We start from the raw sequence: 113,075 nt of genomic DNA, 5'->3' as shown, positions 1-113,075 counted from the left end.
AGCTCCTGCGGCGGAATGCAGTCCGGCTCACCCGCATCGGCCCGGCGGATGACCTCATATCCGGCCGTGCGCAGCGCGGACAGGACAGCCATCGCCCGCTGCTGGGAGAGGGCACTGTCGTGCCGCTGATCGGGATCAGGATTTGTCAGGGCCGTGGCGATCAGAGCAATGACGTCATCGTCCATATCGGGACACCTGCATTATCGCGTCCGGGCAGACGCTGAAGGATCATAACCTGGCGTGGCGGAACGCGAACCGTTGGGCACTTCCGGTGTCGCCGGGGATTTGCCCGCCTGGGCCTTGGCCTCCAGCCAGCGCTCCACCGGATGCACGATCACCAGCAGAAAAAGCGTGAGGCTGACGCCGGCGAGTATGAGCGGCCAGGACGCGAGGGCGCAGGCGATGCCCAGTGCTGCGGTCACCCAGACGGCGGCGGCCGTCGTGAGGCCCTGGATGCGCATCTGCGAACGGTTGACCAGCACCACGCCTGCGCCGAGGAAGCCGATGCCGGTCATCACCCCCTGGATGATGCCCTGCACCACGCGGCTGGTGGCGTCCGGATGACCCAATATGCCGTCCATGCGCAGGCTGACCACCCCGACCAGCGCCGAGCCCAGGCAAACGAGTCCGAGGGTGCGGATGCCCGTTGGCTTGCCCTTCAGGTCGCGGTTAAGCCCAACAGCCATGCCCACGACGACCGCCACCGCCAGACGCAGCGCGCGATCCAGATCCTGCGGGTCCATCTCAAGGCCAACCTCGGTCATGGGCTCCCCGTGATGTGATGCAAGAGCGGCGGAGTGCTCCCCGTGGTGGCTTACCCGTCCTGAGCGCATTCCGCAGGCTCCCCAGCGTCAAGATCAGGAACGGCCCTTTGTTCCGCTATAGGATGGGCGGACGTTTGCGTAACGGCGATATCGTGCATTTTTAGAACGTGTGGCGCACGATGGCTGTTTCCACGCGGTTTAGGCAAATCGGTGTAGCATGAGGCCGCAAAGATGAAGTCTTTCGCGCCTCGCTGGTTCCTATAATTTATCTAATAAAACAGATTTCCCCACCAAAAGTTTAGATGAAACACGCTTATGCCTAGACCTCTTGTTATTGCGATGTAAAAAAAAGCTGCCATTCCCGCAAAGGCTACCAGCCAACCGGTGAAAAAAATAAATTGCTCGACTGAAGGGTGCACTTTATAGTTGTGTTTTGGTCGTTGCTTTGGCACGATGCGAACTCCCTTCCTGCTTCGCGTGGCGGCCACCCGACGCAATGCACAGCTTATCGCGAGCTTGAGAATGGTCCAAAATGGACCTATATTTGCGTCCGTTTTAGGGTCGGATGCGCGAGATGTCGAATTTGGAAGGGGTTCCCCAGGGGCCTGTTCGGCCACCTAGGATTGCGGGGGTAGATTTCGTTGTTTTAATGTTCGCAATAGTTTGTGGGGTGATTTTGCTCGTTGTGTCCGGGGTCTCTTATTTTTTTGTCGCTGGAGTTGTCGGCTTTCACTGAGTGTTCGAGGTCGTCGTCCGGGGGGTTGGGCATTTAAAATGGAACAAAATGTGCCTAGCGACGTCGGGGTCTTATCGAACAAAATGTTCCAATGGACGTGTTCGCAAAAAACATTCAGGCTCGGGCGAGAGCGCTTGGACGCTCGAATGCTGACGTCGCTAGGGCGGTTGGCATTAATGAGCGCCGCTATGCGCATTACGCGACGGGGGCCCGCGAGCCAGACATGCTGACGCTCCTGAAAATCGCCGAAGCGCTGGGGTCGTCGCCCAACGAACTTTTGGGATTTGATCGCCTCGAAACGCGATCCGAAAATCTCCTGCCAGAGCGGCTTCTTATGGCAGCCCGGCAACTCCCGCCGCAGGATCTGGAGAGCATTGTCGTGCAGACCGAGGCGCTGCTTGCCTTGCGCCGATTTCAATCCAATGTTGCCGCGGCCACTCGTGCTGTAGCGGATCGCGCAGATGGATCGGCCGGCGCATAACGCCTCAATTGGGCCGTGGCGGTCGAATTAATGACCCCACCCTTCCTTAGTTATAAGTGTGCAGACTTTCTCTCCGAGGCTTGAGACTTCGGCATCAGGAAGGTGCCGGAATAGCGCAGGGATTGCGCTGCGCTGGCGAGCCGGGGGCCGAGGTCGGTCTCGAAATAATCCCTGTCCGCTCGATACTGCGGCACGGCGCAGGCGAGGGCGACGTAAAGTCCATCGGCGGTCAGGCCCAGCGGCGCGGCGGCCGCCACGAGATCGGGACGCCAGTCGCCATAGGAGACACAGAAGCCCTCCCGATGGCAGCGCGCCACTGCCTCGCGGCTCTTGGCTCCGGTGGCGGGGAATTCCTCGGGGTGCTGCCGTTCCCGGTCCGCGAACTTGGCCTCGCGGTCTTCATCCTCCAGCAGGGAGAGGAGGCACCAGCCCAAAGCGGAGCGGTAGAGCGAGCCGGTCTGGCCGATATCGGGCACATGGGGCCAGCCGGGCGGGCTGCCGGCGGTCTGGATGTGGACGAAGGAATCTCCGGACATGACGCCGAGGGAACAGTTCCCATTGCACATCTCCGCCAGCGCCCGCATGGAATGCAGCACCTCGTGGCGCCAGGGCATGGCGGACAGGACCGGATAGGCAAGCGAGAGCAGTTCAGGGGCGAGCCGATAGGTCTCGCGCGCGTCGCGGCGCAGATAGCCCAGGTGCATGAGCGTCTTGCACAGGCGGGAGACGGTGGGGCGGTTGAGCCCCAGCCGTCTCGAGATTTCGGCATTGCCGAGCGCCTGATCGTTGGGGCCAAAGCAGCGCAGCACCTCGATGCCGCGAATGAGCGTGGAGGACAGCGAAGGGTCGATGGCGGGACCCGCCGTCTCGTCCTCGTCCCCCTTGCGGGGCGCCCGTCCGCCCCCCGTCACCGCGCTCATGCGCCGGCCCCTTCTCAGATGATGTTCTTGTCCTTGAGGACCTGAATCTCGGCCTCCCCGAGGCCGACGAATTCCTTGTAGATGTAGTCGTTGTCCGCCGCCAAGTCCTTCGCCGCCCAGCGGATCCGGCCGGGGTTCCGCTTCAGGCGCGGCACCAGGCCCTGCATCCGCACGGTCCCGAAATCGGCGTCGGGCACCTCCACGATGGCCTTGCGGGCAACGAACTGGGGATCGGCGAAAATCTGGTCCACGCTGTAGATGGGCGCGAGCGTGCCGCTGGCGGCGCGGAAGGCATTCACGGCCTCTTCCTGCGTATGCGCGGCGATCCAGCTGCCGAAGATGCGGTCCAGCTCGCCGGAATGGCGCACCCGGGCGGCATTGGAGGCGAAGCGGGGGTCCTGCGTCAGGTCCGGTCGCCCGATGGCGCGCGCATTGTTGGCGAAGGTGCGCTCCGTGCTGCCAGCGAGCGAGACATAGCGCTTGTCGGCGGTGAGATAGACGTCGGAGGGGGCGGAATATTGGTTCCGGTTGCCGCTGCGCTGACGCACATGCCCGAGCTGGTCATATTCGATCGCCAGCACCTCGATGATGCGCAGCAAGGCCTCGGTGAGCGAGAGGTCGATCTCCTCCCCTCTCTCGCGGGGTGAGGATTTCACCCGCCAAAGGGCGGCCATGATGGCGAAGGCGCCGAAGAGGGCGCCGATGGGATCGCCAATGGGATAGCCGGTGTGGAGGGGCGGCTGGTCCGGCGGGCCGGAAATGCCCGCAAGACCGCCAATGGCCTCGAAAATGCGGGCAAAGCCCGGCAGGCCGGCATGGGGCCCATCCTGCCCGAAGGCGCTGGCGCGCAGAACGACGAGCCGCGGATTGGCCCGCCAGAGGGTCTCGATGTCGAGCCCCCATCGCTCCAGGGTCCCGGGCCGGAAATTCTCCACCACCACATCGCAGCGGGCCACCATGCGCAGGAACAGGTCCCGCCCCTCCGGGCGGCGCAGGTCCAGTGTACCGAAATGCTTGCCGCGATTGGTCACTTTCCACCAGAGCGGCTTGCCCTCCTTGAAGGGGGGAAAGCCGCGCAGGCCATCGCCAAGGCCGGGCAGCTCCAGCTTGATCACCTCGGCCCCGAAATCCGCCATCAGGGTGGCGGCCATCGGGCCGGCAATGATTGTGGCGATGTCCAGAACCCGCAGCCCGGCGAGCGGCCCCCCCATCTCGTTCGTTTCCATGTGTACTCCAAAAAACATATTATGGTTGTGATATTCAAATTATTTGAACATACAAGAATATTAGATCAAATTTTTGTTGCGTGAAGTCCCGTTAGGGCTATTTTGATCGGCAAGATCGGATGGAGAGCACCCCGTCGGAGTGGCCGCTGGAAGCGGCGCTCCGATTTCGTCCGGTCGCAAAACGGGGAGCGTCGAAGGAAGCGCCAATGGCAAAAGCCGAGCCGTCGCCAACCGTGGTGAACACCGCGCGCCTGAACAGCGTGCTGCTCATCACCCTGTCCGGTCCAGACAGCCGCAATGCCATCGGCCCTGCGGTCTACGAGGACGTCCGGGCGCACCTGATCGCGGCGGGCGGTGATCCCGGCCTGCGGGCCATTGTCCTTACCGGGGAAGGGGGCTTCTTCTCCTCGGGCGGAAATGTGCGGGCGCTGCGGGCCAGCGCCGGCGGCTCGCCGGCCGAGGCGGCACGAAACACCGACAAGTTGAATGCCATGGTCAAGGCCATCGTCGACTGCCCCAAGCCCGTGGTGGCGGCGGTGGAGGGGGGCGCGGCGGGGGCGGCGGTCTCGGTCGTGCTCGCCTGCGATCTCGTGGTGGCGTCGCGGGCAGCTGCCTTCACACTGGCTTATGTCCGGGTGGGCCTGTGCCCCGATGGCGGCGCGACCCATTTCCTGCGCGCCGCGCTGCCCCGGCAGATGGCGATGCAGATGTGCCTTCTGGGCGAGCCTGTCTCCGCCGAGAGGCTGGCGCAGTTCGGGCTCGTCAACGGGCTGACCGATCCTGGAGAGGCGCTGAACGGTGCGCTGAACCTGGCGCATCGGCTCGCGGCGGGCCCGCCCCGTGCCCTGGCGAACATCAAGCGCCTCGTGAATGTGGCCCCCGATACCGGCCTCGCCACCCAGATGGATCTGGAGGCTGAGGCACTGAACGCCGCGCGCTTTGGCGCCGAGGCGGCGGAGGGGCTGGCGGCGTTCCTCGAAAAGCGGCCGGCAAATTTCCCCGCCGCTGGGGGCAGGGGCCAAGCCGAAGGGGGAGGGACGTGATGGGCACGGGCTTGAAGGGACGTACCCTCTTCATCACGGGCGCGAGCCGCGGCATCGGCCGCCAGATTGCCCTTGCTGCGGCAGAGCAGGGCGCCAACCTGGTCATCGCGGCCAAGTCGGAGACCCCTCATCCCAAGCTGCCGGGCACCATCCACACCGTTGCCCATGAGGTGCGCGAGCGGGGCGGGGGGGCGTTGGCGGTGAAAGTGGACGTGCGCGACGATGATGCCCTGGCGGGGGCCATGACAGCCGCCGCCGAGACGTTCGGTGGCGTCGACGCGGTCATCGCCAATGCGGGCGCCATCCGCCTGGAGCCCGTGGCGGGGCTGGAGATGAAGCGCTTTGACCTGCTTCACGCGGTCAACAGCCGGGCGCTCCTGGCGTTGGCCAAGGCGGCCTTGCCCCATCTGGAACGGTCTGCCAACCCGCATATCCTGTCCATGTCGCCGCCGCTCAACCTCTCGCCGCATTGGCTGAAGCCCCATATCCCCTACACGGTGACCAAGTACGCCATGACGCTCCTGTGCCTGGGCATGGCGGAGGAGTTTCGGGACAAAGGCATCGCGGTGAACACCCTTTGGCCGCGCACCACGATTGCGACTTCGGCTGTGATGTTCGAGGTGGGCGCCGAATACATGGATCGCTCGCGCACGCCCCAGATCGTGGCGGACGCCGCGTGCCAGATCCTCGCCAGCCCGGCGCGCCAATCGACCGGCCGCACCTGGCTCGACGAGGACGTGCTGCGCCAGGCGGGCCAGACGGATTTCGAGGCTTATCGCAACAGCGCCGGTGCGGGCGACGTCGCCCTCGACCTGTTCGTGGACGCGTGAGGGAATGGTCATGGCGGCCTTGCCCATCGCGGATTATGCGGACCTGACCGGTGGGGAGCTTGGGGTCTCGGACTGGATCGCGATCGACCAGGACCGCATCGACCGCTTCGCGGCATGCACCGGTGACCATCAATATATCCATGTGGATCCCGAGCGTGCGCGCGCCTCGCCCTTCGGATCCACCATTGCCCATGGCTTCCTGATCCTGTCGCTGCTGGCACCCATGGGCCGAGACGTTCCTGTCCCGGAAGGGGTCGTGCTGAACGTCAATTACGGGCTCAACAAGGTGCGCTTCATCTCGCCAGTACCGGTGGGAAGCCGCATTCGCGGCCGGTTCGCCTTGGCGGCGTTTGAGCTTGTCGGGCCACGGCAAATCCAGTCGGCGATGACCGTGACAGTGGAGATCGAGGGCGCGGCGAAGCCGGCGCTGGTGGCGGAATGGTTGGTCCGCCGGCACTTCGCCGCCGATCTTTAGGGCGGTCCACCCGTCCTCGGCACCAGGGGAAGCCTGATGCCGCGACCGGAGCGGTGGACGGCGGCACGGCGCAGTCTCGCGTGAGCGACCAAGACAAAAAGAAAACGAGAAAAATCGATCGATCGGGGAGAACCCACGGGAGGAACCTATGATGATTTCGCGTCGTGTCCTGGTCCAGAGCGTGGCCACCTTGATTGTGGCGTCGTCGTCAGCACGCGTTATGGCAAAGGACGACTGGCCCGCCCGGCCTGTCCGCCTGCTTTCTCCTTATGGCCCTGGCGGCGCCAATGACATTTCCCTGCGCCTGCTCGCCGACCAGTTCGAAAAGGATATGGGAGGCAAGTTCATCGTCGAGAACAAGCCCGGGGCCGGCACGCGCATCGCCAATGCGGAAGCCGCGCGGGCGGCGCCCGATGGCTACACTTTCCTCTATGCCGCTGCCCCCTATGCCACCGCCGAGGCTCTGGCCGGCAAGCTCGCCTACGATCCCCGCAACGACCTGAAGCCGGTGGCGATGGCCGTCTTTGCGCCGGTCTTCCTCATTGTGAACGCCAAGGCGCCCTATAAGACGCTCCAGGACTTCATCGCCTACGGCAAGTCCCTGCCGGACGGTCTGACCTTCGGCTCGCCGGGCGTCGGCTCCCAGCCCCATCTGGCCGCCGAACTCTTCTTCAAGGACGTGGGCGTCAAGGGGCTGAACGTCCAGTTCCGGGGGGATGCGCCCGCTTATACGGAACTGCTGGCTGGGCGCATCGATGCGACTTTGACCGCCATCAGTGCCGCGTTGCCCCACATCGAGAGCGGCGCGCTGCGGGTGATCGCCTGCGCATCCGCCGAGCGGAGCGCCGTCTATCCCCAGGCTCCCACCTTCCGCGAACTGGGACTGCCCAATGTGGTGGCCACCGGCTGGTATGGCTTCATGGCGCCCGCCGCCACGCCCCCGGCCATCATTGGCGCCATGGAAAAGACGGTGCTCCAGGCCTTGGACAACCGCGACCTTCAGCAGAAGCTGGTCGCCCGTGGCCTGGAAGCCCATGCCGGCACGGCCGCTGAGTTTGGCCGCTTCATCGAGGAGGAGACCAGCCGCTGGACAAAAATCATCCGCGAGGCGGGCATTCGTGAGGAGTAGGCGGCTGGCCTGTGGCGATGACCGGCGGTGGACTGGAAGGCCAACGGTGCACAGCCGGACGCGCTCCAGCCACTGAGTGGCAGGCCCCTTCGAGCATTCCCATCCCGTGGGTCAAATGGGCGTCAGGGGCTGGGGCGGAGGGCAGCTGATCACCTTGCCCAGCGGCTCGAGGGCGACGCGGACCGGCCCGTCGACGAGGGTCTTTCTGACACGACGGCAGAAAGCGTGCCTGGCATCCCTGCTCGCTCAGCCTGTTTCTCTTGGAGCCGTCAGGATCGCCGTGTCGGTCTGGACGTCACAGTGGCCCGTCGATCATCACATGCGCGCGTCCTCGGGAGCAGCGTTCGATCCGCGCCTCCACACGGAAGGCTGACCGCATCATGGGGGCGCAGATGACATCGGCCGCGATGCCGCAGCCCATCATCCGTCCCCCCGCCATGACCAGAGCGTGGCTGGCGAAACGAAGGGCGAGGTTCACGTCGTGCAGGGAGACCACAACGATGACACCGCGCATCCGTGCGAGGTCGCGCAGGACACCGAGGACCTCCAATTGGCGGTGAAGGTCGAGGGCGCTTGTCGGCTCGTCCATGAGCAGCACGCGCGGTCCCCTCACCAGGGATTGCGCAATGGAGACCATCTGCCTCTGCCCGCCGCTGAGCACGTCGAGCCCCTGGGCCGCAAGATCGGTAATGGCGAGCTGGTCCAAAGTCGCGTCCACCCGCGCAATGTCGGTGGATGAGACGCTCCAGGCTGTGTCGCGCTTGGCGGCCAGGAGCACGGATTCATAGACGGTCAACCCGCACGGCGCGGCATGTTCCTGGGGGAGATAGCCGACCTCGTCCGGGCCGGCGCCCGCAAGCTCCACCCGTCCCGGCCCTGTCAGCAGGCCGGCCATTCGCTTGAGCAGGGTGGATTTTCCCGCGCCGTTCGGGCCGAGGAGCGCGATCACGTCGCCTGCCGCGAATGCCGGGGTAGTCACGCCGTCCACGATCCGTCGCCGTCCGTAGGACACGCCGACATCGACCAGCCGGAGGGTGAGCGGGGTGTTCACGGCCGCCGCCTCGCATCGCGCAGGATGAGCAGAAGGAAGAAGGGCACGCCGATGACCGCCGTCACGATGCCGATGGGAAGGAGGGTGCCGGGTGCAAGCGTCTTGCTGAGGATGGAGCTTGCCGACAGAAGCAGCGCACCGCACAGGGCAGAGGCGGGGAGGAAAAAGCGCTGGTCCTCGCCGATGAGCAGGCGGGCCATATGGGGGCCCACGAGCCCGACGAAACCGATGGTGCCCACGAAGGCCACCGGCACCGAGGCCAACACAGCCACCAGCGCCATGGTCTCCAGCTTCAGGCGACGCACATCGATGCCGAGGCTTGCGGCCCGCTCTTCCCCGAGCCGCAAGGTGGTGAGCGACCAGGCCCTGCGCATGAAAATGGGCAACACCAGCGCCAGCACCGCAGCGCAGATGCCGAGCTTGGGCCATGTCACCCGGGCAAGGCTCCCCATGGTCCAGAAGACCACGGCCGCGACCGCCTGTTCCGAGGCCAGGAACTGAACCAGGGTGAGGAAGGCGTTGAAGGAGAAGACGAGGGCGATGCCGAGCAGGATGATCCGCTCGGTGGTGGCGCCGCGCTGGAGGCTGAACGCATGGATGATGCCGGCCGCCACCAGCGCCATCACCAATGCGTTCAGGGGCACCATGTAGTCCACCAGCGCCGGGATGATGGCGAAGCCGAAAGCCAAAGCGAGAGAGGCGCCAAAGCCTGCCGCGGCCGAGATGCCAAGGGTGAAGGGCGAGGCGAGGGGATTGGCCAGGATGGTCTGCATCTGCGCCCCCGCGACCGCAAGCGCGGCGCCCACCACCGCCGCCATCAGGGCGGTGGGCATCCGGATGGTCCACAGGATGGCCTGGATTTCCGGCGCGGCAGCGTCGGCTGCCACGAGGGCGTAGGCCACCTGTTCGAGGGAATAGCGGGCCGGCCCGAATGCCAGGTCCAGCAGCACCGCGACGAACAGCAAAGCCGCCAGCAGCGCGACCAGGGCCTGTTTGCGCCGAACGCCGTGGCGATAGGCGCCCGCGGCCGCCGAAAGCGCGGCTGGCGTCTTTCGAGAGGCCCCGAGGGCGGGCGCAGTGCGGTTCATGCGCTCACCGCTTGGCCGCCCACGGCGATGATGTCCTCCTCGCTCATGCCACGGCGCCAGTGCGAGAAGGCCACGATCTGGCGCGGCGGCAGTCTCACCGTGTCGCGCAGGAAATGGCGGATGGCGCGGAAATCATGAAACTCGCAGCCCACCCAGACGAAGAGATCGTCCGGCTCCGGGCTCCAGTCGAGGGCGCGGACCGCGTCGCAAAGCGGCGTCCCCCCGGCCGCCCCGCGCTCCGAGCGCAACAGCCATCTCACCTCCACCCCCTCGGGCGCCCGCAAGGTCTGGCGTTCAAGCGCATCCGCGATCAGGATCAGCGCGAGGCCCCGCGTGCCGGGGGCGGCCCCCTCCAGGATCCGCGCGATGCCGGGCAGTCCGGTCTCATCCCCCACCAGCAGAATGCGAGGTGCCGGCTTCGGGCCGTGAGCCGCCGGACCCACCGCGCCCACCAGGTCCCCTTGCCGCGCGCGCCGCAGCCACGCGGCTCCAGGGCCCGGGCCGCCATGGTCGAACATGTCGATCCACAGCCGCCCCGCCGCCACGTCCACATGGCGCAGCGTGTAAACGCGGGACTCGAGCTTCTGGCGTCCCTTCGGCCAGACAATGAGGCCGGCATCGTCCAGCGCAGGCCAGTGGGGCGTGAGCACGTCCCGGGGCTGAAAAAGCAGCCGGACGTGAAGCTGATCCGCCGTATCGAACCGCGCCAGGTCTTCGCCCTTGAAAATGACACGTCGCATCCGGGGGGTCAGGGCGCGGATGTCCTCCACCGCGAGAATGCGCAGGTCAGGGGGGAAGGTCGGTCCCACCTCGTCGCCTTCCCAGGCGATGGACAAGGCCTCGCTCTTGGCCACGAAGCCGATCAGCCCCGTCATGGCATAGCGGACCCGGTTCAACTCCGCCGCGCCGGGCGCCGAGATCTCGATGTCGAGCCGGTGCGGGCCGGGCACCAGCCGCGCCGTGCCAAAGGGAGACACCGCCACATAGGCCTCGCCGGTGGAGGTGACCGGCATGTCATGGGCCGTCAGCGAGGCCAGGATCTCGGCCAGGAAGGCATCGATGCGAGGGAAGGAGATGGTGGTGCGGGCGGCGAGCATGGCAGGCCTCACAAAGTCCTTTGGTCGGGGGCCATGAGATCTGCCCAGACAGGCATGGCGATCGGAGCGGCCAGGAAGCGCTCGTTCAGCGCCTGCAAGCTTTGCCCGGGATCAAGGGCGCGGCAGGCCTGTGGATGAAGCCAGGTGGCCACGCGCTCCACGAACAGATGATTGAGGGGGCGGATGGCAACGAGACCCGTCCACACGCCCGCGACCCGGCCTGCCTTCACTGCGGTCAGCAGATCCAATCCCTGCCGCGCCACAAGCTTGCGCAGTCCCGCACGGGCTTCATCACCGGAGACGCCCGGGGCGATGGCCGGGCGTGTGCCGCGCGCAAAGACGCCGCCAGAGGCGATGTAGAGGTCCGGCTGCTCCACCACGAGCTGCTCCACATGGATCTTCTGGAACCAGGGCGACGTCACAGCATCCAGGCTGCGCCCGCCGGCCTGGGCGAGAAGCTCCCCCCACACCGACCGGCCTGCGGCCCAGCAGCAATCCTCATAGGTGGACTGGAGCTCCAGATAGACCTTGCGTGAGGGCTGATGAACGAGGCAGGCGGCGACCTGGGCAAAGCGCGCCTCGATAAAGCCAAGCAGCGCCTCGGCGCGCGCCTCCTGGCCGAGCAGGCGTCCCCACATGCGCAACAGGGCGGGCAGGGTGTCGCCTTTGTGGCGGCCGGCATTGCTGCTCGTGTCGCTGAAGAGGACGGGAAGGCCGAGGGCCGAAAACTGCGCCGAGATGTCCCCGTTCGCGCCCTCCACCTGGCGGGTGGTGATGATCAGGTCCGGCTTCAGGGCGATGATCGCTTCCGCCGAGAGGCTTCCAGGCGCCATGCCGCCGATCACCGGAACATCCCGTCCGGCCGTGCCCTTGAGCGCGGCGACGAGGGCATCGCTGTCCAGTCCGTCGAGCCCTGCCCAGCCCGCCACGCGCCCTAGGGGCGCGGGGTCGAGAAGGGCCATGCTGACGGCATCGCGCGCATCCAGCAGGACGATACGCTCGGGGCGCCTCTTGAGGGGCAATGCGCGGCCGGCCATGTCCATGACCTCGATCGCCGCCGCGCCTGCCCCCAGAAGGGGCAGGCAGGACAGGGTGCCGCCCAGCAGGGCTCGCCGTGTGAGAGTCCCGCTCACCATGTCTTGCGCAGGCCCGCCAGGAAGGTGCGGCCGGTGCCGTACTGGCAATAAATGTCGTAGGTGCAGCTCGTGTAATAGGTGGTGTCGAACAGGTTGCGGATGTCCAGCGTCGCGGTTGCGCCCTTCATCTGGCTGGACAACCGGGCCAGATCGTAGCGCAGCGACAGGTCGACCAAGGTGAATCCGTCCACCTTGATGTCATTGGTGTCGTCGGCATAGCTCGGGCCGACCACCCGCAGGCCTGCGCCGGTGGTGAGGCCGGTCAATGGCCCCTGGGTGAACTTGTAGTTGAGCCAGAGAGACCCGAAATAATTGGGCACAGCCTGGGGGTGCTTGCCCACGGTATCGGCCGTGTTCGACTTGGTGATCTCGGTATCGAGCAGGGTCAGGGCACCGATCAATTCGAGCGTATCGGTGACGTTGCCCCGCGCTTCGAATTCAAGGCCGCGGGACCGGATCTCGCCCGTCTGCACGGAGAAGCCGAGGACCGGACCGGGGGTGAGTACATTCTGCTGGCGGATGTCGAAGGCCGCCAGGGTGAAAAGCGCGTTCATGAACGTGGGCTGGTATTTGAGGCCCACTTCCACCTGCTCGGCCTGCGTTGGCTGGAAGGCATCGCCGGAGGCGTCGACGCCGATCACCGGTTCGAACGAGGTGGAATAGCTGGCATAGGGCGCAAGGCCATTCTCGAACAGATAAAGCAGCGCGGCGCGATAAGTGGCGGCGGAGGCGGACTGGTTCGATGTGGAATTGTTCGCCAGGTGATTCTGCGTCGACTGCGACGTCCAGTCCTGCCGCACGCCGAGCACCGCCCGCCAATTGCCGAGCGAGAGCTGGTCCTGAAGATAGATCCCGGTCTGCTGCAGATCCTGCGTGTTGTCGATGAGCGTCATGAACGGACCGACGCTCACCCCATAGACCGGAAACATGACGTTGAGGCTCGGGGCGAGCCCATATTCATAGGTCCAGTCGCTGGAGAACCACTGATAGTCGAAGCCGGCAACCACCTTGTGGCTCAGCGGGCCGGTGGCGAATGTGAACACCGCGCTATTGTCGGTGGCCACGCCGCCCGCCTGCTCGGTGGAGATGAGAGCCTGCCGGGGCAGGATGCCGTCCGAGGTCATCGGCCCTGACATCTGGATGCCGCGCAGCTGGCTGGAGACATCGGAATAGCGGGTGTTGGAGCGGACCTGAAGCCAGTCATTGACCCGGTGCTCGAACGAATAGCCGATGCCGGCCTGCTCGCGGCTGTATTTGTCGAAGTCTGGATCGCCCACGTTGAAGGTGGGGCTCAGGAAGCTGCGATACTGGGGCGGCGACAGGAAAGTGGGATAGACGGAGTTGAAATACCCGCCATCCGGGTCGTTTTCGTAGAAGGCACGGACGGTGAAGCGCGTGTCTGAATTGGGCTGCCAGGTGATGACCGGCGCAACGCCTACGCGCGATTCCTTCACGTCCTCATACTGGGTGCCGGAGATGCGGCCGATCGCGGACAGGCTGTATTGCCAGATGCCCTGCTCGTCGAAGGCGCCTTGGGTGGTCAGCCCCCCTTGCATCCGCCCATAGGAGCCCACCTCCATGCGCATCTCGTTATAGGGTGTGGCGCTGGGGTCGCGGCTGACCATGTTGACCAGGCCGCCCGGGCTGACCTGGCCATAAAGCACGGCGGAGGGGCCCTTCAGCACATCGATCCGCTCCAGCAGGAACGGGTCGATCTGGAACTGGCCGAAGGCTTGGCCGCGGGGCAGCTTGAGGCCGTCGAGAAAACCGACGAACGTGCTGGCCGTTCCGAACCCGCCAAAGCCTCGAATGAACAGGCTGTCGAACCGGGTGTTGGCGTCCGGCATGAAGACGCCGGCCGTGTATTGCATGGCATTGCCGACGGTTTGCGGGTTCTGGTCGTCGAGCTGCTTGCGCGTGATGACATCCACCGACTGAGGCGTCTGGAGAACCGGTGTTTCGGTCTTGGTCGAGGCGGAATCGCGCCGGGCAACGATGGTCTCGTTGGATGCGCGTTCCGCATCGCTTTCCACCACAATGGCATCCAGAGAAATGGCATTCTGGGCTTGCGCATAGGTGGCCGCAGAGCTCGTAAAAATTAAAGTTATTCCAAATAGTGCAATCTCACGACCATGCTTTCGCATTGTAATGCTCTGCCTTGCTATCGCGCTGTCCAACGAGGGAACCGGATAACAGAAACGGGACGATATCGTCCAGTTAAATTCGTGGCGCTTTGGCAGCGTTGGGGTCCCCTTGTGACGATTTGGCAACGGAACGCTTGCGTTTGGTTCTTGAAATAGATTGTATTTCTTCTAAATAGCTCCGCAGAACACTTGGAATCCGAGGGGTGGGAGAGATGAAGAGCGGCGCGGCCCGGACTTCCCTGGCAAAGACGGGGCGCACTCTGGCGTCCCCCGCCGCGACCGCCGGCGCTGCGCGACCACGGCCCCGCGGTGGCCGCCCTACGAAGAGGGCTGCCGAGGAGCTGGGTCAGCTCATTCTGGATACGGCGGCGCGCCTGTTCTCCGAGCAAGGGTTCGCCGCCACCACCATGGAGCAGGTGGCGGCGGCGTGCGGCGCCGGCAAGGACACCCTCTATCGTCGCTACCCATCCAAGGCGGCGCTGTTCACGGCGCTCATGGATCAGCTTCGCGTGCGCGTGGTCGCGGAAATCGATGCGGCCATGGCCGCAGATGGGCACCCTCTCGAGCGCCTGCGCGCCTATGCCCGGCAGTTGCTTACCATCAATCTGCGCCCCGAACTGATGGCTCTGAACCGCGTGGCGCTGGCAGAGGCTGTGCCCGCAGGTGCGGTTCGCCCACCCGCCATGTCGGACGATCCGCTGATGTTCCGCTTCGCTGCCCTGGTGCGCGCGGCACAGGCGGCGGGGCTTTTGACCGAAGGGGATCCGCTTTTCCTCGCCGATCAGCTTCTCTATGCAACCTCAATCAAGCCGATGATCCGGTCGATGCTGGGCGATCCGCAGTTCGCGGACGCGGCGGCGCAGGAAAGCTATTTCGCGCAAGCCTGGGATCTTGCGCTCTCCGGCATGACCCGAAACGCATAAGCGGCAAACGGCCGCCGGAATACGCATCGCGCGTGAGAGGGCGATCCTGGCATGTCGACCCTGGCATGTCGCCTGTCATGGCCATGGGCGCTCTGGCCTTGAAGCGTTCCAGCGTCTGGACGTGTGACGCCTGCGGTTCAGCAAACATTGCCTCTGCATCGGTCCTCCGATGCGCACCGTGCGCACGGCCAGCACGGGAGCAAGGCGCGCTCATTCCCAGGATAAGGGGGGGCAGCGTGGTGCTTTCGCCATGGACCTTCCGCTTGGCACAATACGCCGGCAGATCATCAGACAGCTTCAGCAAGCAATCGATGCCGCCTGGCGGCCTATGTCCGCGTTTCGCCGGGCGGCCCATTCCCATGGGAACTCCCCCCGCCCGCAGGACCCGCTCAGCACTTGGCTGTGGTGGGAGTGGCGGCTCGTGCCCTCCCTTGCACATGGGAAAAGCGGGCATCGCCCCGCAGTTCAACCGGCGGACAGGGGTGCCGCTCCGTTATCAATCCCGCACCGCGTACTTAAACGTGAGGTAGTCCCATCTCGCAACTTCAAAGGAAATGGCAACTTTTAGTGCATATTGCACAATTTGTATGCAACCAAATTCCAGCGATCGTTTATTATCTTATTGATTTATATAATGATTTTCACAGTGTCGTAGTTGCCTCAATTTCAGTGGAGCCCATTCACTTACAACCGGATCTGCGCTAGCTTCACCCTAGGGTGGGGGTAAGCTTTGCCAATGGCGCTGGCAAATCCGATCGTGCGAGCAGAAGTTGGCCGATGCACGTCTTGCGAAGGCGAGCTCTTGGCAGAAGTATTATATTGCCCGTTTTGTGGGGCCTCCACGCGACGCGCGCCGAACAAAGTTTCGCCCGTCCCTCAACTGACAGCGCGCGGTGATCGTGCGGATAGCCCGCCTCCACAAGTCAATGTGCCGGTCCAGCAAGACGGCATTGTAATCGCAGATCCCTCTATCTCCGTTGCGCGCCCGCCTCCACCGGTCCTACCCGCTGGGGACCTTGTACCGCCGGAGCCGAAGAGGCCCCAATTTCTAAGAAGTTGGGGCGCGAAGCTTTTGGTATTGGCCAGCTTCGCGGCCGGGTTATGGGTCGCCTTTTTCTATTTGGTGCCTCCCGACTGGAGGGGTAACCCCAAGCCAGCCCCTGAGCGTCGCTCCGATACCGCTGAAAGCGGCAAGCCGATGGGCAATCCGCCCGATCGGCAACAAGGCGATCCGCGCCCATCCTCCGCGCCCACCCCGCCACCTCAGGTCGTGCCCAAACGGCAAGACACACCAGCTCCACCGGTGGAGGATCTGCAGCAAGGCTTCTATGTGGACAGCAACTGGGCAAGCATTGAACTCAAACCCGACCCCCTGCGCCCGAATGTGTCCTTGGCGGCTGATGCGCCCTTCCGCCTGCGGGTGAATGGAGAGCTTTATACCATCAACTCTGCAAGGCCGATCGCCGTGGATCTCAGTCGTGCCTCACTCATTGAGGTGCGGGCTATCACGGCGAGCTTGCGGTTGACCGTCGTCCGGTCCGCCAGCCGAGGAGGGCGCTAGCCATGCACGTTAGCACCCGCTGGCCGCTTCCCTCCCCTTGTACCGACGAGGAGGATCTCGTCTGGACCTTCGCGGGCAGCCGCGTCACCGGCCTTCAGTGGAAAGGGCAGATCCTCAAGGTTGACAGTCCGTTGTTCCACTTGGGAGCCTTTCCGACCTCCGATGACGGCACCCCCTTTCCGATCCAGTTTCGTTTCGATCCCGCAACGGGTACGCCGCTGCACGGGGCAGCAGCAGATGGGCCCGTCGCGAGTCACCCGGCCGGCATGCGCGACGGATTTCCCTCATTCCTGTCTGGCTGCCACCTTAGCGGTGCGACTGAACGCCAACAGAGCGTGATCCCGGCGGGAACGGTAAGCATTTTTTCGGCTGGGACACCCGCACGGATCTTTGCCCTGACCACACAGGGAAACCTGTTCTTCCGAATGTCGGCGGACCGCTGGCACGAGATCGCAAAGCTGGCGCCACCGCCGCTTGATCTTCACACATTCGGCGTGTGCGCGTTCGAAACTGGCTTCGCCACCGTCCTTCAAAATACCTGTGTCATTGCTCATCTGATTGCTGGGCGTCCCGAATTGCGGCTGACTCGCAAGACCTTTGCCGGAGCAGTCCTCTGCGGAACACCCGCTTGCATCGAAAATGGTGTCCTGGCCTTTCCAATAAGGCGTGGGACGACGCTGAGCATCTCCAGGTATGCCATCGCCGATCAAACTTGGATTGATGATCTTGAAGTTCATGGGCAGGCCAACGGAAAAGAAGAGGTCTACGATCCTCCGATCCAGAACAGATCTCGTATCCCAGAAACCTATTGGATCGGATCATCCAGTTTCATCAGGCTGTCTTCCACTTTTGACGCGCGTGACGCATACCTGGAAGATTTGCCAGCGGGCCTAACAGCCATCCGCGGCGCTCCCGTCTTTCGAGATGAACGTGATGGGCTTCATGCGCTCGTGAGGGGGGATGCCGATTATGCGTTTCTGGCTCTTTCAGGCACCCGGGCAAAGATCCAACTGGATGGCCCCTGCCTCAGCGCTGGGCGCGGGCGTTATTTAGGACGCCACTATTATCCGTCCGCTTCCACTACACAACCTGTAGCATTGACCATCGATGCTGGCGTGGATCGTGTCCTGCTCCCACTGGCCTATGGGGTGGATGGCCGCGGTCAGACAGATGGGGCGTTGCTCGCCTTAGTGCCCGGTGTCAGAGACATCCAAGACCTCTTCCGCCCGAAGCCGGGTCAGACCTTGTCGGCCGCCTTGTTCTGGCACAGCGGCGCCCAGATGTACCCACTCAACACCACACTGAGCATTTTATGTCGCCACGACATCATTCTCTATCGAGACAATTATTATTTTTACGTCGGAAGTGCACTCGTCGGAAAGATATATCGGTTTCCACTTCCATGATGCGCTCCGCCAGACGCTTACTCTTCTTTTTCCTGACGGCGACGGTGCCGCTTATGGCGCAGGCCGCGCCCATTCGGCAGGTTTATCTGGTGCAGAACTCTGGCTGGATGGAACCTTATTTCCTCGACCCGCAGTCTCAATTCATAAGCCTCGCCCGCAGCCTCATCGAAGCGACCCAATTGGAAGATGTCGACGTGACGGTTGCGTCCTTCAATCAGGACGGCCAGCTTCCCGGACAGCGCTCGCCCAATGTGCTGTACGCCGGTCCCTTCGCGCCGGATGTGATTGAGAAAAAACTCACCAGCCTCACTGTGCCTCGTCGCCCCAACGGGAGGTATGCTGACGCCGACTTCCTCTCGGCGTTACAGGCGACGATTACCGACCTGCTTCACCAGCAGGATGGCATCATATGGATGCTGAGTAACAACAAAAATTCACCTAACAATAGCCAAGATGTAGCAGCCAATACTCGTGGTTTCTACGATCTCCTGCGCAATTCAAGCTATGTGACGCGCATTGTCGCCTTCCCCTTGCGCATGCCTGTCAGTGGGCCGAATTTCTCGGAGAAGGGCTTCATCGTCTATGGCATTGCTTACGGCCAGTTGGGTGCTCGCGCGCTTGATGTCCTCACGGCTCCCGGTACACCACTGCGCGATCTATTCGCCGACCCACCCATCTTCCTGAAGCCGCTGGAACCCCAGGTCTTGGAGCTCAATATGCAGCATCAAGATGTGGCCGACGGCGCTACCATCGAAATTCAGAACGGCATTGTCGTGGTGGATGGACTTAAAGCTGAAGAAACCTCAACCATTAGCTTTACAGGCACCCTTCAGAACGTCGCCTATCCCAAGAAGATCGTCTCAGCCCACGTCACCGCCGCGTGGGAGGGCAAAGGCTCGGGTACCAACGCTGTACAGGCGAATCCACCGGTCATCAGCAATCTGGCGATGGGCGCCACCTCGCCGCCATTGCGCTTCACGTTGACCATTCCTGGGAAGCCCCGCCCCTCAGGCCTCTCGGGCCTCATGACGACCGACGTGACGGTGGACGGGCAGATGGACATCACCTTAAGCGACCTCCAATTCGAACTCGACGACAACTTCATCACCAAGGCATCTGCCGTATTTGGCGGCAGCATGATGGGCGAAGGACAGCGCAGCTTTGTCGAGAAGCAGCTGCCTGCCATCTTCTTTGATTTCCGAAACGTGCGCGAACGGGTCACGAGCATTCCCATCCGCGTTATTCTGCACTACTCGCCGCTGCCGCTCTACGCGGCCCTAGCCGTTGCTCTACTTGCCTTTGCGCTGCTGGCCGGACTGCTGTCCCAGATGTTCCGGGCACGCTCCTATAAAGTGAAACTTGGAGCCGACGTCGTGCCCGTGCGCTTGCGGCCGCGGCAGCAGGTCGAACTGAGGTCAAGCGAGGGCGCGCGCTACCGCGTGCGCGGCCAACTTTTCGGCCCCCCATCGACATCTCCTCTGTAAACACCGCCCCTTTTACCGCCAGGACCTTGAAGATGCCTGACCTTGTTGTTCGCACGGCCCAAGCTGATTTTAAGATACCCGCACCGCGGAACCAGACGTCGTCCCCTGCGTCCCAGCCGCAGGGCAGCCCAGCGCAGGGGCAACCCCCGTCCCGGGAGAGTTCACAGAGCAAAGACATCAGTTACGACAGCCTGCTCCCGAAAGGAATTGCCACGACAGACGTGGCCATCGGCGGCGCGATCTTCCTGGCGTTGCTGGTGCCATTCTTCTTTGCGAAACTGTCTGTCACGCGCAGCCTGCAATCGCAGTATGCCGCGCCTGGCCCAGCCTCGGGCGCAGGATGGATGCTGTTCATCTGGCTCGCATTCACGACCCTTGCGGTGGTGGCGGCCTCAGTGACCAGGGCCTGGGCGCAGCCCATCCTCGCCGGCCCTGCCGCGGCGATCTCCCTGATCCTGCTCCTTCTCTTCCTGCGGAAGAGAAGCCTTGCCCTCAGAACCCGTCGCTGAGTCCGGGAGCCCGCCATGACCGACAGCACAGCCACCGAGCCAACACCCACGCAAAATGACGTGATGCCGACCGTGTTCATCGCCTTGGGCGGCACCGGCATGGAAATCCTATTGCGTTTGCGCCGGCGAATTCTTCAGCACAATTGGGGTGGTCAAAGCCTGACCTCCCTGGACGAATTCCCACCCGCCCGGTTTGTGTATTTCGACACCGACATGGCCGACGCTCGAGAAAGCGGGCGTGCCGCTGCCACCGACCTCCTGGCATCGCGCGTCGCCTTTTCCAAGGGTAGCGAGACCATCCAGAAAAAGGTCGATACCGCATGGTACAAAACCGAGAAAGAGGATGACTCTGAAATCGGTGAATGGCTACCAGATGGCGCTTTGGACAAAATTGATACAGAGAAAGGCGCGGGCCAGGTGCGCGCCATCTCGCGACTTCTATTTTTTCACGAGTACGAAAACTTCATCGCCTTGGTGCGCGCCCAGGTGGACCGTGTAACGCAAAACGTGACCAATACCCCGGCGCTTCAGAACCTGAAGCTGAAGACAGGCACCAAGCCGCGGGTTGTGGTGGTGGCCTCCAGCGCTGGAGGCACCGGCTCCGGCTCATTCATTGATGTGGGTTATGCGCTGCGATCCCTGCGCTCCCCCACCATCGAGCAGGTAGATCTCTTCCTCATGCTCCCGGGCGGCTATCAGAGCGCCAATAAGGATCGTGTATTCGCCAATACATACGCCGCCTTGAGCGAATTGGAATTCGCCATGAGGGGCAGCACCAACCCGGCTTATGTGACGCAATGGGGTCGCTATGCGAAGCGGGAACAATCCGTCACAACTCCCTATAGCAATGTCTGGCTCTTCGATAACCAAAATATTGTCAATCAGAATACTGGAAACAAAGAAGACCTTTTCGACATGGTGGCCGATATCCTGTTCGAGGAGTTCGGCTCTAGCGAATTTGCGCGGCGCAAAAGCTCGGTTTCGGTAAACCAAAAACAACACATGATAACGAACTGGTTTCCAGACCTCCCCGCGTGGCTGGATAAAGGCCTTTCCTATTCGACGGCCTATTCCGCCGTCGGACAAAGCACGGTGATGTCGAAGGCCAGCATCCAAGTCGAGGAATATCTCGCACGCAACAACGCGGCGATGGTACGTACGTTTTTTGGTCTGTCACTCAACGATCAGCAGAAGCTCGCCACCACGGATGACCGCGACACGTTTCTACAGGAGCGGCTGAGACTGTTCCCGAAGGCATTTCAGGATGATTACGATGCCCGCGCCCGGTTCGAGCAACCGCCGATCACCGACTTCGGCCTCGTAGACTATCTTTTGCTGCGCGCCGACAAAAGTTCCATAGCGGTGACGTTGGCGTCGGAAATCGAGCAAGACTTCGCGGGCATCATCAGCCGCATGCCTGCCCACCAAGCCTGGGAGGCCGAGGTCCGAAAGCTCGCGGAGATGCGCTGGCGCGATGTTGAGGGGCGGGTCGGGGAAGGCGCAGCCTATGGCCCGAAGGGCATGGAAGTCGGTAGCCAGAGGCAGCGCCTTGAAGACACGCTGCTCAGCAAGGGCGTTGTCGAGGGCAGTCTGCGGGCCGATTTCTACACCATTCTGGACGATCAGGCCCGCGGTGGGCTTGAATACACCATTGATTTGGTTTCCAAGGTTCAGGCACGGCTCGAAGAGCAAGGCACCGGCTCCCTCGCACGTCTGGTCGAGGCTGAAGAAGCCTATGCGAACCGGGCCAACAGGCTTCAGGCCGAGCAATTGCAGGCTTCCATCGACCGTCTGAAGCAGGCCGGGGAAAGCAGTTTTCTCACCGGCGGTGGCCGGAAGGCCTGCGAGAAGTATCTGAGCCAGGTGCGTGATGACCTTATTGCCTGCCTTCAGGCCCGGTTGAGGGCCATCGCCTGCCGCGAGGCCGCAGCTCTCTTGCGAAAAGTGGCGGGTTTCCTTGGCAAGGCGCAGGATATTGATGCCAAAGGCGAGACCATCTGGACTGGGCTCATCGGTGAATTCCAGAAAGGACGTGCCCGTGTGCGGGGCCTTCTCAGCGTGGTGGAGGCTGACGTGGCTCGGCTCCAGGACGCGTTGCGTCGCGGCAATGGCGGTACTTTCTTTGTCATCAAAGACAAGGGCATCGATCTCGCACCGGAAGATACCGAACAGCAATTGGCGTGGGCACGTGAAGCGTTCCATAGCATCGGCGGATCTCGCGAAATCTTTCAGCGCCTGGAGACTGATGACGGGCGGTTACACATTTTCAGTCTGCTAAGAACCGTCACCGACAAGTATCTCGGGGACCGCCGCGAGCGTATTCCCTCCGTTGTTGATGCACTGCGGCAGTTGAGACTCCATGAGCAACAAGAATTCATTGACTTGATGATAAAAAGATCCATGCCATGGATCCATGCCGAGTTCAGCCACGGTTTCCGAACGTTAAATGATCGCTTCAAGATGATCATCGCTGTTAACGACGCCAGAGCATTTCGGGCCGAGTATGATGAAATGATCAAATCTCGCCTGCCTGCGGAAGTTGGTTTGACATCCCTCAATTATGAAGAATCCGGCATCCCCGGGCGGATCCTTTGCTATTGCGAACTGCGCGGCTTTCCACTGGACGTCATCAATCCGCTGCGCTCCGACTGGAGGCCGTCGTATCTGAAGGAACAGGACAAGTCCGATAAGCTGCCCCTGCACAATCACAAGGATGAATTGCGTTTTCCTGATCCCGTCGTTCCCAGGAATTCAGAACTGGGTGATTTGCGCAATCGGATGCAGCTGTTCCTGGAAGGGGTCATGCTGGGGATCCTTCGGTTTGAATCGAACAAAGGACTGCCCGTCTACAAGGCCGAACTTATACGTGGGCAGTTGGATCAAATTGGCGATGAGAAAAATATTCGCCGCCGCGGCTTCAATCCTGTCCACTTTGGCCCCGTAACCGATGCGATCCGCCGAAAGGAAGACGGCCTTGGCTATATCCAGTTTCTTGCCTTGGCGGCGCTCGCAGACTGGTTCGCAAAGCACGTTTACACAATGCGCTTGGTGGAGATGGATCGAGGTGGCGCTACGATCCGGCGGGGTGGTGTCGGCCATCATGTGTCGCGCGGCCTCGCGAAAGAATTCACATCCCGCGCGGCGCAAATCGGCGGCTCCCTCCCCGACAGGATGAGCCCCGAGGATGCCATTGCCAGTTTGAAAGACCAAATCCATCACTGGACCACCAGCATTCCCGGCACGGTGAATGATGTGGACCAGAACGAAGTCAGCCGCGACCTCAACGACCCGCCAGACCAACGCGCCACTGATAAACGCACCATCAACTGGGAACGGTTCACAGAGGCGGCCCTCTACGCTCTTCTGAAGCCGGAAACGCCCGCGTGGCAGGCGCAACAAATTGCGGCACCCGCCACTCCCGAGCGCGCGGTGCAGGTCGCGGTCCCACCCGTGCCGCCCGCCCCCCCCTCATTGCGATTCTGGCTCTTCAACCCGGAGGGGCAAGTGATCGGCCCCTTTGACGTTGCAGCTTTCCAGATGCTCGGGCAGCTGGGGCAGTTGAGACCCGACACAAAGGTCTGCGCCGAGGGCTCTCAGCAGTGGCAGAGCGTGGCCGACATTCCCGTTCTTTTCGCTCTGGTACGCAGCGCGACGCCACCGCCGCCGCCGCCCCCTCCCGCGCCTCCCCTTTAAGACCCACGCCCTACAGGAGATCGTTGTCATGAGCCTTGTCGTCTCGCTACGCAGCAGTGTGTTGCTCCTTTCCCTGGCCGGTCTGCTCAGCGCCTGCCAGACCGATTCCGTCGGTCCCAAAACCGTTGCCGGCGCCGGAATCGGCGCCGCCGTAGGTGGCCTCGGCTGCGCGGCGCTCGGCGGCAGTGCCGGGGCTTGCATTGCAAGTGCCGGTGTCGGCGCCTTGGTGGGCGGCGCCATCGGCGCGCAGCTGGACGAGCAGGATCGCCAGTTGCGCGAGGCTGCTCTTCGGCAGGCCGCCGCAACGGGGCGGCGCACCCAGTGGAAGAACGCCAAGAGCGGCAATAGCGGCAGTGTGACTCCTTTGCGGGCCGTGGTCCAAGGCGGCCAGTCCTGTCAGGTCGTCCAGGAGAAAGTGGCGGTGCAAGGCCACCTGACGACCAAGGAGGAGACCATCTGTAATTGAGCGTTCCCAACATGTCCCGTCCCGCCCCAGAAACCGGCCGCGCTCTGCGCGGCCGGTGGTCTACAAGACTCTTGAGGGGCGCCGTCGCCCTCGTTCTGGCGTGTCTCTTGATCGTGGACACGGTTAGGGGCGGCACGCTGCTGGGCGATGTCTACAATAAAGTGTTGCAGGAGCCAGTCTCACCGGACGACGTCATCGTAGGCAGCGGCTTCTTTATTCAACCCTCAGTCGTCCTTACCAGCGCGCATGTACTCGCGGGATGCCAATCCTTCATGGTGGAGAACCGTTATCTCGGGCTCCTTGAGGCTCGCCGGGGCAACGTTATCGGCGATCGGGACGCCGCGTTTTTGAACGTTAAAGGTGTCTCGGCTGACTTCCTGTCCGCCAGCGAGGTTCCTGCCAAGGGCGATCTGACCATTTTGGGCTTTCCAGCCGACCAAGGAGGCGATCGACTGCCACGAAGGTATCAAGTGCGCGGATTTGGCCGAAAGGACGACGTTTTGATGCTTTGGGGCGTCAATGTTCCGGCCGGCCTCTCCGGCGGCGCCATCGTCGACCAACGCGGCCAAGCCATCGCATTGCTTACCGGCCGGATCAATAATGGCGCGCACGACCTCATCGCATCGCCCATCGGGGCGTTCCGGCATGAAATCGAAGAGAAGGTGCTGGGTTCAATCTTCAGTTCGTCAACCGCGGAACGGGCTATAGTGAAGGTGAGATGCAAATGAGACGCATCCTGTTTTGCATCACACTGCTCTTGGTCAGCGTCTCGGCGGGGTTTGCTCAGGATTTCCTTACGGGTTCGGATCGCAGGCGCGTAATGGATGTGATCGACCAAACCTTGAAGGGAAATGACTGGGGGATGCCGCACAAATTCGATTTGCCCGGGAACCTGCGTGCGACGGTGACACCGGGCGCCATCATGTCCAAAGCGACCAGGTCGATCTGTGACGGCTGCCGGGATTGGTGCCGGACCTATACGCTGGTCACCGAGCAGGCGTTGAGCGCGGCGATCGAGGTCTTTGCCGGAGAGCGGTGCGTACGGGCGGGATCCGGATCTCCCAGTACAGCACTCTGGGAAGATCAACGCCCCCTCGAGCTCGTCATCGCCGCCAATGTCTACAGCGAATTACGCGACGGTCTTGTCGCTCTCCAGTACCTTGTGGATCGACCATCGGGGCCAGACGGCCTGCCCGTCGGGTTGCAGACAGCCATGGATGAGTTTCGTAGGGACGCAGGCCTTTCACCTCTTGGGACGCTCAAGCTTTCCGCCGCAGACTTGGCCGCCCTTCGCAGTACCGTTGCCCGCTCGAGGCGCCTGGCTCTTTGTGCGAGTTTTGCACGCTACACGGCGTGTGGCGAGACCCTCGGCGTGCGTTAAGCATCAAGGCCGGGAAATGGATCTGCCCTTCGAATGCGAGGCGGTGAGAGGGCGGAGGCAAGCTGGCGTCGTCGGCGCGAGGCCCAACGCCTTTCGCGCTGGCGCTGGGCTAACGCGAGCTTAGCGATCAGCGTGAGGACTGGATAACGGTCATCGACCCACCCGGGGAATTTGTCCGTCTGAACCCCGCCGCCGTTGCCTTCTCGCCCGCGAACTCCACATCGCATCGGCACCGCCTTCTCCTCCATGTGTGGCACCATCGAGCGGGAGGAATGGACAGGGCCGGCGGATCGCTTATCGTCGTTGCAGCCCGTAGAGCGTGTGGAATGCCGCGCGGGGTAGGGGCCCAAAATCGTGCTTGGCCCGTTGCCAGGCGCTGCTGGGGAGCATTGCTCTGCTGGGCGCTGGTCTCGCCTTCGCCCAGCCCCCCGCCACCAATCGCGCGCCCAATGCGGCATTTCAGCATAAATGGACGTTATCGCCCGCAGCGCCTCGCGCGCCAGGATTCAGCGCGAACCCGTGCGATCACACGCTGCGAATGACACCAAGCAAAGTCCTGCAAATGCGCAGCTTTGAAAGTTCGCGAGGCGGTATGAGGGGAAGAAATGGTGCCGCAAGAGGGATTCGAACCCCCGACCCCCTCATTACGAATGAGGTGCTCTACCAGCTGAGCTATTGCGGCATCCCGCGCCGTGTTCCGCGCCCTTTCGTGGCCGATAAGAGCCACGCACGCCTTCAGCCGCCGAAGCGGGCGAGGGCGATCGGGGAGTTCTCATACGTGGGTGTGTCGCCAGTTGCAAGCCCGGCTTTGCCGGTCGTCCCCAGGGCCGTGGCGACAAGCGCGCGGCGGACCGCTTCGGGCTGCGCGGGGCGGCGGGTGTCTTGTGCGGCAGGTCTTGTGCGGCAGGTCTTGCTCGGCCGCGTGTCTTTCTCGGCGCTTGTCTTGCGCAGCAGGTGTCTTGCGCAGCAGATGTGGCGGGGATAACCAACGGGCATGTCCAGCGATCCCGACAAGACGGCCCGTCTCGCCAGTGCCCTGCGCGCCAATCTTGCGCGGCGCAAGGCGCAGGGCCGCGCGCGATTGGCGGCGGAACAGGGGCGGGATGCCGGCGCGGACACCCGCGATGACCCAAGGGGCGAAAAGGGAGATTCTGGGCAGGGGGATCCGGGGCAAGAGGCGCCCGCCGCCCCTCCGGGCTCGCAATCTGCTTCATTGCAAATGGACGAGGCGCCCGCCGTGGGGCCCGCGAATGGGGAAACTGCGTCCGCTCCATCGATGGGGAACTCACCCGCGCCGTCGTCTTCAGCCGCAAAGCCGCAGGTCTGAGCCCTCGATCCGCAAAAGCCCGGAGGGCAGGGTGCAAGGCGGGGTGATTGTGCCGGCCGCCCGCGCGGGCTAGACACGCTCTTTAGCCTCCGTAAAGGGCGGGGCGCGCAGAGATGCGCCGGAGGCAAGCAAGGAGCGTTTTGCGCATGGACAAGATCCGCATTGTCGGCGGCCAGCCCCTCAAGGGCTCCATACCCATTTCCGGCGCCAAGAACGCCGCATTGCCGCTGATGATTGCGAGCCTGCTCTCCGAGGAAAAGCTGATCCTGGAGAATGTCCCGCGCCTTGCGGACGTGGCCCTGCTCCAGCGCATCCTGGGCAATCACGGGGTGAACATCACCACCAATGGCAAGCGCGTGGGCGATGACCCCCATGCCGGCCAGACGCTGGAGCTGGATGCCCGCGTCATCGTGGACACCACGGCCCCTTATGATCTCGTCTCCCGCATGCGGGCGAGCTTCTGGGTGGTCGGCCCGCTCCTGGCGCGCATGGGCGAGGCGCGGGTGTCGCTGCCCGGCGGCTGCGCCATCGGCACCCGGCCGGTGGACTTCCATCTGGACGCCCTGCGCGCGCTCGGCGCCGAGATCGACATCGACCAGGGCTATGTGATCGCCCGCGCCCCAAAGGGGCTCACCGGCGCGCGCATCGCCTTCCCGAAGGTCTCGGTGGGCGCCACCCACACCGCGCTCATGGCCGCAGCCCTCGCCCGGGGCGAAACGATCATTGAGAATGCCGCCCGGGAGCCGGAAATCGCCGATCTCGCGGCCTGCCTGGAAAAGATGGGCGCGCGAATCAGCGGCGCGGGGACATCCACCCTTCAGGTGGAGGGTGTCGCCCGCCTGCGGGCCGCGCGCCATGCGGTGCTGCCCGACCGGATCGAAACCGGCACCTATGCCATGGCCACCGCCATGGCGGGGGGCGACGTGACGCTGCTGGGCGCACGGGCGGACCTCTTGGAGAGCGCGCTCGATACGCTGCGTCAGGCCGGGGCCGAGATCGACGTGACCAATGAAGGTATCCGCGTGCGCCGTAATGGCGCCGGCATCTTCCCGGTGGATGTGGAAACCCAGCCCTATCCGGGCTTTCCCACCGACCTGCAGGCCCAGTTCATGGCGCTGATGACCCGTGCCAAGGGCCGCTCGCACATCACCGAGACCATCTTCGAAAATCGCTTCATGCACGTCCAGGAACTGGCGCGGCTTGGCGCCCGCATCCAGCTCGACGGCGACACCGCCACCATCGAGGGCGTGGAGCGGCTGAAAGGGGCGCCGGTCATGGCCACCGACCTGCGCGCCTCGGTCTCGCTGGTGATTGCTGGGCTTGCCGCCGAAGGCGAGACCATGGTGCAGCGGGTCTACCACCTGGATCGCGGCTTCGAGCGGCTGGAAGAAAAGCTCTCCCGCTGCGGGGCGCAGATCGAGCGCATCAGCTCCTGACCTGACGCAGGGCCCACGGCGCCGCAGACCCTTGCACCACCGGGGGCGCGACGCTATCTGCCCGATCAGAGGGCGATCCATTTGCCCGGAGGCCGGACAGCCTTCGCGACGTGGCGTGGATCGCACGCGATCAATGGGGTGGGAGCCTGATCCCATCAGGCTCCGGGCAAGAGGGCGAACCGACGGCCCCGGAACAAGGCGGACGCATCATGGATGGCCTCAAGCTGCTCGCGCTGGACATGGAAGACCTTGCGGTCATTTCCGCGCACCTGCAGGACGCGGTGGTGAAGGTGAAGGACATGGGCTTCCTGCCCAGTTCCCAGCGCTTTGCCCTGCTGCTGAACCGCTTCGACTGGGACAGCAAGGAAACCGCCAGCCAGAATGTGCGCCGGCGCGCCGGACTGCATTTCGAGCGCGTCAGCGCCGCCAAGGTGCGCGGCATCGACCTGAAGAACAGCGAGGCGGTGCTGAACCTCCTCGCGATCACGTTTGCCCCCGAGGAGGAGCCCTCCGGCACCGTCGCCCTGACCTTTTCCGGTGGCGGCGAGATCCGGTTGACGGTGGAGTGCATTGAGGCCCGGCTGGGCGATCTCGGCCCCGCCTGGGGGTGCTCCAAGGCGCCCGCCCATGAGGTCCCCCTCGGCGCTGGCCCGGCCAAGGACGCCTCGCTCTGAGCCGGCGGATGCCCCGGACGGCGCGACGCGGCGCCGCGTGGCGCAAAAATAAGCCCATTTGGGTGGCCCACCGCTACCCAGGCCGTGGGGAAATGCTCTAGAGCCTTGACCTGACTCGTCTGTCTTGAAGGAAAGAGAGAGCGGCCACCGTCGGCAGGGGCCATGTTCCTGTCGCGGCTCGCACTCCAGGAAACGGCATGCCCATCCGTATTGACGCCCAGAGCCCCGATTTCCCCGCCGCCTTCGCCGCCTTCCTGGCCGGCAAGCGGGAAGTGTCCGTGGACGTGAACGCCGCCGTGGCGGAGATCATCGCCGACGTGCGCGCCCGCGGCGACGACGCGCTGATCGACCTGTCCCGCCGTTTCGACCGGGTGGATCTAGCAGCGCTGGGGATCAGGGTCACCGATGCGGAACTGGACGCCGCCATCGGACAGGTCCCCGCCGAGACGCTGGAGGCCCTGACCTTCGCGAAGGCCCGCATCGAAGCGCACCATGCCCGCCAGAAGCCGCAGGACGAGCGCTATACGGACGCGGTGGGCGTGGAGCTGGGCCAGCGTTGGACGCCGGTGGACGCGGTCGGCCTCTATGTGCCGGGCGGTACGGCGGCCTATCCCTCCTCGGTTCTCATGAATGCGGTGCCCGCCAAGGTGGCGGGCGTGCCGCGCGTGGTGATGGTGGTGCCGGCCCCCGACGGGGTGATCGCGCCCCTGGTGCTCGCGGCCGCGCGCCTGGCAGGCGTGGACGAGGTCTATCGCGTGGGCGGGGCGCAGGCGGTGGCGGCGCTGGCTTATGGGACGCAGACCCTTGCTCCGGTGGACAAGATCGTCGGCCCCGGCAACGCCTATGTGGCCGCCGCCAAGCGGCAGGTGTTCGGCAAGGTGGGCATCGACATGGTGGCCGGCCCGTCCGAGGTGCTGATCCTGGCTGATGACACCGCCAATGCGGACTGGATCGCGGCGGACCTTCTCGCCCAGGCCGAGCACGACACCGCCGCCCAGGCGATCCTCGTCACGCCCAGCGCCGCTCTGGCGGACCGGGTGGAGGCGGCGGTGGAAGGCATGCTGAAGACCTTGCCCCGTGCGGAGATCGCCGGCGCCTCCTGGCGCGACCATGGCGCCATCCTCCTGGTGCCCGATCTTGATTCGGCCATTCCGCTGGTGGACCGGGTGGCGCCCGAGCATCTGGAGATTCAGTGCGTGGACGCCGAGCGCCTCGCATCCGCCATCCGCCATGCGGGCGCGATCTTCATCGGGGCCCACACGCCCGAAGCCATCGGCGATTATGTGGGCGGCACCAACCATGTGCTGCCCACGGCGCGCTCCGCCCGTTTCTCCTCGGGCCTTGGCGTCCTGGATTTCATGAAGCGCACCTCGATCCTGAAGTGCAGCGCCGAGGCGCTTCAGGTGATCGGCCCGGCGGCGGTGCGCCTGGCCCAGGTGGAGCGGCTCGATGCCCATGGCCGCTCCATTCTCATCCGTTCCAATGCCGGGGCGCCGGGGGGACCAACCCAATGACCAAGGCCAAGCCGGTGAACCGCCTCTGCGCGGTCCATCTCGACGAAGGGTCCATCGGGCGCGGCGGCGCGGATGTGGAGCATGAGCGGGCGACCGCGATTTATGACCTCCTGGAGGACAATCGCTTCGCGCCCAACAATGATCCGGGGCAGGGGCCCTATGTCCTCAATATTGGACTGGTGGACAATCGCCTGGTGCTGGACATCCAGCGCGAGGGCGGTGAGCGGGTGGTGCAACACCATCTGTCGCTGACGCCCTTCCGCAAGGTGGTGAAGGACTATTTCCTCATCTGCGAGAGCTATTACGCCGCCATCCGCACCGCCTCGCCCACCCAGATCGAGGCCATCGATATGGGCCGGCGCGGGCTGCACAATGAGGGCTCGGAGCTGTTGCAGGAGCGCCTCAAGGACAAGATCGAGGTGGATTTCGACACCGCCCGCCGCCTCTTCACCCTCATCTGCGCGCTCCACTGGAGGGGTTGAGGGTGGCCGAACCTTCTGCGGTATCTTCGCGCTCAGCGCGGCCGCAATCGGTGCTGTTCATCTGCGGACAGAACGTGGTGCGCTCCGTCATGGCGGCGGCGCTGGCCAAGCACCTTTATGGCAAATCGATTTATGTGGGCTCCGCCGGCGTCATCGCAGGCGAGGCGGACCCCTTCGTGACCGCCGTGATGGACGAGCTGGGCCTCGACGTGCAGCGCCACCGTCCCAAAAGCGTGGACGAGCTGGAGGAATATGAGGGGCTGGGCTTTGACCTGGCCATCTCGCTCTCCCCCGATGCCCACCACAAGGCGCTGGAACTGACCCGCACCAACGCGCTCGACGTGGAATATTGGCCCACTTCCGACCCGACCCTGGAGACGGGCAACCGCGAGCAGCGCCTGGAGGCCTATCGGGCCGTCCGCGACGAACTGGACAAGCGCATCCGCGCGCGGTTTCGCGCGCCCTGATCCCTCAGGGCATCGGCTTGCCCCACACCGCCAGGAGCGGCCGCTTGATGGCCAAGGCGAGCGGGTGGGCGTCCACCTTCTGCGGATAGAGCATGGTGACCGGACCCGGTGGGAAATAGGCGTAGATTCCGGGCAGCAGGCCATAGAGCACGGCGCCCGCGGCCAGCAGGCCGGAGCCGGTGCGCTTCAGCGGCGTCACGCCGGGGCAGGGGGTGCGCGAGCGCAGTTCCGCCGCCAGCAGAAAGAGCAGGCCCGCACTGAAATTGGAGATGGTGAGAAGCCGCGAGAGGTCCCAGGCGATGGCCAGCACGCTCACCGGCAACAGCCCCGCCAGCGCCAGCGCCCCATTGCGCCAGTCCGGTCGGGTCCGCCAGAACAGGAGACCCAGGCACGCGATGAGCGTCGGCAGAAGGAAGAAGGCGAAGTTGCCCGCGTCGTAGAGCGGCGAGCGGGCGAAGTGGTCCGCCATGATGGCGAGCATGTGACCCACGCCCTGGCCGAATTGCTGCTGAATGAGGACCTGCTTCACCTCCGGGCTCAGCGGCATGCGCCCCACTTGGGCAAGGGTGGCGGCCGGGTCCGCCAGCACGGTGACCGCCACCGCCACCGCCAGTCCCAGCACGCCGAGCCCCGCGAGCGCCCAGAGCGGGATGCGCTTGCGCCGGTCGGGTGGCGTGCCGGGCAGGAGGCCCGCCGCCAGCGCCATGGGCAGCAGGAAGACAAAGAATTCGTGCACCAGCGGGCCGATGATCACGGGAATCAACGCGAGCCAGACCCGTCCCCGCCACAGCAGCAGGGCGGCGAGGGTGGCGAGCGCCAGCACCTGCGCATCCAGGAAGCCCGCATTGTAGGAGACGAGCGCCCAGCCTTGCGCGGTAAAGGACCACAAGGCGAGGCCCAGGAACACGATCTGCGCCCGGCCCTGCAGGCGCACCATGATGGTGGCGGCGAGGGCGCAGAAGGTGACGGCGAGGAAGGCAAGGCAGGTGCCGTGGAAGATGAGCACCGGTCGCGTCAACGCGGCTTCGCCCAGTGTGCCGAACAGGCGGTGGAAGACCGCTCCGGTGAGCCCACGCCGCACCAAGCCGTCCTCATAGGTGATGTACCAGTAGGGCAGGCCCCAGCCCTGCACCACGCCCCGCCAGCCCTTCAGAAGGTCGAGCCAGACGAGAATGCCGAACAGGGCGAACCAGGTGGCGAATTCGCGCGCGCGGGCGGCGTTCACGGTCGGCATGCGGCCACTCCCTGTCCCGCCTGCGATGGGCGGTCCCTTCTGGCGTCCCCGGGGTGCGCGACCGGAGCCGCGTCCCGCCCGCTCCCCGCCGCGTGCCCCGTAGCATAGCCCGAGTCGCCGCGCCACGCCTCCCGGCTCACCGCCCGGGTCCGGCCGGGACACGCGCGCGGGTATGGCTCTAACGCGCTCATACAAAGGGCGTTTTGCTCCAAAGGGCAAAGCGGCGCGCACCGTCGGACCTCGCCAGGCCGGTGGGCGCGGCCGTGCTTTGCGCGCATCGCCGTTCACACCGCGCCGCCTTTGGGTTAGCGTCCGCCCGCCGCCCGTTGGGGCCAGCCGGCGGCCGCCGGCAGCGCGATAAGAGGACGACGTGAAGGAAAAGGTTCAACTTGTATTGGCCTCGGGCTCGCCCCGTCGCCTCGCGCTCCTCAATCAGGCCGGGATCGAGCCGGATCATCTGATGCCGGCGGACATTGACGAGACGCCCGAGCGCGGGGAGCTGCCCCGGCGGCTCGCCGTGCGGCTGGCCGAGCAGAAAGGGGAGCTGGTGGCGGCGCGTGCCCGCGAGGCCGGCCTTCATGCCATCGTCCTCTCCGCCGACACCGTGGTGGCGGTGGGCCGGCGCATCCTGCCCAAGCCCGAATTGCGGGACGAGGCGGAAGATTGCCTGCGCCTCCTGTCGGGGCGTGCCCATCGGGTGTTCACGGGCCTGTGCCTTGTCACGCCCAAGGGCCGTGCGCGCACCCGCCTGGTGGAGACGCGCCTGCGCTTCCGCCACCTCTCCCACGAGGATGTGACCGCTTACCTCGATTGCGGGGAATGGCGGGGCAAGGCCGGCGGCTATGCCATCCAGGGCATTGCCGGCACGTTCGTTGTGAAGCTGACAGGCTCCTATACATCGGTGGTGGGCCTGCCCTTGCCGGAAACGGTGGCCATGCTCTCAGGAGAGGGCTATCCGGTGCGCGCGGGCTGGGCGGAGCGGGCGGCATGAGCGGCGGCGCCAACGACAATGAAAAGAGAGGTGGCAGCAATGCCATGGGCCGGGCCTGTCCCATTTGTGGCAAGCCCACCGTGGAGGCCTATCGCCCCTTCTGCTCCAAGCGCTGCGCCGACGTGGACCTCAATCGCTGGCTGACCGGCGCCTATGCCATTCCGGTGGTGGCGGATGAAGACGAGGACGGCGAGCAGCCGGATACCCCGCGCTCCTAGGGGCTGGGCGCACCGGTTGCGTGACGGGGGGTGTTTTTAGCGCGAGCGGCGCGGTAAGAATGGGGCATGGAGCGCCTCGGCGCCCCCGTGGCCGGCCCCCGCATCCGCCGTCCCCGGTCTCAACGGGCCTCCGCGCGGCCCGAGGGTGCCTGTGAGTTGCAGGAGTTCGCGCATGACCGTCGCGGCACGACACGCACCGGTGGCAGCGCCCATCTTTCGCACCGACGCCTTCATCAACGGGCGGTTCGTCCCCGCCCAAAGCGGCCGCCGCTTCGTCGCGGTCAACCCGGCCACCGGCCAGCCGTTGGCGGAAGTCGCATCCTGCGATGGCAAGGACGTGGATCTTGCCGTCCAGGCCGCTCGCACCGCCTTCGAGGACCGCCGCTGGGCCGGCCTGAAGCCGGGCGAGCGCAAGCGCATCCTGGTCAAGTTCGCCGAACTGGTGCGTGCCGCCCGCGAGGATCTGGCGCTCACCGAGACGCTGAACATGGGCAAGCCCATCTCGGATGCCCGCTCCATCGACGTGCGCGCCACCGCCGACGCCATCGCCTATTATGGCGAGGCGGCGGACAAGGTGTATGGCGAGATCGCCCCCACCTCCGATGACAATCTCGCCCTCATCATGCGCGAGCCCCTCGGCGTCGTGGGCTGCGTGACGCCGTGGAACTTCCCCATGATCATGGCGGCGTGGAAGTTCGCGCCGGCGCTGGCCATGGGCAATTCGGTGGTGCTGAAGCCGGCCGAGGAATCCCCGCTCACCGCCCTGAAGCTTGCCGTGCTGGCGCAGGAGGCGGGCATTCCCGACGGCGTGTTCAACGTGGTGCCGGGCCTTGGCGAGGAAGCCGGCGCGGCGCTCGGCCTGCACCCCGACGTGGACGCCATCGGCTTTACCGGCTCCACCGAGGTGGGCCGGTATTTCATGCGCTACTCCGCCGACAGCAATTTGAAGCGCGTGGCGCTGGAGCTGGGCGGCAAGACCGGCTTCGTGGTGGCCCATGACGTGCCGGACCTGGACGCCGTGGCGGAGGCCGCCGCCGCCGGCATCTTCTTCAACCAGGGCGAAATGTGCACCGCCGGATCCCGCCTTCTGGCGGACTGGCGCATCAAGGACGAACTGGTGGAGCGCATCGCCGCCGCCGCGCAGAAATGGATGCCGGACGATCCGCTTAACCCGGAAGCCCCGGCCGGCGCGGTGGTGAGCGCCGTGCACCAGAAGCGGATCCTCGCCGCCATCGACGAGGGCCTCGCCGAAGGCGCCCGCCTGGTGGTGGGCGGCACGGCGGTGCGCGAGGAGACGGGCGGCGCCTTCGTGGCGCCCACCGTCTTCGACGGTGTGGAGCCCCATTCGGCGCTGGCCCAGAAAGAGATTTTCGGGCCGGTCCTCTCTGTCATCGGCTTTGACGGCCTCGACGAGGCGGTGGAGATCGCCAACAACACCGTCTACGGCCTCGGTGCGGCGGTGTGGAGCGGCGACCTTGGTGCGGCCCACAAGGTGGCGCGGCGCTTCAAGGCAGGCGTCGTCTATGTGAACTGCTTCGATGCCGACGACATCACCACCCCCTTCGGCGGCGTGAAACAATCCGGCTTCGGGCGGGACAAGTCCCTGCACGCGCTGGAAAAGTATTCCGACCTCAAGACCATCTGGACGCGGCTGTGAGGTCTGCGCCCCGCCGCTGTCCGACCTGTTTTCGTGCCTGATCGACAACCCAGGAGTGTGCCCATCGTGTCATCTGCCCCGGTTTCAAACTCCACCGCCCACTGGCGTCACCTCGACGCCGCGCATCACCTGCATCCCTTCTCCGACACCAAGTCGCTGAATGCGGAAGGCGTCCGGGTCATCACCCACGCGCAGGGGAGTTACATCTACGATTCCGAGGGCAACAAGATCTTGGACGGCATGGCGGGCCTCTGGTGCACCGCCGTGGGGCACGGCCGGCATGAGATCGTCGACGCGATTTCCGGCCAGTTGAAGAAGCTCGATTATTACAACACCTTCTTCAAGACCACCCATCCTGCGGCCGCCGAACTGGCCGCCGCCATCGCCGAGGTGGCCCCCGAGGGCATGAACCATGTCTTCTTCACCTCCGGCGGGTCGGAGGCGGTGGACACGGTGCTGCGCATGGTGCGCCATTATTGGGCGGCGCTGGGCAAGCCGGAAAAGCACATCTTCATCGCCCGCAAGAACGCCTATCACGGCTCCACCGTGGCCGGTGCCAGCCTTGGCGGCATGAAGCCCATGCACGCCCAGGGTGGCCTGCCCATTCCCGGCATCGTCCATGTGCAGCAGCCCTATTGGTGGGGCGAGGGCGGTGACATGGACCGCGAGGCGTTCGGCCTCTACGCCGCCCAGGAAGTGGCCCGCGCCATCGACGCGGCGGGGGCGGAGAATGTGGCGGCCTTCATCGGCGAGCCCATCCAGGGCGCCGGCGGCGTCATCATCCCGCCCTCCACTTATTGGCCGGAAGTGCAGAAGATCTGTCGCGAGCGGGACGTGCTGCTGGTGTCTGACGAAGTCATTTGCGGCTTTGGGCGCACGGGCGAGTGGTTCGGCTGCCAATATATGGGCGTGCAGCCGGACCTCATCACCTTTGCGAAGGGCGTCACCTCCGGCTATTTCCCGCTGGGCGGCGTCATCGTGGGCGATCGGGTGGCCGAAGGCTTCATCGAGCATGGCGGCGACTTCAATCACGGCTACACCTATTCCGGCCATCCCGGCGGGTGCGCGGCGGCGCTGGCCAACATCAAGATCCTCCAGGACGAAAATCTGGTGGAGCGGGTCAAGACCGACATCGGCCCCTATCTCCAGGAGCGCTGGCTGAAGCTCGCTGATCATCCCCTGGTGGGCGAGGCACGGATGGTCGGCCTCATCGGCGCGCTGGAACTTACCCCCGACAAGGCCACCCGCGCCCGCTTTGCCGCTGAGGAAGGCACCATCGGCCTTATCTGCCGCGACTTCTCGTTCCGGTCCGGCCTCGTCATGCGGGCGGTGCGCGACAGCATGATCCTCGCCCCGCCCTTCACCTTGAGCCATGCGGAGGCGGACGAACTGGTCGCCACCGCCCGCAAGGTGCTGGACCTGACCTATGCCGAGCTGAAGCAGCGGGACCTTCTGAAGGCGGCGCCCGCCGCGGCCTGAGGCCGGAGCGCGTTTCACGCCACACCGGTGAAGCCAGAACGCCCGGGCCCTGCGCCCGGGCGTTTTTACGTGGGCGGCCGCGGAGGCCGTGGAACTGCTTTGCCGGCGGATTTTTTCCCGCCGGCTTGAGGGCGGCGGGAACCACGATCGCCCATGGCGCGTTTGCCTCGCCGGACCTCGTACATGTTCTCTTTATGATGAGCGCTCGGTTGGGCCTCGGCATTCTTTGCTGCATTGCTTCTAAGAATATAGAAGCTGATAAGTAAAGGGTATGTGGAACACTTTTGTCACGGCGGAGTTTAAATGATGGTTCGCTAGACAGGAGAGATCCATGCGAAATCATCTTTGTGCTGGTGCGGTTGTTCTTGCCGCGCTCGCTCCCGGTTTCGCCTTCGCGCAGGCTTCGACCGCGACGGGCGCCATTGGCGGTGCTGCAGTAGGGGCGGTTGTGGGCGGCCCCGTGGGCGCGGTCGTGGGTGGAGCCGTGGGGGCCACCATGGGTGCGGCGGCCGAGCCGCCGGCAGAGGTGCGCACCTATGTGCTGGAGGAGAGCCGTCCGTCCTATCGCGTCGAGCGCGAGGTGGTGGTTGGCGAGCCCCTGCCGCCGGACGTGCAGGTCTACGCGGTACCCAAGTATGACAAGTATCGCTACACGGTCGTCAACGACCAGCGGGTGATCGTCGATCCTGAGACCCGCAAGGTGATCCAGATCGTCCGGTAATCCCTCGTACGCGTATGCAAAATGGCCGCTCCCGGGGCTCGGGGGCGGCCATTTTTCGTTTTCCGGGATCAGGAGGGCGCGCTGTCGAGGAAGAGCGGCACGCGCTTCACGAAGCTGTCGTACCACGCGACCAGACGGGGATGATCGGTCCGCCACCGGCCCTCGAGGCGGAAGTCCAGGTAACCCAGCGCGCAGGCGAGCGCGATGTCGCCCACGGTGGGGTCACGATCGACGGGTGGGGGCGCGGCTTCCAGGGCGTCGAGGGCGGCGGCCACCTTGCCGGCCTGATGGTCCAGCCACTTGGCCACCCGATGCTCTTCCGGCCGGAAGCGCACCTCATAGACCTGGAGCAGGGCGGCGTCGGCGATGCCGTCGGCAAGCGCCTCCAGGCGCATTTCCTCGAACTTGGCCTCGGGGTCGGAGGGCAGCAGGCGCCCACCGGAGAGGTGGTCGAGATAGGCCAGGATCACCGAGGAATCATAAAGCGGCCCCTTACCTTCCCGCAGCAGGATGGGGATCTTGCCCAGCGGATTGTGGCTGCGCAGGGTGGCATCGGGATTGAGGGTGTCCGCCAGGTCCAGTTCCAGCGGAATGCCCACCAAAGCGGCGGCGACACGAACCTTGCGGGCGAAAGGCGAGGTGGGGGAATAGCGCAGACGCATGCGAACTCTCTTGGAAGGGAAACACCCTTGAGCGGGTTCGACAAAAGGCGTACCCGGCTTCGCGCCCGTGAGATAGGGGCCGGTCCGAGTTTTTCGCCGGCAACGGGCCCGCTTCAGCCTTCCGGGGTCAGCCAGCCGACCCGCACGCGCCCCTTGCCGTCCCGCGCCAGGAGCGGGGCCAGCGCGGTGAGGATGGTGCGCATCTCCTCCGCCAGTGTGAAGGGCGGATTGACGATGATGAGGCCGGAGCCAGACAAAGTGTCGAGGCTGCGCACTTCGGAGAAATCGATCTCCACCCGCAGCGTCTTGGGCATGTGAAGGCGCGCCACATCCTTGCGGAAGGCGTCCACCGCCCGCAAATCCTTGATGGGATACCAGAACATGAAGGTGCCGGTGGCGAAGCGCTCATAGGCGGCCTTCAGGCCGAGCCGCATGCGGTCGAACTCGCCGGGCTCCTCGAAGGGCGGGTCCACAAGCAGCAGGCCGCGCCGCTCGCGCGGCGGCAGATGGGCGCCGATGGCGTGCCAGCCATCCTGGAGCAGCACCTTGGCGCGCTTGTCCTCGCCCAGATGCTTTTCCAGCTTCTGCTTCTCTTCCCGGTGCAGGTCGCAGAACAAGAACCGGTCCTGCGGCCGCCCGAGAGCCAGAGCAAGGGCCGGGGAGCCGGGATAGCGCTTGGGTCCGGCATGGGCGCGCAGGGCGCGGATGGCGTCCAGGTAGGGGGCGAGCAAGGCAAGGGCGGGCGCGGCGATCTCCCCCGCATCGGCAGCGGCCAGCACCTTCTCGATCCCCAGCTCCGCCTCGCCGGTGCGCTGGGCATTGGTGCCGGCGAGGTCATAGAGGCCCGCGCCCGCATGGGTGTCCACCACACGATAGGGGGAGTCCTTGCGGGCGAAATAGGTGAGGATGCGCGCCAAGGCGGCATGCTTCATCACATCGGCCGGATTACCGGCATGAAAGGCGTGGCGGTAGTTCATGGGACCGTTCCGGCGGTTCTGCGGACGCGGCCGCTTAGGGAAGGGGCCGCGGGGGCGGCACGTCGAGGCTGCGCCCGGCGCCGCAGGCGCGGCGGTCCACCTCCGGGCAGGAGGTGAAGGCGAACTCGCTGGTCATGCACACCCGCACCTCCTTCAGGCGCCCATCCGAGCAACTCACCGCAATCATGTCGGCGCCGAGCCCCGGATTGGCGGCGCGGAAAGCGGTTTCCACCTCCACCGGTGTCATCTGCAGCGGAGCTGTGGGCGCACGCAGGATCTCGGGCAGCGTCACGCGCGCGAAGGCGCTGCGCACGGCGCCGAAATAGGCGGCGGGGGAGAGGCCCGAGCAGGTGCCGTGGCGGCGCCACTCGTGCAGCACAAGCCCCTTGCTGGGCATGAGGTCGGTGATGCCGGAAATCACCTCGTCCGGCACGTAGGGGGCGGGGGACTGGCAGAAATCGGGAAAGCCGCGCTCATATTGCGGCCACAGCCCATGCACCACGAAGCCGCGCGGCTTGGCGGTGCGGCACTGGGCCGGGCTTGCCCGTTCGCTCAGGCAATAAGTGGGGCTCCAGGACAGAGCGAGCACGTAGAAGTCGAACGCGCCCGGCCGGTCGTCCCTGGCATCCGCCGCGCTGGCGCCGAGGACGAGAAGCCCGACCAGCGCCGCCAGCAGGCGGGAAATCACGGACGGGCCATCTTGCAGTCCGGCGCATAGGCGAGGTTGCGGTCCAGTCCCGTCACGCACCATTCCACGCCCCAGGTATAGCCCTGGAAGGAGCTGTCCGAGATGATGGAGTAAAAGACCTGGTGGGGCTTCGCATCGGACAGCACCACGGTGGCGCTGCAATAGCGGCGCGGCTGGAAGCCTTCGCCCCACGGCCGGAAGGCGATCTCGCGCACGTTGGAGAAGCTGTTGATGTTCAGCGCGCTGTTCCAATACATGCGCTCGGTCTCGGCAAAGCGCATGGAGATGGTGCCGAGCGCCAGCGGCTCGGAGCAGACCGGCAGCTCACCGTTATATTTGTCGTTGGGCAGCCAGAAATTGTCGAGCAGGGACGCGGCGCCGGCCGCGGACGCCGAAAGGGCGCAGGCGATGAGTGCCGCAAGGCCCGCCCGTCCGCTACGTACCGTGAGACCCATGCTCCACTCCCGTCCATGACCCATGCCAATTCTGGCGGACGATGCTGCGCCCGCGCGCCACGGTCAAGCGCATGGGGGCAACACTCGCCCGGAAAAGCGCGCAATCTTGGAGCAGTTTGTGAAGATGGTGCCTCCGAACTGACGTTGACCGCCCTCCGCGCCAGTGGCACCACTGACATGGGCTTGTGTCTTGGATGAGGGATCATGTCGAAATCCGGTTTCGCACCCCAGGTTGTGACAGGGGGAGCCGCGACGAGAGGTTCAGGCGTGGCGCAAAACAATCTCCCGCGTTTCACCACCGGGCGCGAGGCCGCGCTGCAATTGCGGCCCGACCAGCCGGTCTATTGCTTCCGCCCCTCGGTGCTGGCGCAGGATGCCCGCGCCTTCATGGCGGCGTTTCCCGGCAAGACCGCCTATGCGGTGAAGACCAATGGCGAGGACCAGGTGCTGGCGGAGCTCGCCCGTGCGGGCGTGAGCGTCTTCGACGTGGCAAGCCCGGCGGAATTTGCCGCCGCCCGCGCCGTCGCGCCCACCTCCGAGCTGCTCTACATGCACCCGGTGAAGGCCCAGTCGGACATCCGCCTCGCCTTCGAGCGCTATCGCGTGCGGGTGACGGTGGTCGATCACGAGGACGAGGTGGCCAAGGTGCTGCGCATCGTGCACGCGCTGGATCTGGACCCCGAGGAATTCACCCTGTTCGTGCGCATCGCCTCCAAGGGCGAGGCGGCCTATGAATTGTCGAAGAAGTTCGGCGCCGCCCCCGCCCATGCGGCCGAGCTGCTCCAGCGCATCGACAATATCGGCTTCAAGTGCGGCATCTGCTTCCATGTGGGCAGCCAGATGGAAGATCCCACCACCTTCGAGCGGGCCATCGCCACCGCGGCCGAGGTGCGGGACGCGGCCAAGGTGCCGATCGTGGCGCTCGACATTGGCGGTGGCTTCCCGGCCTCCTATGCGCTCGACCCGCGCAAGCCCAATGCGGCCATGCCGCCGCTCGGCGAGCTCATGCGCTCCATCCTGGGCGCGGTGGAGAAGTACGGCTTTGGCGGCACGCCGCTGGTGGCCGAGCCCGGCCGGGTGATCGTAGCGCGGGCCTATTCTGTTCTGACGCGGGTGATGCTCAAGAAGGGGCAGCGCCTCTATATCAATGACGGCATCTGGTCCTCGCTCTCCGACAGCTGGACCGGCAAGCTTCTGCTGCCCGTGAACCACATTCCCGATCCCGCCCGCCGCCGGCGCTCGGGCGACCCCAACAAGATGGTGCCCTTCCGCATCTATGGCGCCACCTGCGACAGCGTCGATGTGCTCTCGCGTCCCTTCTATCTGCCGGAGACGGTCGATACGGGGGACTGGATCGAGATTGGCCATATCGGCGCCTATTCCCTCTCCCTGCGCACGCGGTTCAACGGCTTTTATCCCGACACCTTCGTCGAGGTGAGCGAGCCGTTCGAGCCGAACGTGCCGGGCTTCGTGGCGGCCGAGCCGGAGCGGCGCAGCGGGGTGGATCGCCGTGCGGGCGAGGACAGCCGGGGCGAGGCGAATGCGGAGACGTTGGAGAACCGCTGAAGTCTGCAACGTCTCTTAAGGGTCAGATCAAGGCCGGCTCCGGGTTTCCGGGCCGGCCTTTTCTTTTGCCGGTGGCGCTGGCGACGGCTCAATCCAACAGGTTCGAGGGCGATCACCGACCGGATGGAACCGCCAGCGGTTCCATCCGGTCGGACCGTGGCCTAGCGAAGCCTTAACCATCTCCGCGCCGGAAGCGGGGGCGCAGGGCGTTTGGAGAGCCCTCGTTAATAGGGTGGGGCCAAGGGTGGCGCGCGGTCCTGCGATAGGGGCCGGCCGTCCTGTGGAGCCTCCATGCCCCTCTCGCTCTCCGCCATCCTGCCCATTTTGATGCTGTTGGCCTCGAACGTCTTCATGACCTTCGCCTGGTACGGCCACCTCAAGTACAAAACCTCCGCCCTCGCATTGGCGGTGCTGGTGAGCTGGGGCATTGCCTTCTTTGAATATTGCCTTGCGGTACCTGCTAACCGCATCGGGTCGGACTTCTATACGACAGCACAGCTGAAGACCATCCAGGAGGTCATCACCCTGATGGTTTTTGCTGGTTTTTCAGTGCTTTACCTGAAAGAGCCCCTGGGCTGGAACCATGCGGTGGGCTTCGCCTTCATCGTCGCCGGCGCATACTTCATTTTCCACAAATTCTGAAAGCCGCTGGCGGGACGCGGGGGAGGGGGGAAGGGCTGCGATCTTCACTCTTAATGTAAAAAATTAACCATAATATACTGATATTTAATGAAAAAATGCTTTTCTTAAACCAACTTCCTAACTTGAAGCTTTAAGAGTGGGCCGCTGCGTGCATCGCTTCTGCCTCACTTCAACTGTTGCCGTATTTTCATATTTTTCAATATTTTATGGTTAATTTATAAGGTTAACTGCCCGCCCGGCTGGGACCGGCGCGGTTCCGTCCGTTGGGGCACCATTTCGGTGGGGACGGTCGACGGGCGTGGAGGGGCGCGCGTCCAGGCCGTCCGGCTACCGAGGGCTTTTGAAGGGCCCGTTGCGTCACTCAGCGCCGTCCGTGTGTCTCGACGGGGCATGCGGACGCCGCTCGTGCCCGCGTCCGATTTCATGTCGGGGAGGGGGACTTGGCCAACCCCGGTGCCCACAGGAGGGCGCGCAGGGCGCGTTTCACGCCACCTGCCCTCCGCCCGTATAGGTCTGGGCGCGGGAGAAAGGGGCGCGGGAAAAGACGCGACAGAGGAAGCGGGACATCGGAGCGAGGCGGCTGCAGCTTGAAAGCTGCGCCATGGCCAAGGGGGTTCGCGCGGTGTCAAACGAGGGCGGTGATGCGACGCTACGGGCGCCGTCGGTCCCCCGGAGGGAAAAAAGAAAACGGCCGTCGTGTCGCCACGCCGGCCGTCTTCGGTCGATGATCTATTGTCTGGGCGGAGCGCCCGGATCTGCGGCCGTCAAGCCTCAGTAGCTGCGACGGGCACGAACGGGCACCGGCCGGAGCCGTGCGGTGCGCCGCTCCTGCAGGCGATGGCCCAGCACGACGGCAATTCCAAGCGCGGCCAGCCCCGCCCCGATGGCGATGCCGAACGCGAAGGAGGAGCCGCCTGCATTGTCGAGGAGGAGGGTGGCGGCCGCCGCGCGGTCCACGGTCAGGACGAAGGTGACCGCGCAGATGGCGATCATCAGAGCCACCGTCAGGGCCACCTGGGTCATGGCATCGCCCGCCTTGTGATTGCGCACGACCCGAGCAAGCGCGTCCGGATCGGCGGCGGAGGGGCCCACCTGAAGCATTCCGTACTCACGAAACTCGGACATGATGGTCTCGCTACTGGCAGTGCCCTTCTGCGCGATGCGGAAGGGCGTAGGTCTCGGCTTCCTCAACGCCGCCGTGCGGCGATTCGGTTCCCGCGCTCCTGTGGAAAAATGACTGCCGAGCTGGTTGTGAATGTGGCGGCTTCGCGGCTCATCGGGGAAAAAACGTGGCAGAACGGGGGCTTGGGTCACACCGGCGCGAGCCGCCACGCACAGGGCTCCGCCGCTTGGGGACGCCACGTCATCTCCACATGCCCGGGTGTCTCTTCCACCCGTGACAACCAGGCCCTGACCGCAGGAAAATGTGACAGATCGAAGTCGCCTTCCGGGGCCATGTGCGTATGTGGATAAAGGGCAAGATCGGCCACGCTCAGCGTCTTGCCCGCGAAAAAGGTGTTGGCCTGGAGGTGGCGTTCCATGATGCGCAAGGCGCCATAGCCTTCTTCCATCCAGCGATCGATGTCGTGGGTGCGCAGTTCGCGCCCGCCGCGCACCTGCTTCAGCCAGAAGCGCGCCTGGGCGATGCCGGGCTCATGGTTGTTCTGCTCGAAAAACATCCAGCGCAGCGCCTCGGCCCGCTCTAGGCGATCGGCGGGCAACAGGGGCGTGCCTTCCGCCAGATAGAAGAGGATGGCGTTGGATTCCGGCAAGGTGGTGCCGTCATCGAACTCCAGGAGCGGCAGGCGCCCTTCGGGATGCTTGGCCAGGAATTCCGGCGTGCGGTGCTCGCCGGCGAAAATGTCCACCTCCACCAGCCGGAAGGGCAGGCCGAGCTTCGCCAGAAGCAGCCGCACCTTGTAGGAATTCCCAGATGACTGCGTGGAATAGAGTGTAAGCACAGCGCCCTCCTGGCGCTCGCTAGATGGGCCTGCCGTGGCCCGGGCGCAAGCGGTCCCATCAACAAACCGGGGCTCTGCCATTCACGATCCTTGCTTGTTCGGCAAAAGGGCCTCCGGTAAGAACAGGTGCACGCACCGGCGGGCATGACGCCGCCGGTGCTTCATACCATCCACCGCCCCCTGTTCTCCCGCGCCGCCCGGCGCGACCAACGGGGTGCGGGAGTTCGGAGCCCTGTGGCCATGAGCCTCCTGTCGCCCGCCCTGAAGCGCATCAAGCCGTCGCCCACCATCGCCATCTCCAACAAGGCCCGTGAGCTGAAGGCGGCGGGGCGGGACGTGATCGCTCTGTCCGCCGGCGAGCCCGATTTCGAGACCCCGGAAAACATCAAGGAAGCGGCCATCGCCGCCATCCGCCGGGGCGAGACGCGCTACACCGCCGTCGACGGCATTCCCGAGCTGAAGGCGGCCATCGTCAAGAAGTTCAAGCGCGAGAACGGCCTCGACTACAAGCCGAGCCAGGTCACGGTGGGCACCGGCGGCAAGCAGGTGCTGTTCAACGCGCTGGTCGCCACCGTCGGCCCCGGCGACGAGGTGATCGTGCCGGCGCCCTATTGGGTCTCCTATCCCGACATCGTGGAATTCTGCGGCGGCACCCCCGTCTCGGTGGCCACCACCCTCGCCGACAATTTCAAGCTCCGTCCCGAGGCGCTGGAAGCGGCCATCACGCCCAAGACCAAGTGGCTGATCTTCAATTCGCCCTCCAACCCGTCGGGCGCCGCCTATAGCTATGATGAGCTGAAGGCGCTGACCGACGTGCTGGTGCGCCACCCGCACGTGTGGATCCTCACCGACGACATGTACGAGCACCTCGTCTATGACGAGTTCAAGTTCGTCACACCGGCGCAGGTGGAACCCTCGCTCTACGACCGCACGCTGACCATGAACGGCGTGTCCAAGGCCTATTGCATGACCGGCTGGCGCATCGGCTACGGCGCCGGCCCCGAGCCGCTCATCAAGGCCATCGGCACGCTGCAGTCCCAGTCCACCTCCAATCCGTCCTCCATCGCCCAGTGGGCGGCGGTGGAAGCGCTGAATGGGCCGCAGGACTTCATCGCCCGCAACAATGCGGTCTTCAAGGAGCGCCGCGACCTCGTGGTCTCCATGCTGAACCAGGCCAAGGGCCTCACCTGCCCGAAGCCGGAAGGCGCCTTCTACGTCTTCCCCTTCTGCGACGGCGCCATCGGCAAGACCGCCCCCTCCGGCAAGGTCATCGCCAATGACGAGGACTTCGCCACCGAGCTCCTGGAAGCTGAAAACGTTGCCGTGGTTCACGGCTCCGCCTTCGGCCTCGGCCCGGCCTTCCGAATCTCCTACGCCACCGCCACCTCCGACCTCGAAGAGGCGTGCACCCGCATCCAGCGCTTCTGCGGCGCGCTGAGCTGAGGCGTTGCCGGACGCTGGTACGGCGTCCGGCAGTTATTTTCGCAAACGGGGCCATTTTGGCGTCTTTTGCGAAACATTCGGGAAGCCCCGGCGTTGGCGAACCGGGCGTGCCGAGCTAAGGCTTCGGTGCGCCGGCCGTCGCGCGGTCCGCGAGGCCGGTGTCCTTTGGAGGAAGAGACCATGAAGACTTTTGTGAAGGCTGGTTTCGCGGCCGCTCTTGCCGCTTCCGCCCTCGCGTTCGCCGCCGCCCCCGCCGCGGCGCAGACCCGCGTTCAAGTGGGCGTGCTGACCTGCCAGATGGCGCCCAATGTGAGCTTCATCATCGGCTCCGTGCGCGAGATGTCCTGCACCCTGCGTCCCTCCGTGAAGGGCGCCCCGAAGGGCACCTATACCGGCACCGTGCGTCGCTTCGGCCTCGATGTCGGCGTGACCGGCCAGGGCACCCTGGTGTGGACCGTGCTGGCGCCCACCACCAAGATCGGCGCCAAGGATCTGCGCGGCACCTATGCCGGCGTGTCCGCCAATGCGGCGCTGGGCGTCGGCCTCGGCGCCAATGCGCTGGTGGGTGGCTCCAACAACACCATCGCCCTGCAGCCCCTGTCCGTGGAAGGCCAGACCGGCTTCAACGTGGCGCTGGGCGTTGCCGAGCTGACCCTGCGCTGATCCGCACAAGCGCGGCTTTGTCGCAACGGGCGCCCCACGGGCGCCCGTTTTCGTTGGAAAGCTCTGCGGCAGAGCTCGCGCTTTGCGAATCGTCCGCCACGTGCGGCTCACTTTTGACCTGACCCGGAAAAAGGGGGATCCCATGCTTGCCTCTTCCATGCGTCCGAAATCGATCCTCGCCGGCCTCGCGCTTGCCGCCTGCGCCGTTCTCCCGGCCGCCGCCCAGACCGCGCCCCAGGCGCCCACCCGCGTCCAGGCCGGCCTGCTCATGTGCAAGGTGCAGCCGGCGGTGGGCTTCGTGCTGGGCTCCATGCGGGAAATGACCTGCGAGCTGCAGACCGGCGCGCCCAACGCCCTCAAGACGGTCGGCACCTATAAGGGCACGGTCGCCCGCTTCGGCATCGATCTCGGCTTCACCGGCCCGAGCACGCTGGGTTGGGCGGTGTTCGCTCCCACTTCCGCGCCCGCGCCGGGCGACCTGAAGGGCAGCTATGTGGGTGTGAGCGCGGACGCGGCCTGGGGCGTGGGCGGCGGCGCCAATGTGCTGCTCGGCGGCTCCAACAAGACCATCGTGCTCCAGCCCCTCTCCCTCCAGGGCACGACCGGCATGGCGGTGGCGGCCGGCGTTTCCGACCTGACCCTCACCCCGACCCCCTGAGCATCATGACACGGCTCGCCCCCCTCATCGCCGGCAGCCTGCTCTGCCTTGCCGCAACCACGCCCCTGCGGGCGCAAGACAGCGTCAAGGTAGAGGCGGGCCTTCTGGAATGCCGGGGGGCGGCTGCTGTCGCCTACGGCTTCGGGTCCACCCGCGCCGTCACCTGCGATTTCCGTCCCGCCGCCGGCGTGGGCCAGCATTATGCGGGCACGCTGGAGCGGGCGGGGATCGATTTCGGCGTCTCCGACCAGGGCTCCATGCTCTGGATGGTGCTCGCCACCAGCAAGGAGCTGGGACCGGGCGCGCTGGCTGGCCAATATGTGGGCCTGGCCAGCGGCGCGGCGCTCGGGCCTGGCTTCACCGCCAATGTGCTGGTGTCCAAGGAAGCGGCCAACGGCATTTCCCTCCAGCCCCTGAGCGTCTCCGCCGACAGTGGCCTGTCCATCACGCTTGCCGGGGTAACGCTGACGCTCAATCCCGCGCCCCCGCCCAACCGGCGATGAGGCCTTACACGCCCGTTTGAATTGCGTTGCGGCCGCTGCGGCCGCAATCCTCCGACCCGAACGGAGGATTTGCCATGCACATTCGGCGTAAACGCGGCTGGGAGATCCCGGAAAGCGAGGCGACGCCCGAGGGCGTGTTCCTGTCGCGCCGCACGCTGCTGGGCGCCGGGGCGGGCCTGATCGGGGCCACCGCTTTTCCTGCCCTCTCCCACGCCCAGCGCGCGGCAGACGTGCCGGACCCGTCCGCCGGCCTCTATCCGGCCAAGCGCAACGAGACCTTCACCCTCGACCGGGAGCTGACACCCGAAAAGGTGTCGAGCACCGTCAACAATTACTATGAGTTCGGGACCTCCAAGGACGTCACCCGTGCCGCCTCCCGCCTCAAGGTGCGGCCCTGGACCGTCAAGTTCGACGGGCTGGTGGAGCAGCCGAAGGAAGTGGGCATCGACGACCTCCTGAAGGCCGTCACCCTGGAGGAGCGCCTCTATCGCCATCGCTGCGTGGAAGCCTGGTCCATGGCGGTGCCCTGGACGGGCTTTCCCATGAAATCCCTGGTGGAGTTCGCCAAGCCCTTGAGCGGCGCCAAGTATGTGCGCTTCGAGACCTTCCTCGACAAGGCGGTGGCGCCCGGCCAGTCCGGCCGCTTCTATCCCTGGCCCTATGTGGAAGGGGTGACCATGGCGGAAGCCACCAACGACCTCGCCTTCATGGTGACCGGCGTCTATGGCAAGCCCGCGCCCAACCAGTTCGGCGCCCCGCTGCGGGTGGTGCTGCCGTGGAAATATGGCTTCAAGTCCATCAAGGCGATCGTGCGGGTGTCGTTCGTGGAGGAGCGGCCGAAGAGCTTCTGGGAGGTGATCCAGGGCTCAGAATATGGCTTCTGGGCCAATGTGAACCCGCAGGTGGCCCATCCCCGCTGGAGCCAGGCCACCGAGGAGGACATCGGCACCGGCCAGCGGCGGCCGACGCTCCTCTATAACGGCTACGGCGCCTATGTGGCCGACCTCTACAAGGGCATGAGCCCGAAGGAAAACCTGTTCATGTGAGGGGAGGGGGCGCCCCCTCCCGTCGGCCTGATCGGAACAGGTTCTATCCCCGCGACCGCAATTCCCGGCGCAGGATCTTGCCCGTGGCGGTCATGGGCAAGGCGTCGGTGAAGGCGACGGCGCGGGGATATTCGTGCGCCGAGAGGCGCTCGCGCACATGGCGCTGGATCTCGGTGGCCAATTCGTCCGTGCCCTCGACGCCGGGCTTCAGCACCACCCACGCCTTCACCGCCTCGGTGCGCACGGGGTCGGGCACGCCCACGACGCCCACCAGCGCGACAGCCGGGTGCTTGAGGATGCAATCCTCGATCTCGCCGGGGCCGATGCGATAGCCGGCGGACGTGATGACATCGTCCGAGCGGCTCACATACCAGAGATAGCCATCCTCATCCTGCCGGCCGAGATCGCCGGTGAGCAGGAAGTCGCCCGCGAACTTGGCCGCGGTGGCGGCGGGATTGTTCCAGTATTCCAGCATCATGACCGGATCGCCCCGGCGGATGCCGATATGCCCCTCCGTGCCGGGCGGCACCGGATGGCCCTCCTCGTCCACGATCTGAACGTCATGGCCGGGAATGGGCTTGCCCATGGCGCCGGGTCGGATGGGGAAGTAGGAGGAGTTGGAGCCTACCACCAGATTGCATTCGGTCTGGCCGTAAATCTCCCGCGCCTCGACGCCCAGCCGCTCCTGCACGAAGGCGCCGAGTTCGCTGCCCAGCGTCTCGCCGCCGGTGAGTAGCGAGCGCAGCTTCAGTCCCTCCTGGCGCACATCCGCCTGGCGCAGCAGCTTGAGCGCCGTGGGCGGCAGGAAGACATTGCGCACGCCTTGGTTCGCCATCAGCGCCATGGCGGCGTCGGGATCGAACTTCTTCGCCCGATAGGCCAGAACCGGCACGCCCAGGTGCAGGGTCGGGAACAGCACGTCGAACAGGCCGCCGATCCAGGCCCAGTCGGCCGGCGTCCAATGCAGGTCGCCGGGCTGGGGCATATCCTCGTGGACGAATTGCAGACAGGGGAGATGTCCAAGCAGCACGCGATGGCCGTGCAGCGCGCCCTTCGGATTTCCGGTGGTGCCGGAGGTGAAGATGATGATGCCGGGATCGTCGGGCGTCGTGTCCACCGGGGTGAAGCGGTCCGAGCCCTTCTCCAGCGCGGCATCGAAGGACAGGGCGCCGCCGCTGTCGGGACCGATCACATAGACATGGGTGAGGGCGGGCAGGTGGTCGCGCACACGGTCGAGCTTGGCCAAGCCCGCAAGGTCCGTCACCAGCACCTTGGCGCCGGACGCCTCCAGGCGATATTCCAGCGCCTCGTCGCCGAACAGGGTGAAGAGCGGCACCGAGATCATGCCCGCCTTGAAGGCGGCGAGATGCGCAATGGCGGTTTCCGGCGCCTGGGGCAGGAACACCGCCACCCGGTCGCCGCGCGTGAGGCCGGCAGCCACCAGGACATTGGCGAAGCGGTTGGTGAGGCGGGCGAGATCCTCGAAGGTGTAGCGGATGACGGCGCCGCTCTCCTCCACGAAGATCAGGGCCGGCTTGCCGGCACCGGTGGCGTGGGCATCGGTGCAGGCGACGCCCATATTGTAGCGCGCGGGCAGGTCCCAGCGGAACGCACGCACCGCCTCGTCATAGCTCCGGGCCATCTCCGTCCTCCCCGCATGCCGCGCACGGGCGCGCGTCTCCGAGGCCGGTCTGTGCCGGCCGTCAGGAAACAATCGAACGTTTTTTTAATTCGGCGTCAAGCGCCGTGGCGAAACACTCCGCCCGCCATCCTCAGGCGCGCAGCCTCAGGCCACAAGCCCCAGCGCGCTGGCGGCCTCATTGCGGATGGCGGCGATGTTGGTGCGGTAGCCCTCGATGCCGCCCTTGAACACGGCCGAGCCCGCCACCAGCACGTCCGCTCCCGCGCGGGCGCAGAGCGCGCCGGTGTGCGGGTTCACGCCGCCATCCACTTCCAGGCGGATGTCGCGGCCGCGGATCATGTCGCGGATGCGCTCGATCTTGGGCAGCACATCGGGGATGAAGGCCTGGCCGCCAAAGCCGGGATTGACGCTCATCACGCAGACGAGGTCGATCTTGTCGAGGAGATAGGTGAGGGCGGTCTCGGAGGTGGCCGGGTTCAGCGCCACGCCAGCCTTCTTGCCGAGGCCCCGAATCACCTGGAGGCAGCGGTCGAGATGGACGGTGGCTTCGGCCTGCACGGTGATGATGTCGGCCCCCGCCGCCGCGAAGGCTTCCAGATAGGGCTCCACCGGGGAGATCATCAGGTGCACGTCGAACACCTTGTCCGTGTGCCGGCGCAGCGCCTTGATGATGTCCGGGCCGAAGGTGATGTTGGGCACGAAATGGCCGTCCATCACGTCGAGATGGATGTAGTCGGCGCCCGCCGCAGCCACGTCGCGCACCTCCTCGCCGAGCCGGGAGAAGTCCGAGGCCAGGATGGACGGGGCGATCAGCGGCAGGGTCATGATGGTTGCTCCGGCGGGCAGCGGCCCGTTCCATATATGGGGCGCCGCTCCCGGCGGCGCCACGGTTCGGCCGGTCGCGGATGCTCGGGCGCCCGCGACCGCACCGTGCGATCAGTAATAGGACGCGATCTTGGCCACTTCCTCGCGCGAGCCGAACACCAGCGGAATGCGCTGGTGGAGCTTGGCGGGGACGATGTCCAGGATGCGGGTCTGGCCGTCCGTGGCCGCGCCCTTGGCCTGCTCGGTGAGGAAGGCGACGGGGTTGGCCTCATAGATCAGGCGCAGGCGGCCCTCGCCATAGCCCTTCCGGCTGTCTCCCGGATAGATATAGACGCCGCCGCGGGTGAAGATGCGGAAGGCGTCGGCCACCATGGAGCCGACCCAGCGCATGTTGAAGTCCTTAGCCCTCGGACCGTCCTTGCCGGCGAGGCAGTCGGCCAGATAGGCCTGCATGGGCGCGGCCCAGTGGCGGACGTTGGACTGGTTGACGCCGTATTCCTTGGTCTCGGCGGGAATTTCCACCGCCGCGCGGGCCAGGATGAAGGTGCCGCTGGCCCGGTCATAGGCGAACACCTGCGTGCCCTCGCCCACCGTTGAGACCAGCACCGTGGAGGGGCCATAGACCAGGAAGCCGGCGGCCACCTGCGCCGAGCCCTTCTGCATCAGCGCGGCGGTCGGATCGGGGAAGGTCGCGGCATCATAGGGCAGGATGGAATAGATGGTGCCGATGGAAACGTTGGTGTCGATGTTGGACGAGCCGTCCAGCGGGTCCACGGAGACCACCAGCGAGCCGCCTTCGGCCACCGGAATGGCGGTCTCGCTCTCCTCGGAGCCGAGATAGGCCACCGGCGCGTGCTTCAGCGCGTCCAGGATGGTCTCCTCGGCGATCACATCCAGTTCCTTCTGCGTGTCGCCGCCGGCATTGGCCTCGTCGCCGCGCACCTTGGCGAAATGGTCGGCCAGCGGCCCCTGCGCCACCAGGTCGGCAATGGTGACGCCCGCGCGCGCGATGCTCTTTACCGCCTCGGCCACCGCGCTCCTTTTGGAATCGCCCGCCGCCCAGGTGGCAAGATAGCTCTCGAGGGTCACCGCTTGGCTCACGTGTCTCTCCTGTTGCCGCATCAACCAACGGCGCCCTTATGGCTCAAGGCGCGGGGCGCGTCGAGGGTGACGCACCGCCGCCGCCCCTGCGGCAGGAGCATGGCGCGCCGGCTTGCCTCGGTGCGTCGGCTCGCGTTTATTGCATCGACAAGATATTTCCTGATGGGAAAAGTTGCGGAATGAGCTGGATCATCCTGTTTCTCGCCGGGCTCCTGGAGATCGGCTGGGCCATTTCCATGAAGCATTCGGAAGGCTTCACCAAGCCGCTGGCGAGCGTCATCACCGTGGCCCTCATCGTGCTCAGCCTCATCATGCTCAACTTCGCCATGAAGACCCTGCCGGTGGGCACCGCCTATGGGGTGTGGGCGGGGATCGGCACGGTGGGCACGGCGGTGGTGGGCATCCTGGCCTATCATGAGCCGGCAACCTTGCCCCGGCTCGCCTGCATCGCCTGCATCGTGGTGGGCATCGTGGGGCTGCGGCTGCTCTCGGAGCATTGAGCGCTCAGCGGGTGCGGATGATCTCCACGCCCACATCCCCGAACACGCCGGTAATGGGCGCGCCGGGCTTGTGGACGACCACCCGCACCTGCTCGATGGCGGGGAAATGATCGAGCAGGCGTGTGGCGATGCGCTCGGCCAGCGTCTCGATGAGATGAACCGGCTCGTCCTCCACCACGGCGCGGATATGGCCGTAGACCTCCTGGTAAGAGACGGTCAGCCCCGCATCATCCGCCCAGGCGGCGGGGCGGGTGTCGAGCCACCAGTCCGCATCCACAACAAAGCGCTGGCCCAGCTCCTGCTCGGCCTCATAGACGCCGTGGCGGGCGAAGAAGGGCAAAGCGCGCAGGAAGACCCGGTCGCTGCGGGACGGGCCGGGCACGGCCTGGGCGTCGGCGGCGGGCAGGTCGAGGGCGGTGGAGGAAGGCTCGATCATGATGCGTCACGCGGGCAGGAGGAGAGCGTCGTCGGCGGAAAGCGCAAGGCGGCCCACCGCCACCGCCGGCGCGCAATCGGCGGCGCGGAGGGCGCGCGCCTCATCTTCGCAAAGAAGCGGGGCGAGGTCCAAATAGGGCCGGTCCAGCCGTGACGCCAGCCGCGCGACGTAGCCGCGCCCGATGCCCGCCCCCACCACCGGTGCGGCGGCCGGCAGGCGGGCGGCGGAGAGCACGCAGGCAAGGCCTTGCGCGAGGGTGGTCATCTGCGCCTCGCTTGCCGCGGCGGCCAGCGCCTGGGCCTCATCCAGACTGGCGCCCCAGGGGCTGCCGGGATCATCTGCGATCAGGTCGCGCCCCACCATGCGCAGCAGCCGGCGGGCGCTGCCTTCCTCTGTCTTCACGCCGTTATCTGCGGCGGGGTGCAGGTCGGCCCCCTCCGGGAGGGCGCCGGTGAGGCGGTGGATGTCGGCGCTGGTGGCGAAATATTCCGCCATCAGCGGCACCTCCTCGCCCCGGAAGGGCAAGGTGTGCGCCAGCGCCATGACCGGCGTGCGGGCAAGGCCAGTATAGACCAGCTCCCGCGTCACCAGCCGCTCCGCATCGGAAAAGCCGCGGGCGGCCACCTGACCGGCGCGCACGGGAATGATGTCCGTGGTGGTGGAGCCCATATCGATCAGGACGGCATCGGGCACGAGGTGCCCCACCGCCGCAGCGGTGGCGTGCCAGTTGGCGGAAGCGATGAGGGGCGCGGCATCCACCGCCTGCGACAGGCCCACGAAGCCGCGCGGCCCGGCATAAAAGCGCGTTCCCGGCCCGAGCCGTTCCGCCAGCGCAGCGGTGAGCGCCGCGACGCCCGCCTGCCGGTCGGGCCACAGATCCACCAGTTCGCCGGTCATGGTCACCGCCGAGGGCAGGCCGGGGAGGGGCGGGAACGCGGCCAGCGCATCATCCAGCTCGGACAGCCCGCGCCAGAGCGCACAGGGGGCGAGGTCCACCTCCAGGAGGGTGCCGGCGGCATCGAAGACCGCGCGCTTCAAATGCGCGCCGCCCACGTCCCAGCCGAGAAGCGTCGCCTTGGTCATCTCACGAGCACCTCGACCGGCTCGGCCTTGGGCAGATGCGGCAGGGAGGGCGGCACGCCATCGCGGATCAGCTCGGGGAGGAAGGCGGCGGGGTTGACCCCGAGGGCGGCGTGGAGGCCCGCATAGGCGGTCGTGACGCGGGGATTGACCTCCACCACCACCGGCCCGGCCTCGGTGAGCAGGATGTCGATGCCGATGATGCCGGACAGGCCCGGAAAGGCCGCCACCACGGCTTCCGCCAGGGCGGCCAGCCGCCCGTCTGTGTCACTGATGCCGCCCACTGTCAGGCCCTTAAGGCTGAGGCGGCCTTCCGCCACGCTCACATGCTGGAGGTTGGCGGCAAGCAGGCGCGTGCAATCCGGCCGACAGAGCACGGTGAGGCTGGCAGGCGTGCCCTCCATGAAAGGCTGCACAACGAGCCCTGCATCGGTGGGTGTGGCGGCGCCGGCGTCCCACACCCGCGTCTCCACCGCGCCCGCGCCCTGGTCGGGCTTGGTGAGGCGGCGGCCGGTGAGCCGGCGCGGCGCGGCCGTGGCGGGAAAGGTGGGAATGGCCGGCAGGCCGTGGGCCTCCAGGCGGATGGCTGTCTTCAGCTTGCTGGAGGCGGTGGCGATGGCTTCCAGCGTGCAGCCGATGACGCGCGCCCCGCTCGCCCCCGCCATCTCCACCATGCGGGCGAGCAGCCCGTCCGTCTCCGGTGCGATGGGCCAGACCACATGGCTTTCCGCACAGGCGCGCGCCCAAGCCGCCCAGGGGTCGTCCCCCTCCGCCACCAAATCGGCGGGGAGCAAGGCGGGGGGCAGGCGGTCGTCCTGGACCAGCACGGGATGAAGGCCGGGAAGGGCGGTGACATCGGCGAGGATGGCGTCGCGCATCAGCGTGCCTTCGGGCAGCAGATCCTCCGGCAGGGGCTTGTCCCTGAGACCGCCGGCTGTCACGAACTCGCAGACGAACACGCGCATTCCGCTTGCCTCCCGATTCCGGACACCCGCTCATGCAGATTATCCCGGTCATCGATCTGAAGGGAGGCCAGGTGGTGCATGCCCGCCGGGGCCTGCGCCATCTCTACCGCCCCGTTCAATCCCGCCTCGCCGAGGGGGCCGACCCGCTTGTCCTGACAGAAGCGCTCCTGGCGCTCGGCGGGTTCCGGACCCTTTACGTGGCCGATCTCGACGCCATTGCCGGCACGGGCGACAATGCCCCTGTGGTCGCGGCGCTGCGGGCGCGCTTTCCCGCCCTTGATGTGTGGGTGGATGCCGCCGAGGCGCGCCTTGAGGCCCTCGACGCCCGCCGGGCGGCCGATCTCGGCACGGCGGTGGTGGGCAGTGAATCGCTTTCGGATGTGGAGGCCCTCGCCGGCCTTGCGGGGCGCGACTTCGTGCTCTCGCTGGACCGCACCGCCGAGGGCCCCCTCGGCCCGTTGGCCGTGCACGAGACGCCCGCCTTGTGGCCGTCCCGCCTCATTGCCATGACGCTCGCCCGCGTCGGCTCGGGCGAAGGGCCGGACCTGTCCGGCATCGCGGACCTGCGCGCCCGCGCGCCGCTGGCGGAAATCTATGCGGCCGGCGGCGTGCGCGGCCGGGCGGACCTGGATGCGCTGGTGGCGGCCGGCGCGGCCGGTGTTCTGGTCGCCACCGCCCTTCATGACGGCACGCTCACGGCGGCCGATCTGGCGGATTTTCGCTGAAGGCACCCTCACCCTTCCTGCTCCACCAGGGCGTCCGCAAGCAGGCTGGCCACGGTCAGGTCAGCGCTGGTGCCGGGATTGAGGCCGCGCGCCTTCAGGTCTGCGTCGAAGGCGAGGAGACGGGACGTGCGGTCGGCATCCGGCAGGCCCTCAAGGCCGGTGCACACCGCCCGCGCCTCCTTCCGCACCGCCTCCGCGGTGGCGCGGCCGAACTTGCGGCCGATATGGCTATCCGGGAAAGCTTGCAGGAAAGACAGATAGACCGCCTGCGCCGCCCGCGCCGGATCGCCCCGATGGGCCGCCGCCACGGGCACGCCGAGGGCGAACACCTCTTGGAAGCCGCCGGCATATTGCCGGGCGATGAGGTCGCGATCGGCGGCCGCCGCCATGGCGACCCGGAGCGGCACGCAAGCGGGGGCGCGCACATCATTTTCCGCCGTGCCGAGCCCGCCCGGATTGGCGGCCGCGATGGCGCGGAACACGGCCTTTGCGTCCTCCGGCGTGAGCGCGGCGAGCACCGCCTCCACCCGGGCCGCAAAGGGCCGGTCGGCAGGCATCTGCGTTGCAGCCATCACCGGCGCGCACAGGAGCAGGATGCCCAGATTGGTGTTGCAGCCGGCCACTGCCAGCGATGCCGCAACGGCCTGTTCGATGCGGTCACCCACCGGCGCGCCCGCGACCGAGAGGGGGCCGGCAGCGGCGGTCGCCGCGGCCTCGAACTGCGCCACCTCCATGCCGTGGCCGGCGGCGTGCACGTGCACATTGCCCGGCTTCAGGGCCAGGAGCTCCGCCCGGCAGGCTGCCACGAACAGGCGCGCAGTCGTGTCGGGCGCGATCATGCGGGTTGAGGGACGCCGCACAGCAAGGCGGCGATGGGTGCGGCCATGTCCTGCCCGGTGGCCGCGTAAAGCCCGTTCCAGGCGGGCATGGAATTGACTTCCAGCACCAGGAGACTGCCGTCCCGGTCGCGGATCAGGTCGACGCCGGCCACCTGCGCCCCCACGGCCTGCGCGGCGGCGACCGCCAGATCGGCCAGCGGGCCGGTGGCGGGCACGGGCTCGCCCTCGGCGCCCTGATGGATGTTGGTGATCCAGTCCTCATTCACCCGCCGCATGGCGGCTTCCGCGCGCCCGCCCACCACGAACACCCGATAGTCCGCATGCAGGCCCTCCGCGCGGGGTACGAAGTCCTGGAGATAGAACACGCCCTCCACCGCTTCGGCCTCCGGCAGGTCGGTGCGGGGGGAGAGGCGCAGGAGGCCGCGCCCCTGCGAGCCGAACAGCGGCTTCAGCACCGTGTCGCCCGGTGCCGCGTCCACCAGCGCCTGCGCGGGGGCGCGGTCCTGGAGCACGAAGGTGCGCGGGGTGGGCAGGCCCGCGCGGGCGATGAGGAACGAGGTCATGGCCTTGTCCACGCACCGCTCGATGGCGCGGGCGGAATTGACCACCTTCACCCCCAGCGCACCGAGCGCATGGAGCACGCCGAGCCGCAGCGTGATTTCCTCCGTGGAGCCGTTGGGCACGGTGCGCACGAAGGCGGCGGCGGGAAGCTGGTCCTCGAAGCCGGGCAGGATGAGGCCGTGGGCACTCTCGCCGATGGCGAAGCCGCAGCGGGAAAGGGGCACGATGCGCCCCTGCCGCCCCTGGGCTTCCAAGGCCGACAGAAGCCGGCCGGTGTGCCAGTCCGGCTTTTCGGCGAACAGCGCGACGGGCGCGGGATTGCTCATGTCAGCCGCCGAAGGAGCGCACCACCAAAGCGGGGTCGAGCGCTCCGGCGGCAAAGCTGGTGCCATGGTCCACCGCCGTCACGGTGACGCGGGCGGGGGAGAACAGCATGGGATCGATGCGGTAGAAGTCGCAGTCGCAGGCCGCGAACGTCTCGGCGAACTGCTGGCCATAGTCCCGCGAGGTGCTGCTGGGCAGGCTTTGTGCCAATTGCCGCGCCTCGTCCTGCGGCCCGGTCACGAACAGATGCACCTGGCCGCCATAGAGGGTGGCGTCATTGGTGCGGCCCATGGCGGCGATGAAGTCGGGCGCCGGCGGGGGCACCGGCGCGCTGCCGCGCCCGTCGAGGATCCGCTCCAGCGGGAAATGCAGCGCGTGTGCCTTGTGGAGCGCCACTTCCAGCACCCGCGCCGCGATCTGCACCGCGCCGGCAAGGCTGGATGTGGGGGTGAGGATGAAGGTCACCTGTCCCGCCGCGACCGCGCAGGCGCGGGCCACCTCCACCACCACTTCGGGCGGCGGCACCTGGCTGGTCTCCAGCACCAGCGCCACGCTTTCCCCCGCCTCCTTCAGGCCCAGTTCCGCGAACAGCGGCTCAACCGCCGCCGTGGCGCGGCCGGGGCCGGAGCCGAGCGCGAAGAAGTCGCCGGCCGCCAATTTCCATCCCGCATACTGGCTGCCGAGACAGGCGAGCACCGGGTCGCCGGTGCCGACGCTCACCAGGGTGGGGAAGGGATCGAACAACGGGCTTGTCTCGAAGCCCACGGTGCCGAGGCCGCCGAGGCAGATCTCGGCGATGCGCCGGCCCGCCTCCAGCCCGCCGGGCGCGGCGATGCCGGCATCGATGATGCGGGCACCGAGCGGCCCCTCGCTGACCTTCAGGCGAAGGGCGCGGGCATCAGCGGCGAGGGCGTCCACCAGAAGGGCGGCGCGGCGCGCCAGCAAAGGGGGGGCAGTCTGCGTCATGATCCGCCTCACCCGCGCGCTGGCAGGCCCAGATGGGCACGCGCGGCGGCGAGGCGGTCCGCCAGCTTCTGCCGCGCCGCGTCCGCCGTCCCAGCCTTGGCCTTGACGGTGCAGATGGGGCCGCCGGCGGGAATGACGGTGCCGGCGGCGGTGCGGTCATAGATCCCCTCCGGCCAGTCGCCGGGCGGGATCATGATCGGCTCGTCCGCATAGAGCACGGCCGCCGCCACCGCTTCGGCCGGGGTGGGCAGGCTTTTCGGCAGCTTGCCGCCACAGGCGGTCAGATGCAGCGCCAGCAGCGGGGGCAGGGGGTCCACGTCGAAAATGTCGAGGCTGGCGCCGGGGCGGGGATTGATCTCGACGAGCCACCAGCCCTCAGGGCCCACCAGCAGGTCCACCGAGACGAGGCCCACAAGGCCGCAGGCCGTCACCGCAATGATCGCGGCGCGGCGGATGGCCTCGTCGAAGGCCGGGGGCAGCGCCACCGGGCCGGCGGCGCCGCCGAAGCGGAAGGGATGGGCCTCGTCCCCGTCCGACCATTGCCGCGAGGCGCCCACCACCAGGGCCTCCCGGCCGGAGGAGAGGAGGAGGAGCGAATGGGCCTCGCCCGTCACTTCCTCCTGGAGGTAGAAGCCCGGCGCCGGCGGGGAAAGATCGCCCGCCGCGCGGCGGCGGATATGGCCGCCGCCGGCGCCGCCGATCTTCTTTTCCAGCAGGGAGGCCTGTGCGAGCGCGCCCTCGGGGGCGGCGAGGGTCACGCGCGGGAAAGGGATCTTCAGGTGCCCGCACAGGGCGGCCATGGCCAGCGGATCCTTCATCACCCGCACCGTGTCCGCCATGTTGCCCAGGATGGGATTGCGGGCGCCGATGCGGGTCATCAGCCCCGGATCGTCCTCGAACCCGCCGCCCAGCACCACCGGCAGGCCCGGCGGGGAGAGGGAAGCGAGCGCCTGGATCAGGTCGTCGCCGTCAAAGGCGAAGCCGTCCTTCTTGTGCACGCGCACGCAGCGCGCCGCCTTGGAACAGGTGTCGAGGTCCGCGAACAGATCGAGGGCAAGGGCCGAGAAGCCGGCGCGCGCCGCACTGGCGGCCAGCGGGCGGGCGGACAGGGCAATGACGGCAAGATCCATGGGCTACACCTTCAGCTCGCGGGCGAGGGCGAAGGCCTCGTCGAGGCCGATGAACAGCGCATGCTCGGTTTCCCGCATGCGCTTCAGCAGCAGGTGCTGCACCTGGTATTTCAACTGGCCGATGGCCAGCGCGCCGATCCCCACCCCATGGGGCAGGGGCGCGGCGGCATCATGGGCGCCGATGCCGGCAATGCCGGCGGGCGGCACCGCATTCACGTCGGCGGCCACCTTCAGCCGCGTGGCGGCGGCGAGGTGCGCGGCGCTGAGGATCTCCACCCCCGCCTTGCCGGCGGCCAGGATCACCTCCGCCTCCGGCACGAGGGCGAATTTCTGGGCCTCGTCCGCGCCCTCCGCGCAGGCGAAGGTGACGCCGAAGCGGCGGGCATAGTCCTGAGCCTTCAGTTCCACCGCTCCGACCTCGCGATGGCTGACCAGCGTGACATGGGCGCCCGCGCGCGCGGCGATGATGGCGGCGACCCCGCCCACCACGCCCGTGGCGCCATAGACCTGCACCGCCGCGCCCTGCAATCCCTCCGGCCGGGTGGCTTTGAGGGCCTGTTCCACCCGCGCGATCATGGCGGCGGCGGTGGTGAAGGCGCCGGCGGGGTCCGGGAAGATGGAAATCTCGAAGGGCGGGAAGATGGACTGGCGGGCGATCTCCGCCATGTCGAGGGCAAGCCCCGCATCCTTGCCGCCGATGAACAGCCCGGTGCGGGCGGCGGCGGAGGGAGCGCGGGAGAACATCATGTCCTGCACCAGGTCGCGCACCTCATCCAGCGTCACGCGGGGATAGGGGGCCAGGTGCACATAGCCGGCATCCACCGCCATGTTCACGTCGAACGGGCTCACATGGGGCAAAGGCGAGATGAGGTGAAGGATGGGGGCGGCGTCCGCCATGGCCGTACGGCTCCGTGCTGGGGAAACAACGGGACAGCGGGTGGCGAGGCAGAGCGCGGGAATCCGGACCGCGGATGCGGTCCTAGAGGTCCACCACGTCTGCGCCGCGGTTGTTTCCCCGCACGCAATCAAAACCCAGATTGGCCTTGGCAGCATAACGGCTGCGCAACCGGGATGAAAGCGCCTCGGCCTCTTCCAGGCTACCCAGAATGGCAAATCCGGTGGGCCCCCAGGAGCTCTGGCCGATGCCCGCAACCCCTTCGGCGGCAAGGAACTCCATCACCTCGGCCACGTCCGGGCTGGAATAGCGCCCGCCGCCCTGCGCCGCGGCATAATGGTCGCCCAGATGCCGCTGGATCTCGCCCACCGCCGCGCCGAATCCCTGCACCGCGCCTTCTGCCAGGGCCGGCAAGGCGCGCATGAGGGTAAGGTGGCACAGATGCGCGGCCAGGTCTTCGGGGAAGGGCGGCAGGCGGCCCATGGCTCGGGTCTCCGCCTCGCCGGAAAGGCCGGCGCGGGCGGTGTCGGTGATGAGGAGGATACGCCAGTCGTCCGGCACCGGCAGGCGGGCGATGACCGGGGGCGGGGCGTCGGCGTCGCCGCCCACCGCCTTGCCGCCATCGACAACCACGCCCCCCGCCATGAAGGCGGCAAGGCCGATGGCCGAGCGCCGGCCCCGGCCCAACGCGCCGGCAAGGGCGCGCGGATCATCCGGGCGCCCCTTCAGCCGCGCCATGCCGGCGGCCACCGCCAGCGCCAGCTGGGTGCCGGAGCCAAGGCCGTTATGGGCGGGCAGGGCGGTTTCCACGGTGATGGCGAGGGGCCGGGAGGCGCCCGTTGCGGCGCGCACCGCATCGCGGGCCTTCCCCGCCCGCGCGCTGTCGGGGCCGTCGAGGCTGTCCCTCTGCGCAGGCGCGAGATGGACGCTGGTGACGGGGCGCTCCAGGGTCAGGCCCAGGGAGCCGAAGCGTCGGCCGAGACTGCCGCCAAGATCGAGGAAGCCGAGATGCAGCCGGGCCGGGGCGGTGACGCGCACGGCGGCCGGAACTGCGCTCGCGGGGCCGTCCGGGCCCTGCGTGCGGCTCCCGGTCACTGGGCGAGCGCTGCCTTCAGCTTCTCGGCATGCTCCGCCAGCACGGCCATGTCTTCCTTGATGCTGGCGGCGGGCTTCATGGGCACGCCGTCATGGCGGGGAATGACATGCACATGCAGGTGGAACACCACCTGGCCGCCGGCCGCCTCGTTGAATTGCTGGACGGTCACGCCATCGGCGGCGAACGCCGCCTTGCCGGCACGGGCGATCTTCTGGGCGACCTTGGCCACATAAGCGAGGTCTTCCGGGTCGATGTCGAGGATGTTGCGGGCGGGCGCCTTGGGGATGACCAGGGTGTGGCCGGGGGCGCGGGGCATGATGTCGAGGAAGGCGTAGGTCTTCTCGTCCTCATAGACCTTGAAGGCCGGCAACTCGCCCCGCAGGATCTTGGCGAAGATGTTGTTGGGATCGTAGGCGGGCGCGTCGCTCATCGGGGGCCTCCGGCGATTGCTTTGGCTTTCGCATCGCAGGCGGTGCGCGAAGGGTCAAGCCCCCCGCGCGTCGGCGCGGGGGAGGTCCGGCGCGAAAACGCCCGGATCACCAGGATCCGGGCGCAGGGGAAGAGGGCGCTTCAGCGCGCCTTATAGGTGCTGTGGCAGGTGCGGCAGGTCTGGGCGACGGCCGAAAATGCGCTCTTGAAGCCGTCGGCGGTGGCGATGTTGGGGGCGCCCGCCGCCACGGCCTTGTTGAAGGCGGCCAGGTCCGCCTCGAAGCCGGCGCGCTTGCTCCACACGGCCGGCAGGGCCTTGGTGTCACCCTTGTCGGAGCCTTCGGGGAAGAGCGTGCCGAACTTGGCGCCGCCCTCGGCGAAGGTCTTGAAGATGGCGGCGGCCTTGGTGGCGTCGAAGGGCGCCTCGCCCTTCAGCATGGCCGCTCCGGCGCCGGTCTGGTCGCCGATCTGCTTCATGATCGCCTGCCGCTCCTTGATCGGGTCGGACTGGGCGCCGGCAGAGACCGCGACAAACGGCAGGACAAGGGCAGCAAGGAAAAGGGGACGCATTATATGCTCCGTCTGAAATGACGCAGCGTTATATGAAAGGCGTCCTATCCAGGGCTAGTGCCCTAACGTCACGCTTGCGCGAGCCGGGGGCGTCGCACCCGCCGGCCCCTGCGTCGCAACGCTTTGCTTCCGCTCACGCTTGCGCGAGCGGAGCGGCGTCAGTGCGATACGCCCGCCGCAGCAATGGCCTCTCGCACGGCGAGCGGGGTCGCCGGCATGTCCAGGTGCGCGATTCCACACCCGCGATGAAGCGCATCCACCACCGCATTCATCACCGCCGGGCAAGCGCCGATGGTGCCGGCTTCGCCCGCGCCCTTCACGCCCAGCGGATTGGTGGTGCAGGGCACGTTGCGGGTTTCGAAATGGATGGGCGGAATGTCCTGCGCGCGGGGCAGGGCATAGTCCATGAAGGAGGCGGTGAGAAGCTGGCCCTCCTCATCGAAGACCGTGCGCTCCAGCAGCGCCTGGCCGAGGCCCTGGGCAATTCCGCCCTGGACCTGGCCCTCCAGCAGGACTGGCGTGACCACCGCGCCGAAATCGTCCACCACCGTATAGGCGACCACGCGCACCTCGCCGGTGAGCGGGTCGATCTCCACCTCGCAGGCATGGGTGCCATTGGGATAGGTGGCTTCCGGCGGCGCGAAGGCGTCCTGGGCGGCGATGGTGTCTTCGCTTGCTTGAGGAAGCGCGGCGAGGGCGGAGAAATCCAGGCGCCGGTCGGTGCCGGCCACTTCGACGCCGCCATCCACCAGCTCGATGTCGCCGGGATCGGCCTCGAGCGCGTCGGCGCCCAACTCCCGCAGCTTCTGGGCGAGGCGCCGCGCCGCGCCGGCCACCGCCGCGCCACCCACGGGAATGGAGCGCGAGCCGCCGGTGCCGTGGCCTTCCGCCGTGTCGTCTGTGTCACCCTGGAGCACCCGCACCTGGTCGAGCGGCACCTTCAGGTGAGCGGCGGCCAGGTGTGCATAGGCGGTCTTGTGACCCTGGCCGGAGGATTGTGAGCCGATGCGCAGGGTGAAGCCGCCATCCTTATCGAGCCGCAGGAAGGCCGGCTCGGGCAGGCCGCCGCCGCAGGCCTCGATATAGGTGGCAAAGCCGAAGCCGCGCAGCAGGCCGCGCGCCTTGGAGGCCTCCGCGCGGGCGGCAAAGCCGGCATGGTCGGCCTGTTCCAGCGCACGCGTCATGTGGCCGTCGAACTCGCCGCTGTCATAGAGCCGGCCGGTGGCGGTGGCATAGGGCATGGCGGCGGGCGCGATGAAGTTGCGCCGCCGCAATTCTTCCGGCGGCAGGCCGATCTGGCGGGCGGCCGCATCCACCAGCCGCTCGATCACATAGGCGGCCTCCGGGCGCCCGGCGCCGCGATAGGCGTCCACCGGCACGGTGTGGGTGTAGATGCCGCGAATGCGGGCGAACACGGCCTTGATGTCATAGACCCCCGGCAGCATGCGGGCGCCGCCCACCGGCACGAAGGGGCCGTAATAGGCCAGATACGCGCCCATATTCGCTGCGGTCTCCACCCGCAGCGCCAGGAAGCGGCCGTCCGTGTCGAGGGCCAGTTCCGCCTCGGTGATGTTGTCGCGGCCCTGGGTGTCGGCCTGGAAATGCTCGCTGCGGTCGCCGATCCAGGCGAGCGGCGCATTGAGGCGCCGGGCGGCCAGCGCCGCGAGGGGATATTCCGGGAAGGGGAACATCTTGGTGCCGAAGCCGCCGCCCACGTCGGGGGTGACGACACGCAATTCCTCGCGCGGCCATTTCAGAATCTTGTCCGCCACCGCATTGCGCAGGAGATGGCTGCCCTGGCTGCCCAGCGTGAGCCGTACGCGGCCGCTCTCCTCCACCTCGGCGAGGACGCCGCGGGTCTCCATGTAATTGGTGATGACGCGGTTGTTGACGAGGCGCAGGCGCACCACATGGGCCGCCTTCGCGAAGGCGGCGTCGGTGGCCGCCTCATCACCGATCTCGCTGGTGAAGGCGACGTTGCCGGGCCTCTGCGGCCAGACCTGCGGCGCATCGGTGGCGGTGGCGCGGTCGAGGTCGGCAATGGCGGGCAGGGGCTCCCATTCGATCTCCAGCGCCTCGCCGGCGTCGCGGGCGGCATCGGCCGTATCGGCGACGATGAAGGCCAGGGGCTCGCCCACATGGCGGACCACCCCTTTGGCGAGGATGGGGTGCTCTGGCTTCCAGAGGCGGGCCTCACCCACGATGGCAATGACGGCCGCCACCGGCAGGCTGCCGCAATCGGCCACGTCCTCCCCGGTCATCACGAGGCGCACGCCCGGCATGGCCTCCACCGCCGCGCGGCCGGTGATCTCGAACCGGGCATGGGCATAAGGCGAGCGCACCACATGAGCGAAGGCGGCATTCACCTTGGCGGCGGCATCCGCCACGAAGCGGCCGGCGCCGGTGAGCAATGCGGGGTCTTCGAGCCGGGTATAGGGCTGGCCATGTCCGAACTTCATGGACGTCATGGGGTCACTCCGGCTCGAGCGCGATCCGCTCAGATTGCAACGATCCGAGCGGATCGCGCTCTCTCACGTTGAAAAGAGACGGGTTCACCGACCGCGCTGGATCGCAAGACGATCCGCTGCGGTCGGATCCGGCTCTATGGGGATGCCGCCCGCGCCGCCCGCCCCCCGGCGGTGCACGTTCGACCTGTTCCAGATTTGGCGTGGCACGCGCCCGGACGCAAGACAGGCGCGCGAATGAAGCGCGCCCGAGCCATGCCCTCAGCGGCGGGCGACCATGGCCGCCACCGCGTCCCCCACCTCGTCCAAGAGGGCGGCATCGCGGGTGCGCACCACCAGGTTGGTGTTGGGACGGCCGGCTTCGTCCAGGAAGGGATAGGAGCCGATGATGGCCTTGGGATAGCGCTTGGCGATCTCGCCCAGGGGCGCTGCGATGTCGCCTTCCTTGGCATTGGCCAGCACCGTGCGCGAGAGCATGGGCGCGCCCTTGCGCAGCTCGGGAAGGATGGCTTCCAGCATGGCATGCATGATGCGCGGCACGCCGGCCATCACATAGACATTGCCGAGGCGAAAGCCCGGCGCCTTGGAGACGGAATTGACCACCAGGTCCGCCCCGTCGGGAATGCGGGCCATGCGCAGGCGGGCCTCGTTGAGGTCCTTCTCGGCGATATATTCCAGCAGCATGGCGCGGGCGCGCGGGTCCACGTCGATGGAGACGCCGAACGCCTTGGCGATGGCGTCCGCGGTGATGTCGTCATGGGTCGGCCCGATGCCGCCGGTGGTGAAGACATAGTCGTAGCGCCCGCGCAGGGCGTTCACGGCGGCCACGATCTCCGGCTCCTCGTCCGGCACCACGCGGACCTCCTTCAGGTCCACACCGACCTCGGTGAGGCGTTCGGCCACATGGCCGATATTCTTGTCCTTGGTGCGGCCGGAAAGGATCTCGTCCCCGATCACCAACAGTGCGGCCGTGACCGGTTGCGTGTCGTGTGCCGCCATCATGATCCGACCTCCTGCTTGGTACAAAAGCACCGAACGCGCCTTTGCCCACGTTTTGACCAGCCGTTGCCCCGTCTTTCCCCCGACACCTCCCTTGCGGGTGTTGGGTCTTCCTTGGCACGATGCTTGTACATAGGGTGGAATCAAGCGGAGTGGCAGTCCAAATGCGGCGTACTTTCGACGAGATGTCCAGCGACGACGGCGTCATCCGTCCCGCCTATGAGACCCTCAGCAAATGGCTGAGCACGGTTCCGCATGACGTGCTGAACCAGCGCCGCAAGGAAGCCGAATACATCTTTCGGCGCATCGGGATCACCTTTGCCGTCTATGGCGAGCAGAATTCCCAGGAACGTCTGATCCCCTTCGACATCGTCCCGCGCATCATCACCCAGGACGAATGGACGGGCCTTGCCAAGGGGCTCGAGCAGCGCACCAAGGCGCTGAACCTTTATATCAATGACGTCTACGGCAAGCGCGACGTGCTGCGCGCCGGGGTCATTCCCGAGGATCTGGTCTACCAGAACCCGGCCTTCCGCCCGGAGATGAACGGCCAGAAAGTCCCGCACGACATCTATGTGCACATTGCCGGCATCGACATCGTGCGCACCGATCCCTCCACCTTCTATGTGCTGGAGGACAATGCCCGCACCCCGTCCGGCGTGTCCTACATGCTGGAGAACCGGGAGATCATGCTGCGGCTGTTCCCCGAGCTCTTCTCCATGCACAAGGTGGCCCCGGTCGACAAATATGCCGACGACCTGCTGGCCACCCTGCGCTCGCTGGCGCCCCATCGCAGCCACGAGCCCAACGTGGCGATCCTGACCCCCGGCATCTACAATTCCGCCTATTACGAGCACTCCTTCCTGGCCGACAAGCTGGGCGTCGACCTGGTGGAGGGCCGCGACCTCTTCGTGAAGGACAATGTGGTGTACATGCGCACCACGGAGGGGCCGAAGCGGGTGGACGTGATCTATCGCCGCCTCGACGACGACTTCCTCGACCCGCTGGTCTTCCGTCCCGACAGCGTGCTCGGCGTGCCCGGCCTCATGAGCGCCTACCATGCCGGCAACGTCACCCTCACCAATGCGGTGGGCACGGGCGTTGCGGACGACAAGGCCGTCTACAGCTACATGCCGGACATCATCCGCTTCTATCTGGGCGAGGAGCCCATCCTGCCCAACGTGCCCACCTGGCGCTGCCGCGAGCCCGACCACCTGAAATATGTGCTCGAGCACCTGCCCGAGCTGGTGGTGAAGGAAGTGCACGGCTCCGGCGGCTACGGCATGCTGGTGGGTCCGAAGGCCGACAAGGCGCAGATCGAGGTGTTCCGCAACAAGCTGAAGCACGATCCGGCCAACTTCATCGCCCAGCCCACCCTGGCGCTGTCCACCTGCCCGACCCTCGTGGAGGAGGGCGTCGCGCCCCGCCATGTGGACCTGCGGCCGTTCATCCTCACCGGCAGCGACAAGGTGCGCATCGTGCCGGGCGGGCTGACGCGGGTGGCCATGAAGGAAGGCTCCCTCGTGGTCAATTCCAGCCAGGGCGGCGGAACCAAGGACACCTGGGTCTTGAACACCTGATCGGGTCTTCGCCCTCTCGCCCGCCCCAGGACGCGCCAACGCGCGGCGCCCCGAAGCGCCGCCTCCCATTCCCTTCCAGATGGTGCCACCATGCTCTCCCGCACCGCAGACAACCTCTACTGGCTGACCCGTTACGTGGAACGCGCCGATTGCCTCGCGCGCATCCTGGACGTGGCGCAGCGCCTGTCCTACCAGCCGGCCTCCCATGGCGGCTCAACCAATGAGTGGGGATCGGCCATCCTCACCGCCGGCTGCTCCGAGCTGTTCGTGGCCAAGCATGGCCCGCTGGAGGAGGCGAGCGAGGAGGCCGTGGTCTCCTTCCTGGCCTTCGATGCGGAAAACCCCGCTTCCATCCGCAATTGCGTGGAGGTCGCCCGCACCAATGCGCGCTCGGTGCGCACCGCGCTCACCTCCGACATGTGGGATGCCATCAACGGCGCCTGGATCGAGCTGCGCGCCTTCCCGGACAAGACGCTGAGCCGGGAGGAACTGACGCGCTTCCTCGCCTTCGTGAAGGAGGCGACCTTGCGCTTCGACGGCGCCATGTACCGGTCCATGCTGCGCAACGACGCCTATTGGTTCGCCCGCACCGGCACCCATGTGGAGCGCGCCGACAACACCGCCCGCATCCTGGATGTGAAGTATCACGTTCTGCTGCCCGACAAGGAGCGGGTGGGCGGGCCGCTGGACTATTTCCAGTGGGCGTCCATCCTGCGCTCCGTGTCGGCGCTGACCGCCTTCCACTGGGTCTATCGGGACAGTGTGAAGCCCTGGCTGGTGGCGGATCTGCTGATCCTCAACCGCGCCATGCCGCGCTCTCTGGCGTCGTGCTACGAGAATCTCACGCGGTCGCTGGACGACATCGCCGAAGCCTATGGCCGCCAGGGTCCCGCGCAGCGGCTCGCCCGCGCGACCCAGGCCAAGCTCACCAATCAGAGCATCGACGATGTCTTCCAAACCGGCTTGCATGAATTCATTTCCGAGTTCATTTCAGAGAACAATCGGCTCGGCGCAGCCATCAATGAACAATATCTGACCTGAGCGCGGCAGGGTCTGCCGCGCCAGTTCCCGAGGGGTCACATGCGTATTCGGATCCGGCACGAGGTTCGCCATCGGCTCGAACCCAATCTGCGGACCGCCACCGCGACCATTCGCGTGACGCCCCGCAACCATGTGGGCCAGCACATCCTGCGCTGGTCCCTGGACATCGTGCCCGACTGCCGCATCTATCCCCAGGAGGATGCGTTCGGAAACCTGACCCACACCTTCTCACTGGAGGGGCCGGGCGAGCAGGTGATCCTGCTCGCCGAGGGCGAGGTGGAGACGCAGGACACCAGCGGCATCGTGCGCGGCACGGTGGAGCGGTTTCCCCCTTCTTTCTTCCGGCGACAGACCGATCTCACCGCTCCCTCCGAGGATCTCCTCGCCCTCGCGGACGAGGTGAAGACGTCGTCCGAGGACGACCTCGGCCGCATGCACGCCCTCATGGCTCTCATCGCCGAGCGGTTCGAGGAGACGCAAGCGGAAGGCCCCGTGCCCGCCGCCGCCGACGTGGCGGAGAAGCTCGCCGGTTCCAGTGCCGCCCTGAGCCATGTCTTCACCAGCGTCGCCCGCATCATCGGCGTGCCGGCCCGGCAGGTGTCGGGCTATGCGGTGGAGGAGGGCACGACGGGCGCCGCGCGCCAATGGGCCGAGGCCCATGTGCCCAAGATCGGCTGGGTCGGCTTCGATACCGGCCGCTGCCTGTGCGCCACCGACGCCTATGTGCGCCTTGCGGTGGGCCTGGACAGCCTGGGGGTCGCCCCCATCCGCGCGCTTGGCGCCACCGAGGAGGTCCAGGTGCGGGCGAAGGACGCCACACTTCCGAGCCGCGGCGGGCCGGGGCAGTCGCAGTCCCAGTCCCAAGGGTGACTGAGGTCAAGGCTGACTCAGGTCGAGGCTGAACCGGCTCACCCCAGCCGCGAGATGCCCCACACCACCGCCGCCGCCACCGCCAGCAGCGCCAGAGCCAGCAGGGCAGGGCGCATGCGCGGGGCGGCCTGCGTCACGGGCAGGCTCTTGAAGCCGGTCACCATGGGCCGCACCAGGTCCTGCCCCTTGAAGGCCGCATAGGCCAGGACGGCCGCCACATGGAGCGCGGCCGCAAGCAGGATCAGGTTGAAGTTGAATTCATGCCATCCGGTGAGGGTGTCCGACAGGCCGCCGACGAAATGGGCGAGCGGGCCTTCGGTGAACACGCCGTCATTGGAGAACAGGCCAGTGCCGGTCTGGACCAGCAGCAGCGCGAGCAGCACCAGCACCATCAGCCCGCCGGCCGCATTGTGGCCCACCTCCCGGTCGGGCTCGCGGCGCAGGAAATGGGAGAGATGGCCGAGCGCGGCGCCCGGGCCCTTCACGAATCGCGAGAAGCGCGCGGTGTCGCTGCCGAACAGGCCCCACAGGATGCGGAACAGCACCAAGGTGAGGATGGTGTAGCCACACCGGAAATGCCAGTCGATGAGCCCCAGCTCGGCGGTGAAATAGGCGGCGATGATGAGCGCCACCAGCGACCAATGGAACAGGCGGGTGGGCAGGTCCCACACTTTGGTGCGCTGCAGCGGCTGGTGCATTGAGGGTCCTCGCGAGCGGGCTTGTTGGGGCGCCTTTACGTTAGGGCGAAAGGCTACGGCAAGGAATAAGGCTGTGATTGGGCGGTGCCCGGCGCTGACGTGCCGGCTCGCTGGGCGGGCATGCCATTGTTGCATGACACAAATTTAAGGGAAGCAGGTATAGGACGAAGGGCGCCGCGGGACCTCTTCCGCCGGCCCAGATTGATCCAGATATGCGCCCCTCCCTCGGCATTTTCCTGCAGCTTTGCGCGACGCTTGCGTTCGCCATCATGTCCACGCTGGTGCGTGGCGTCGCCGACGAAGTGTCGAGCGGCCTCGTGGTGTTCGCCCGCTCCATGATCGGCCTCGTGCCGCTCCTGATCTGGCTGGGTGCGCGGAAGGAATTGCGCGGGGCATTCGTCACCACGCATTTCGGCGGCCATGTGGTGCGGGGCCTGGTGGGCGTCAGCTCCATGTGGGCGGGCTTTGCCGCTTTGGCCTACATTCCCCTCGCCGAGGCCATTGCCTTCACCTATGTGACGCCGCTTGTGACCGTGGTGCTGGCCGCGCTCATCCTCTCCGAGCGGGTGCCGGCCTATCGCTGGATGGCGGTGGGCATCGGCTTCGTGGGCATCATCACCATGCTCACCCCCATTTTCTCCATGCACGGCATGAAGGCCGAGGGGGCGGCGCTGGGCGTGGGCCTCGCGCTGTTCGGCGCCATCGGCGCGGGATTTGCGGTGACGCAGGTGCGCCGCCTGACGCAGACCGAGACCACCGGCTCCATCGTCTTCTATTTCTCCATCGTGGCCGCGGCGGCCAGCCTCGTCACCGTGCCGCAATGGTCGCTGCCGTCCTGGCACGCGGCGCTCGTGCTGGTGGGTGTCGGGATTTCCGGCGGCGTCGGGCAGATCCTGCTCACCGCCGCCAATCGGTATGCCCCCGCTTCCGTGGTGGCACCGTTCAACTATGCCACCTTGCTGTGGGCGGTGGCCTTCGGCGCGGTCTTCTTCCGGGAATGGCCGCACTGGCTGGTCTTCTGCGGCGCGGCCCTGGTGGTGGCGGCGGGCGCGGGCGTCGCCTGGCGCGAGGGGCGCGTCTCCCACCGGTCCCGAACCCTTCCGTGATTCATCCCTGACGGGGCCTTGCGCATGACGGACGACGCTTCGGTCTCCCCGCTCTCCACGGCACCGGGGCCGAGCGTCCCGGACTTGTTCTTGACCTTCCTGCGCATCGCGCTTTCCGGCTTTGGCGGTGCCTTGCCCTTCGCCCGCCGCGAACTGGTGGAGCGCAAGGGCTGGCTGGACGCGCGGGAGTTCAACGACCTGCTGTCCATCTGCCAGCTCATGCCGGGGCCGAACATCGTCAACATGTCATTCTGCCTGGGCGCGCGCTTCGCCGGCGTCCTGGGCGCGGCGGCGGCGTTTGGCGGGCTGATCCTGGCCCCTTGCGTGATCGGCATCACCATCACCGCCATCTATCTGCGCTACGGGCAGGTGCCGGAAGTCTCGGGCATCCTGCGGGGCATTTCGGCGGCGGCAATCGGCCTGTTCCTGGCGCTCGGACTGAAGATGGCCTTTGCCGAGCGGCGCAGTCCCCACATGCTGGTGTTCGCGGCCCTCGCCTTCGCCGGCGCCGGGCTCATGGGTTATCCGCTGCCTTTCGTCATCCTGGCGCTTGCGCCCTTTTCCATCGCGGCGGCGTGGCGGTGGTCCAAATGACCGGGCGCGATCCCCTCTTCGATCTCACCGCCCACATGTTCCTGCTGTCGTTCCTGGCCATTGGCGGGGCGAACGCGGTCATCCCGGAACTCCACCGCATGGCGGTGGAATCCTATGGCTGGATGGGGGACACCACGTTCGCGGACCTGTTCGCCATCGCCCAGGTGACGCCGGGCCCCAATGTGCTGCTGGTGACGCTGATCGGCTGGTACGTGGCCGGCGTGCCCGGCGCCATCGCCTCCACCCTGGTCATGTGCGTGCCTTCGGGCGCGGCGGCCTATGCCATGTCGCGTCTCTCCCACCGCTACAAGACCGCCCGGCCGCGCATCGCCATCCAGCGGGGACTGGCGGCGCTGACCATCGGCATCGTGCTGGCGAGCGCCTATATCCTGATGGGCGTCGCCGACACCCATGCGCTGGCCTATGGGGTGACGGCGCTGGCCGCCATCGGCTCCCTCGCCACGCGGCTCAACCCCATCTGGCTGATCGGGGTCGGCGCGCTCGCGGGGGCGTTCGGGCTGGTCTGAGGGGCTTAGAGCATGCGCCGATCAGCCTGCACCGCAGGCTGATCGGATCACGCATTCTCTCTCAAGGAGTGAGAGGGCGATTCACCGATCAGATTGATTCAATCTGATCGGATCGCGCTCTAGTAGCCCAGCATCTTGAGCGCGGCGGCGCCGGGCGCCAGCATGGCGAAGGCCCAGACGGCGGCGCTGGAGATGTTGGCCGCCTGGAACGGCACCTGCCCCATGGCCATGATGCCCGCCACCAGCGGCACGATGGCCCGCAGCGGCCCGAAGAAGCGGCCGATGAACACGCCCCAGATGCCGAAGCGGGTGAAGAAATCCTCCGCCCGCACCACCAGGTCCGGCCTGCGGCTGAGCGGCCAGAGCGTCTTGGCCTGGGCCTTGTAGTGGAAGCCGAGCCAATAGGAGATTGCATCTCCCAGCACCGCGCCACCCACCGCCGCGCCCCAGATGGGCCAGAAGGGCAGGCCGCTGGCCTCGATCAGGGCGCCGATGCCGAGCAGCAGGGCCGTGGCGGGAACGAAGATGGAGACGAGGGCCAGGGATTCCCCGAAGGCCAATCCGAAAACCAGGAGCGGGGCCCAGCCTTGATGCTGACGGACGAACTCAAGAACGGGGTCGACATAGGAATGCAGATCGAACATGGCTCCTCCGCACGCCTATGTCGGAAAGGCAGGGCATTTCTTCAAGAGGTGCGCTTTTTCGGCCGCGGAAATGGTTGACGGACGGCCAAGGGGCTCAAGCGCCTTGAAATGACCATGGATCTGCGCCATATGAGCGCTGCAGCAATCAGGCGACGCCCGCACAATCAGGGCGCGGGTTGCTCTCGGGCCGCGTAGCGGAAGCGAGCTGATGGCCGGCCGTGCCGGTGTCACAGGCTTTTGCCCGATTTCGACCAGATGTTTTGCGACAGCCCAGGCCACGCGGGGTGTCATCGACCCTCGCGAACGTGCGCGGTGTGCGGAATGCATCCGCCGCGCCGATGCCGTTCGCCGCATGAAAGTTGTAGCTTGACAACGTTTTCCGAACTCGGCCTTGCCGAGCCTATCGTCCGCGCGCTCACCGATGTGAAGCATGTGACGCCCACGCCGATCCAAGAGCAGGCCATTCCCCAGGTTCTGGCCGGCCATGACCTGATCGGCATCGCGCAGACGGGCACCGGCAAGACCGCAGCCTTTGCTCTGCCCATTCTCGACCATCTCGTGCGCCGTCCGCACACGATCGCCCCCAAGTCCGTCCGCGTCCTCGTCCTCTCGCCCACCCGCGAGCTGTCCGGCCAGATCGTGGAGAACTTCCAGAAGTTCGGGCGCCACATGCGCCTGTCGGTGGAACTGGCCATTGGCGGCGTGCCCATGGGCCGCCAGATCCGCGCGCTGCATCGCGGCGTGGATGTGCTGGTGGCCACCCCCGGCCGCCTCATCGACCTCATGGAAAACCATGCGGTGAAGCTGGATGCGGTGGAAGTGCTCGTCCTCGACGAAGCCGACCAGATGCTGGACATGGGCTTTGTCCATGCCATCCGCGCCATTGTGCGCAAGCTGCCGGCCAAGCGCCACAGCCTGTTCTTCTCGGCCACCATGCCTTCGGCCATCGCCGAGCTGGCCAATTCCATGCTGCACAAGCCCGTCACCGTCTCGGTGACGCCGGCGGCCAAGACCGCCGACCGGGTGGAGCAGCGGGTCATCATGGTGGAAAAGCAGGGCAAGCCCGCGCTCCTGGCCGAGCTGCTCGGCACCGAGACCATCGACCGCGCGCTCGTCTTCACCCGCACCAAGCATGGCGCCGACCGGGTGGTGAACGCGCTGGCCAAGTATGGCCACACCGCCGAAGCCATCCATGGCAACAAGTCGCAGAACCAGCGTGACCGCGTGCTGGCCGCCTTCCGGGTGGGCACCGTGCGCACGCTCGTGGCCACCGACATCGCCGCCCGCGGCATCGATGTGACCGGCGTCAGCCACGTGTTCAACTTCGACCTGCCGAACATCCCCGAATCCTACGTGCACCGCATCGGCCGCACCGCCCGCGCCGGCAAGGAAGGCATTGCCATCTCCTTCTGCGACGGCGAAGAGCGCGCCTATCTGCGGTCCATCGAGCGGCTCATCCGCATGCAGATCCCGCAGTCGGACCGCCGTGGCGTGCCGGCCAGCGTGTCCGTGGTGCAGGGCTTCGTGCCGGCGACGGAAGAAGACACCGAGCGGCGTCATCCGCGCGGCGGCCGTCCCAATGGTGGTCGGCCCAATGCCGGTGGGCGTCCGCCCCGCGCGGGCCGTCCCGAGGGAGGCCGCGGTGACGGCGTGCGGGCCGAGGGCGAAGCCGGCGGCAATCGTGGCCGTGGCGGCGAGCGCCGGGATGGCCGGCCGCAGGAGAAGCGCGCGGGCGAACCGCGCGCCGACGGCCGGACCCGCGACGGGCGCGGCCATCATGAGGGCCGGCCCGAGGGCCGCGAGGGCCGTCCGCATGACGCGCGCCCGGCCGGTCGCCGGGATCAGCGCGGCAGCCGCCCCCAGGGGGGCGCCGGCGGTGAAGGCACCGATATCGGTGCGGTTGGATTTCTGCGGTCTGGACCTGCGCGCGGCGGCAAGCCGGGCTCGGCGTTCAAGGGCCCGCGGTGAAAATTGGAGCACGCGCCGGCCGGCGCGTGCTCTTTCCTTATGATACGGGGTCGCTTTACCAGACAGATGGTTTCATCTAATCGGATCGCCTCCCCGGGGTAGCTGGAGAAGACTATATGGCGAAGGAAGAACTGCTGGAGTTTGAAGGTACGGTCACGGAAGTGCTGCCTGACGGCAATTTCCGTGTGCGGCTCGACAATGACCATCAGATCCTGGCCTATGCGGCCGGAAAGATGAAGAAGAACCGCATCCGCACCATCGAGGGTGACCGGGTGGTGGTGGAGATGTCCCCCTACGATCTCGATCGCGGGCGCATCAACTTCCGTCACAAGGCCGAGGGCACCATGCCTCCGCCCGGCGCACGCCGGCAGCAGAACTTCCGCCGCCGCTGAGGCGCACCGGCGGCTCGGTCCCGGCTTCGCCGAGGCCCGAGGCTGGGCAGCCACTCCTATCGCGACCCGGGCCGCGCCCATGCGGCCCGGGTCGCTTGCGTTTGCGGGCCTGTGTCCCACGCAGAGGCGCAGAGAGCACCGCAAGGGGGCGCCATCCATTCCCCTTGCTTCCGGCGCCGCCCCGCCGCTACCTTCCCCGCCCACAACAGGCCGCATCGACGGCAGGGGAGAGCGAATGGGAGGGGTGGAGATGGCAGGCGCCGCGGCACAGCCGTGCGCCGTGAGCCTGAGCGAGGTGCGCATCGCTTTTCCCGATGCCAAAGGCGGGCCCGGCTATGTGGCTGTGGATGCCGCCTCCCTTCATGTGGCGGACGGCGAGTTCGTTGCCATTGTCGGCCCGACCGGCTGCGGCAAGTCCACCTTGCTGAACGCCACGGCCGGCCTGCTGACGCCCGCCGCCGGACGGGTGGAGATCTATGGCGCCCCTCTGTCCGGCCTCAACCGCAAGGCCGGCTATCTCTTTCAGGCCGAGGCCCTGTTTCCCTGGAAGACCGCCATCGACAATGTGGCCATCGGCCTGGAAGTGGCCGGCACGCCCTCCGCTGAAGCCCATGAGCGCGCCCGCGCCTGGCTCTCCCGCGTGGGCCTCGCCGCCTTCGCCGATCGCTATCCCCACATGCTCTCCGGGGGCCAGAGGAAGCGGGTGGGCCTCGCCCAGGTGCTGATCCGCGACCCCAAGATCCTGCTCATGGACGAGCCGTTCGGCCCGCTCGACGCCCAGACCCGCCAGATCATGGGCAACCTGCTCCTCGACCTTTGGAGCGCCGACCGCAAGGCGGTCCTGTTCGTGACCCACGATCTGGAGGAGGCCATCGCCCTGGCCGACCGGGTGGTGATCATGGGGGCAGGGCCGGCCTCTCGAATCATCGGGGAATGGAAGGTGGCCCTGCCGCGCCCCCGCGACATCTCGGACGTGCGCCTCGACCCCGCCTTCCATGCCCTCCACAAGGAGATCTGGGCGGCGCTGAAGGAAGAGGTGGTCAAGGGCTACCGGCAGGCGGAGGGCGTGGCGTGAGACGGGTCAAACTGCTCTTTCTCCAGGTCCTGGTGGCGGTGGTGCTCATCGGGATCTGGCATTTTGGATCCACGGTGAAGGTGCCCGGAGGAATCGTCTCGACGAAGCCCTTCTTCCCCCTTGATCCGTTCTTCTTCTCCACTCCTCTGGCGGTGTTCGAGCGCACCTGGCGCGACTTCGCCACCGGCGTGATCTGGTATCACCTCGGAATCACCCTTCTGGAGACGGTTCTGGCCTTCGTGATCGGTGCGGTGGGCGGTGTATTGGTGGGCTTCTGGTTTGCCCGCCAGCAATTGGTGGCCGAGGTTTTCGACCCTTATGTGAAAATGACCAACGCTTTGCCGCGCGTGGTTCTCGCGCCTATATTTGCGCTGTGGCTCGGTCTTGGAATCTGGTCGAAGGTGGCGCTTGGGGTCACGTTGGTGTTCTTCATCGTCTTCTTCAATGTCTATCAGGGTGTCAAAGAAGTCAGTCCGACCATTCTGTCCAATGCACGCATGTTGGGTATGAGTGAGCGCCAGTTGCTGAGACACGTCTATTGGCCATCCGCCCTATCCTGGATGTTTTCCTCACTTCACACCGCCGTTGGCTTTGCTCTTGTTGGTGCTGTGGTGGGTGAATATTTGGGATCTGCTGCGGGGCTCGGATATCGCATCCATCAGGCCGAAGGCGTCTTTGACGTTACTGGAGTATTCTCTGGAATGCTTGTGCTGGCCGTGTTCGTTATTTTGATCGACACTTTGGTGACGGCAATCGAAAACCGCCTCATGGTGTGGCGGCCAACCGCTTCCGGACAGCAGAAATAATCGTGGGAGGACAATGGGATGAGCACGTTTTCCAGGACTCGTAGGCAGGTCCTTTCCGCCCTCGCGGCGGGCGCCCTGGCGCTCACCGCCGCCGCGCCGGCCTTGGCCCAGAAGGCTGAAAAGACCCAGCTGACGCTGGGCGTCGGTGGCAAACCCCTTCTTTATTACCTCCCGCTAACCATCGCGGAACGCAAGGGTTTCTTCAAGGAGGAGGGGCTCGACGTTTCCATCAACGACTTCGGCGGCGGCGCCAAGTCACTCCAGGCGCTCATCGGCGGATCGGTAGATGTGGTCACCGGAGCGTATGAACATACGATCCGTATGCAGGCCAAGGGCCAGGATATCGTCTCCGTCATCGAGCTTGGCCGTTATCCTGGCATTGTCCTCGTCGTCCAGAAGGACAAGGCGGACAAATACAAGAGCGTGAAGGATTTGAAGGGCGCGAAGATCGGCGTCACCGCGCCGGGATCTTCCACCAACTTCTTCGTCAACTTCCTGCTCGCCAAGGACGGCTTGAAGCCGGACGATGTATCCTTTGTGGGCGTTGGCGGCGGCGCCTCGGCGGTCGCCCAGATGAAGCGCGGCGAGATCGACGCCATGTCCAATCTCGATCCCGTCATCACCAAGCTTCAGAGTGACGGCGATGTGGTCGTCCTGGCTGATACGCGAACGGAAGAAGGCAACCAGAAGATTTTCGGCGGAACCAATCCTGCCGCCGTGCTCTACATGAAGCGCGATTTCATGGAGCAGAACCCGATCACCACCCAGAAGCTGGTGAATGCCTTCTACAAGTCTCTGAAATGGCTCCAGACGGCCACCCCGGAGGATGTGGCGAAGGTTGTTCCCGAGGAATATCTGCTCGGCGACCAGGCCCTCTACATTGCCGCGGTCAAGGCCTCCAAGCCCACCTATTCGCTCACCGGCATCATCCCCGAGAGCGGAATGAAGAACGCGCTGGGAATGCTTGTCGAATTCGATCCGGAGCTGAAAGCCGCGAAGATCGACTTGCCGAAGACCTTTGATGGCCGCTTCGTCAACAAGGCCGCCGAGACCATTAAGTAGGCCTGTGACGCCGGGATGGCGTGTGAGGAAGTCGCACATTCGGCGAGGTTCGGCCCTTGAAACGCCGATTTCGGCCCCTACATAGGGGACAACAGGCCAATGATCGCGTTTCAGTCGCGGTCTCGGGGGACGGACGGATGTACTCCGATCTTCTTGGCCAAAAGCCGGACCGACCCGGTCCGGCTTGCCTTCCCAACGGATCAAGGCGCAGTGCGCGGCTCCTTCTCACGGGACCGCGCCGCTCGGCACATGCCGCGCGCCGCTTCCGATCAGATCTGGGACGCCGGTCGAAAGGCTGTGGTCTCAACGGGTTACGGACGGATGTACTCCGGGCCCCGCGGGTAACACGTGCCGCCGTCGGCATCGATGCAAGGTTCGGCCAAGGCACATGGTGCTAAGGTCAGGGTCCCGGGATGGACGGACGGATGTACTCCGCCGTTCCGGTGAGCGTGCCGGCCGATCGTTCTGCGATCGGCCCGGCTCCAGCTAAGAAAGGCGGCTCGCTTCGGCGGGCCGCCTTTTCTTTTGGGCTGTTTTTCCTTTGATTTACAAACGGATTTCTGGCGCCGGAATGGCGTCGGTGCGCGAGATCCGTGGCCCCTGCGGAGCGCTCGCCTGCGCCGCATGAAGGCTGGTGCGCGACAGGTTGGGATTATAGTGCGGGTCCACCAGCGTGGATGTGTGCCACAGCGCTTCCATCCGCTGGCGCTGCGCCTTCAGGCGGTTGCGATGCGCCCGCGCCCGACGCCGCCCGCGGGAGGCGGATTCGTGGTGCACGAGGCAGGCGAAGGGTGTCCACACCACCTCGTAGCCGGCATGGCGGACCCTCAGGCATAGGTCTATGTCGTTGCAATCCTCTGCAAATCGAATTGCGTCGAGCGGCCCAACCTCGTCCCAGCAGGCGCGGGAAATCACCAGGCACGCACCCGTGACGGCGCTCACATTGGTGCGGTTCACCAGCCGGCCGAAAGGCCCGGGCGCCTGGGCCGAAGCGTGCGAGAACCAATGCGCCGCATAGCGGAACAGTCCAACGATCACACCGGCATGCTGGATGGTCTGGTCGGGAAACAGAAGCTTTGCGCCCACCACGCCGGTGCGCGGCAGCGCGCTCAGGGCGACCATCTCGGTGAGCCAAGTGCCGTCCACCACTTCGATATCATTGTTCAGCAGGCAGATGATGGAGCCGTGCGAGGCAGCGACACCTGCATTGCAGATGCGCGGATAGTTGAAGTCGCCATCGTCGCGTAGAACAAGAGTTCGCGGCCAGGCGGCCTTGATCTCCTCGAACAGTGCAAACGTCTTGTCTTCCACTGATCCATTATCGACGATGATGATCTCAAAATTACGATAGGCCGTCCGCTCAATCAGCGAACGCAACGCCATTCCCATGAGATCTGCCCGGTCGCGGGTGGGAATGACGATGGAGACCAGCGGCTCAGGCTGCGGCACGGGATAATGCGCTTTCAGAAATCCCTCCGCTGTCACCGTCACGTCGGCACCCAGGATGCGAGACGCCGCAGTGGCTTCCAAGGGTCCAGCGACCTGATGGCAGGGACCGCGCGAACTGAAGGCGACACGGGGAATATGCCGGATGGCACAGGGGGGAAGCGCATCGAGGATGGCGAGGCGCAGCATATGGCGACCGCCGTCCAGCCAGCGGCGCGGCGCGCGGCGCAACGTGTCCACGCGGGCAGCGACGAGGTGGCCGAGATAGTCGGTGGACCGGAGCAGATGGCGATTATAGGCCGGCTTGAAGAAGCCCGCCTGCGGGCGCCCCTGGGCGTCGATCTTCTCTTCGTCGGTATAGACCACCTCGCAGGCAGCGTGTTCCGCAAACGCGGCGCGGATCATGGCGACCGCGTCGCGGCTGGGATATCCACTCAGGGGCAAGTCTGCGATGAGGCCCCCGGTGACCTCGGCAAATGCGCGCGCGACCGGCCCCTGGCTGGCAGGGGCGCCCGCTACCAAACGGCAGCCCGGCGCTCCCGCGAGCATCGCCCGCACGTTATCGAGGAGGTCGTGGGGGGCATCATGGGTGGCCGTCAGGACCCATTCCCACTCCGGATCGCTCTGCCCCTTCAACGCCTCAAACACGGACCTGACATCGTCCCGGGTGCTGGCTGTGTCCAGCACGGTCAGGAAGGTCAGGCGAAGGTCCGGCGCGGGCGCGATGACATCAGAAAAGTCCCCCACATGGGCTGACCGGTAGCGGCGATAGCGCGTGGCCTGCTCCGCCAGACGTGCCGGAGAGGATTCCAGCAAGGCGGCGTGCACGCCCCGCACGTCGCGGGCCGCCGCTGCCGCCTCTCGCCACCGGCGGCGCAGTGGCTCCCCGGTGAAGCGCCCGCGTACGAAGGTGTGAAGCTTCAAAGCCACCTTGCTGCGTGGAAAAAGGCCAAGGCGAACGGTCCGCGAACTCCTGGTGAGGATGCGGGTGGTGCCCTTTGGAATGAACAGAGCGGTGCGCTTGCCCTTCGCATGGGATTGCGCGAGGTCCACGCCCGATGCCGACAGAAAGGTCAAGGCGGCGCGCGGCTCGTGGTCCGGGTCTTGCGGGTCCACCAGAGCCAGGATGAAGGCGCATCCGCCGATGGCGAGGCGCAGGCGCCAGGCAAGCGGCAATACGTGCAACTGAACATCCGGCGACTGCGTGGCAGCCCGAAGCCATACGGGATCGATCTCTACGGCCATCCGTGCCCCTTGCGGACATCCTTGTGCAGCAAGTCTAAAGTCCCTTCCTTATCTTTCCCTTGAAGCACCTCGCATTGATCGACGGCAAGCGCATGACGGGAATGACGAAAGGCCCCTTGACGGGCTGCGGCCGGCAGACTTCAACTCCGCCGGTGCCCCCTCGCTTGAGGTCCGGCCGTTCCTCCCGGCCTGACGCGACCCCGCGCCCGGCTGACATCACGTTCTTCCGCCACGGCGCTGCGCAGGTCGCGTGTTGTGGGCGCGTTCCGCAGAGGGCCCCATGTCCGAAACCAAAGTGGACCTCTTCGTCATCGGTGGTGGCTCGGGCGGGGTGCGGGCGGCCCGCATTGCGGCGCAGCATGGGGCGCGCGTCATGCTGGCGGAAGAGTTCCGCATGGGCGGTACCTGCGTGATCCGCGGATGCGTGCCGAAAAAGTTGTTCGTCTATGCTGGCCGTTATGCCCAGGATCTGCAGGACATGGCTGGCTTCGGCTGGACCGTCGAAGGCGCGCGGTTCGACTGGGCGACCTTGATCGCCAACAAGGACAAGGAGATCGCCCGGCTGGAGGGGATCTACCAGCGCAATGCGGAAGGCGCTGGCGTCACCGTCGTTGCATCCCGTGCGGTGGTGGAAGGGCCTCATGCGGTGCGCGTCCTCGCCACCGGCGAGGTGATCGCAGCGGAGCGAATCCTGATCGCAACCGGGGCCAAGCCCTCGCTCGGCCCCGACATTCCCGGCCGGGAGCTGGCGATCACTTCAAACGAGGCGTTCCACCTCAAGGAGTTCCCCAAGCGCATCCTGGTTCAGGGCGCCGGCTACATCGCGGTGGAGTTCGCCGGGCTGTTCCGCGCGCTGGGAGCGGAAGTCCATCTCGTCCTGCGGGGCGACAAGATCCTGCGCGGGTTCGACGAGGACGTGCGCGACCACCTCACCGCAGAGATGGCTCACGGGGGCATCAACATCCTGACCGGCCGTACGCTCAGCGCCATCACCCAGGAGGCCGACGGCAAGCATGTGCGCATGTCGGACGGCTCGCTCGTGGTGGTGGATGAGGTGATGCTCGCCATTGGCCGCGATCCCAATTCCAAGGGGCTGGGGTTGGAGGACGTGGGGGTCGAGCGCGACATGCTGGGCGCCATCAAGGTCGACGCGCAGTCGCAGACCACCGTGCCCTCCATCTATGCGGTGGGCGATGTCACCAACCGAGTGAACCTGACACCTGTTGCCATCCGCGAGGGGCACGCCTTTGCGGATACGGTCTATGGCAACAAGCCTTGGGTGGTTGATCATGCCCTGATCGCCACGGCCGTCTTCTCCGAGCCGGAAATCGGCACGGTTGGCCTCAGCGAGCAGGCGGCGCGTGCTGCTGGCCACGCCATCGACATCTACAAGGCCACGTTCCGGCCCCTGAAGGGCACCCTTTCAGGCTCCCCCTCCAGGATGCTGATGAAGCTGGTGGTGGATCAGGCCAGCGACAAGGTGCTCGGCTGCCATGTGGTGGGCGATAGCGCGGCGGAGATCATCCAGATGGCCGCCATCGCCATCGGCATGGGCGCCACCAAAGCGGATTTCGACCGGACGGTCGCGGTCCATCCCACCGCTGCCGAAGAGTTCGTGACCATGCGGACCAAGGCCTCCTGAGGGGAGGGGGCCTTGTCTTTTCCTTGAACTGCCCCGACTGGCTGTCAGATGAAGAAGACCTCGATCCTTGCTTTTGCCGCCACCGTGTCCGTGAGCCTTGCGGCGCACGCTGCGCCCATCCTGCCCGCGCAGGACAAGGCGGGCGACGTGAACACCTATCAAGCGCTCGCACCGGCCGACCGCATGGCGACCTTGGAGGCGTTTACCGGAAAGGCCATCCGTCCCGGTTCCGTGTTCGACAATCTCGACGCCTGCACGCTGCGCGCCACCACCGAGCCGTCGGCCGGCAGCATGCGCCTGTCCAAGGTCATTCCGGCTTGCGAGAAGGAACTGGGCTACTGAGAGCCGCCGCGGCGCCGGGCGGAAAATCCGCGCGGCGCTTTTGCAGGGCCTCAGGCCTTGCCGTCGGGCTGGCTTGAGAACAGCCGGCCCTTTTCGGCCCAAAGGGCGAGGAGGATGGCGGCAAGGCCAAGAAGGAAGTAGCCGAGTCCCAGCGGCAGGACCGTCCCATTGAAGGCCTGCCCCACCACCACGCCGAGCACTGCGCCCAAGAGCGTTGTGTAGAAGCCAATGAAGGATGAGGCGGAGCCGGCCACTTCCCCCACCGGCTCCATGGCCATGGAATTGAAGTTGGGGACGGTGAAGGCGAACAGCGCCTGATTCAGCGACAGCAGGGCGCAGAAGAGCAGCAGGGGTGGCTTGCCTGCAAAGGCCAGGGCCGCAACCACCTGAATCCCGCCCACCAGCGTGAAGCCGCACAATCCGAAATGGGAAATGCGCCGCATGCCGAGCCGCCGGACCAGCTTGGCATTGATGAAGGAGGCCACGGACATCACGCCCGCCACCACCGCGAAGGCGACCGGGAAAAGGGCGCCGAGCTGGTAGACATCTGTCTCGAAAATCTGCTGGGCGGAGGCCACATAGGCCATGAGTGAGCCCATCATGAAGCCGATGGCGGTGGCGTAACCCACCGTGCGACGGGTGGAGAGCGTGATCCGCATGGCCCGGCTGATGCCCGCCACGGAGAAGGGCACGCGGTATTCAGGATGCAGCGTTTCCGGCATGCGCAGGCCGAACCAGACCGCCAGGATGAGGCAGAGGGTGAGCATGGCGCCGAAGATAAAGTGCCAATGCCCGACCGTCAGGATCGCCCCGCCAATGGCCGGAGCCACCACCGGGATGATGAGGAACACCATCATCACGAACGAGGAGACCCGTGCCATTTCGCGGCCGGCAAACCTGTCGCGCACGATGGCCATGGACAGGACGCGGGCGGAGGCCGAGCCCATCCCCTGCACCGCGCGTGCCAGCAGCAGAACCTCGAAGGTGGGGGCGAAGATGGCGAGGAGGCAGCCGAGCGCGTAGATGGCCAGACCGGCCATCAGCACCTTCTTGCGCCCCAGCACGTCAGATATCGTGCCATAGACCATCTGCATGAAGGCAAATCCGATCATGTAGGCGGTGACCACCCATTGCAGGTGGTTGGCCTCGGCGACCGAAAAATGCTCGCGTATGGGGACGAAGGCGGGCAGCAGGTTGTCGATTGAGAAGGCGGTAAGGCCCATCATCAGGGCGACAATGGTAACGAATTCGAGAAAGCCGGGCGTGGTGCCCGTCTCCTGCGGCCGGCTCGGGTTTTGCGTCATCTGCAGCTCGGATCTCGGCCGGCCAAAACGGTCGGCCGGCTGCTGCCTCTTACGACATCGCGACTGCAAACTGAATGTCGCATCTCGCATGGCCCGCCCCAAGGGATCGGCGCGCCATGCGGTGCAGCAAAAATGGGAAACCTAGCGCGCGGCCACCGGCATGGGAGTCGCGATGCCGAAGCGCTGGCGATAGACGAGGTAATTCTCCATCACCCGCTGCACATAGTTGCGCGTTTCGGAGAAGGGAATGCACTCGATCCAGTCGATGGGGTCCACATCCTTGTCCCGCGGGTCGCCATAGCGCGCGAACCATTTGCGCACACTGCCACGGCCGGCATTGTAGGCAGCGAAGACCAGGATCGGATTGCCGCTGTAATTCTCCACCAGCTCGCCCAGCTCCGCTGCGCCGAACTGCACGTTGTAGGACTGGTCGCTCATCAGGCGCGCTTCGTTGTAGGGCGCGCCCGTCTGCTTGGAGACCTCCCGGCCGGCTGCCGGCGTCACCTGCATGAGGCCCATGGCCTTCGCACTGGAGAGCGTGCGGGGGTTGAACTGGCTTTCCTGGCGGGCCACCGCATAGATCATGGCCTTGTCCACCGGATTGCCGATGGGCGTGTAGGAGGGCAGTCCGAAGGTCGGGAAGGCGGCATGGTCCAGCGGATGGCCCTCGGCGAGGCCCTCTTTGCCCACCACCAGCGCGCCCCGCGCGTCCCCATTGGCCTGCGCCAGCTGGGCGAGAAGCACGAGATGGGTCGTGTCCTCCATGCGCCAGGCCATGTCGTAATAGATGGTAATGGGCGTATCCCGATCGCCGGCCGCATAGAGCAGCTTGAGCGCCCGCACGATTTCGATGCGGTCGAAATTCGACTTGGCCTGGCCGGACGGGTCGGGCTCCCGGCGCAGCGCCACCTGGGGCAGGCCGAGGCGGGCGCGGGCGGCCTGTCCGTAGAAGGTGGTGGAGAAGCGCGCGGCCGCCTCATAGCGCCCGCGTGCGGTGCCCGTGTCGCCCATGGCCTCTGCAGCCCGGCCTTGCCAATAGGCGGCGCGGGAGAGGGTGATGGGGTGGTCCTGCTGATGGTCGATGCGCGCGAAGTGCTGAGCCGCGAGGCGCGGCTCGTTGAGAAAGCGCAGGGCGATCCAGCCGGCCGTGAAGGCCTGCTCGGCGCGGTAATTGTTGGCGGTCGGGGAGGCGGCGTCCGCTGCCACCTTATAGGCGAGGCGCGCATTGCCGGCGTCCAGCAATTCCCGCGAGACGAGGCGGCGCTCGATCCACCATTCGTCTGTATCCACTTGCGCTTCCGCACTGTCGGGAGCCGCGAGCAGAGCCTGGGCAGCTTCCTCGTAGCGACCCGCGCGGCGGGATACCATGGATTTGGCAAACAGGTAGGCGGGATCGTTCGCCAGCGTCATCGGCACCTGCGACAGCAGGCCGGCGCCGCTCGGATCCTGCTTCTCGATGGCGAGGCGTGCCCGCGTCAATGCCACCACGTCCGACCCGGCGCGCTGAGCGGCGCGCATGGCGCGGTCGGGATCGGGCTTGTAGGAGAACTTGTCCGCCCGCGCCTTGTGGTCGGCGCGGGTGATGAGCGGGCCGAACTCGCTGAGGATCGCGGCTTCGCTCGATTCGGAGAGGTCATCGGTGCGGTAGGCATCCCGCACCAGCGCGGCCACCGTGGCGCGATCGCCGGATGCGGACAGCGCACGGGCGAGGACGATCTTGCCAGGCCCCGTCAGCGGCGCCTGGTCTCCAAAGAAGGCGCGCACCGTCGCGGGCGAGGCCTTCTCAGCATAGAGCACCGCCTCCGCCTTGCGCCGCAAGGTCGACTGGGTCGGCCAATAGGGCTTTTCCTTCAAGAATTGCGCGATGCGCTCAAAGCCCAGATCATTGGGCGCTTGGCGGATGACAAGCCAGGTCACCAGGTTGCGCGCCACCGGATCGTCCAGCGAACTGACTGCGGCCATGGCCTCGGAGCCCTTGCCGTTCTTGGCGAGGGTGATGGCGTTGCGCAAGGTACCAAGCTCGCCCGTGAGGGCGGGGGTGGGCGCCGCCGCTGCTGGGGGAGTTGATGGCTTTGCGGCGGGCTTGGCCTGACTCTTGGACGCGGGCTTTGTGGAAGGCTTGGATTGGGACGAAGTCTTGGCCGTCGGCTTGGGTGCCGGTTTGGAATCCGATGATGAGGTGGCGGCAAAGGCGGACGGCGCAAGGGCCGGGCTCGCGCAGGCTATGGCGATCGCCAGGGCGGTGCGGGAGATCAGGCGGGTGGCAGTCGGCATACCGGTTCCTCGCGGCCATGAGGCAGGCTCAGTCGCCCTGATACTCTCCGACCTGCATTGACGAATTCCTAAGCATAGGTGCGCCGTGATCCCGGCAAAAGCAGGGCTCGTGCCGCAAGGATTGCAACGTTGAGCCCTTCCAGCTTGGGCCGCAACAGTTTATCTCATGCGTTCCGCTCCGCGCCGCAGGTGGCCGCGGAGCGCGCAACCACGAACCAGAACAAGGCCGCCGCCATGACGTCGCCATCCGCCGCTTCCCGTTTCCGTGGGTCGTTCACCGCCCTCGTCACGCCGTTCAAGGACGGGAAGCTGGATGAAAAAGCGTTTCGCGACCTGGTGGACTGGCAGATCGCCGAGGGCACCCATGGCCTCGTGCCGGTGGGCACCACGGGCGAGAGCCCCACTTTGACCCATGACGAGCACCGCCAGGTGGTCGAATGGTGCGTGAAGCAGGCAGGTGGCCGGGTGCCGGTGATCGCCGGCGCCGGTTCCAACAACACCGTGGAGGCCATCGACTTCGCCCGTCATGCGGAGAAGGTGGGGGCCGATGCGGTGCTGGTGGTGACACCCTATTACAACAAGCCCACCCAGGAAGGCCTCTACCAGCATTACAAGGCCATCGACGCGGCCATCGGCATTCCGATCTTCATCTACAACATCCCCGGTCGCTCGGTGGTGGACATGTCGGTGGAGACCATGGCCCGCCTCTATGAGCTGAAGAACATTGCCGGCGTGAAGGATGCCACGGCCTCCATGGTTCGGGTGTCCCAGCAGCGCCAGGTTCTGGGCGAGGACTTCATCCAGCTCTCGGGCGAGGATGCCACCGCGCTCGGCTTCATGGCCCATGGCGGTCAGGGCTGCATCTCCGTGACCTCCAACATCGCGCCCCGCCTGTGCGCGGATTTCCAGGTGGCTTGCCTTGCCGGCGACTACAAGGCTGCCCTCGCCATTCAGGACAAGCTGATGCCGCTGCATACCGGCCTGTTCGTTGAAACCAACCCGCAGCTCCCCAAATATGCCCTGTCGGTGCTGGGCAAGATGGACGAGGAGCTTCGCCTGCCGCTGGTGCCCGCATCGGAGGGTGCCCGTGCCGTGGTCCGCAAGGCCATGGTCCATGCCGGCCTGATCAACTGATGAAAGGGGCCGGCTGCGCGCCGGCCCTCTGGGACCTTTATGAGCGAGAAGAAGAAGGAGCGCCCCCGCAAGGTTGTCGCTGACAACCGGCGGGCGCGGTTCGACTATGACATTGGCGAGGTGTTCGAGGCCGGGATCGCTTTGAGCGGCACCGAGGTCAAGAGCTTGCGCAATGGCAAGGCCACCATCGGCGAGAGCTATGCCGCCGCCAAGAGCGGCGAGATGTGGCTCTACAACGCCTTCATCCCCGAATATCTGCAGGCCAACCGCTTCAACCACGAGACCCGCAGGCCCCGCAAGCTGCTGCTGCACAAGCGCCAAATCGCCAAGCTCGCCAATGCGGTGGAGCGCGAGGGCATGACGGTGGTGCCGCTGAAGATCTATTTCAACGAGCAGGGCCGCGCCAAGGTGGAGGTCGCCCTCGCCAAGGGCCGCAAGACCCACGACAAGCGCGAGGCGGTGAAGGAGCGCGACTGGTCGCGCGACAAGGCCCGCCTCATGCGTGACCGCGGATGAGGCACGACGGGCGGCCGGCTTTCCTCGTCCGCGGGAATTGACATCCGCTCCGCCCCGGCTCGAATGTCACCTGGACCATGCGCGCCGATGGGACGAGGGAGCCGGTCGGCACGCATCACTTCGTCTCTATTGAGCAAGGTCGAGCGCCCGTGACGGATTACACCCAGCTTCCCGACAATCTTCCCGAGCCTGAGGATGATGGCCTCGCCGATCACCTGCCGGGGCTTGAACTGCCGATCATCAACCTGCCTTCTACCGACGGGCGGCTGGTGGATTTGTCGGGGCTGTCGGGCCGCGTGGTGGTCTATTGCTATCCGCGCACGGGCGATCCCAACGCGCCGAGCCCTGTGGGCTGGGACGAGATCCCCGGCGCGCGCGGCTGCACGCCGCAATCCTGCGCCTTCCGTGACCATTACGAGGACCTGACCGCCCACGGGGCGGCGCACGTTTTCGGCCTGTCCACGCAGAATTCCGCCTACCAGCGCGAGGTGGTGGACCGGCTGCACCTGCCGTTCCCGCTGCTGTCGGACCATGCCCTGTCCTTCGCCCGTGCGGTGGGGCTTCCCACCTTCACAGTGGACGGCATGGTGCTCCTGAAGCGCCTGACCCTCATCATCGAGGAGGGGGCGATTGGCCATGTCTTCTATCCGGTGTTTCCACCGCACAAGAATGCGGCGGATGTCCTCGACTTCCTGAAGCGCCGTCACCCCAGATAGGCGCGCACCGCGCGGAAGACGGACCGGAACATCTCCGGCGTCAGGACGCCTGTATTGGTGTTGTAGCGCGAGCAGTGGTAGCTGGCGAACACCTCCAGCTCTCCGACGCGCGCACGCGCGCCATGGCCGAAGCGGTGGTGCGCCGGGCGCGCGCCGAGGGCGGCGATGGTGGAATCATGGGCGATCTTGCCCAGCGTCACGATTGCCTTGAGCCCCCGGGTTTGCTGAAGCACCGGCGACAGGAAGGACCGGCAGGTGCGGATCTCAGTCGTTGTCGGCTTGTTCTCCGGCGGCACGCAGCGCACCGCATTGACGATGCGGGCGTCGATGAGCCTCAGTCCATCGTCCGGCCGCGCGGCATAGGTGCCCTCCGCGAAGCCCATTTCCAGCAGGGTGGAATATAAGAGATCGCCGGCATAATCGCCGGTGAACGGGCGTCCCGTCCTGTTGGCGCCCCTGAGGCCGGGCGCGAGGCCCACCACAAGGAGGCGTGCATCTGCCGGCCCAAACACCGGCACCGGACCGTTGAACCAGGAGGGTTCAGCCGCACGCCATTGATCGCGGAACGCGACAAGGCGTGGACAAAGGGGGCAATCGTGCCCCGGTTCGAGGGTCATGGGGACTCAGGTGTCGTTGTGATCGGCCGCAGGCGGTCCGCGCCGCTCCAGAAATCGTGGCGTTTCCTGCATACGACCCTGGCGCTCCGCCGGGTCGCGGCCGATTTTCGGCTGCAGTTCGACGAGGTCGACGAAGATGTCCGCCTGTCGCCGCAGATCGTCCGCGATCAGGGGGGGCTGGGTCGCGATGGTGGACACGACGCTGACCCGGATTCCCTTCCGCTGCAAGGCTTCCACTAGGGAGCGAAAGTCGCCGTCGCCGGAGAACAGGATGATATGGTCGACGAAGCCGATCAGCTCCATGGCATCGACCGCGATCTCGATGTCCATGCTGCCGCGCACCCGGCGGCGGCCCTGCGCATCGGTGAACTCGCGGGCGAGCTTGGTGACAACGGAATAGCCGTTATAGTCAAGCCAGTCGAGCAGCGGACGGATGGAGGAATATTCCTGATCCTCGATCAGGGTCGTGTAATAAAAGGCGCGCAGCAGGTAGCCCCGCGACTGGAACTCCTTCAACAGCCGCTTATAGTCGATGTCGAAACCCAGGGCCTTGGTGGCGGAGTACAGGTTGGCGCCATCAATCAGGAGCGCGATCTTTTCCGAAGCGATCATTAGGAGGTCCGCGCGAGGGCTTTTTGCCCGTTAGATAGAACGGTTAAAATATGGAACCGCGCAACTTTTTCCGATGTTCGCGCGGCGAGCGCAAGTGAAAAAAAGTGGAAACGTCTTGCGCCATCTGACCTTATAGGCTATGGGGCGCAGCTTCAACGCACCCGTTGCGTCTTATTTTACCGCGCACGAGGGAGTGCCTGTCCAATGGCCCGTGTTACCGTTGAGGATTGCATCGACAAGGTGGACAACCGGTTCGAGCTGGTCCTCCTCGCCGGCCACCGTGCCCGCATGATTTCTTCCGGCGCCCCGATCACCATCGATCGCGACAACGACAAGAACCCCGTGGTGGCCCTGCGTGAGATTGCTGACGAGACCGTCAGCCCAGAAGATCTCAAGGAAGACCTGATCCACTCGCTCCAGAAGTACACCGAGGTGGACGAGCCCGAGCCCGAGGCGGTGCCCATGATCGCCTCCAGCGAGTCCGGCTCCGTTGATGACGCGGACATCGTGATGGACCGCATGACCGAGGAAGAGCTGCTCGCCGGCCTCCAGGGCCTCGTGCCTCCGGAGCATTCGGACGACGACGAGGGCTGAGCCCTTTCGTCCTTTGGAAAGCAGAACGGCCGGGCGAAAGCCCGGCCGTTTTCGTTTGCGGCAATGGTTATGGTGGGCTTAGAAGCCCACCGCCGTGCCGCGCAGGTCATAGGCGTCCGCGCCCTCGATCTTCACCGTGGTGATCTCGCCCACCCGCAAGGGACGGCGGGACGCCACATGCACCCGGCCGTCAATCTCCGGCGCGTCGCCCTTGGTGCGGCCGACGGCGCCGGCGGGGGTCACGGCGTCGATGATGACCTGCTGGCGCGTGCCAACCTTGCGCTTGAGCCGGCGGGCCGAAATGGCCTGCTGGGTGCGCATGAAGCGGTCATAGCGTTCGGCCTTGACCTCTTCTGGAACGGGATCGGCCAGGGCATTGGCCGGTGCGCCGTCAACCGGCTCGAACTTGAAGCAGCCCACCCGGTCCAGTTCCGCCTCGCCGAGGAAGTCCAGCAAATCCTGGAATTCCGCCTCGGTCTCGCCGGGGAAGCCCACGATGAAGGTGGAGCGCAGCGTCAGGTCCGGCACCGCCGCCCGCCACGCCTGCACCCGCGCCAGGGTCTTCTCCTGGGCGGCGGGGCGCTTCATGCGCTTCAGTACGGTGGGGCTGGCATGCTGGAACGGGATGTCCAGATAGGGCAGCACCTTTCCGGCGGCCATCAGCTCCATCACGCGGTCCACATGGGGATAGGGATAGACATAGTGCAGGCGCACCCAGGCGCCGAGCTCGCCCAGCGCTTCGGCCAGATCATAGAAGCGGGCCTGCCGTTCCTTCTCCCGCCAGGTGCTCGGGGCATACTTGATGTCGACGCCATAGGCCGAGGTGTCCTGGGAAATAACCAGGAGTTCCTTGACCCCCGCCGCTACCAGCTTCTCGGCCTCGCGCATCACGTCGCCGAGCGGGCGGGACACGAGATCGCCGCGCAGTTTCGGGATGATGCAGAAGGTGCAGCGGTTGTTGCAGCCCTCGGAAATCTTCAGATAGGCGTAGTGGCGGGGCGTGAGCTTCACGCCCTGCTCGGGCACGAGGTCCAGGAAGGGATCGTGCTGGGGCGGCACCGCCTCATGGACGGCGGCGAGCACGCTCTCATATTGCTGCGGGCCGGTGACGGCCAGCACCCCGGGATGGGCGAGGCGAATCTGCTCCGGCTCGGCGCCCATGCAGCCGGTGACCACCACCTTGCCGTTCTCGGCCAAGGCGTCGCCGATGGCGGCGAGGCTTTCGGCCTTGGCGCTGTCCAGGAAGCCGCAGGTGTTGACGATGACGAGATCCGCTCCCGCATGGGTGCGGGTCAGCTCATAGCCTTCGGCCCGCAGGCGCGTGACGATACGCTCGCTGTCCACCAGCGCCTTGGGGCAGCCGAGGGAAACGAAGGAGATGCGGGGCGAGGCTTTCGGCGCGAGTTCGGCCATGGCGCGGGGCGCGGTGTCCTTGGTGTCGAGAAGGGCGAGCCGTTAAGCGAGGATAGAGGCGCCGTCAATCCCGCGCGCTCGCATGGGTGGCCCGCTGCAACGCCCGCAAGATCACGACAGCGTGGGCGTGGCCACGCCATGGCAGTCCTTTTGTGCGCTTCACAGCGAAGGGCCGGGCCGCTACAGCAGGTGAAAGCGGCCGCGACAAGGCGGCCGGGGAGGGGGCCCATGATCTATGTGATTGCCTGCATCGCGGGCATAGCCGGCCTGTTGTTCGGCTTTGACGAGGGCATCATCGCCGGCGCCCTCCATCCCTTGCGCGAGACGTTCGGCATCACGCCCCTGGAAGAGGGGCTGATGACCGCGACCGTGCCCCTTGGCGCCCTTGCCGGCGCGGTGCTTGGCGGATGGCTGGCGGCGCCCCATGGCCGGCGCAAGTTGCTGATGGGGGCGGGCCTTCTCTTCATCATCGGCGCGGGCTTGTGCGCCATTGCGCCCAACCTGCTGATGCTCTCGCTCGGCCGGCTACTGCTGGGCCTTGCCATCGGCGTCGCGGCCATGGTGGCGCCGCTCTACATTTCCGAGACAGCACCGGCCCGCATTCGCGGCAGGCTGGTGTCCATCTATCAGCTGGCCATCACGCTCGGCATCCTGTTCGCCTATCTGGTGGGCTGGAGCTTCGGCGAGGCCTGGCGCGGCATGTTTGCGACCGCCGTCATTCCCGGCGTGCTTCTGCTGCTGGGCGTCGCTGTCCTCTCCGATACACCCCGCTGGCTCATGCTGCGCGGCCGGGCCAGCGACGCGCGACGGGTGATCGCGCGCATTGAGGGCGTTGCGCCCACCGATCCCAAGGTGGAGCGGGCCCTGGCCGAGATTGCCGCGGCCGTGCAGTCGGATGCGGGCGGCGGGAATTGGCGCGACCTGTTCGGCCCGGTGGCGCGCCCTGCTCTCGTGGTAGGCATGGGGCTGTTCCTGCTGCAGCAGTTGTCCGGCATCAATGCGGTAATCTATTTCGCCCCCACCGTGTTTGCCCATTCCGGCTTCTCGTCCACCCAGACTCAGCTCCTCGCCACGGTAGGCATCGGCGTGGTGAATGTGCTGATGACGCTGGTGGCCATGGGCCTCATTGACCGCATCGGACGGCGCAAGCTCATGTTCATCGGCTTCGCGGGGGCCGCGGCCAGCCTTGGCATGATTTCGCTTTCCGCCTGGGCGAACGTGCCGGGCATGGAGGTCGTCTCCATCATCGGTCTGGTCCTCTATATCGCGTCCTTTGCGGTGAGCATCGGGCCGCTGCCCTGGGTGATGATGTCCGAAATCTTCCCGTTGAACCTGCGGGGGCCAGGCATGAGCGCGGCCTCGCTCACCAATTGGGCCTTCAATTTCGTGGTGGTCCTGACCTTCCCGGTGCTGATCGACGCCATCGGCCTCGCCGGTGTCTTCGCCATCTACGCCCTGGTGTGCGTGTTCGGGCTTTTCTTCACCGCACGTTATGTGCCGGAGACCAGTGGCCTCTCGCTGGAGGAAATCGAAGTCCACCTGAAGGCCGGAAAGCCATTCCGCACGCTTGGCACGCCCCGGCGGGCATAGGCGCGGCGTCTTCGTCCTCCGGCTCCCTCACGGAGCAGAGCTCCGCCCGCAGCGACGCCAAGGCAGGACGAAGCGCTGTCCGTCCCGGATGCCGGCCTCGATTCTGACGCCGAAGGCGGTCTCCATGCGATCCGGGTGAAGCACATCCTCCGGCGGTCCTTCCGCGAGGATCCGCCCGCCCTGCATCAGCGCAAGCCTGTGGCAGAAGCGGGCGGCCAGGGTCAGGTCGTGCAGCACCAGCACGACGGCTGTGCCGGCGCGGGCGGTGTCGCGCATCAGCTCCATGACCTGGAGCTGGTGGTAGGGGTCGAGCGCAGCCACTGGCTCGTCGGCGAGGAGCACGGGGGCTTCCACCGCCAAGGCGCGGGCCAGCAGCACACGTGCCCGCTCGCCACCCGAGAGCGATCCCGTGATGCGGTGGCGCAGCGAGAGCACGTCCGCCGCCGCGAGGGCCCGCTCCACGGCCGGATCGTAGGCGTCGGGGGACGGCGTGTGGGGAAGGCGGCCGAGGGCCACCAGTTCGTCAACCCGCATGGGCCAGTGGATCCGCCCACCCTGCGCCAAATAGGAGATCGTGCGGCCCAAGGCGGCCCGTCCCAGATCCGCCAGCCGCTGTCCGTCGATGGTGAGCGTGCCCGCCTCCACCGCATCCAGGCCGCAGAGGGCGCGCAGCAGCGTGGTCTTGCCCGCGCCATTGGGACCGATGAGGCCGAGAAGCTCGCCGCGCGCGGCAGTAAGCGAGACACCATCCAGCACAGCCGTGCCGCCCCGCCTCACGCGGATGCCGCGCGCCTCGATCATCATTCCCCCTCCACCTTCAGGTGACGGAGCATGGCGAAGAAGAACGGGGCACCAATGAGCGCAGTCACCACGCCGAGCTTCAGTTCGGGGCGAGTGGGAATGAGACGGACGGCAATGTCGGCGCCGAGCGTCAGTGCCGCCCCCGCAAGCCCGCTTACCAGGAGCAGCCGTCCCGGACGGTGCCGCACCAGCGGTCGCATGAGGTGCGGCACCACGAGGCCCACGAAGCCGATGGCGCCGGACACCGCCACAGATGCTCCCACCGCCGCTGCGGTGCCGCCCACCACCAGGAGACGGATGCGCGGCATGGAAAACCCGAGGCTGGTCGCCGTATCCTCGCCCAGGGTCAGCGCGTCCATGGCGCGGCGGGTGGCGAGCACCAGGGCCCAGCCGGCCAGCATGAAGGGCAGCGAGAGCGCCACATGCACGAGGGAGCGATCGGAGAGCGATCCCATCAGCCAGAACACCACCTCCAGCGCCGCATAGGGGCTGGGCGCAAGGTTCAGGGCCAGGGCGGTCAAGGCGCCGGTCAGGCTGTTGATGGCGACGCCCGCCAGCACCAGCGTCGCGGTGCCCGTGCCGCGCCGGGCCAAGGCCAGCAGCAGCGCAGTGGCGATGGCAGCCCCGATCAGCCCGCCAATGGGCAGCGCCAGGGAGAAGGCGGCGCTCAGGCCGAAATAGAAGGCGACCACGGCGCCGAAGGCGGCGGCGCCGGATACCCCCACTACGCCGGGATCGGCGAGGGGATTGCGCATCAGCCCCTGCATGGCGGCACCGGTCAGGCCGAGGCTGAAGCCGACCGTAGCGGCCAGGATCGCGCGTGGCAGGCGCAGTTGGAGCAGCACCAAGGCCGGAATGCTGTCGCGCCCCTCCAGGAGGTCTGACACCGCCCGGGGCCAATCGAGCGGTGCATAGCCAAGGGCCACTGAAACGGCGAACAGACCGGCCACCAACGCCGAGAGGCCGACAATGAGCCAGGCATGGAAGGACATTCCAAGAGGGCTCCGGGTCTGTACGGCCGGAATGGGCACTGTCATGGAGCGGCCCGCAGCGGCACGAGGGGGGCCATAGCTTGGGAGGCGCTGCGTGTTGCCTTCGGCGCGGCGGAGAGGCGGGCGGCAGCGGACGCCAGTTCCGGGCCGGCGCACGCCCAAAGGCGGGCGGGCAGCGCGACGGTCCGGCCTTGTCGGCTGAACGGGCGCAAGGCTGGATGGTCGAGGATGCTCTCGGCGAGGGAAGGCGGAGCCGCGGGATCGGTGTCGACCACGAGCAGGTCGGGGTGGGCAACAACCACCTCTTCGAGCGGCAATTGCCCGAGCTTGTCCGCCGGCAGGCGCGCCGCAAGGTTGTCGAGACCTGCCCGCGCCATCAGATCATCGGCCAGGGAGCCCTTGCCAGCCGTAAAGCCGTTGGGCCGCAGGACGATGGCCGAGCGGTCGGGCGCATGCGGGGAGGGCAGCGCGGCCATGTCGGCCTGCATTCGGGCTATCATGGCTTCGCCCCGCGCCGGTTCGCCGATGCGTTCCGCCACCTGCCGGATTTGGCCATAGGCCTCTTCCAACGTGGCCGGCATGGGCAGTTCGAGGACCGGGACCCCCAGCGTGCGCAGCAGATCGGACGTGGCGCGGGTGGTGAAGGCGCCGGTGATGACCAGATCGGGCTCCAGGGGAACAATCTCTTCCGCCAGCCCCCGATTGGTGGGCAGGCCATGGGCAAGGTTGGCCACGTTGGAACTGGCCGGCTCCGCCGCCAGGAAGGTCACGGAGGCGATGCGGTCGCGATCGGCGAGGCGCAGCAGCAATTCATCGCCGCACAAATTGAGCGAGGCGATGCGCGCCGGCTTTCCCGCTGCCGCTCGCGCAGGCTTGCCCTCCTGGGCCAGCGCCGGCACGCCAGCGAGGCACAGGAGGATCGCAAGCGTGCCGCGGGCGCGCCGCTCCCATCCCCGCTTCGAGCGCGGGGGGAGGCGAGGAGGGCGGGCGGAGCGGCTCATGGGGTGTCAGAATATGGGGTCTCAGACGATAGGGTCTCAGAAGGTAAAGCGGACGCCGCCATAGGCGCCGAAGCCGGGCGCCAGGAAGCCGTTGGGATCTTCATAGGTCTCGTTGAACAGGTTGTTGATGCGCCCGTAGACGGTGGCGTTGGGGCTCACCGCATAATTGGCGGCGAGATTGAGAATGGTATAGCCGGGCTGGTCCACATAATCGGACGACAGGCGGACGATGTCCCACCAGCTGGACACATAAATGAGGGTCGCATTCAGGTTCAGATTGTCGGTGGCCTGCCAGTTGGCGGCAACGGACACCTTGTTGTTGGGACGCCTCAGGAGATTGCAGGTGTCGAGCGTCGCGGGGGCACAAGCGCCGGCCGAATAGGTCGAGCCGGGCGTCACGGTGCCTTGTGCCTGCGTATACGTATAGTCAACCCGGAGCGACAGGCTATCCGTGACCTGCACCGCCACGAAGGCCTCGACCCCCTTGGTGGTGGCCTGGGAGACGTTCACATAGACATAGGTGGCGGGATCGTAGCCGATGAGGTTCGTCAGATCGTTTTGAAAATAGGTGGCGCCGAACGAGGCCTGGCCGTTCAGCACCTGCTGCTCGAAACCGACATCCCAGCCGGTGCTTTCCTCTGGCTTCAGATCGGGATTGCCATAGACGGGGGCATAGAGCTGGTAGAGCGAGGGGGCATTGAAGCCGGTGCCATAGGTGGCCTTCAGCTTGGTTCCCGTCTCCGGGATCAGATAGGCGGGCGCGATGCGATAGGTGGTGTGATCGCCATAGGTGTCGTCGCTGTCAAAGCGCCCGTTAAGCGCCAGGAAGACGCGGTCGCCGAAGGAGGACTGGAGCTGCAGATAGGCTGCCGTGTCGCCATTGGAGGCTGAGAGCTCGCCAGAGCTGTAATAGCTCGAAGAGGTCATGCTCTCGTTCTTGCGCTCGATGCCGCTGAGCAGGGTCTGGCCAGGCATGAACGTCCAGGTGGATCGCAGATAAAAGGTCTGCATCTGGCCATCATAGGTGCCGTTCTCGGTCTCGTTCGGCCCGGTTGTGGGGCGGGACTGGTCGGTGGCCGAGACGCCGAAGCTGCTGACGAGGTTGCCGTCGAGTGCGGTCCACACGCCCTCCGCCTTGCCCAAGAAGACGCGGGAGAAGGAGGTGCTCGTCTGCATGGCGGGCATGGACGTGTAGGTGGTCATGGAGAAGATGTCGGGCGTATAGACCAGCTGGCTGTCGATGTAGCGCCCTGTGAGATTGACTGAAAAATTGTCTGAAAGGTCGAAATCGAGCCGGCCGGAATAGGTCCAGTTGTCGAAACTGTTGAAATTGGTGGGATAGCCGGGGGGAACGATGCCCTGGGGTGTCACCGGGATAGAGGTGGAGGCAAAGTGCCCGACATTGAAGGCATAGCCAATCGTGTCGGTCCCCCCGCTAACCCCTAGCGCCTGATTGAAGGTGCCGAGTGCGCCGGCTTCCACGAAGCCGGAAATCTTGGCGGGCCCGCTGCCCCGCTTGGTGGTGATGGAAATGACGCCGCCAATGGCATCCGAGCCATAAAGTCCGCTCTGGGGTCCCCGCAGCACCTCGATCCGCGAGATGTCGTTGGTCATGAGCTGGCCGAGATTGAACGTGCCATCCGGGGAGGAGGGGTCGGTCATGTCCACCCCGTCCACCAGGATCTTCACCTGGTTGGAATTGGTGCCGCGCATGAAGATGGACGTGGTGCCGCCGGGACCGCCGGTCTGGACCACGTTGAGGCCCGGGACGGCCTGGAGCACATCCGGCACGCTGCGCTCCTGCGTCCGGGCGATGTCGTCCGCCGTAATCACCGTGACAGAGCTGGCCACGGCACTGGCCGGTGTGGCGGTGCCGGTGGCGCTGATGACGATCTGGGGCAGGTCGATGTCATCCCCGGCGGAGGCTGCGGATTGCGCCAGGGCGGGGCTGGCGGCCAGGCCGGGAATAAGGGTTGAGATGGCGACAGAAAGGAACACGGGCCGGAGTGCGGCCGAACGGGTACGGGAAGGCATAAGGGCCTCGGGCGGGACGATGTGGCACGTCACCGCGAACGAGGCGGAAAGGCAGAATCCTTCCATTCGCCACCACCAGGACACCCCGCCCGATGAGCTCGCGTGTGACCACGACTGACGGCAGGTCTCCTGGCTTGCGGGTCGCTGTTCATTCGCCGCCTTCCCAGGCCCCGAGTGGCCCAGTGGCTTGTGACGAAGAACTCGCCGCTCACAGTTGCGGGGGCAGCTGCGGATTCGGCGCATGAGGCGCTTTCACCGCATTCCCTTTTGATCCCTTGCGGGAACCGTCTCGGCGACCCTAGGGGAGGCGGATTGGAGGGTCAAGCCGCAGCACGTGCCTCAGGCGGGCCGGGTATCGATCTTCTGTGGCACCTTAGTCTTCTCGTTGACCGCGCTTACATAATGGGGCGGTACCGGGGCAACGGGCAGTTGGGCCTCAGCTGTCTGCCGCAGCGCGTCGGTGGCGCAGTCGATCTGAAGAGAGAAGCACGCCGCCATGAAATACTCGACGCCCCGCAGCAGGGGGGGCAGGAGCTGGACCGAGCCCTGATGGCCCGGCAGGCGCTGGATCAGCCCGGCATCCTCCGCCTCACGCAGCATTTTCAGGACATGGGCCCGCGACACGTCGAACTGGCGGGCCAGCGCCGCGACGGGCATCGGGACGGGCTGGCTCGGCGGATAGGTGTCTCCCTCCGCGCCCGAATTGTAGAGGCTGATGGCGATCAGGACGCCGGCGTCGCGCTCTGCAAGCACGCGCATCTGCGGCGAATGCTCCAGAAGACGGAATCCGGCGCGATAGCGGTCGCCTTGGTTCCGAACGAGAGCGGAGAGAAATCCCACATCGCCCAAGCGTGCCAGCGCCTCATCGGCCACCGCGTCGAATCGCGAGACGGCCGTCAGCATGGTCTGCCAGCGACGGGTATATTCGGTCGCCATGCGCGCCGTGGGAGCCAGCGGGCGCTGGCGCCGATTGGTGGCGCCGTCCGACGGGCTGGCGTCCACATAGCCCGCCCAGCGCATCAGGGTGATGAGCGCCTTGGCGCGCCCGCGGCTGCACAGGTCCGTTTCCTCGCACAGGTCGGCGATTCGCGTGACGGTGAGGCCGACCCCATTCTGGTCCGGCGAGCAGGCCAGATAGTAACAAAGCAGTCCGAAAATGACCCGCCCCCGGTCATTCATGAGGCGGTTGAGCAGCCTGTTCCCATGATACATATGGAGGATCCCACGGGTGGCGATTTCCATCGCTTCGTGAAAGCGAGGATGTGCCATGAGGACGGGGATTCGCTCGTCCGCGCGCCTTTTCAGCTCAGCGAATCGCCTGGCTGCATCTCGCGACGCAGAAGGGTCAGTCAGCGCCATTACCATCCGCCACGCTTGGTCCCAAAACCCGCAGTGCCATATCCTGGACCCTGTCCGGGATCGACGCCCTTGTCCATGGAGGCACTATAAAGCCGCGGCCGCGCTTGAAGCGAGGGCTTCAGAGCAAATTTTGGTCAATAATCGCCGTTGCTCAACAATGGGCTCGCCTTTACCGCCAGACATCTGTGTGGGGGCAAGAGCCCCGAAGCGCGAAAGGGAGTGTCATGTCCTTCTGGAAACAGAGCCTTTTTGCCATCGGCCTTGCAGGTTCTGCCCTGCTCCCAGCCGGGGCGGCAAACGCTGTGGTGTATTGCACGGGTCCAGGCGTTCCGGCTGGCTGTGTGGTTCGCCCCGCTCCCGTCGTTCATTGCACGCGCCCCGGCTATCCGGTCGGCTGCGTGCCGCATGATGCGACGGGTGTGGGCGTGTTGCCCGGTGCGGGCGCTGGCGCAGCGGGAGCCGGCGTGCTTCCCGGCGCGGGTTTCGGTGGTGCCGGCGCGGGTGTCGGCGTTGCCCCGGCAAATGCCGGTGGTCCGGTGAACCGGGCCGGTGTTCGGTAAGCAGAGGAGAAGGATGATGAAGACCGCTATTCTTGCTGCAGCTTTGAGCCTCGTGGCGACGGCCGCCCTTGCCGATAAGTCGGCTGCAACCGCCTGCGCGGCCAATCTGAGCGGCGATGCCAAGACCATCTACAATGCGGTCGCTCCGCAGATGGCCCCCGGAGCCTCCGTGCGCGATCTGGTGACCCAGCAGACCCGCGCCCTGGTGCAGGGGGGAACGATCTCTCAGGGCAATGCCCGTCCGGCGGCCGAGCAGGCAGGCCAGTGCCTGATGCTGTTCAATTCCTGAACGGTTCGGCGACCAGGCCTCAAGAGAAAGGCCCCGGAGGCGATCGCTTCCGGGGCCTTTTTTATTTTGAACCTGATCCGCCGTTGATGTGTCCGGCCTGGGCGCAGACGCCCCTGGACGAGGACGGGGCGGTGGTCGCCCCGCGGGCCGTCACCGGGGAGGCGCCCGGCCCAAGAGCGAAGCCATCTCCGCTTCGAGATCCTCGAACGGATCCACCGTCGCTGCTGCCTTGCCTGAAGGAGCCGTCGACGCGGTTGCGTCCGGTTTCTCGCTTTCTGCGTCAGTCACCGCTGCGTCCGGCCCTGCTTGGGCAGGCTCCGCGGCTGCTTGATGAGGCGCGGACCCGGACTTTGTCTCTGCCTGCGGAGCAATGCTTTCTTCGCCCCCAGCGTCCGGCGCAGAAAGCTCCTGGGCGAGCGTTATTTCCAGCTCCCGCATGAGATCGGTCTCCAGGTTGAGGCCGGCCTCCATCTCAATCAGCGCAAAGGTGTCCGGAGAGACCGACGGGGCTGCCGCCGGCTCGGGCTCGATCACCCGCACGGGCGGAGCGCTGTCGATCTCAGACGGGGCATCCCCTTCGTCCTGAGAAACGGACCCGATGGCGTGCGAATCCATGCGGTCGGTCCCCTCAAGGGTGTCCGTTTCGCTGACATCCGGCTCCACGGCAGGTGTTGCGACCACCTCGGGGGGCAACGGCGCGGCCCGGAAGGGGCTCGTCGGTCGAGGCGCCCCCGGCTTGGCGGGCGGCGGCACGAAGGGCGGGACGGGCGGTGCCGTGGGCCGGCTGGCGAAAGTTGTCGGTGGGAAGCTCGCGGTGGGCCGTGGCTGGCGCTCGCCGGCTGGCGGCTCGACCGGGCGCCTCTGCTGAACCGGTTGCGTCTCCGCTGCCTCCTTGCCGCCTTCGAGTGCCTTCTCGAGAGAGGTCTGCAGACGTGCGGGGCGGTCGCCGAGCTTCGGTTCCGCCCGTGCAGGAGCCTCCCGGCCGGGACGACCGAAACTGAAGACAGGTGCGCGCCGAGCAGGCGCCGCGGGAGTGTCGCTGGGCTGAGAGCCCGTGGGAGCGGGGGCAACGGGCTCGACCTTGAATTCGATCTGCGGCTCGATCCTCGGCGAGACCTTGGGCTCGACATGGTGTTCGGCCGGCGCCTCGGGCTGATGGCCAAGCGTGGGCTCCACCTTGGAGTCCCGTTGAGCCTCCGCCTTCATCTCGACCTTCGGCTCGATCTTATCCTCAAGCGGCGCGCTCTCGGGCGTCGGACCCAGGAGGTCCTCTATGGAGAGGGCAACCTGTGCCTTTCCGGCCGCATCCACCGGACGGCTATCGGCAACTGGCGCGGCAGGCATGTGGAAGGTCGGTTCCACTTTCTCCCGAGCTTCTGCCGGAGAGGCGGACGCTTCCTCCTTCGCTTCAAAGATCGGCGCCATGTGGACCGGGCGGGCCATCGGCTCAGCCTTGTCCTCCTCCGCCGCGGCGGGCGAGGCGGGCGTTGCGGTCTCGAACGGGGCCTTTACCGGGGGCTCCACCAGGGGAGGCTGGGCGAGAATCGGGGGAGGTGCGACGGGCTCTGCAACAGGGGGCTCCGCGACGGGCGCCACGGACTGGGGGACCAGCTCGGCCGCTGGAACCGGGGTTTTGGTGACCGCTGGCTCCGCCTTCCGAACGGCATGGCTGTCCCCGCCGGGCAGCGCGTCCTTCGCCAGATCCTGTTCGGGGTGCGCAGCGACCGGTACTTCAACCGGAGAGGTAGCCTCGGGCTCTGCGGGAGCCGGGACGGCCTCGCGCACCTCGTCCGGTGCCGGCACGCTCGGGGGCTTTGGCTGAACGGTGCGCTCCTCCGTCCGTGCTTCGGGTGCCTTGGGTGCGGAGGTGCGGGACTCGAACACGCGCTTTGCGGCGGTGAATGCCGTCGCAGAGGCGGCGGCGACCCCTGACGGGCTTTCGCTGGAGGAACCGGCGCGGCTTGCCAGATCTCCCTCCGGCCGGGCCACAGTCGGCCGGCGGAGCGCGGCGAAGCGGGAACCTGGCGTCGAAGGGGCCGCTTCCGGTGCGGCCGGCGGCTTTGGAGCAAGGGGCTCCATCGCAGCACCAACACTGGGCTGTGGGGACGGCTCGGATGTGGTGCCGCCGGCCGGTGGAGGCGCCATCAAGGGCGGTGCCGCGGCCGTGCGCCGCAGGAGCGTGGTCTCGCGCGCGGCAAGTGCATCCCGCCCGGCCTCGCGGAGGGGGAGGGCGTCGCGCGTCTGAGTCTGCTCACGCGGCAGGCCACGCGGGATGCTGGGCTCAACCACGAGGTCGCGGTTGCCCCCAATGAGAAGGAGATGCTCCACATCGTCCCGGCGCACCAGGATGAGGCGCCGCCTCTGGTCGACCGGCACGCTGTCCATGACAGCCAGCCTTGCCTGGCGAGAGCGTCCGCCGGGTCCGCGCCCGCGGCCGCTCAAGGCTCGGACGATCAGAACGGTCAGACCGAGAAGCACCACGATCACCACCGCCGCGATCGCCAGGCGCACCGGCAGTTCCAGATGCGTCCCAAGGAGATCCTGCAACATCACTCTTCCTCATTGCTGCGCGCCGATGGTCCCGCACCGGCGATAGCGTGTTACCTACATACAACACGCCGCGTTCGCGACGCAGGCACTCATACCAAGAAAATCTTGACGAGCATGGCCGGATTTCAATCAATGCCGCACCAATGCGTTAAAATCCAGGAGCCGAAGTGTCGGGAGAACAGCGCACGCGGCGCGACAGGAAGGCTTCTGCCATGAGCAACGACTCGCGCGAAGCCCCGGCCTCTTCCTCCAGAGGGGCATTTCGCCCGAAGGTGGCGCGCTTCCAGCGTCTGACAGTGGGCCTGGCCTCGTTTGCGGGCGGCCTGGTGGCCGTGATTCTGCAAAGCGGGAGCGGCCCGGCTTTGACCGCCGTCATGGTGGGATTCGCGGCCATCGGCGTGTTTTCGATCATCACCACGTCCGTGCGGCTGCTGCGCGGAGAAGAGCGCCGCAACGAGGAACTGGCCCGTTCACTGCTCTCCGCCACCGGTGACGCGGTTGCGGTTGTCGAGGATGGGGACCGCCTGGTGGAGGTGAATGCCCCCTATCTTCGGCTGACCCGGGCCCGTGAAACCCAGGCCCCGACCCCTGAACGATTCCTGAGCCGGATTCCCGGGGCCCAGGCGCCCATGGCCATGCTGCTTCGGTCCATTTCCGAGGGCGTGCACGTCAACCAATTCTTCCCGTTCGACCCGGAGCCCGACGGCCGTCGCCTCACCGTCGGGGTCTATCCGCTGGAAGGCGCCCGGCGCGTCCTGTGGGTGATGACCGTGACCGACCCGGAAGGCGGACGGGCGCTTGCCTCTGGAGCTTCTGAGCGCGCACGGGCTGCAGTTGCGGCGCCCCTTGCCTCGGCCGAGGCTGAAGGCGCGCGCGTGCTGGCCCAATTGTGGGAAACGGCCCCGGTGGGCCTCCTGCTGCTGAATGGCGAGGCCGCGCGCCTGCCCAATGGCACCTGCGCCCATCACCTTGGCTACGACCTCGCCGAATGGGGCCACGCCCCGATGCCGCTCGAAGAGGTGGTGGACGCCGGGCATTGCGCGGCGGTCCGGGAGGCCATTGCCGCGGGTACAACACCTCCGGATGGCCTGGACGTTGATCTGATCAGCCGGGCTGGCGCGGTTTTCGCCGCGCGCCTCTGGCTCAACGGTACGCCGGGCGGCGAGTGCATCGCCGCCTTCGTGCCGCGCAGCGCGACCCGCGTGCTGTCGGCACCTGAAAGCCCAGGCCCGGTTGCGGCCGCGCTGCCTGTGGCGAGCACGTCGGAGACGCGCCGAAGCGCCGGGGCCGATGCGGTGTTCTTCTCCAGGTCGCCGCTGGCCATGGCCATGGTGGACCGTGCCGGCCGGGTGGTTGAAGCCAATGGCAGCTTCTCCCGCCTGTTCGCGGGCGCGGCGCCCCAACTGATCGAGGCTCGCCTTGACCTGTTGGTGAGCGAGCGTGACGCCCAGGCCGTGGACCGGCTGGTGAAGGATATGCTGGCCGGAAGCGGCCAGCCGGCGCCGGTGGAGGTGAACGTGGCCGGGGAGGCCGGTCGCTCGGCCCGCCTGTATGTCTCAACCCTCGGTCCAACCGTTCCTGGGCTTGCGGTCTATGCGGTGGACACCACGGCCCAGCGTGCGCTTGAAGTGCAGTTCGCCCAGTCACAGAAAATGCAGGCCATCGGCCAGCTGGCCGGCGGGGTGGCGCACGATTTCAACAACGTGCTCACGGCGATCCTGGGCTATTGCGACCTGCTGCTGACCAACCATCGGCCGAGCGACCCGTCCTTCCCGGACATCATGCAGATCAAGCAGAATGCCAACCGGGCCGCGGGCCTCGTGCGGCAATTGCTTGCCTTCTCGCGCCGCCAGACACTGCGCCCGCAGGTGATCCAGCTCACAGACGTGATCTCCGAGCTTTCCATGCTTCTGCGCCGCCTCATCGGCGAGCGCATCACGCTGGATGTCCAGCATGGGCGCGACCTGTGGCCCGTGAAGGTGGACGTGAACCAGTTTGAACAGGTGATCGTGAACCTCGCGGTCAACGCACGCGATGCCATGCCCGGTGGCGGCGTTCTTACGCTGCGCACCGGGAATGTAACGGCCGTCGAGACCGCCGCCTTTTCCGATGGCTCGCTCGCTCCCGCCGACTATGTGCTGATTGAAGTGACCGATACCGGCAGCGGCATTCCGCCCGGCATTCTCGACAAGATCTTTGAGCCCTTTTTCTCCACCAAGGAGGTGGGCAAGGGAACGGGCCTTGGTCTGTCGACCGTCTACGGCATCGTCAAGCAGACCGGCGGCAATATCCTGGTTCAGAGCCGGGAAGGGGAGGGAACCACCTTCCGGGTGTTCCTGCCGCGCCACGAAGCGGGCGAGGCGGAGGAAGCCCAGGCGGCTCCGGAGCCGGAGGCGCGGGCTGCCGATCTCACGGGCCAGGCCACCGTCCTCCTGGTGGAGGACGAGGATGCGGTGCGCGCCTTTGCCTCGCGAGCGCTTTCGGCCCGCGGCTACAATGTGGTCGCCGCCGCGAGCGGTGCGGAGGCGCTGCAGGCCTATGAGGAATCCGCCTCGCGGATCGAACTGGTGGTGTCCGACGTGGTGATGCCGGAAATGGATGGCCCCACGCTGCTGCGCGAATTGCGGGCGCGCGACCCGAACCTGAAGGTGATCTTCATCTCCGGCTATGCGGAGGAGGCCTTCTCGAAGAACCTGCCTGAGGGCGAGAAATTCTCGTTCCTGCCGAAGCCCTTCACGCTGAAGCAGCTGGTTGCGGCGGTGAAGGAGGCGACCCGTCGCTAGTGTTGCCGGCAGGCGGCGGCGCCATCGGGTTCGGCGCCGTCGGGTTCGGCGGCGGCAGGTTCGTCGGCGGCAAGTGCGGCCTAGGGAAGAGAATCGCTCAGGAAGGTCGCGGTTGCCAACCGTGCCCCCCGAAGTCCCAAGGCTGAGCTGTCTTTCTTCCGCCCCAAAACACTGGTCCATTCCAGGCACGGAAGCGGGTGTGCGGCTGCACATGCTGGCCAAGGCAATCTGCGTGCATTGCAGCGCGCAGTGGGTCCGTCAGTCGACAGCCATCCCGGCCGCGCCTCGCGCGTTTGTGGCCAATGTCGCTGCAAAGACGCGCCGACGCAGGATTTATCGCGATGCAGCAGCGGATGCCCCAAAGGTATTCCGCAGCTTGCTCTTGCCTCCCATCTGGCGCTGCGATAAGCCTCGCTCACCCGTTTCGAATTCCTCCAACCGAGGCCGGCGCGGTAACGCTTCAGGCGGATCGCCCATGCGCCCCGAGGTGCGGACAATGGAACACTTGCTCCAGGACTACCTTCCGGTGGTCATTTTCATCGGGGTGTCGCTCGTCATCGGGCTCGCCCTTCTGGTGGCGCCCTTTCTCGTCGCCTATCGCAACCCGGACCCCGAAAAGCTCTCCGCTTACGAGTGCGGCTTCAATGCGTTCGACGATGCGCGCATGACGTTCGACGCCCGGTTCTACCTGGTGGCGATTCTCTTCATCATCTTCGACCTGGAAGTGGCCTTCCTGTTTCCGTGGGCCATCACCTTCGGTGGTCTCGGCGACCTCGGCTTCTGGTCGATGATGCTGTTCCTCGGCGTGCTGACCGTCGGGTTCATTTATGAGTGGCGCAAGGGAGCGCTCGAATGGGATTGACCCCTGCCGATTCCAAGCCACTGGTCGCCCCTGCGCCGAAGGGCATCATCGATCCTTCGACCGGACGCCCCGTGGGTGCGGACGACCCCTTCTTCCGCGAGATCAATTCTGAACTCGCGGACAAGGGCTTCCTCATCACCACCGCGGACAACCTCATCACCTGGGCGCGCACGGGCTCGCTCATGTGGATGACGTTCGGTCTCGCCTGCTGCGCGGTCGAGATGATGCAAGTGTCCATGCCGCGCTATGACGTGGAGCGCTTTGGCTTCGCGCCCCGCGCCTCGCCGCGCCAGTCGGACGTGATGATCGTCGCCGGCACGCTGACCAACAAGATGGCGCCTGCGCTCCGCAAGGTCTACGACCAGATGCCCGAGCCGCGCTACGTCATCTCCATGGGCAGCTGCGCCAATGGCGGCGGCTACTACCATTATTCCTATTCCGTTGTGCGCGGTTGCGACCGTGTCGTGCCGGTGGACATTTATGTGCCGGGCTGCCCGCCCAGCGCCGAGGCGCTGCTCTACGGTGTGCTCCTGCTGCAGAAAAAGATCCGCCGCATCGGCACCATCGAACGCTGATCGCCGCTTGAGACCGCGGGCGGCGCCTTGGCTCCGCTCTGCTCGGGGAAGACGCAGATGGACGAGACCCTGAAGGACCTTGCGGTCCATATTTCCGGTGCGCTGGGCGGAGCCGTTCTCGCCTCGCACATCGCCTATGGCGAGCTGACGCTTGAGGTGGACCGGGAGCAGATCGTCAAGGTCGCGACCTTCCTGCGCGACGATCCCAGCTGCCTGTTCGCCTGCATCGTGGACGTGTGCGGGGTGGACTATCCCGCCCGCCCGCAGCGTTTCGATGTGGTCTATCACCTGCTGTCCCTGAAGCAGAACCTGCGCATCCGCCTGAAGGTGGCCACCGACGAGGACAGCACCGTGCCGTCCATCTGCGGCGTCTATCCCGGCGCGAACTGGTTCGAGCGGGAGGCCTACGACATGTATGGCATCCTGTTCACCGGCCATCCCGAGCTGCGGCGCCTGCTGACCGACTACGGCTTCGACGGCCATCCCCTGCGCAAGGACTTCCCGCTCACGGGCTATGTGGAAGTGCGCTATGACGACGAGGCCAAGCGCGTGGTTTACGAGCCGGTGCGGCTGATGCAGGAGTTCCGGAAGTTCGACTTCCTTTCACCCTGGGAAGGAACGGACTACGTGCTTCCCGGCGACGAAAAGGCTTCGGGCCAGCCCGGCGCCCCGAAGGCCGGCTGAAGGAGCGACCCATGGCCCATACTCTTGACAGCCCCCGGCCCGACGCTCCGGTCCGCAACTTCCAGATCAATTTCGGCCCGCAGCATCCGGCGGCCCATGGCGTGCTGCGCCTTGTGCTGGAGCTGGACGGCGAGTTGGTGGAGCGCGTCGATCCCCATATCGGGCTGCTGCATCGCGGCACCGAGAAGCTGATCGAGGCCAAGACCTATCTCCAGGCGGTGCCCTATTTCGACCGGCTCGACTATTGCGCGCCCATGAACCAGGAGCACGCCTACTGCCTGGCGGTGGAGAAGCTCCTGGGCATCGAAGTGCCCAAGCGGGGCCAGCTGATCCGCGTGCTGTATTCCGAGATCGGACGCCTGCTGTCTCATCTGCTCAACGTCACGACGTTCGCGATGGACGTGGGCGCGCTCACCCCGCCGCTGTGGGGCTTCGAGGCGCGCGAGAAGCTGATGATGTTCTACGAGCGCGCGTCGGGAAGCCGCATGCATGCGGCCTATTTCCGGCCGGGCGGCGTGCATCAGGATCTGCCGACCGAACTGGTGCAGGACATCGGCACGTTCTGCGAGAGCTTTTATGGCCTGCTGGATGACCTGGACGCCCTCGTCACCGGCAACCGCATCTTCAAGCAGCGCACCGTCGACATCGGCGTGGTGAGCCTGGAGGATGCGCTGTCCTGGGGCTTCTCCGGCGTCATGGTGCGCGGCTCCGGCGCCGCCTGGGACCTGCGTCGTGCGCAGCCCTATGAGTGCTATTCCGAGCTGGACTTCGACATCCCCATTGGCAAGCACGGCGACTGCTACGATCGCTATGTGGTCCGCATGGAAGAGATGCGGCAGTCCACCAAGATCATGCAGCAGTGCGTGGCGCGGCTGTTGAAGGAGTCCGGCCCGGTCTCCACGACCGACCACAAGATTTCCCCGCCCAAGCGCGGTGAGATGAAGCGCTCGATGGAAGCCCTCATTCACCACTTCAAGCTATACACGGAAGGCTTCCACGTTCCCGAAGGGGATGTGTACGCGGCCGTTGAAGCACCGAAGGGTGAGTTCGGCGTCTATCTTGTGGCTGACGGCACCAACAAGCCGTACCGCTGCAAGATCCGCGCTCCGGGCTTCGCCCATCTCCAGGCCATGGACTTCCTGTGTCGCGGGCACATGCTCGCCGACGTTTCGGCGGTGCTGGGCTCCCTCGACATCGTGTTCGGGGAGGTGGATCGGTGAAAGCTCTTCTCGCCAGCGCCGTTCTAGTGTCGCTTGCCTGCGGCGTCGCGCATGCGGCCGATCCGGCGGGCCGCTCGACCATCGACGTGGTGGTCCCGGTCGACACCCCCGCCGAGCCGCCGAAGGCCGTCGTGGTGGAACGCATCACCATGTACAGCCTCCTCACGGGCGGCTGGCAGCCGGTGGATGCGGCCGTCATCCCCGCGTCTGGAGTGCCGGGCACGCGGGGCAGCTTCGCCCATACGGACGGCTACGCCATCAAGCTCTACAAGGATGGCGTCTACGCCTATTGCGGCATCGCCCACGTGGGTGGTGCCTATAATGATTGTCGCATTGCCGGCTCGGGAACCCGCTGATGTCCGTTCGCCGCCTCGCCGCCGAACAGCCCGAAAGCTTCGCCTTCACGGCGGAGAACGAGGCCTGGATCGTGCGCCAGATTTCCAAGTATCCCGAGGGCCGGCAGGCCAGCGCGGTCGTTCCGCTGCTGTGGAAGGCGCAGGAGCAGGCCGGTGGCTGGTTGCCTGAGCCCGCGATCCGCGCGGTGGCCGATCGCCTCGGGATGGCGCACATCCGCGTGCTGGAGATCGCCACCTTCTACACCATGTTCAACCTTGAGCCGGTGGGTCGCCACTTCGTGCAATTGTGCGGCACCACGCACTGCATGATGCGCGGTTCGGAAGAGCTCAAGGACGTGTGCCGCCGCAAGATCGGCCCGGAGCGCCATGTGAGCGAGGACGGCGCTTTGTCCTGGCTGGAGGTGGAATGCCTTGGCGCCTGCGCCAACGCACCCATGGCGCAGATCAATTACGATTATTACGAGGACCTGACGCCGGAAAACTTCGAGAAGCTTCTCGACGACCTGCGCGCCGGTCGCCCGGTGAAAACCGGCTCCCAGATCGGTCGGACGGCATCGTCTCCGGTGCTGGGCCTGACCTCCCTGACGGATCCGAGCCTGTATACCCGCGGGTCATCCGCGTCTGGCTCGCAAGGTGGCGCAGTCGGCCCCACCGGCGAGACCGGTGACCTGCAGCAGGCCGGCCGCCCCAGCACTGCGGTGGAAACGCCCGTCGATCCGCTGGGTGCCGCCTCCGCCAGCCAGGAAAAGGCGGCCGATGGCAAGGATGCCCGCGAGAAGCGGGAAGAGGTGGCTGATGCCGCGAAGGCGGGCAGCCCCGAGGTGACCGGGTCCGAGCGCGAACCGCTCAAGACCGGCACCGGCGTGCGCGACCCGGAGGTGTGAGAGATGCTCCAGGATAAGGACCGGATCTTCACCAACCTTTATGGCTATCACGACTTCGGCCTGAAGGGCGCCCTGGCGCGCGGCAATTGGGATGGCACCAAGGCGATCCTGGAAAAGGGCCGCGACTGGATCATCAACGAGATGAAGGCGTCGGGCCTGCGCGGCCGCGGCGGCGCAGGCTTCTCGACCGGCATGAAGTGGTCCTTCATGCCCAAGCAGTCAGACGGGCGCCCCCACTACCTGGTGGTGAACGCCGACGAATCCGAGCCCGGCACCTGCAAGGACCGGGAGATCATGCGCAACGATCCGCACACGCTGATCGAAGGCTGCCTGATCGCCTCCTTCGCCATGGGCGCCCATGCCGCCTACATCTATGTGCGCGGCGAATATGTGCGTGAGCGCGAGCGGCTCGAGGCGGCCATCGACCAGGCCTATGAGGCGCGGCTCATCGGCAAGGACAATGTCCACGGCTATCCCTTCGACCTCTATGTGCACCACGGTGCCGGGGCCTATATCTGCGGCGAAGAGACGGCGCTGATCGAGAGCCTGGAGGGCAAGAAGGGCATGCCGCGGCTGAAGCCGCCCTTCCCGGCCAATATGGGCCTTTATGGCTGCCCGACCACGGTCAACAACGTGGAATCCATCGCGGTGGCGCCGGAAATCCTGCGTCGCGGCGCGGCCTGGTTCGCCGGCATCGGCCGCCCCAACAATGTGGGCACCAAGCTGTTCGGCATTATGGGCCACGTGAACACCCCTTGCGTGGTCGAGGATGCCATGGGCATCACCTTCCGCGAGCTGGTGGAGAAGCATGGCGGCGGCATCCGTGGCGGGTGGGACAACCTGCTCGCCATCATCCCTGGCGGCGCCTCCTGCCCGCTGGTGCCGGCGGCGGCCTGCGAAGACCTGATCATGGACTTCGATGGCCTGCGTGGCGCCAAGTCGTCCTTCGGGACGGCGGGTTGCCTGGTGATGGACAAGTCCACCGACATCGTGCGCGCCATCGCCCGCATCTCCTACTTCTTCAAGCATGAGAGCTGTGGCCAGTGCACGCCGTGCCGCGAGGGTACGGGCTGGATGTGGCGCGTGCTGAGCCGCATGGCCGAAGGCCGGGCGCAGAAGCGCGAGATCGACGTGCTGCTGGAAGTGACCAGCCAGATCGAAGGTCACACCATTTGCGCGCTGGGCGATGCGGCGGCTTGGCCCGTGCAGGGTCTCATCCGCAACTTCCGCGGCGAGATCGAGAAGCGGATCGACCAGTATTCCGCCAATCCGCACCCGGACCCGGTGCCGGTTGCGGCGGAGTGAAGAATGGGGCGCCTTCTGCGGGCCTGTCCCACGCTGGCTTCGGCGGATGTCCCCGCCACGGTCGCCTGGTATCGGGACCGCCTCGGATTTGAGGCGCGCATGACGAGGCCGGATTACGGCATCGTCGAACGGGACGGTATCGAGCTGCATTTCTGGCTGTGCCAGGACCGTAGCATCGCAGAGAGCACGTCGGCCTATCTCTGGGTGGACGACGTGGACGGCTTGCACGCCAGTTTCGAGGGAGCGCGCGAAGGCGGACGCATCTCGGAAGTGGCAAACCGCGCATGGGGCATGCGCGAATTCTATGTCTGGGACCCGGACGGAAACCTGTTGCGCTGCGGCGCACCGGTTGCCGGACCGGGACCGGTCTGAGACGAGGGAAGTTAGATGGCGAAGATCGTCGTCGACGGCACAGAGGTTGACGTCCCGGCCGAGTTCACGCTGCTCCAGGCGTGCG

The 113,075-nt window shown here is 66.3% G+C and carries 108 protein-coding genes, 1 tRNA gene and 1 riboswitch (2 of these 110 cut by a window edge); of the genes, 62 read left to right on the top strand and 47 right to left on the bottom strand.

All coding sequences use genetic code 11. The features are described from left to right. Together PV781_RS06800 and PV781_RS06795 are read right to left on the bottom strand one after the other, a co-directional pair. Window positions 1-185 carry the 5' portion of a hypothetical protein gene (locus PV781_RS06800; protein WP_274774877.1) on the bottom strand. The gene continues 22 nt to the left of window position 1, outside the view, so only the first 185 of its 207 coding nucleotides appear in the window; the start codon lies at window positions 183-185; the stop codon falls past the left edge of the window. Between the two features lie 15 nt (window positions 186-200). Beyond that, the gene (locus PV781_RS06795) at window positions 201-764 is read right to left on the bottom strand and encodes an MgtC/SapB family protein (RefSeq protein ID WP_274774876.1); all 564 of its coding nucleotides are present in this window, start codon (window positions 762-764) and stop codon (window positions 201-203) included. A gap of 827 nt (window positions 765-1,591) precedes the next feature. Between PV781_RS06795 and PV781_RS06790 the strand changes: the two genes are divergently transcribed. Then, on the top strand, window positions 1,592-1,981 hold the full coding sequence (locus PV781_RS06790) for a helix-turn-helix domain-containing protein (RefSeq protein WP_274774875.1): 390 nt from the start codon (window positions 1,592-1,594) through the stop codon (window positions 1,979-1,981). 50 nt (window positions 1,982-2,031) lie between these two features. Here the strand turns inward: PV781_RS06790 and PV781_RS06785 are convergent, their stop codons facing one another. Together PV781_RS06785 and PV781_RS06780 are read right to left on the bottom strand one after the other, a co-directional pair. Continuing rightward, window positions 2,032-2,901 (bottom strand): IclR family transcriptional regulator, encoded by an 870-nt coding sequence (locus PV781_RS06785; protein WP_274774874.1) that lies wholly within the window; start codon window positions 2,899-2,901, stop codon window positions 2,032-2,034. A 14-nt stretch (window positions 2,902-2,915) separates the two neighbouring features. Then, window positions 2,916-4,127, bottom strand: coding sequence for a CaiB/BaiF CoA transferase family protein (locus tag PV781_RS06780; protein WP_342455438.1), 1,212 nt, complete (start codon window positions 4,125-4,127; stop codon window positions 2,916-2,918). Window positions 4,128-4,333: 206 nt separating this feature from the next. On the opposite strand from PV781_RS06780, the gene PV781_RS06775 reads away from it, so the two are divergent. The 4 genes from PV781_RS06775 to PV781_RS06760 all read left to right on the top strand — a co-directional run bounded on the left by PV781_RS06775 (window position 4,334) and on the right by PV781_RS06760 (window position 7,604). Next, window positions 4,334-5,170: an oxepin-CoA hydrolase, alternative type gene (locus PV781_RS06775; RefSeq protein WP_274774873.1), complete on the top strand. Its 837-nt coding sequence runs from the start codon at window positions 4,334-4,336 to the stop codon at window positions 5,168-5,170. Continuing rightward, window positions 5,170-6,000 carry an SDR family oxidoreductase gene (locus PV781_RS06770; RefSeq protein ID WP_274774872.1) on the top strand — a complete coding sequence of 277 codons (831 nt, stop codon included), beginning with the start codon at window positions 5,170-5,172 and terminating at the stop codon, window positions 5,998-6,000. The genes PV781_RS06775 and PV781_RS06770 overlap by 1 nt, the downstream gene beginning before the upstream one ends. Before the next feature lie 10 nt (window positions 6,001-6,010). Further along, entirely contained in the window at window positions 6,011-6,475 is a 465-nt protein-coding gene (locus PV781_RS06765; RefSeq protein WP_274774871.1) for a MaoC family dehydratase, read from the top strand. A gap of 148 nt (window positions 6,476-6,623) precedes the next feature. Beyond that, entirely contained in the window at window positions 6,624-7,604 is a 981-nt protein-coding gene (locus PV781_RS06760) for a Bug family tripartite tricarboxylate transporter substrate binding protein (RefSeq protein WP_274774870.1), read from the top strand. Window positions 7,605-7,899: 295 nt separating this feature from the next. Here PV781_RS06760 and PV781_RS06755 read toward each other — a convergent pair whose 3' ends face one another. The 5 genes from PV781_RS06755 to PV781_RS06735 are packed head-to-tail and all read right to left on the bottom strand — an operon-like array spanning window position 7,900 to window position 14,012. After that, on the bottom strand, window positions 7,900-8,655 hold the full coding sequence (locus PV781_RS06755; protein WP_274774869.1) for an ABC transporter ATP-binding protein: 756 nt from the start codon (window positions 8,653-8,655) through the stop codon (window positions 7,900-7,902). Beyond that, the gene (locus PV781_RS06750; RefSeq protein WP_274774868.1) at window positions 8,652-9,743 is read right to left on the bottom strand and encodes a FecCD family ABC transporter permease; all 1,092 of its coding nucleotides are present in this window, start codon (window positions 9,741-9,743) and stop codon (window positions 8,652-8,654) included. Before PV781_RS06750 ends, PV781_RS06755 begins: the two co-directional genes overlap by 4 nt. Then, window positions 9,740-10,840, bottom strand: coding sequence for a siderophore-interacting protein (locus PV781_RS06745; protein ID WP_274774867.1), 1,101 nt, complete (start codon window positions 10,838-10,840; stop codon window positions 9,740-9,742). Before PV781_RS06745 ends, PV781_RS06750 begins: the two co-directional genes overlap by 4 nt. An 8-nt stretch (window positions 10,841-10,848) precedes the next feature. Next, window positions 10,849-11,976 carry an ABC transporter substrate-binding protein gene (locus PV781_RS06740; RefSeq protein ID WP_274774866.1) on the bottom strand — a complete coding sequence of 376 codons (1,128 nt, stop codon included), beginning with the start codon at window positions 11,974-11,976 and terminating at the stop codon, window positions 10,849-10,851. Next, a complete protein-coding gene (locus PV781_RS06735) occupies window positions 11,970-14,012 on the bottom strand; it encodes a TonB-dependent siderophore receptor (RefSeq protein ID WP_274774865.1) in 2,043 nt (680 codons plus the stop codon). Before PV781_RS06735 ends, PV781_RS06740 begins: the two co-directional genes overlap by 7 nt. Before the next feature lie 320 nt (window positions 14,013-14,332). On the opposite strand from PV781_RS06735, the gene PV781_RS06730 reads away from it, so the two are divergent. From PV781_RS06730 to PV781_RS06690, 9 genes are all read left to right on the top strand, one after another. After that, window positions 14,333-15,043: a TetR/AcrR family transcriptional regulator gene (locus tag PV781_RS06730; protein ID WP_274774864.1), complete on the top strand. Its 711-nt coding sequence runs from the start codon at window positions 14,333-14,335 to the stop codon at window positions 15,041-15,043. Window positions 15,044-16,121: 1,078 nt separating this feature from the next. Further along, window positions 16,122-16,604 carry a hypothetical protein gene (locus PV781_RS06725; protein WP_274774863.1) on the top strand — a complete coding sequence of 161 codons (483 nt, stop codon included), beginning with the start codon at window positions 16,122-16,124 and terminating at the stop codon, window positions 16,602-16,604. Between the two features lie 2 nt (window positions 16,605-16,606). Next, a complete protein-coding gene (locus tag PV781_RS06720) occupies window positions 16,607-18,010 on the top strand; it encodes a hypothetical protein (protein WP_274774862.1) in 1,404 nt (467 codons plus the stop codon). Beyond that, window positions 18,007-19,494, top strand: coding sequence for a hypothetical protein (locus PV781_RS06715; protein ID WP_274774861.1), 1,488 nt, complete (start codon window positions 18,007-18,009; stop codon window positions 19,492-19,494). Before PV781_RS06720 ends, PV781_RS06715 begins: the two co-directional genes overlap by 4 nt. A 221-nt stretch (window positions 19,495-19,715) precedes the next feature. Then, complete coding sequence (locus PV781_RS06710; RefSeq protein ID WP_274774860.1) at window positions 19,716-20,003, top strand: hypothetical protein; 288 nt, start codon at window positions 19,716-19,718, stop codon at window positions 20,001-20,003. 15 nt (window positions 20,004-20,018) lie between these two features. Continuing rightward, the gene (locus PV781_RS06705; protein ID WP_274774859.1) at window positions 20,019-23,696 is read left to right on the top strand and encodes a tubulin-like doman-containing protein; all 3,678 of its coding nucleotides are present in this window, start codon (window positions 20,019-20,021) and stop codon (window positions 23,694-23,696) included. A gap of 28 nt (window positions 23,697-23,724) precedes the next feature. After that, window positions 23,725-24,162, top strand: coding sequence for a YMGG-like glycine zipper-containing protein (locus tag PV781_RS06700; protein ID WP_274774858.1), 438 nt, complete (start codon window positions 23,725-23,727; stop codon window positions 24,160-24,162). Window positions 24,163-24,275: 113 nt separating this feature from the next. Next, the gene (locus PV781_RS06695; protein WP_274775174.1) at window positions 24,276-24,890 is read left to right on the top strand and encodes a S1 family peptidase; all 615 of its coding nucleotides are present in this window, start codon (window positions 24,276-24,278) and stop codon (window positions 24,888-24,890) included. After that, window positions 24,887-25,543, top strand: coding sequence for a hypothetical protein (locus tag PV781_RS06690; protein ID WP_274774857.1), 657 nt, complete (start codon window positions 24,887-24,889; stop codon window positions 25,541-25,543). The genes PV781_RS06695 and PV781_RS06690 overlap by 4 nt, the downstream gene beginning before the upstream one ends. Before the next feature lie 606 nt (window positions 25,544-26,149). Here PV781_RS06690 and PV781_RS06685 read toward each other — a convergent pair. After that, window positions 26,150-26,225 (bottom strand) — tRNA-Thr (locus PV781_RS06685). A 791-nt stretch (window positions 26,226-27,016) separates the two neighbouring features. On the opposite strand from PV781_RS06685, the gene murA reads away from it, so the two are divergent. The 5 genes from murA to PV781_RS06660 all read left to right on the top strand — a co-directional run bounded on the left by murA (window position 27,017) and on the right by PV781_RS06660 (window position 31,443). Next, window positions 27,017-28,306: a UDP-N-acetylglucosamine 1-carboxyvinyltransferase gene (murA, locus tag PV781_RS06680; protein ID WP_274774856.1), complete on the top strand. Its 1,290-nt coding sequence runs from the start codon at window positions 27,017-27,019 to the stop codon at window positions 28,304-28,306. 209 nt (window positions 28,307-28,515) lie between these two features. Beyond that, window positions 28,516-28,980: a DUF2948 family protein gene (locus PV781_RS06675; protein WP_274774855.1), complete on the top strand. Its 465-nt coding sequence runs from the start codon at window positions 28,516-28,518 to the stop codon at window positions 28,978-28,980. 197 nt (window positions 28,981-29,177) lie between these two features. Continuing rightward, window positions 29,178-30,494 carry a histidinol dehydrogenase gene (gene hisD / locus PV781_RS06670; RefSeq protein WP_274774854.1) on the top strand — a complete coding sequence of 439 codons (1,317 nt, stop codon included), beginning with the start codon at window positions 29,178-29,180 and terminating at the stop codon, window positions 30,492-30,494. Then, window positions 30,491-30,976: a UPF0262 family protein gene (locus PV781_RS06665; protein WP_274774853.1), complete on the top strand. Its 486-nt coding sequence runs from the start codon at window positions 30,491-30,493 to the stop codon at window positions 30,974-30,976. Before hisD ends, PV781_RS06665 begins: the two co-directional genes overlap by 4 nt. Window positions 30,977-30,978: 2 nt before the next feature. Continuing rightward, on the top strand, window positions 30,979-31,443 hold the full coding sequence (locus PV781_RS06660) for an arsenate-mycothiol transferase ArsC (RefSeq protein ID WP_274774852.1): 465 nt from the start codon (window positions 30,979-30,981) through the stop codon (window positions 31,441-31,443). 4 nt (window positions 31,444-31,447) lie between these two features. Here the strand turns inward: PV781_RS06660 and PV781_RS06655 are convergent, their stop codons facing one another. Next, a complete protein-coding gene (locus PV781_RS06655) occupies window positions 31,448-32,677 on the bottom strand; it encodes a hypothetical protein (protein WP_274774851.1) in 1,230 nt (409 codons plus the stop codon). A gap of 370 nt (window positions 32,678-33,047) precedes the next feature. On the opposite strand from PV781_RS06655, the gene PV781_RS06650 reads away from it, so the two are divergent. The 5 genes from PV781_RS06650 (at window position 33,048) to PV781_RS06630 (ending at window position 37,743) form a co-directional block, all read left to right on the top strand. Continuing rightward, entirely contained in the window at window positions 33,048-33,668 is a 621-nt protein-coding gene (locus PV781_RS06650; RefSeq protein ID WP_274774850.1) for a Maf-like protein, read from the top strand. Next, on the top strand, window positions 33,665-33,886 hold the full coding sequence (gene yacG / locus PV781_RS06645; RefSeq protein ID WP_274774849.1) for a DNA gyrase inhibitor YacG: 222 nt from the start codon (window positions 33,665-33,667) through the stop codon (window positions 33,884-33,886). The genes PV781_RS06650 and yacG overlap by 4 nt, the downstream gene beginning before the upstream one ends. Window positions 33,887-34,058: 172 nt before the next feature. Then, entirely contained in the window at window positions 34,059-35,543 is a 1,485-nt protein-coding gene (locus tag PV781_RS06640; protein ID WP_274774848.1) for an aldehyde dehydrogenase, read from the top strand. A gap of 66 nt (window positions 35,544-35,609) precedes the next feature. Continuing rightward, on the top strand, window positions 35,610-37,022 hold the full coding sequence (locus tag PV781_RS06635) for an aspartate aminotransferase family protein (protein ID WP_274774847.1): 1,413 nt from the start codon (window positions 35,610-35,612) through the stop codon (window positions 37,020-37,022). 331 nt (window positions 37,023-37,353) lie between these two features. Next, window positions 37,354-37,743, top strand: coding sequence for a DUF1236 domain-containing protein (locus PV781_RS06630; protein ID WP_274774846.1), 390 nt, complete (start codon window positions 37,354-37,356; stop codon window positions 37,741-37,743). 68 nt (window positions 37,744-37,811) lie between these two features. Here PV781_RS06630 and PV781_RS06625 read toward each other — a convergent pair whose 3' ends face one another. The 4 genes from PV781_RS06625 to PV781_RS06610 form a co-directional block, all read right to left on the bottom strand. Next, entirely contained in the window at window positions 37,812-38,405 is a 594-nt protein-coding gene (locus PV781_RS06625; RefSeq protein ID WP_274774845.1) for a glutathione S-transferase family protein, read from the bottom strand. A 113-nt stretch (window positions 38,406-38,518) separates the two neighbouring features. After that, window positions 38,519-39,382 carry a 23S rRNA (adenine(2030)-N(6))-methyltransferase RlmJ gene (locus PV781_RS06620; RefSeq protein ID WP_274774844.1) on the bottom strand — a complete coding sequence of 288 codons (864 nt, stop codon included), beginning with the start codon at window positions 39,380-39,382 and terminating at the stop codon, window positions 38,519-38,521. A 34-nt stretch (window positions 39,383-39,416) separates the two neighbouring features. Then, window positions 39,417-40,070, bottom strand: a complete 654-nt coding sequence (locus PV781_RS06615; RefSeq protein ID WP_274774843.1) for a ribonuclease T2 family protein — start codon at window positions 40,068-40,070, stop codon at window positions 39,417-39,419. Further along, entirely contained in the window at window positions 40,067-40,525 is a 459-nt protein-coding gene (locus tag PV781_RS06610; RefSeq protein ID WP_274774842.1) for a hypothetical protein, read from the bottom strand. Before PV781_RS06610 ends, PV781_RS06615 begins: the two co-directional genes overlap by 4 nt. Window positions 40,526-40,792: 267 nt before the next feature. Here PV781_RS06610 and PV781_RS06605 point away from each other — a divergent pair, with 267 nt between their 5' ends. Together PV781_RS06605 and PV781_RS06600 are read left to right on the top strand one after the other, a co-directional pair. Beyond that, a complete protein-coding gene (locus PV781_RS06605; protein WP_274774841.1) occupies window positions 40,793-42,091 on the top strand; it encodes an alanine racemase in 1,299 nt (432 codons plus the stop codon). 291 nt (window positions 42,092-42,382) lie between these two features. Then, a complete protein-coding gene (locus PV781_RS06600; RefSeq protein WP_274774840.1) occupies window positions 42,383-42,733 on the top strand; it encodes a DMT family protein in 351 nt (116 codons plus the stop codon). Window positions 42,734-43,504: 771 nt separating this feature from the next. Here the strand turns inward: PV781_RS06600 and PV781_RS06595 are convergent. Together PV781_RS06595 and PV781_RS06590 are read right to left on the bottom strand one after the other, a co-directional pair. After that, window positions 43,505-43,858: a hypothetical protein gene (locus PV781_RS06595; RefSeq protein ID WP_274774839.1), complete on the bottom strand. Its 354-nt coding sequence runs from the start codon at window positions 43,856-43,858 to the stop codon at window positions 43,505-43,507. Window positions 43,859-44,043: 185 nt separating this feature from the next. After that, a complete protein-coding gene (locus tag PV781_RS06590) occupies window positions 44,044-44,694 on the bottom strand; it encodes a glutathione S-transferase family protein (protein ID WP_274774838.1) in 651 nt (216 codons plus the stop codon). A 240-nt stretch (window positions 44,695-44,934) separates the two neighbouring features. Here PV781_RS06590 and PV781_RS06585 point away from each other — a divergent pair, with 240 nt between their 5' ends. From PV781_RS06585 to msrP, 5 genes are all read left to right on the top strand, one after another. Beyond that, window positions 44,935-46,137, top strand: a complete 1,203-nt coding sequence (locus tag PV781_RS06585) for a pyridoxal phosphate-dependent aminotransferase (protein WP_274774837.1) — start codon at window positions 44,935-44,937, stop codon at window positions 46,135-46,137. A gap of 180 nt (window positions 46,138-46,317) precedes the next feature. After that, window positions 46,318-46,800 carry a DUF992 domain-containing protein gene (locus tag PV781_RS06580; protein ID WP_274774836.1) on the top strand — a complete coding sequence of 161 codons (483 nt, stop codon included), beginning with the start codon at window positions 46,318-46,320 and terminating at the stop codon, window positions 46,798-46,800. A 142-nt stretch (window positions 46,801-46,942) separates the two neighbouring features. Continuing rightward, a complete protein-coding gene (locus PV781_RS06575; protein WP_274774835.1) occupies window positions 46,943-47,458 on the top strand; it encodes a DUF992 domain-containing protein in 516 nt (171 codons plus the stop codon). A gap of 5 nt (window positions 47,459-47,463) precedes the next feature. Next, complete coding sequence (locus PV781_RS06570; RefSeq protein ID WP_274774834.1) at window positions 47,464-47,961, top strand: DUF992 domain-containing protein; 498 nt, start codon at window positions 47,464-47,466, stop codon at window positions 47,959-47,961. 74 nt (window positions 47,962-48,035) lie between these two features. Next, window positions 48,036-49,007 carry a protein-methionine-sulfoxide reductase catalytic subunit MsrP gene (gene msrP / locus PV781_RS06565; protein ID WP_274774833.1) on the top strand — a complete coding sequence of 324 codons (972 nt, stop codon included), beginning with the start codon at window positions 48,036-48,038 and terminating at the stop codon, window positions 49,005-49,007. Between the two features lie 43 nt (window positions 49,008-49,050). Here msrP and PV781_RS06560 read toward each other — a convergent pair whose 3' ends face one another. The 3 genes from PV781_RS06560 to PV781_RS06550 all read right to left on the bottom strand — a co-directional run bounded on the left by PV781_RS06560 (window position 49,051) and on the right by PV781_RS06550 (window position 52,575). Further along, a complete protein-coding gene (locus PV781_RS06560; RefSeq protein ID WP_274774832.1) occupies window positions 49,051-50,649 on the bottom strand; it encodes an acyl-CoA synthetase in 1,599 nt (532 codons plus the stop codon). Between the two features lie 144 nt (window positions 50,650-50,793). After that, on the bottom strand, window positions 50,794-51,474 hold the full coding sequence (gene rpe / locus PV781_RS06555; RefSeq protein WP_274774831.1) for a ribulose-phosphate 3-epimerase: 681 nt from the start codon (window positions 51,472-51,474) through the stop codon (window positions 50,794-50,796). Window positions 51,475-51,585: 111 nt separating this feature from the next. Next, window positions 51,586-52,575 (bottom strand): class 1 fructose-bisphosphatase, encoded by a 990-nt coding sequence (locus PV781_RS06550; protein WP_274774830.1) that lies wholly within the window; start codon window positions 52,573-52,575, stop codon window positions 51,586-51,588. Between the two features lie 179 nt (window positions 52,576-52,754). Here PV781_RS06550 and PV781_RS06545 point away from each other — a divergent pair, with 179 nt between their 5' ends. Further along, window positions 52,755-53,075, top strand: a complete 321-nt coding sequence (locus tag PV781_RS06545) for a DMT family transporter (RefSeq protein ID WP_274774829.1) — start codon at window positions 52,755-52,757, stop codon at window positions 53,073-53,075. A 4-nt stretch (window positions 53,076-53,079) separates the two neighbouring features. Here the strand turns inward: PV781_RS06545 and folB are convergent, their stop codons facing one another. From folB to PV781_RS06530, 3 genes are read right to left on the bottom strand one after another with little or no spacing between them, the layout of a single operon-like run. Beyond that, window positions 53,080-53,511, bottom strand: a complete 432-nt coding sequence (folB, locus tag PV781_RS06540) for a dihydroneopterin aldolase (protein WP_274774828.1) — start codon at window positions 53,509-53,511, stop codon at window positions 53,080-53,082. A gap of 6 nt (window positions 53,512-53,517) precedes the next feature. Next, window positions 53,518-54,594: a hydantoinase/oxoprolinase family protein gene (locus PV781_RS06535; RefSeq protein WP_274774827.1), complete on the bottom strand. Its 1,077-nt coding sequence runs from the start codon at window positions 54,592-54,594 to the stop codon at window positions 53,518-53,520. Continuing rightward, the gene (locus tag PV781_RS06530; protein WP_274774826.1) at window positions 54,591-55,556 is read right to left on the bottom strand and encodes an ATP-grasp domain-containing protein; all 966 of its coding nucleotides are present in this window, start codon (window positions 55,554-55,556) and stop codon (window positions 54,591-54,593) included. The genes PV781_RS06535 and PV781_RS06530 overlap by 4 nt, the downstream gene beginning before the upstream one ends. A gap of 32 nt (window positions 55,557-55,588) precedes the next feature. Between PV781_RS06530 and PV781_RS06525 the strand changes: the two genes are divergently transcribed. Continuing rightward, window positions 55,589-56,281, top strand: coding sequence for a HisA/HisF-related TIM barrel protein (locus tag PV781_RS06525; protein WP_274774825.1), 693 nt, complete (start codon window positions 55,589-55,591; stop codon window positions 56,279-56,281). An 8-nt stretch (window positions 56,282-56,289) separates the two neighbouring features. Here PV781_RS06525 and PV781_RS06520 read toward each other — a convergent pair whose 3' ends face one another. The 10 genes from PV781_RS06520 to PV781_RS06475 all read right to left on the bottom strand — a co-directional run bounded on the left by PV781_RS06520 (window position 56,290) and on the right by PV781_RS06475 (window position 66,558). Beyond that, entirely contained in the window at window positions 56,290-57,120 is an 831-nt protein-coding gene (locus PV781_RS06520; RefSeq protein WP_274774824.1) for a triphosphoribosyl-dephospho-CoA synthase, read from the bottom strand. Continuing rightward, a complete protein-coding gene (locus tag PV781_RS06515; protein ID WP_274774823.1) occupies window positions 57,117-58,007 on the bottom strand; it encodes a RimK family alpha-L-glutamate ligase in 891 nt (296 codons plus the stop codon). Before PV781_RS06515 ends, PV781_RS06520 begins: the two co-directional genes overlap by 4 nt. Window position 58,008: 1 nt before the next feature. Then, complete coding sequence (mch, locus tag PV781_RS06510) at window positions 58,009-58,971, bottom strand: methenyltetrahydromethanopterin cyclohydrolase (RefSeq protein WP_274774822.1); 963 nt, start codon at window positions 58,969-58,971, stop codon at window positions 58,009-58,011. Between the two features lie 8 nt (window positions 58,972-58,979). After that, on the bottom strand, window positions 58,980-60,101 hold the full coding sequence (locus PV781_RS06505) for an ATP-grasp domain-containing protein (RefSeq protein ID WP_274774821.1): 1,122 nt from the start codon (window positions 60,099-60,101) through the stop codon (window positions 58,980-58,982). 3 nt (window positions 60,102-60,104) lie between these two features. Next, a complete protein-coding gene (locus tag PV781_RS06500) occupies window positions 60,105-60,998 on the bottom strand; it encodes an NAD(P)-dependent methylenetetrahydromethanopterin dehydrogenase (RefSeq protein ID WP_274774820.1) in 894 nt (297 codons plus the stop codon). Between the two features lie 82 nt (window positions 60,999-61,080). Further along, on the bottom strand, window positions 61,081-62,091 hold the full coding sequence (locus tag PV781_RS06495) for a beta-ribofuranosylaminobenzene 5'-phosphate synthase family protein (protein ID WP_274774819.1): 1,011 nt from the start codon (window positions 62,089-62,091) through the stop codon (window positions 61,081-61,083). Next, window positions 62,088-62,522, bottom strand: coding sequence for an HIT family protein (locus tag PV781_RS06490; protein WP_274774818.1), 435 nt, complete (start codon window positions 62,520-62,522; stop codon window positions 62,088-62,090). Before PV781_RS06490 ends, PV781_RS06495 begins: the two co-directional genes overlap by 4 nt. Window positions 62,523-62,662: 140 nt before the next feature. Next, window positions 62,663-63,091 (bottom strand): c-type cytochrome, encoded by a 429-nt coding sequence (locus tag PV781_RS06485; protein WP_274774817.1) that lies wholly within the window; start codon window positions 63,089-63,091, stop codon window positions 62,663-62,665. Between the two features lie 158 nt (window positions 63,092-63,249). Beyond that, window positions 63,250-65,559: a xanthine dehydrogenase family protein molybdopterin-binding subunit gene (locus PV781_RS06480; RefSeq protein WP_274774816.1), complete on the bottom strand. Its 2,310-nt coding sequence runs from the start codon at window positions 65,557-65,559 to the stop codon at window positions 63,250-63,252. Window positions 65,560-65,817: 258 nt separating this feature from the next. Then, complete coding sequence (locus PV781_RS06475) at window positions 65,818-66,558, bottom strand: competence/damage-inducible protein A (RefSeq protein WP_425532367.1); 741 nt, start codon at window positions 66,556-66,558, stop codon at window positions 65,818-65,820. A gap of 161 nt (window positions 66,559-66,719) precedes the next feature. Between PV781_RS06475 and PV781_RS06470 the strand changes: the two genes are divergently transcribed. The 3 genes from PV781_RS06470 (at window position 66,720) to PV781_RS06460 (ending at window position 70,046) form a co-directional block, all read left to right on the top strand. Continuing rightward, entirely contained in the window at window positions 66,720-68,135 is a 1,416-nt protein-coding gene (locus PV781_RS06470; protein ID WP_274774815.1) for a circularly permuted type 2 ATP-grasp protein, read from the top strand. 90 nt (window positions 68,136-68,225) lie between these two features. Further along, a complete protein-coding gene (locus tag PV781_RS06465; RefSeq protein ID WP_274774814.1) occupies window positions 68,226-69,176 on the top strand; it encodes an alpha-E domain-containing protein in 951 nt (316 codons plus the stop codon). A 39-nt stretch (window positions 69,177-69,215) separates the two neighbouring features. Continuing rightward, a complete protein-coding gene (locus PV781_RS06460) occupies window positions 69,216-70,046 on the top strand; it encodes a transglutaminase family protein (protein ID WP_274774813.1) in 831 nt (276 codons plus the stop codon). A 38-nt stretch (window positions 70,047-70,084) separates the two neighbouring features. Here the strand turns inward: PV781_RS06460 and PV781_RS06455 are convergent, their stop codons facing one another. Beyond that, window positions 70,085-70,744, bottom strand: coding sequence for a cytochrome b/b6 domain-containing protein (locus PV781_RS06455; protein ID WP_274774812.1), 660 nt, complete (start codon window positions 70,742-70,744; stop codon window positions 70,085-70,087). 212 nt (window positions 70,745-70,956) lie between these two features. Between PV781_RS06455 and PV781_RS06450 the strand changes: the two genes are divergently transcribed. The 3 genes from PV781_RS06450 to PV781_RS06440 are packed head-to-tail and all read left to right on the top strand — an operon-like array spanning window position 70,957 to window position 72,971. After that, the gene (locus tag PV781_RS06450; RefSeq protein ID WP_274774811.1) at window positions 70,957-71,850 is read left to right on the top strand and encodes a DMT family transporter; all 894 of its coding nucleotides are present in this window, start codon (window positions 70,957-70,959) and stop codon (window positions 71,848-71,850) included. Window positions 71,851-71,874: 24 nt separating this feature from the next. Continuing rightward, window positions 71,875-72,444, top strand: a complete 570-nt coding sequence (locus PV781_RS06445) for a chromate transporter (RefSeq protein ID WP_274774810.1) — start codon at window positions 71,875-71,877, stop codon at window positions 72,442-72,444. After that, on the top strand, window positions 72,441-72,971 hold the full coding sequence (locus tag PV781_RS06440; RefSeq protein WP_274774809.1) for a chromate transporter: 531 nt from the start codon (window positions 72,441-72,443) through the stop codon (window positions 72,969-72,971). The genes PV781_RS06445 and PV781_RS06440 overlap by 4 nt, the downstream gene beginning before the upstream one ends. Window positions 72,972-73,090: 119 nt before the next feature. On the opposite strand, the gene PV781_RS06435 is transcribed toward PV781_RS06440, so the two are convergent. Continuing rightward, on the bottom strand, window positions 73,091-73,615 hold the full coding sequence (locus PV781_RS06435; protein ID WP_274774808.1) for a DedA family protein: 525 nt from the start codon (window positions 73,613-73,615) through the stop codon (window positions 73,091-73,093). Between the two features lie 366 nt (window positions 73,616-73,981). On the opposite strand from PV781_RS06435, the gene PV781_RS06430 reads away from it, so the two are divergent. The 5 genes from PV781_RS06430 (at window position 73,982) to PV781_RS06410 (ending at window position 78,918) form a co-directional block, all read left to right on the top strand. Continuing rightward, window positions 73,982-75,583, top strand: a complete 1,602-nt coding sequence (locus PV781_RS06430) for a DEAD/DEAH box helicase (protein WP_274774807.1) — start codon at window positions 73,982-73,984, stop codon at window positions 75,581-75,583. Window positions 75,584-75,699: 116 nt separating this feature from the next. Further along, complete coding sequence (gene infA, locus PV781_RS06425; protein WP_274774806.1) at window positions 75,700-75,975, top strand: translation initiation factor IF-1; 276 nt, start codon at window positions 75,700-75,702, stop codon at window positions 75,973-75,975. 250 nt (window positions 75,976-76,225) lie between these two features. After that, window positions 76,226-77,050 (top strand): ABC transporter ATP-binding protein, encoded by an 825-nt coding sequence (locus PV781_RS06420; protein WP_274774805.1) that lies wholly within the window; start codon window positions 76,226-76,228, stop codon window positions 77,048-77,050. Further along, window positions 77,047-77,856: an ABC transporter permease gene (locus tag PV781_RS06415; RefSeq protein ID WP_274774804.1), complete on the top strand. Its 810-nt coding sequence runs from the start codon at window positions 77,047-77,049 to the stop codon at window positions 77,854-77,856. The genes PV781_RS06420 and PV781_RS06415 overlap by 4 nt, the downstream gene beginning before the upstream one ends. Window positions 77,857-77,874: 18 nt before the next feature. After that, window positions 77,875-78,918: an ABC transporter substrate-binding protein gene (locus PV781_RS06410; RefSeq protein WP_274774803.1), complete on the top strand. Its 1,044-nt coding sequence runs from the start codon at window positions 77,875-77,877 to the stop codon at window positions 78,916-78,918. Window positions 78,919-79,464: 546 nt separating this feature from the next. On the opposite strand, the gene PV781_RS06405 is transcribed toward PV781_RS06410, so the two are convergent. Next, on the bottom strand, window positions 79,465-81,549 hold the full coding sequence (locus PV781_RS06405) for a glycosyltransferase family 2 protein (protein ID WP_274774802.1): 2,085 nt from the start codon (window positions 81,547-81,549) through the stop codon (window positions 79,465-79,467). Window positions 81,550-81,889: 340 nt separating this feature from the next. Between PV781_RS06405 and gor the strand changes: the two genes are divergently transcribed. Both gor and PV781_RS06395 read left to right on the top strand, forming a co-directional pair. Next, entirely contained in the window at window positions 81,890-83,251 is a 1,362-nt protein-coding gene (gene gor, locus PV781_RS06400) for a glutathione-disulfide reductase (protein WP_274774801.1), read from the top strand. A gap of 48 nt (window positions 83,252-83,299) precedes the next feature. Next, on the top strand, window positions 83,300-83,593 hold the full coding sequence (locus tag PV781_RS06395) for a hypothetical protein (RefSeq protein WP_274774800.1): 294 nt from the start codon (window positions 83,300-83,302) through the stop codon (window positions 83,591-83,593). Window positions 83,594-83,643: 50 nt separating this feature from the next. On the opposite strand, the gene PV781_RS06390 is transcribed toward PV781_RS06395, so the two are convergent. Together PV781_RS06390 and PV781_RS06385 are read right to left on the bottom strand one after the other, a co-directional pair. Next, a complete protein-coding gene (locus tag PV781_RS06390) occupies window positions 83,644-84,897 on the bottom strand; it encodes a multidrug effflux MFS transporter (RefSeq protein ID WP_274774799.1) in 1,254 nt (417 codons plus the stop codon). 141 nt (window positions 84,898-85,038) lie between these two features. After that, window positions 85,039-87,171: a lytic transglycosylase domain-containing protein gene (locus PV781_RS06385; protein WP_274774798.1), complete on the bottom strand. Its 2,133-nt coding sequence runs from the start codon at window positions 87,169-87,171 to the stop codon at window positions 85,039-85,041. A gap of 234 nt (window positions 87,172-87,405) precedes the next feature. Between PV781_RS06385 and dapA the strand changes: the two genes are divergently transcribed. From dapA to PV781_RS06370, 3 genes are all read left to right on the top strand, one after another. Then, window positions 87,406-88,305, top strand: coding sequence for a 4-hydroxy-tetrahydrodipicolinate synthase (dapA, locus tag PV781_RS06380; RefSeq protein ID WP_274774797.1), 900 nt, complete (start codon window positions 87,406-87,408; stop codon window positions 88,303-88,305). A gap of 39 nt (window positions 88,306-88,344) precedes the next feature. Further along, complete coding sequence (smpB, locus tag PV781_RS06375) at window positions 88,345-88,821, top strand: SsrA-binding protein SmpB (protein WP_209102642.1); 477 nt, start codon at window positions 88,345-88,347, stop codon at window positions 88,819-88,821. Window positions 88,822-88,970: 149 nt separating this feature from the next. Continuing rightward, window positions 88,971-89,537, top strand: coding sequence for a peroxiredoxin (locus PV781_RS06370; protein WP_274774796.1), 567 nt, complete (start codon window positions 88,971-88,973; stop codon window positions 89,535-89,537). Here PV781_RS06370 and PV781_RS06365 read toward each other — a convergent pair. Next, a complete protein-coding gene (locus PV781_RS06365) occupies window positions 89,525-90,154 on the bottom strand; it encodes a uracil-DNA glycosylase (protein WP_274774795.1) in 630 nt (209 codons plus the stop codon). The genes PV781_RS06370 and PV781_RS06365 overlap by 13 nt on opposite strands. A gap of 6 nt (window positions 90,155-90,160) precedes the next feature. Beyond that, a complete protein-coding gene (locus tag PV781_RS06360; protein ID WP_274774794.1) occupies window positions 90,161-90,766 on the bottom strand; it encodes a LabA-like NYN domain-containing protein in 606 nt (201 codons plus the stop codon). Between the two features lie 204 nt (window positions 90,767-90,970). On the opposite strand from PV781_RS06360, the gene rpoZ reads away from it, so the two are divergent. Then, a complete protein-coding gene (gene rpoZ, locus PV781_RS06355; protein ID WP_209102638.1) occupies window positions 90,971-91,360 on the top strand; it encodes a DNA-directed RNA polymerase subunit omega in 390 nt (129 codons plus the stop codon). Window positions 91,361-91,438: 78 nt separating this feature from the next. On the opposite strand, the gene rimO is transcribed toward rpoZ, so the two are convergent. Beyond that, the gene (gene rimO, locus PV781_RS06350; RefSeq protein ID WP_274774793.1) at window positions 91,439-92,773 is read right to left on the bottom strand and encodes a 30S ribosomal protein S12 methylthiotransferase RimO; all 1,335 of its coding nucleotides are present in this window, start codon (window positions 92,771-92,773) and stop codon (window positions 91,439-91,441) included. 228 nt (window positions 92,774-93,001) lie between these two features. Here rimO and PV781_RS06345 point away from each other — a divergent pair, with 228 nt between their 5' ends. Next, complete coding sequence (locus tag PV781_RS06345) at window positions 93,002-94,363, top strand: sugar porter family MFS transporter (protein ID WP_274774792.1); 1,362 nt, start codon at window positions 93,002-93,004, stop codon at window positions 94,361-94,363. 27 nt (window positions 94,364-94,390) lie between these two features. Here the strand turns inward: PV781_RS06345 and PV781_RS06340 are convergent, their stop codons facing one another. From PV781_RS06340 to PV781_RS06320, 5 genes are all read right to left on the bottom strand, one after another. Further along, window positions 94,391-95,167 (bottom strand): ABC transporter ATP-binding protein, encoded by a 777-nt coding sequence (locus tag PV781_RS06340; protein WP_274774791.1) that lies wholly within the window; start codon window positions 95,165-95,167, stop codon window positions 94,391-94,393. Further along, window positions 95,164-96,156: a FecCD family ABC transporter permease gene (locus tag PV781_RS06335; RefSeq protein WP_274774790.1), complete on the bottom strand. Its 993-nt coding sequence runs from the start codon at window positions 96,154-96,156 to the stop codon at window positions 95,164-95,166. The genes PV781_RS06340 and PV781_RS06335 overlap by 4 nt, the downstream gene beginning before the upstream one ends. Window positions 96,157-96,197: 41 nt before the next feature. Continuing rightward, window positions 96,198-97,157: an ABC transporter substrate-binding protein gene (locus PV781_RS06330; protein WP_274774789.1), complete on the bottom strand. Its 960-nt coding sequence runs from the start codon at window positions 97,155-97,157 to the stop codon at window positions 96,198-96,200. 36 nt (window positions 97,158-97,193) lie between these two features. Further along, entirely contained in the window at window positions 97,194-99,191 is a 1,998-nt protein-coding gene (locus PV781_RS06325; RefSeq protein WP_274774788.1) for a TonB-dependent receptor plug domain-containing protein, read from the bottom strand. 102 nt (window positions 99,192-99,293) lie between these two features. After that, window positions 99,294-99,495: riboswitch (cobalamin riboswitch) on the bottom strand. A 35-nt stretch (window positions 99,496-99,530) separates the two neighbouring features. Next, window positions 99,531-100,403 carry a helix-turn-helix domain-containing protein gene (locus tag PV781_RS06320; protein ID WP_274774787.1) on the bottom strand — a complete coding sequence of 291 codons (873 nt, stop codon included), beginning with the start codon at window positions 100,401-100,403 and terminating at the stop codon, window positions 99,531-99,533. 720 nt (window positions 100,404-101,123) lie between these two features. Between PV781_RS06320 and PV781_RS06315 the strand changes: the two genes are divergently transcribed. Beyond that, window positions 101,124-101,399, top strand: coding sequence for a hypothetical protein (locus PV781_RS06315; protein WP_274774786.1), 276 nt, complete (start codon window positions 101,124-101,126; stop codon window positions 101,397-101,399). A gap of 150 nt (window positions 101,400-101,549) precedes the next feature. On the opposite strand, the gene PV781_RS06310 is transcribed toward PV781_RS06315, so the two are convergent. Then, window positions 101,550-103,949: a flagellar biosynthetic protein FliO gene (locus PV781_RS06310; protein WP_274774785.1), complete on the bottom strand. Its 2,400-nt coding sequence runs from the start codon at window positions 103,947-103,949 to the stop codon at window positions 101,550-101,552. 212 nt (window positions 103,950-104,161) lie between these two features. Between PV781_RS06310 and PV781_RS06305 the strand changes: the two genes are divergently transcribed. From PV781_RS06305 to nuoG, 10 genes are all read left to right on the top strand, one after another. Further along, complete coding sequence (locus PV781_RS06305; protein ID WP_274774784.1) at window positions 104,162-106,732, top strand: response regulator; 2,571 nt, start codon at window positions 104,162-104,164, stop codon at window positions 106,730-106,732. 496 nt (window positions 106,733-107,228) lie between these two features. After that, a complete protein-coding gene (locus PV781_RS06300; protein WP_209102615.1) occupies window positions 107,229-107,594 on the top strand; it encodes an NADH-quinone oxidoreductase subunit A in 366 nt (121 codons plus the stop codon). Then, entirely contained in the window at window positions 107,585-108,169 is a 585-nt protein-coding gene (locus PV781_RS06295; protein ID WP_274774783.1) for a NuoB/complex I 20 kDa subunit family protein, read from the top strand. The genes PV781_RS06300 and PV781_RS06295 overlap by 10 nt, the downstream gene beginning before the upstream one ends. Before the next feature lie 57 nt (window positions 108,170-108,226). Then, window positions 108,227-108,853 carry an NADH-quinone oxidoreductase subunit C gene (locus PV781_RS06290; RefSeq protein ID WP_274774782.1) on the top strand — a complete coding sequence of 209 codons (627 nt, stop codon included), beginning with the start codon at window positions 108,227-108,229 and terminating at the stop codon, window positions 108,851-108,853. 11 nt (window positions 108,854-108,864) lie between these two features. Then, the gene (locus tag PV781_RS06285; protein ID WP_274774781.1) at window positions 108,865-110,073 is read left to right on the top strand and encodes an NADH-quinone oxidoreductase subunit D; all 1,209 of its coding nucleotides are present in this window, start codon (window positions 108,865-108,867) and stop codon (window positions 110,071-110,073) included. Next, the gene (locus PV781_RS06280; RefSeq protein ID WP_274774780.1) at window positions 110,070-110,429 is read left to right on the top strand and encodes a hypothetical protein; all 360 of its coding nucleotides are present in this window, start codon (window positions 110,070-110,072) and stop codon (window positions 110,427-110,429) included. The genes PV781_RS06285 and PV781_RS06280 overlap by 4 nt, the downstream gene beginning before the upstream one ends. Next, window positions 110,429-111,313 (top strand): NADH-quinone oxidoreductase subunit NuoE, encoded by an 885-nt coding sequence (gene nuoE / locus PV781_RS06275; RefSeq protein WP_274774779.1) that lies wholly within the window; start codon window positions 110,429-110,431, stop codon window positions 111,311-111,313. The genes PV781_RS06280 and nuoE overlap by 1 nt, the downstream gene beginning before the upstream one ends. 3 nt (window positions 111,314-111,316) lie before the next feature. Continuing rightward, entirely contained in the window at window positions 111,317-112,618 is a 1,302-nt protein-coding gene (nuoF, locus tag PV781_RS06270; RefSeq protein ID WP_274774778.1) for an NADH-quinone oxidoreductase subunit NuoF, read from the top strand. Window positions 112,619-112,621: 3 nt separating this feature from the next. Beyond that, on the top strand, window positions 112,622-112,990 hold the full coding sequence (locus PV781_RS06265; RefSeq protein ID WP_274774777.1) for a bleomycin resistance protein: 369 nt from the start codon (window positions 112,622-112,624) through the stop codon (window positions 112,988-112,990). A gap of 15 nt (window positions 112,991-113,005) precedes the next feature. After that, a protein-coding gene (gene nuoG, locus PV781_RS06260; RefSeq protein WP_274774776.1) for an NADH-quinone oxidoreductase subunit NuoG crosses the window boundary here: on the top strand, window positions 113,006-113,075 show its beginning. 2,009 nt of this gene lie beyond the right edge of the window; only the first 70 of its 2,079 coding nucleotides appear in the window; the start codon lies at window positions 113,006-113,008; its stop codon lies beyond the right edge, outside the window.

It is taken from the genome of Aquabacter sediminis, from assembly GCF_028863665.1.
In the GTDB taxonomy this organism is placed as follows: Bacteria; Pseudomonadota; Alphaproteobacteria; order Rhizobiales; family Xanthobacteraceae; genus L1I39.
This window is presented reverse-complemented; position numbering and strand designations above follow the sequence as displayed.

Coding starts and splice junctions, on each gene's coding strand:
- PV781_RS06795 (WP_274774876.1), bottom strand. CDS start 764: ATGACCGAGGTTGGCCTTGAGATGGACCCGCAGGATCTGGATCGCGCG.
- PV781_RS06790 (WP_274774875.1), top strand. CDS start 1,592: ATGGACGTGTTCGCAAAAAACATTCAGGCTCGGGCGAGAGCGCTTGGA.
- PV781_RS06785 (WP_274774874.1), bottom strand. CDS start 2,901: ATGAGCGCGGTGACGGGGGGCGGACGGGCGCCCCGCAAGGGGGACGAG.
- PV781_RS06780 (WP_342455438.1), bottom strand. CDS start 4,127: ATGGAAACGAACGAGATGGGGGGGCCGCTCGCCGGGCTGCGGGTTCTG.
- PV781_RS06775 (WP_274774873.1), top strand. CDS start 4,334: ATGGCAAAAGCCGAGCCGTCGCCAACCGTGGTGAACACCGCGCGCCTG.
- PV781_RS06770 (WP_274774872.1), top strand. CDS start 5,170: ATGGGCACGGGCTTGAAGGGACGTACCCTCTTCATCACGGGCGCGAGC.
- PV781_RS06765 (WP_274774871.1), top strand. CDS start 6,011: ATGGCGGCCTTGCCCATCGCGGATTATGCGGACCTGACCGGTGGGGAG.
- PV781_RS06760 (WP_274774870.1), top strand. CDS start 6,624: ATGATGATTTCGCGTCGTGTCCTGGTCCAGAGCGTGGCCACCTTGATT.
- PV781_RS06750 (WP_274774868.1), bottom strand. CDS start 9,743: ATGAACCGCACTGCGCCCGCCCTCGGGGCCTCTCGAAAGACGCCAGCC.
- PV781_RS06745 (WP_274774867.1), bottom strand. CDS start 10,840: ATGCTCGCCGCCCGCACCACCATCTCCTTCCCTCGCATCGATGCCTTC.
- PV781_RS06740 (WP_274774866.1), bottom strand. CDS start 11,976: ATGGTGAGCGGGACTCTCACACGGCGAGCCCTGCTGGGCGGCACCCTG.
- PV781_RS06730 (WP_274774864.1), top strand. CDS start 14,333: ATGAAGAGCGGCGCGGCCCGGACTTCCCTGGCAAAGACGGGGCGCACT.
- PV781_RS06720 (WP_274774862.1), top strand. CDS start 16,607: ATGCACGTTAGCACCCGCTGGCCGCTTCCCTCCCCTTGTACCGACGAG.
- PV781_RS06715 (WP_274774861.1), top strand. CDS start 18,007: ATGATGCGCTCCGCCAGACGCTTACTCTTCTTTTTCCTGACGGCGACG.
- PV781_RS06705 (WP_274774859.1), top strand. CDS start 20,019: ATGACCGACAGCACAGCCACCGAGCCAACACCCACGCAAAATGACGTG.
- PV781_RS06700 (WP_274774858.1), top strand. CDS start 23,725: ATGAGCCTTGTCGTCTCGCTACGCAGCAGTGTGTTGCTCCTTTCCCTG.
- PV781_RS06690 (WP_274774857.1), top strand. CDS start 24,887: ATGAGACGCATCCTGTTTTGCATCACACTGCTCTTGGTCAGCGTCTCG.
- murA (WP_274774856.1), top strand. CDS start 27,017: ATGGACAAGATCCGCATTGTCGGCGGCCAGCCCCTCAAGGGCTCCATA.
- PV781_RS06675 (WP_274774855.1), top strand. CDS start 28,516: ATGGATGGCCTCAAGCTGCTCGCGCTGGACATGGAAGACCTTGCGGTC.
- hisD (WP_274774854.1), top strand. CDS start 29,178: ATGCCCATCCGTATTGACGCCCAGAGCCCCGATTTCCCCGCCGCCTTC.
- PV781_RS06665 (WP_274774853.1), top strand. CDS start 30,491: ATGACCAAGGCCAAGCCGGTGAACCGCCTCTGCGCGGTCCATCTCGAC.
- PV781_RS06655 (WP_274774851.1), bottom strand. CDS start 32,677: ATGCCGACCGTGAACGCCGCCCGCGCGCGCGAATTCGCCACCTGGTTC.
- yacG (WP_274774849.1), top strand. CDS start 33,665: ATGAGCGGCGGCGCCAACGACAATGAAAAGAGAGGTGGCAGCAATGCC.
- PV781_RS06640 (WP_274774848.1), top strand. CDS start 34,059: ATGACCGTCGCGGCACGACACGCACCGGTGGCAGCGCCCATCTTTCGC.
- PV781_RS06630 (WP_274774846.1), top strand. CDS start 37,354: ATGCGAAATCATCTTTGTGCTGGTGCGGTTGTTCTTGCCGCGCTCGCT.
- PV781_RS06625 (WP_274774845.1), bottom strand. CDS start 38,405: ATGCGTCTGCGCTATTCCCCCACCTCGCCTTTCGCCCGCAAGGTTCGT.
- PV781_RS06620 (WP_274774844.1), bottom strand. CDS start 39,382: ATGAACTACCGCCACGCCTTTCATGCCGGTAATCCGGCCGATGTGATG.
- PV781_RS06610 (WP_274774842.1), bottom strand. CDS start 40,525: ATGGGTCTCACGGTACGTAGCGGACGGGCGGGCCTTGCGGCACTCATC.
- PV781_RS06600 (WP_274774840.1), top strand. CDS start 42,383: ATGCCCCTCTCGCTCTCCGCCATCCTGCCCATTTTGATGCTGTTGGCC.
- PV781_RS06595 (WP_274774839.1), bottom strand. CDS start 43,858: ATGTCCGAGTTTCGTGAGTACGGAATGCTTCAGGTGGGCCCCTCCGCC.
- PV781_RS06585 (WP_274774837.1), top strand. CDS start 44,935: ATGAGCCTCCTGTCGCCCGCCCTGAAGCGCATCAAGCCGTCGCCCACC.
- PV781_RS06580 (WP_274774836.1), top strand. CDS start 46,318: ATGAAGACTTTTGTGAAGGCTGGTTTCGCGGCCGCTCTTGCCGCTTCC.
- PV781_RS06575 (WP_274774835.1), top strand. CDS start 46,943: ATGCTTGCCTCTTCCATGCGTCCGAAATCGATCCTCGCCGGCCTCGCG.
- PV781_RS06570 (WP_274774834.1), top strand. CDS start 47,464: ATGACACGGCTCGCCCCCCTCATCGCCGGCAGCCTGCTCTGCCTTGCC.
- msrP (WP_274774833.1), top strand. CDS start 48,036: ATGCACATTCGGCGTAAACGCGGCTGGGAGATCCCGGAAAGCGAGGCG.
- PV781_RS06560 (WP_274774832.1), bottom strand. CDS start 50,649: ATGGCCCGGAGCTATGACGAGGCGGTGCGTGCGTTCCGCTGGGACCTG.
- rpe (WP_274774831.1), bottom strand. CDS start 51,474: ATGACCCTGCCGCTGATCGCCCCGTCCATCCTGGCCTCGGACTTCTCC.
- PV781_RS06545 (WP_274774829.1), top strand. CDS start 52,755: ATGAGCTGGATCATCCTGTTTCTCGCCGGGCTCCTGGAGATCGGCTGG.
- folB (WP_274774828.1), bottom strand. CDS start 53,511: ATGATCGAGCCTTCCTCCACCGCCCTCGACCTGCCCGCCGCCGACGCC.
- PV781_RS06535 (WP_274774827.1), bottom strand. CDS start 54,594: ATGACCAAGGCGACGCTTCTCGGCTGGGACGTGGGCGGCGCGCATTTG.
- PV781_RS06530 (WP_274774826.1), bottom strand. CDS start 55,556: ATGCGCGTGTTCGTCTGCGAGTTCGTGACAGCCGGCGGTCTCAGGGAC.
- PV781_RS06525 (WP_274774825.1), top strand. CDS start 55,589: ATGCAGATTATCCCGGTCATCGATCTGAAGGGAGGCCAGGTGGTGCAT.
- PV781_RS06520 (WP_274774824.1), bottom strand. CDS start 57,120: ATGATCGCGCCCGACACGACTGCGCGCCTGTTCGTGGCAGCCTGCCGG.
- PV781_RS06515 (WP_274774823.1), bottom strand. CDS start 58,007: ATGAGCAATCCCGCGCCCGTCGCGCTGTTCGCCGAAAAGCCGGACTGG.
- mch (WP_274774822.1), bottom strand. CDS start 58,971: ATGACGCAGACTGCCCCCCCTTTGCTGGCGCGCCGCGCCGCCCTTCTG.
- PV781_RS06505 (WP_274774821.1), bottom strand. CDS start 60,101: ATGGATCTTGCCGTCATTGCCCTGTCCGCCCGCCCGCTGGCCGCCAGT.
- PV781_RS06500 (WP_274774820.1), bottom strand. CDS start 60,998: ATGGCGGACGCCGCCCCCATCCTTCACCTCATCTCGCCTTTGCCCCAT.
- PV781_RS06490 (WP_274774818.1), bottom strand. CDS start 62,522: ATGAGCGACGCGCCCGCCTACGATCCCAACAACATCTTCGCCAAGATC.
- PV781_RS06485 (WP_274774817.1), bottom strand. CDS start 63,091: ATGCGTCCCCTTTTCCTTGCTGCCCTTGTCCTGCCGTTTGTCGCGGTC.
- PV781_RS06480 (WP_274774816.1), bottom strand. CDS start 65,559: ATGACGTCCATGAAGTTCGGACATGGCCAGCCCTATACCCGGCTCGAA.
- PV781_RS06475 (WP_425532367.1), bottom strand. CDS start 66,558: ATGATGGCGGCACACGACACGCAACCGGTCACGGCCGCACTGTTGGTG.
- PV781_RS06470 (WP_274774815.1), top strand. CDS start 66,720: ATGCGGCGTACTTTCGACGAGATGTCCAGCGACGACGGCGTCATCCGT.
- PV781_RS06465 (WP_274774814.1), top strand. CDS start 68,226: ATGCTCTCCCGCACCGCAGACAACCTCTACTGGCTGACCCGTTACGTG.
- PV781_RS06460 (WP_274774813.1), top strand. CDS start 69,216: ATGCGTATTCGGATCCGGCACGAGGTTCGCCATCGGCTCGAACCCAAT.
- PV781_RS06455 (WP_274774812.1), bottom strand. CDS start 70,744: ATGCACCAGCCGCTGCAGCGCACCAAAGTGTGGGACCTGCCCACCCGC.
- PV781_RS06450 (WP_274774811.1), top strand. CDS start 70,957: ATGCGCCCCTCCCTCGGCATTTTCCTGCAGCTTTGCGCGACGCTTGCG.
- PV781_RS06445 (WP_274774810.1), top strand. CDS start 71,875: ATGACGGACGACGCTTCGGTCTCCCCGCTCTCCACGGCACCGGGGCCG.
- PV781_RS06440 (WP_274774809.1), top strand. CDS start 72,441: ATGACCGGGCGCGATCCCCTCTTCGATCTCACCGCCCACATGTTCCTG.
- PV781_RS06435 (WP_274774808.1), bottom strand. CDS start 73,615: ATGTTCGATCTGCATTCCTATGTCGACCCCGTTCTTGAGTTCGTCCGT.
- infA (WP_274774806.1), top strand. CDS start 75,700: ATGGCGAAGGAAGAACTGCTGGAGTTTGAAGGTACGGTCACGGAAGTG.
- PV781_RS06420 (WP_274774805.1), top strand. CDS start 76,226: ATGGCAGGCGCCGCGGCACAGCCGTGCGCCGTGAGCCTGAGCGAGGTG.
- PV781_RS06410 (WP_274774803.1), top strand. CDS start 77,875: ATGAGCACGTTTTCCAGGACTCGTAGGCAGGTCCTTTCCGCCCTCGCG.
- gor (WP_274774801.1), top strand. CDS start 81,890: ATGTCCGAAACCAAAGTGGACCTCTTCGTCATCGGTGGTGGCTCGGGC.
- PV781_RS06395 (WP_274774800.1), top strand. CDS start 83,300: ATGAAGAAGACCTCGATCCTTGCTTTTGCCGCCACCGTGTCCGTGAGC.
- PV781_RS06390 (WP_274774799.1), bottom strand. CDS start 84,897: ATGACGCAAAACCCGAGCCGGCCGCAGGAGACGGGCACCACGCCCGGC.
- PV781_RS06385 (WP_274774798.1), bottom strand. CDS start 87,171: ATGCCGACTGCCACCCGCCTGATCTCCCGCACCGCCCTGGCGATCGCC.
- dapA (WP_274774797.1), top strand. CDS start 87,406: ATGACGTCGCCATCCGCCGCTTCCCGTTTCCGTGGGTCGTTCACCGCC.
- smpB (WP_209102642.1), top strand. CDS start 88,345: ATGAGCGAGAAGAAGAAGGAGCGCCCCCGCAAGGTTGTCGCTGACAAC.
- PV781_RS06365 (WP_274774795.1), bottom strand. CDS start 90,154: ATGACCCTCGAACCGGGGCACGATTGCCCCCTTTGTCCACGCCTTGTC.
- PV781_RS06360 (WP_274774794.1), bottom strand. CDS start 90,766: ATGATCGCTTCGGAAAAGATCGCGCTCCTGATTGATGGCGCCAACCTG.
- rpoZ (WP_209102638.1), top strand. CDS start 90,971: ATGGCCCGTGTTACCGTTGAGGATTGCATCGACAAGGTGGACAACCGG.
- rimO (WP_274774793.1), bottom strand. CDS start 92,773: ATGGCCGAACTCGCGCCGAAAGCCTCGCCCCGCATCTCCTTCGTTTCC.
- PV781_RS06345 (WP_274774792.1), top strand. CDS start 93,002: ATGATCTATGTGATTGCCTGCATCGCGGGCATAGCCGGCCTGTTGTTC.
- PV781_RS06340 (WP_274774791.1), bottom strand. CDS start 95,167: ATGATGATCGAGGCGCGCGGCATCCGCGTGAGGCGGGGCGGCACGGCT.
- PV781_RS06335 (WP_274774790.1), bottom strand. CDS start 96,156: ATGTCCTTCCATGCCTGGCTCATTGTCGGCCTCTCGGCGTTGGTGGCC.
- PV781_RS06330 (WP_274774789.1), bottom strand. CDS start 97,157: ATGAGCCGCTCCGCCCGCCCTCCTCGCCTCCCCCCGCGCTCGAAGCGG.
- PV781_RS06325 (WP_274774788.1), bottom strand. CDS start 99,191: ATGCCTTCCCGTACCCGTTCGGCCGCACTCCGGCCCGTGTTCCTTTCT.
- PV781_RS06320 (WP_274774787.1), bottom strand. CDS start 100,403: ATGTATCATGGGAACAGGCTGCTCAACCGCCTCATGAATGACCGGGGG.
- PV781_RS06315 (WP_274774786.1), top strand. CDS start 101,124: ATGATGAAGACCGCTATTCTTGCTGCAGCTTTGAGCCTCGTGGCGACG.
- PV781_RS06310 (WP_274774785.1), bottom strand. CDS start 103,949: ATGTTGCAGGATCTCCTTGGGACGCATCTGGAACTGCCGGTGCGCCTG.
- PV781_RS06305 (WP_274774784.1), top strand. CDS start 104,162: ATGAGCAACGACTCGCGCGAAGCCCCGGCCTCTTCCTCCAGAGGGGCA.
- PV781_RS06300 (WP_209102615.1), top strand. CDS start 107,229: ATGGAACACTTGCTCCAGGACTACCTTCCGGTGGTCATTTTCATCGGG.
- PV781_RS06295 (WP_274774783.1), top strand. CDS start 107,585: ATGGGATTGACCCCTGCCGATTCCAAGCCACTGGTCGCCCCTGCGCCG.
- PV781_RS06290 (WP_274774782.1), top strand. CDS start 108,227: ATGGACGAGACCCTGAAGGACCTTGCGGTCCATATTTCCGGTGCGCTG.
- PV781_RS06285 (WP_274774781.1), top strand. CDS start 108,865: ATGGCCCATACTCTTGACAGCCCCCGGCCCGACGCTCCGGTCCGCAAC.
- nuoE (WP_274774779.1), top strand. CDS start 110,429: ATGTCCGTTCGCCGCCTCGCCGCCGAACAGCCCGAAAGCTTCGCCTTC.
- nuoF (WP_274774778.1), top strand. CDS start 111,317: ATGCTCCAGGATAAGGACCGGATCTTCACCAACCTTTATGGCTATCAC.
- PV781_RS06265 (WP_274774777.1), top strand. CDS start 112,622: ATGGGGCGCCTTCTGCGGGCCTGTCCCACGCTGGCTTCGGCGGATGTC.